The organism is Burkholderia humptydooensis (assembly GCF_001513745.1).
Taxonomy (GTDB): domain Bacteria; phylum Pseudomonadota; class Gammaproteobacteria; order Burkholderiales; family Burkholderiaceae; genus Burkholderia; species Burkholderia humptydooensis.
Map to the genome: position 1 here is coordinate 515,695 of NZ_CP013382.1, position 115,343 is coordinate 631,037.

The following is a 115,343-nucleotide window of genomic DNA, read 5'->3' on the forward strand; positions in this document are numbered from 1 at the left end:
TGCCCGCCGCGCGGTTGAACACGTAGGTCGGATCGATGTAGCCCGTCACCGAGAGGCCCGCGATCGGCCCGGTGTTCGCCGCGTCGGTCAGCGAATCGACCTTCAGTTGCTGATTCGCGATCTGCTGCTTCATCTGCGTGACGTCGTCGTTCGTCAGCGTCGCGGGCGCGCGGCCGTAGTCCGGCGACGATTCGTCGACGGGCGCCGCGGCGGCCGCCGCGGTTGCCGCCCCCGTGCCCGCAGCGGCGCCGCCGCCCGTCGCGCCGTGCTGCGAGGCGAGCGCGGCGCGCAGCTCCTTCATCTGCGCCTGCAGCGCGTTCAACTGCGCCTGCAGCGCCTTGATCTGCGCACTCGTCGACGCGGCGCCCGCGAAGCCGGGCAGCGACCCGGCCACGAGCAGACAGATTAACTTCTTCTTCATGCGATTCTCCTGGGTGTCGTATTGCGAGGGACTTCGATTCGATGCGCATTCGGGCGAGCGGGGCGTCGTCAGGCCGTGCCGAGCGATTTGCGCGTCGCCGCGGTTTGCGGCGCGCGCGGCGCGCCGCCGGCCGCGTCGGATTCGGGCGAGTCGGACGGCGCGGGCTGCGCGAACGCCTGGCGCATGTCGCGCGCGCGTCGGCGCTCGCGGCTCAGCATCATCTGGTTGACGACGATCACGCCGATCGTCACCGCGGTGATGAAGAGCGTCGCGAGCGCGTTCATTTCGGGATTCAGGCCGAGACGCACGCGCGAGAACACGACGAGCGGCAGCGTCGTCGAGCCTGGGCCGGACAGGAACGCGGACAGCACGAGATCGTCGATCGACAGCGTGAACGACAGCAGCCAGCCGGACAGCAGCGCCTGCGAGATCAGCGGCAGCGTGATCACGAAGAACACCTTGAGCGGCGTCGCGCCGAGATCGAGCGCCGCTTCTTCGAGCGACTTGTTCAGCTCCTTGACGCGCGACTGCACGATGATCGCGACGTACGACACGCACAGCATCACGTGACCGATCCAGATCGTCACCATCCCGCGCCCCCTGGGCCAGCCGAGCATCTGCTCGAGCGCGACGAACAGCAGCAACAGCGAGATCCCCTGGATCACTTCGGGAATCACGAGCGGCGCGTTGATCATCCCGGTGTACAGCGTGAAGCCGCGAAAGCGTCCGAAGCGCGCGAGCACGAAGCCCGCCCACGTGCCGATGAACACGGAGGCGAACGCGGTCAACAGGCCGATCTTCAGCGATAGCCACGCGCTCGTCAGCAGCTCGTCGTCCTGCCAGAGCGCCGCGTACCACTTCAGCGAGAAGCCGGACCAGACCGTGACGAGCTTCGATTCGTTAAACGAATAGACGACGAGGCTCACGATCGGGATGTAGAGGAACAGGAAGCCGAGCGTCAGCACGCCGGCGGAAAGCGGCTTGTTGGGCTTGATCATTTCGCGTCCTCCAGCTCCTTCACCTGGTAGTACTGGAACACGGCCATCGGCACGAGGAGCAGCAGCACCATCGCGACCGTCACCGCGGAGGCCATCGGCCAGTCCATGTTGTTGAAGAACTCGTCCCACATCACGCGGCCGATCATCAGCGTGTCGGCGCCGCCGAGCAGCTCCGGGATCACGTATTCGCCGACGGCGGGAATGAACACGAGCAGGCTGCCCGCGATGATTCCGTTCTTCGACAGCGGCAGCGTGATCCGCGTGAACGCGACCCAGGGCTTCGCGCCGAGGTCGTAGGCGGCCTCGAGCAGCGTGAGGTCCATCTTCACGAGGTGCGCGTAGAGCGGCATCACCATGAACGGCAGGTACGAATAGACCATCCCGATGTAGACGCCCGCATCGGTGTGATAGAGGCGCAGCGGCGAGTGGATCAGGCCGATCGCGATCAGCGCGTGATTCAGCAGGCCATCGTCCTTCAGGATGCCGATCCATGCGTAGACGCGGATCAGGAACGACGTCCAGAACGGCAGCATCACGCCCATCATCAGCAGGTTGCGCGTCGCGGGCGCGGAGCGCGCGATGTAGTACGCCATCGGATAGCCGATCAGCAGGCACAGGAGCGTCGAGACCGCGGCCATCTTCAGTGAGCTGACATAGGTCGCGACATAGAGGCTGTCCTGCAGCAGGAACGCGTAATGGCCGAGCTGCAGCGCGAATTGCACCGCGCCGTCCTTGACGCTCATCAGCGCCGTGTACGGCGGGATGCCCATCACCTGATCGGCGAAGCTGATCTTCAGCACGAGCACGAACGGCAATGCGAAGAACAGCGCGAGCCACAGGAACGGCACGCCGATCGCGACGCCGCGGCCAGACGGCGTGAAGCGCGCCGCGAGGCGCGCGACGCGCGCGCGCACGGGCGCCGCGCCGCGGGCGGCGGGCGTAGCCGCCGCGAGGGAGGAGGAGGGAGACGTTCTCATTGCGTGAGCACCACGCCGCTTGCGGGCGACCAGGAGACGAACACGTCGTCGTTGTACGCGGGCGCACCGTCCTGCATCAGGTGCGAGCTCGAAAGATTGGACATGACCGTCTTGCCGCTCGGCAGGCGCACGTGGTACAGCGAATAGCTGCCCATGTACGCGACGTCGGTGACGACGCCGCGCGCCCAGTTGTGCGGCTCGGCCGGCTTCTCGCGCGACACGCGCACGCGCTCCGGCCGCACCGAGATGCCGACCGGCATCCCGAGCGGGCCCGTGACGCCGTGGCTCACGTACATCCGCGCTTCGAGATCCTCGCTTTCGACGAAGATGTGATCGGGCTCGTCCTCGACGACGACGCCCTCGAACAGGTTCGTCGAGCCGATGAATTCGGCCGAGAAGCGGCTGTTCGGGAATTCGTAGACCTGGCTCGGCGTGCCGATCTGCACGATCCGGCCTTCGCTCATCACCGCGAGGCGGCTTGCCATCGTCATCGCCTCTTCCTGATCGTGCGTGACCATCACGCAGGTCACGTCGACCTTCTCGATGATGTTGACGAGCTCGAGCTGCGTCTTCTGGCGGATCTTCTTGTCGAGCGCGGACATCGGCTCGTCGAGCAGCAGCAGCTTCGGCCGCTTGACGAGCGAGCGCGCGAGCGCGACGCGCTGCTGCTGGCCGCCCGAGAGCTGATGCGGCTTGCGCTGCGCGTAGCGGCCCATCTGCACGAGGTTCAGCGCGTCGGCGACGCGCTCTCGGATCTCCTGCTTCGGCGTGCCTTCCTGCTTCAGGCCGAACGCGACGTTCGACTCGACGCTCATGTGCGGGAAGAGCGCGTACGACTGGAACATCATGTTGACGGGCCGCCGATACGGCGGCAGCGCCGCGAGATCCTCGCCGTCGACGAAGATGCGCCCGGATGTGGCCGTCTCGAGCCCGGCGAGCATCCGCAGCAGCGTGGACTTGCCGCAGCCGGAGCTGCCGAGCAGCGCGAACAGCTCGTTTTTCGCGATCGACAGATTGACGTTGTCGACGGCGGTGCTGTCTCCGAATTTTTTCACGACGTTCTCGATGCGGACGAACTCGTTCGTTCCGGCCGGCGTGGCGACCGGGGGACGCGCCAGTTGCGCGGTGTCGATTGAAGGCGTCGATTTCATGAAGTAGCCATCCTTCGTTTGGGGATCGCAGGCATGAGCGCTCCCGCGCGGCGCGCACAAGGCGAATCGCGGGGGGACTGCGACCGGGAATCGAGGCGCCGGGCGTTTCGGGCTGAACTTCAGGCTGAACTTCAGGCCGAACGCGCCGCCGCCGGATTGCGTGCTTGGGGCGCGCGGCAATCGAGCGATTGCCGCGCGCCGGAATCGCTCGTGATCAGTGCCCCGTCTTCAGTTGCGCCCACAGACGGTTTTCGAGCCGCAGGATGTCGGCGGGCATCGGCCGCATCAGCGTCATCTTCTTCAGCACGTCTTCGGGCGGGTAGACGGTCGGGTCCTGCGCGACGGCGGGCGCGACGAACTGGCGCGCCGCGCGGTTCGCGGTCGGATAGAACACTTCGTTCGTGATCGCCGCGTTGACCTTCGGGTCCTCGATGTAGTTGATCCATTTCAGTGCGGCTTCCGCGTGCGGCGCATCCTTCGGGATCACCATCACGTCGAACCACAGCAGGCCGCCTTCCTTCGGATTCGTGAACTTGATGTCGTACGGGCGCTTCGCTTCGGCCGAGCGCCGATGCGCGATGCCGACGTCGCCCGACCAGCCGAGCGCGACGCACACGTCGTTGTTCGCGAGATCGTTGATGTAGCCGGACGAGTTGAACTGCGTGATGTACGGGCGGACTTTCTTCAGCACGTCGAACGCCGCCTGGTAGTCGGCCGGGTTCGTGCTGTTCGGATTCCTGCCCATGTATTGCAGCGTCGCGGCGAACACGTCGACCGCCTGATCGAGGAACGACACGCCGCAGCCCTTGAGCTTCGACACGTTCGCCGGATCGAGCACGAGCGCCCAACTGTCGACGGGCGCGTTCTCGCCGAGCGCCTTCTTCACCGCCTGCACGTTGTAGCCGACGCCGTCGGTGCCGAACGCCCACGGCACGCCGTACTGGTTGCCCGGATCGGCGTCGGCGATCATCTTCATCAGCGTCGGATCGAGGTTCGACAGGTTCGGCAGCTTCGATTTGTCGAGCTTCTGGTAGACGCCCGCCTGAATCTGCTTGGCCATGTAGTTCGACGTCGGCACGACGATGTCGTAGCCGGAGCTGCCCGCGAGCAGCTTCGCCTGCAGCGTGTCGTCGCTGTCGTAGTTGTCGTATTTGACGTGGATGCCCGATTGCTTCTCGAAGTTCGGGATCGTGTCTTTCGCGATGTAGTCTGACCAGTTGTAGACGTTCAGCTCGGCGCCGACCGCTTGCGCGGCCGGTGCGGCCAGCGCCGACGCGCCGGCGAGCGCGACGAGCGCAGCGCGCGCGACCGCATGACGAAGATGGCTCACACTCATGTTGTTCCCCTGATGATGAAGGTGGGCGCGCGGCGCCCGCGCGCCACCCGCCCGATTGGCAATGCCGTTAGGAAAGGCCCAGTTGCTGCGCGGTCGCATCGATCGCTTTCTTCGCCTTCTCGACGATCTCGTCGATTTCGGGCTTCGAGACCACGAGCGGCGGCGACAGCAGCATCCGGTCGCCCGTCGCGCGCATGATCAGGTTGCCGTTGAAGCAGTAGTCGCGGCAGATCGTGCCGACTTCGCCGCCGTTCTCGAAGCGCTTGCGCGCGCCCGGCTCGCGCGCGAGCTGGATGCCCGCGACGAGCCCCGCGCCCGCGATCTCGCCGACGATCGGATGGTTCGCGAACGTCTCGCGCAGCAACTGCTGGAAGTAGGGGCCGGTATCGGTCTTCACGCGCTCGACGATCCGTTCGTCGCGCAGCACCTTCAGATTCGCGACGGCCACCGCCGCCGCGACCGGATGCCCCGAGTACGTCATCCCGTGGTTGAACTCGCCGTGCGCGATCAGCGCGTCGGCGATCCGGTCCGACAGCGCGACGGCCCCCATCGGCACGTAGCCGCTCGTCAGGCCCTTGGCGAGCGTCATCAGATCCGGCTCGAAGCCGAAGTGCCGATGCGCGAACCATTCGCCGGTGCGCCCGAAGCCGCCGATCACTTCGTCCGCGACGAGCAGCACGTCGTACTGGCGGCAGATCCGCTCGATCTCGGGCCAGTACGTCGACGGCGGGAAGATCACGCCGCCCGCGCCCTGGAACGGCTCGCCGATGAACGCCGCGACGTTCTCCGCGCCGAGCTCGAGGATCTTCGCTTCGAGCTGCCGCGCGCGTTCGAGCCCGAACGCCTCGGGCGTCTGTCCCTCGCCCGCTTCGCCGAAGTAATAAGGCTGATCGATGTGGACGATGTGCTCGACCTTCGACGGCATCTGCTCGTGCATGTAGCTCATGCCGCCGAGCGTCGCGCCCGCGATCGTCGAGCCGTGATAGCCGTTGCTGCGCGAGATCACGAACTTCTTCTGCGGGCGGTTCTGCGTGCGCCAGTACTGATGCGCGATGCGCAGCACCGTGTCGTTGCCCTCGGAGCCGCTGTTGCAATAGAAGAAGCGGTTGAACGCCGGCGGCGCGATTTCCGCGAGCAGCGCGGACAGCTCGATGACGGGCGGATGCGTGGTCTTGAAGAACGTGTTGTAGAACGGCAGCTCGCGCAACTGGCGGCTGCCGGCCTCGATCAGCTCGTCGCGGCCGTAGCCGACGTTCACGCACCAGAGGCCGGCCATGCCGTCGATGATCCTGTTGCCGTCGGAATCCCACAGATAGACGCCTTCGGCCCTCACGATCACGCGGCTGCCCGTGCGATTGAGCGAGCCCATGTCCGAGAACGGGTGAATGTGGTGCGCGGCGTCGAGCGCGCGGTATTCGGCGCTCGTGCGGCGCTCGTGCGCGTGCGCGCCGGCGGCGGGCGCGGCGGGTTGGACCCATGCGGATTCGTTGTTCAGTCGGTAGCTCATCGTTTCCTCCTGGATGGATGGGCTGCGTGCGCGTTCAGACGTGCAGCAGCAGATGCTTGCGTTCCCACGAGCTGATCACGCGGAAGAACGCTTCGTATTCGGTTTCCTTCAACGCGAGATAGGCTTTCACGAACTTCTCGCCGAGGATCTCGGCAAGCGGCTCGCACGCGGCCATCAGCGTGAGCCCCTCCTCGAGATTGCGCGGTAGCTGATACGGCAGGCTGTAGCCGTCGCTCACGAGCGGCTCGGTCGGCACGAGGCGCCGCGTCATGCCGAGGTAGCCCGCCGCGAGCGTGCCCGCGATCGCGAGATACGGATTGCAGTCGACGCCCGGAATCCGGTTCTCGATGCGGCGCGACACCGACGACGAATGCGGAATCCGGAAGCCGACCGTGCGGTTGTCGTAGCCCCACTGCACGTTGATCGGCGCGGCCATGAAGCGCGAGAGCCGCCGATACGAGTTGATGTACGGCGCGAAGATCGGCATCAGCGCGGGCGTGTACTTCTGCTGCCCGGCGATGTACGCGTAGAACATGTCGGTCGGGCTGCCGTCGTCCGCGGTGAACAGGTTGCGCCCCGTCTGCTCGTCGACGATGCTCTGATGCACGTGCATCGCCGAGCCCGGCTCGTTCTCCATCGGCTTCGCCATGAACGTCGCGTACATGTGGTGCCGCAGCGCCGCCTCGCGCACGGTGCGCTTGAACAGGAACACGCGATCGGCGAGGTTCAGCGGATCGCCGTGCAGGAAGTTGATCTCCATCTGCGCGGCGCCGACTTCGTGAATCAGCGTGTCGACTTCGAGATCCTGCACTTCGCAGTATTCGTAGATGTCCTCGAAGAGCGGATCGAACTCGTTGACCGCTTCGATCGAATACGACTGGCGCCCGGTCTCCGGCCGCCCGGTGCGGCCGATGGGCGGCGCGAGCGGGATGTCCGGGTCCTTGTTCATGTCGACCAGATAGAACTCGAGCTCCGGTGCGATCACGGGTTTCCAGCCTTTCGCCTTGTAAAGCTCGAGCACGCGGCGCAGCACGCGGCGCGGCGAGATTTCGACGGGCGTGCCGTCGAAATGCACGCAGTCGTGGATTACCTGCGCGGTCGGATCGATCGCCCACGGAATCAGGCGGATCGTCGACGCGTCGGGCAGGCAGACCATGTCGGGATCGGTGACGCCCGTCAGGCTGCCGTCCTCCGGGTAGTCGCCGGTGACGGTCTGGATCATCACCGCCTGCGGCAGGCGCATCGATTCGCCCGTTTCGAACTTGCTGCGCGGAATGATCTTGCCGCGCGCGATGCCCGCCATGTCAGGGATGATCGCTTCGATTTCGGTGATCCGGTGCTTCTTCAGGAATTCGTCGATGTCTTGCATGATCGTTCTCGTTGTAGTGGGTCGGGTCACGCGTCGATCGCGTGCGCCGGCGGCCGGGCGTCGTGCTGCATGCGGGCGCGCATCCGTTCGCGGCATGCATCGCCGAATGCGCGGAAGATCGCGGTGGACAGCGGATCGTCCGCGTGCTTCCACTCCGGATGCCATTGCACGCCGAGCGCGAACGCGCGCGCGTGCGGCGCACGAACCGCTTCGATCAGCCCGTCGGGCGCGACCGCTTCGATCGCGAGGCCCGCGCCCAATTGCGCGATGCCCTGGCCGTGCAGCGAATTCACGTGAGCGTGCGTCGCGCCGCCGAGCAGACGTTGCAACAGCCCGTCCGCCGCGAGGCGGATCGCGTGCGCCGGCGCGTACTGCGCGTCGAGCGTGTCGCCCTTGTCCTCGCGGTGATCGTCGAATCCGTCCACCGCATGCACTTGCTGATGCAGCGTGCCGCCGAACACGACGTTCAACTCCTGGAAGCCGCGGCAGATCGCGAGCACCGGCACGCCGGCGTCGATCGCCGCGCGCACGAGCGGCAGCGTCGTCTCGTCGCGCGCGGGATCGTGCAGCGTGCCGGGCGCGCTCGGATCGCCGCCGTAGCGATGCGGCTCCACGTTCGAGTAGCTGCCGGTCAACAGCAGCCCGTCGACGGCGGCGAGCACGTCGCGCGCCGCCTGCCGCGCGCCGAGCGCCGGCACGAGCATCGCGAGCGCATCGGCGCCGTCGACGACGGCCGCGATGTATTTCTCGACGACCATATGCGATGGATGCGCGCCCATCATTTTTTTATCCGCAGTGATACCGACCAATGGTTTGCTTTGCATGAGTTTCACGTTTCGATGAATGCCCGGATTGCGAATCGCGCATCGAAAATCGCAATACGGCAGGCGTGAGCGGGCCCGTCGGCGTCGCGCAGTGCGTGAAGCCGATGAGGCGTGTGCACGATGGGCGAGCGGCGGCCGCAAGCCGGCAATCGCCATGCGCGCGATGAAAAATGATTCCGCTTGCTCGAACACGAACGCGCGGCGCAGCGGGGATGGTCGAGCGCGCGCGCGACGATGCGGCAGGCCGCTGCGCCGGTCAGGCGTCAGCGCTGGCGTTCGGAGCGAACAGCGTCAGGAGGAGAGGCGCTACGGCAGCAGCGAGGCGACTTCGTCGATGTGCACGGCGATGTAGCCGCGTGCGGAGACGGCGTTGTGACGTCGCACGGAGCGACGGGACAGGATGGTGAATACGGACGGAAGCAGGCGAGGAACAAGCGCGCCGCTGCTGCCGTCGGAGAGGGCGACGTCATGCGGGATGCTCGCCGCATGTCTTCGATCCCACCTTACCAGAGGGCCACGGACTCTCACGATTACACTCGACTGGTGACGTTGAAAGTTTTGAGCACCCCGGTTCATCGAACGCATCCGGCGTTTAATCAATCGGGGCATCGGTCCGGCGGCAGGATCGTCAACGCGATGTAAATTTCGGATACCGTCTGAAATGCACCGCAACATGACGATGACATGACGCCGACCTGTGGATCAGCATATACGAGCCAAAAACGGCGTCAAATATTTTTCAAAAATACGAAGCGATGCGTTTTTCTCGGTGAAGGGCCGTTATCCTGCGTAAACGGAAGCGTGCGGCGGCGTGCAATATTTCGAACGCCTTGCAGGGTTTTCCCGGGCAGAAAACGGCTGAAAGTGATTAGAATATTCGACACTCGTGCCACGCAATCGTCGGTCGTCGACGCTCAACAATCGTGTCGGAATCCCTATCGATGTCCACTGAAGTCGCCACTCGTCTGCGCCACGTGCGCATGAAGTACGGCCTGTCGCAACGCGAGCTCGCGAAGCGCGCGGGCGTCACGAACGGCACCATCTCGCTGATCGAGCAGAACCGCGTCAGTCCTTCGGTAGGATCGCTGAAGAAATTGCTCGAATGCATTCCGATGAGCCTCGCGGAGTTCTTCACGTTCGAGGTCGGCGAGAATCGCTCCGTCGTCTCGCGGCGCGCCGGGATGCCGAATCTCGGCAACGAGACGATCGGCTTCTATCTGGCGGGCTCGGGCGTCAAGGACCGCAACATGTGCATCATGCGCGAGGTCTATCGGCCGCTTGCCGACACCGGGCCGGAAATGCTCACGCATGCGGGGCACGAGGGCGGCGTGGTCGTATCGGGGCAGATCGAGCTGACCGTCGACGGCACGACGTGGCTGCTCGACCCCGGAGACAGCTATTACTTCGAGAGCCGCTTGCCGCACCGTTTTCGCAATCCCAGCGCGGAACAGATCTGCGAGGTCGTGTCGGCGAATTCGCCGCCCACCTTCTGACGACGCGCCAACGCGATTCGCCGCCGACCGCGCGCCGCGGGCACGCAGCGCCGCTATGTCACGCATGGCCCAGACGTCACGACGCGCGGCGAATCCCACTCCATGAGGCTATTCCGATGGACAAGACCACTTTGGCTTATTGGCAGGACAAGGCCGCGACGCTCGCGATCGAGGGGCGCGCATTCATCGACGGCGCGTATCGCGGCGCGCACGGCGGCAAGACGTTCGATTGCGTGAGCCCGATCGACGGCCGCGTGCTCGCGAAGGTCGCCGACTGCGGCGCGGACGACGTCGACGCGGCGGTGGCCGCCGCCCGGCGCGCGTTCGACGAACAGGCGTGGGCGGGGCTGAACCCGCGCGAGCGCAAGGCGATCCTGCTGCGCTGGGCGGCGCTGATGCGCGCGCATCTCGACGAGCTGTCGCTGCTCGAGACGCTCGATGCGGGCAAGCCGATCGGCGACACGACGACGGTCGACGTGCCGGGCGCCGCGTACTGCGTCGAGTGGTTCGCGGAGGCGATCGACAAGGTCGGCGGCGAAGTGGTGCCGGCCGATCATCATCTCGTCGGCCTCGTCACGCGCGAGCCGCTCGGCGTGGTCGCCGCGGTCGTGCCGTGGAATTTCCCGATCCTGATGGCATCGTGGAAGTTCGGGCCGGCGCTCGCCGCGGGCAACAGCGTCGTGCTCAAGCCGTCGGAGAAATCGCCGCTCACGGCGATCAGGGTCGCGCAGCTCGCGCACGAAGCGGGGATTCCGGCCGGCGTGTTCAACGTCGTGCCGGGCGGCGGGGAGCCTGGCAAGCTGCTCGCGCTGCATCGCGACGTCGACTGTCTCGCGTTCACGGGCTCGACGGGCGTCGGCAAGCTGATCATGCAGTATGCGGGGCAATCGAACCTGAAGCGCGTGTGGCTGGAGCTCGGCGGGAAATCGCCGAACATCGTGCTGCCCGACTGCCCGGATCTCGACCGCGCGGCGAAGGCGGCGGCGGGCGCGATCTTCTACAACATGGGCGAGATGTGCACGGCGGGCTCGCGCCTGCTCGTGCATCGCGACATCAAGGACGCGTTTCTCGCAAAGCTCGTCGCCGCGGCGCGCGCATACAAGCCCGGCAATCCGCTCGATCCGGACGTATCGATGGGCGCGATCGTCGACGCGATCCAGCTCGAGCGCGTGCTCGGCTATATCGAGACGGGCCGCGCCGAAGCGAAGCTGTTGCTCGGCGGCGCGCGCGTGAACGAAGCGAGCGGCGGCTTCTACATCGAGCCGACCGTGTTCGACACGGCGCCCGACACGAAGATCGCGCGCGAGGAAATCTTCGGGCCGGTGCTGTCGGTGATCACATTCGATTCGGTCGACGAAGCGGTGAGGATCGCGAACGACAGCGAATACGGGCTCGGCGCAGCCGTGTGGACCGCGAACCTGACGACCGCGCACGACGTCGCGCGCCGGCTGCGCGCGGGCACCGTCTGGGTCAACTGCTACGACGAAGGGGGCGACATGAACTTCCCGTTCGGCGGCTACAAGCAATCGGGCAACGGCCGCGACAAGTCGTTGCACGCACTGGAGAAGTACACCGAGCTGAAGTCGACGCTCGTGCGGCTGCGCTAAAGGATTCGCAAGCCAGCGCGGCGGCGCGCGCGCAACGCGTCGCCGCGTTCCCAATGAATCCGGCCGCCGGCCTGCTCGCCTCTTTTTCGGGAGCCGCATCGCGAGCGGGCCGGTCCCTCCATCGGGTCATTCCATGAATGAAACGCTCCACGGCGACGGCGCGATCCGCCGTCCATCCGTCTACGGTTCCTCGATCGAAAACACTTACGCGGGCGTGCTGTCGTTCATGCGACGCAACTACACGCGCGATCTCGGCGGCGTCGACGTCGTCGTGTCCGGCGTGCCGCTCGACCTCGCGACGACGTTCCGCTCCGGCGCGCGCCTGGGCCCCGCCGCGGTGCGCGCGGCGAGCGTGCAGCTTGCCGAACTGCATCCGTATCCCTGGGGATTCGATCCGTTCGACGATCTCGCGGTGATCGACTACGGCGACTGCTGGTTCGACGCGCACAATCCGCTCTCGATCAAGCCCGCGATCGTCGAGCACGCGCGGGCGATCCTGCAATCGGGCGCGAAGATGCTGACGTTGGGCGGCGATCACTACATCACGTATCCGCTGCTGGTCGCGCATGCGCAGAAGGTCGGCAAGCCGCTGTCGCTGATTCATTTCGATGCGCATTGCGACACATGGGCCGACGACGAGCCGGACAGCCTCAATCACGGCACGATGTTCTACAAGGCGGTCGACGAGGGGCTGATCGATCCGCGGACGTCGGTGCAGATCGGCATCCGCACGTGGAACGACGACTATCTCGGCATCGACGTGCTCGACGCCGCGTGGGTGCACGAGCACGGGCCGCGCGCGACTGCCGGGCGCATCGCGTCGATCGTCGGCGGCGGGCCCGCGTATCTGACGTTCGACATCGACTGCCTCGATCCCGCGTTCGCGCCGGGCACGGGCACGCCGGTCGCGGGCGGGCTGTCGTCCGCGCAGGCGCTCGCGATCGTGCGCGGTCTCGGCGGCGTGAACCTGATCGGCGCGGATGTCGTCGAGGTCGCGCCGGCTTACGACCACAGCGAGATCACCGCGATCGCGGCCGCGCATGTCGCGTGCGATCTGCTGTGCCTGTGGCGGCAGCGCAAGGTGGGCGCGCGCTGACGGGCCGTGTCGGCGGGCCCTTGCTTGCGCACGCGCGGCGAGGGCCGCGCCGGCGGCGGACCGGCCGAACCCGACGCCGCGGCCAATGCGTTTTCCCCGATAAGTTTGTGCGAATCCGTTATTGGAGCGTTTGGGCGCGCGTTTCTATACTCGACACCTGATTGGCACTCACCGAGCCCGAGTGCCAACGACTTCGATAAGGAAACGTGAGCATGAGCCTACGTCCGCTACACGATCGCGTCATCGTCAAGCGACTCGATCAGGAAACCAAGACCGCATCCGGCATCGTGATTCCCGACAGCGCGGCCGAAAAGCCCGATCAGGGCGAGATCGTCGCGGTCGGCCCCGGCCGGCGCGACGCCGACGGCAAGCGCGTCGAGCCCGACGTGAAGGTCGGCGAGCGCGTGCTGTTCGGCAAGTACGCCGGGCAGTCCGTGAAGGTCGACGGCAACGAACTGCTGGTGCTGCGCGAGGAAGACATCGTCGCAGTCGTTCATTCCTGATCCGATACCGATCCGATAAGGAGCGCCGAATCATGGCAGCGAAAGAAATCATTTTTCACGACGGCGCGCGCACGAAGCTCGTCGAAGGCGTCAATCTGCTCGCGAACGCAGTGAAGGTCACGCTCGGCCCGAAAGGCCGCAATGTCGTGCTCGAGCGCAGCTTCGGCTCGCCCGTCGTCACGAAGGACGGCGTGTCGGTCGCGAAGGAAATCGAGCTTGCGGACAAAGTGCAGAACATCGGCGCGCAACTCGTGAAGGAGGTCGCGTCGAAGACGAGCGACGCGGCGGGCGACGGCACGACGACCGCGACCGTGCTCGCGCAGGCGATCGTGCGCGAAGGACAGAAGTACGTCGCCGCGGGCCTGAATCCGCTCGATCTGAAGCGCGGCATCGACAAGGCGGTGGCCGCCGCGGTCGACGAGCTGAAGAAGATCAGCAAGCCGACGACGACGAGCAGGGAGATCGCGCAGGTCGCGACGATCTCGGCGAACGGCGAGGAATCGATCGGCCAGCGGATCGCCGAGGCGATCGACCGCGTCGGCAAGGAAGGCGTGATCACCGTCGAGGACGGCAAGTCGCTTGCCGACGAGCTCGACGTGGTCGAAGGGCTGCAGTTCGATCGCGGCTACCTGTCGCCGTACTTCATCAACAATCCCGACCGCCAGCTCGCGGTGCTCGACGAGCCGTTCATCCTGCTGCACGACAAGAAGATCTCGAACATTCGCGATCTGCTGCCGGTGCTCGAGCAGGTCGCGAAGGCGGGCCGGCCGCTTCTCATCATCGCGGAGGACGTCGAGGGCGAAGCGCTCGCGACGCTCGTCGTCAACAACATCCGCGGCATCCTGAAGACCGTCGCGGTCAAGGCGCCGGGCTTCGGCGACCGCCGCAAGGCGCTGCTCGAGGACATCGCGATCCTTGCGGGCGGCCAGGTGATCGCCGAGGAAACGGGCCTCACGCTCGAAAAGGCGACGCTGCAGGAGCTCGGCCGCGCGAAGCGCATCGAGGTCGGCAAGGAGAGCACGACGCTGATCGACGGCGCGGGCGACAAGGCGAACATCGAGGCGCGCGTGAAGCAGATCCGCGCGCAGATCGCCGATGCGACGTCCGACTACGATCGCGAGAAGCTGCAGGAGCGCGTCGCGAAGCTCGCGGGCGGCGTCGCGGTGATCAAGGTCGGCGGCGCGACCGAAGTCGAGGTCAAGGAGAAGAAGGACCGCGTGGACGACGCGCTGCACGCGACGCGCGCGGCTGTCGAGGAAGGCATCGTGCCGGGCGGCGGCGTCGCGCTGATTCGCGTGAAGCAGGCGATCGCGGAGCTCGCGGGCGCGAATGCCGATCAGAAGGCGGGCATCAGCATCGTGTTGCGCGCGCTCGAGGAGCCGCTGCGCCAGATCGTCGCGAACGCGGGCGAGGAGGCGAGCGTCGTCGTCGCGACGGTCGCGGCCGGCAAGGGCAACTACGGCTACAACGCGGCGACGGGCGAATACGGCGACCTCGTCGAATCGGGCGTGCTCGATCCGACGAAGGTCACGCGCACCGCGCTGCAGAACGCGGCGTCGATCGCGGGCCTGCTGCTGACGACCGATGCGACGGTTCACGAAGCGCCGAAGGACGCGCCGCCCGCCCCGCCGGCGGGCGTGCCGGGCGCGGGCGGTCCGGGCTTCGACTTCTGAGCGTGAGCGTGTAGCGCAGGCGTGGATGGCGAAGCGTCATACGGCGAACCGAAGCGCCCTCGCGCGGCGGGCGTCGAACGGTCCGTTCGACGCCCGCCGCGCCCCGTTTATTTCCATCGCTCATAAGCGTCCAACGAAACGTTGGTTCGTCTGCCGTCGCGAAGCCGTTACCGTAATGCGATTACCATCGCATTCGACCAACACGACACGACCGGGGACGCCGCGCATGCGCTCGCATACGGACAAGATCATTCACTGGCTGCTGTCGAGCCTCGAGCCCGTCAGCTCGATCTTCCACGTCGGCCAATATTGCGGCGATGGCTGGCGCGCGTCGACGGCCGGACGCGCGAAGGCGAGCTTCCACGTGGTGCTGGACGGCCGCTGCTGGCTGCATTTCGGCGACGGCCGCGCGAGCGTGCCGCTCGCCGAAGGCGACGCGATATTCCTGATGCGCGACGTTCCGCACGCGCTGACTTCCGAGCCGACGCCGCCCGCCCGCGCGCGCGACGCCGCGCGCGCGACGCCTTCGGCGATGCAACGCTTCGAGCCCGGCGTGCCGGGTGCGGTCGGCCTCGCGTGCGGCTTTCTCGCGTTCCGCAGCGGCGCGAGCGACTGGATCGCGTCGTATCTGCCCGATTGCCTCGTCGTGCGGCGCGGCAGCGCGGCGGCCGGGCAGATCCACGCGATCGTCGGCCTGATTCGCGCGGAGGCCGCGAAGCCCGGCTCGTTCGACGAGCCGTCGCCGTTGATCGCGCGTTTGACCGAGCTGCTGTTCTTCTACGCGGTGCGCGACGCGGTGGACGACGATTCGCTCGCGAGCGGCCTTGCGCCGCTGATGCGCCGCGCCGATTTCGCGAGCCTGATCGCGGCCGTCATCGATCGGCCCGGCGAGCCGTGGACGACCGATGCGATGGCGGCGTTCGCGCACATGTCGCGCGCGGCGTTCTACAAGCGCTTCGTCGACGCATGCGGGCAGCCGCCCGCGCAATTCGTCACGCTGATCCGGATGAGGATCGCGGCCGAGATGCTGCGACAGGGCGAGGCGATCGCGCGCGTCGCGCAATGGGTCGGCTATCAGTCGGAATCGGCGTTCGCGCATGCGTTCAAGCGGATCGTCGGCCTGCAGCCGGGCGCGTACCGGCGCGGGCAGGCCGATGCCCCGCTGCGCGGCGGCGCTGTCGCGCGCGCGCCGGGAGCGAACGCGGCGCTGCATTGAGCGCTTCGCCGCCGCGCTCGCTGCTTCGCATGCGTGGACGAATTCGCAGCACTCGCAGACTTTCGCGCATTGCCCGCCGATCACGCGCTTCGGACAATGAGGCATTCCACCAGGAGCCTCAGATGAGCCGCCTTCCTCTTCTCACGCCGAGCGACGCGCCCGAAGCGATCGTGCCGTATCTGACCCGGACGCTGAACCACAACGGCTTCCTGCCGAACCTCGTCGCATCGCTCGCGAATGCGCCCACGGCGCTCGAAACGTATCTGACCGTCGCCGAGATCAACGGCCGCAGCGGCCTTGCGCTCGCGGAGCGCGAGGCGGTGCAGATCACGGCTGCCGCGACGCACGGCTGCGGCTTTTGCGTCGCCGGGCATACCGCGGTCGCGCTGAAGAAGGCGCACGTGCCGCAGCGGGACGTCGACGCGCTGCGCGCGGGCGAGCCGCCCGCCGATGCGCGCCTCGCGGCCGTCGCGACGTTCACGCGCGCGGTGATCGCGACGCGCGGCGCGGTTGGCGACGCGCAGCTCGACGCGTTTATCGCGGCGGGCTTCACGCGCGCGAACGCGCTCGAGGTCGTGCTCGGCGTGAGTCTCGCGACGCTCTGCAATTTCGCGAACAACCTCGCGCAGAACGAACTGAATCCTGAACTGGCCGCCTACCGATGGGAACCTCGCACGCAAACCGCCTGACCCGGATCGCACTCGATCCGGCATTGACCGAATGGCTCGACGCGCACGCGGCGTCGCTCGACATATCGACCGAAACGAAGCAGCAGCTCATGCCGCGCCTGGCGGCCGCGGGCGCTTTCCGCGCGGGCGTGCCCGAGCGCGACGGCGCGGCGGGCGACGTCGTCGACGCGGTCGCGACGATCGCCGCGCTCGCGCGCCATTCGCTGACGGCCGCATTCGTGTGCTGGGCGCAGCGCACCTTCATCGAATATCTGCTGCGCAGCCCGAATGCCGAGCTGCGCGCGAGCTGGCTGCCGGCGCTGCTGAGCGGCGAAGCGGCGGGCGCGACCGGCCTGTCGAACGCGATGAAGCACCTTCAGGGGATCGAATCGCTGCAGCTCGACGCGACGCCCGATCCTTCGTCTTCCGAAGCATGGCGGCTGAACGGCGCGCTGCCGTGGGTGACGAACGTGCGCCCGGGCGGCGCGCTCGTCGCGGTCGCGGCCGCGCACGAAGGGCGCGCCGCGTCGATCTTCGCGGTGCGCGACGATGCGCCCGGCGTCGCGAGAAGCGGCGACCTCGATCTGATCGCGCTGCGTGGCAGCAACACGGCGGCGCTGCGCTTCGACGACGTCGCGCTCGACGCGCGCTGGCGCATCCACGACGATGCGCACGCGTTCCTGCCCGCCGTGCGTCCCGCGTTCCTCGCGATGCAATGCGCGATGGCGATCGGGCTCGCGAGCCGCTCGCTCGACGAGGCGCGCTGCTCGGCGGGCGCCACGCGGCGCATTCTCGACGCGGAAATCGCCGCCGCGAGCGACGCGCTCGACGCGAACGTCGAGCGGCTCGTCGCCGGCCTGCGCGACGGCGCGTTCGGCGCGCAGCGCGCACGGCTCTTTGAGATCCGGATCGCGCTTGCCGAGCTCGCGCAGACGGCCGTGCAGCTCGAGCTGCAGGCGAGCGGCGGCCGCGCCTACGTGCGGCGCGACGGCGCGGACAACGGCTTCGAGCGCCGCTGGCGCGAGGCCGCGTTCGTGCCGGTCGTCACGCCGAGCCTCGTGCAGTTGAAGAGCGAGCTCGCGAAACACGCGGCGCGAGACGCCGCATGAGCTCGCCACGCCTCGACGCTCGCGCGCTGACGTTCGGCTACGGCGCGGCGCGGCCGCCCGTGCTCGACCGCTTCGATCTCGCCGTGGGCGAGGGCGAGCGGGTCGCGGTGCTGGGCGCGAGCGGCGCGGGCAAATCGAGCCTGTTGCGCGTGCTGGCCGGCCTGCGCGAGCCCGCGTCCGGCTCGGTCGAGATCGCGGGCCGCCCTCTCGACGGGCCGCATCCGCACGTCGTGCTGATGTTCCAGGAAGCGAGCCTGCTGCCGTGGCTGTCGGTCGAGCGCAACGTCGCATTCGGGCTCGACTTCAAGCGGCAGCCGCGCCTGTCGCGCGACGAACGCGCGCGCCGCGTCGCGTGGGCGATCGACGAAGTCGGGCTCGCGCACGCGCGCGGCCACGCTCCGGCGCAACTGTCGGGCGGAATGGCGCAGCGGGTCGCGCTCGCGCGCGCGATCGCGCGGCAGCCGCAGGTGCTGCTGCTCGACGAGCCGTTTGGCGCGCTCGACGCCGCGACGCGCATGGACATGCAGGACCTGCTGCTGCGCGTCGTCGCCGACACGTGCGCGGCGACCGTGCTCGTCACGCACGACATCGACGAAGCGCTGCGCGTCGCCGACCGGATCGTGCTGCTCGACGGGCGCGGCGGGACCGCGGGCGTGTGGTCGATTGCGCCGCGCGACGCGGCGCTCGAGCGCATCGCTTCGCTGCGCACCGAGATCCACCGCACGTTGCGCGCGCTGCGCGACGCACCGGAAGCCGCGGGGCGCGCGCGTGCGAGCGATGCGCATCACGCCGCCTGATTTTTTCATTCGAGGAACCAACCGACGATGTGCGAAGTACCGATCACCCGCCGCGAATGGCTGAAGCTCGCCGCGCTGTTCACGAGCGCGGCGGCGACGCCGCTGCTTGCGCAACGCGCGGCGCGCGCGGCGACGGAGCCCGACGCGCCGGTGCGCATCGGTTATCTGCCGATCACCGACGCCGCACCGCTCCTCGTCGCGCATCACAACGGCTATTTCGACGCGGCGGGCGTCGCGGCCGAGAAGCCGCGGCTGTTGCGAAGCTGGGCGCAGCTCGTCGAGGCGTTCCTGTCCGGGCAGGTCAACGTCGTGCATCTGCTGTCGCCGATGACGGTGTGGGCGCGCTACGGCAGCGGCGTGCCGGCGAAGGTCGTCGCGTGGAATCACGTGAACGGCTCGGCGCTGACGGTCGCGCCCGCGATCGACGAGGTCCGCGGGCTCGGCGGCAAGACCGTCGCGGTGCCGTTCTGGTATTCGATCCACAACGTCGTGCTGCAGCATCTGCTGCGCGAGAACGGGCTCGCGCCGGCGCTCAAGCGCACGGGCAACGTAGCGGCGAACGAAGTGAACCTCGTCGTGATGGCGCCCGCCGACATGCCGCCCGCGCTCGCGACCGGACAGATCGCGGGCTACATCGTCGCGGAGCCGTTCAACGCGGCCGTCGAGCTGATGAAGATCGGCAAGATCCTGCGCTTCACCGGCGACGTATGGAAGAACCATGCATGTTGCGTCGTGTTCATGCACGAGCAGGATCTGAACGCGCGGCCGCAGTGGTCGCAGAAGGTCGTCGACGCGATCGTGAAGGCGCAGCTCTGGGCGCGCACGCATCCGGACGAAACCACGCGGCTGCTGTCGAAGGAGGGCGCGCAGCATTACACGCCGCATCCGGTGCAGACGCTGTCGCGCGTGCTCGCGCCGTCGGCGGCGCTCGACGCCGATTACCGCGCGCGCGGCGCGATCCGGCATGCGGACTGGCGCGAGAAGCGGATCGATTTCCAGCCGTATCCGTTCCCGAGCTACACCGAAGAGCTCGTGCGGCGCCTGAAGCGCACCGCAATGGACGGCGATGCGCGCTTCCTCGAGCGGCTCGATCCGGCGCGCGCCGCGAGCGAGCTCGTCGATGCGCGGTTTGTCAGAAAGAGCATCGCGGCCGTCGGCGGCCTGGCGGCGTTCGGGCTGCCCGAATCGTTCACGCGCGAGGAGACGATCGTTGTCTGACGCATCGATTCGGCGCGCGCCGGCGCGCGGCGGCGCGCTCGCTCATCGCGAGCACGGGGCGGCGCCGCGGGTTGCCGCGGTCTCCGCCGATGCCCGCGGCCCATCGCTCGCGCGCGGGCTGCGCGATGCGGCGATCGGGGCCGCGGGCATCGCCGGCGCGATCGCGCTCTGGTGGGCGGCGACGCACTGGCTCGTCGGCCCGCAATCGCCCGCCCGGCTGTTCGCGCCGGAGCGCGCGCTCGACAGCGTGCCCGCGCTGCTGCGCGACGAGCGCCTCGGCATGCACGTGCGCGTGAGCGTCATGCGCGTCGCGACGGGCCTTGGCGTCGCGCTCGCGCTCGGCGTGCCGCTCGGGCTGCTGATCGGGCGCGTGAAATGGCTCGACGCGCTGCTGTCGCCGACGTTCCAGTTGCTACGGATGATCTCGCCGCTGTCGTGGATGCCGGTCGCGGTGATGTCGTTCGGCATCGGCGAGCGCTCGATCTGCTTTTTGCTCGCGTTCGCCGCGCTCTGGCCGATCCTGATGAGCACGGCGTCCGGCGTTGCGCAGATCGACCGGCGCTGGCTCGAGCTCGGCGAGAGCCTCGCCGCGACGCGCGACGAGCTCGCGTGGCACGTCGTGCTGCCGGCGATCACCGCGTCGGTGCTGGGCGGTATGCGGCTCGCGATCGGCGTGCTGTGGATCGTGCTCGTGCCGGCCGAGATGCTCGGCGTGAGTGCGGGGCTCGGCTATCTGGTGCTCGATACGCGCGACCGGCTCGCGTATCCGGAACTCGCGGCGGTGATCGTCGTGATCGGCGTGATCGGGCTCGCGCTCGATGCGCTCGCGCGGGCCGCGCTCGCCCGCTGGACGAGCGCGAGCGGTTGATGCGGCGCAATACGCGGCGTGGCGGCTCGGCGGGACGCGTGATCGCGCAGTGATGTGCCGCAGCGCCGATGCGCCGGCGCATCAACCGTCGTGCCGGCCGCGCATGGCGCGCGCCCATCGTGTGCGGCCGGTTCCGCGTCAGCCCGACGAAGCCTCCGAAGGCGCGGGCTGCGCCGACGCCGGCAGCCCGAACAGGCGATCGAATGCGAGATTGAACGCGAACGTGTACGCGAGGAAGAAGGCGATCAGGCCCAGATCCAGCACGAACGCCTGCCACAGCGAAACGTCGAGCCACCACGCGAACAGCGGCACCAGCATGACGACCAGCCCGGCCTCGAAACCGGCCGCGTGCGCGACGCGGCGCAGCAGGCCGCGGCCCCGCCGGGTCTGGCGGGTTTCCCACCATTCGAACGCGGTGTTGTAGGCCAGATTCCAGACCACCGCGATCGCCGAAGAAGCGACCGCCGCGATGCTCGCGTGCGTCGGGGCCTGGCCGGTGAGCAGCGAAAATCCGGTCGTGGTGATCGCGATGGCGATCAGCTCGAAGCATGTGACGTAGACGATTTTTCTCTTGAACCCTTGCATGGCGGAGTGTGGAACCGGGGATGTCGGATAGGCCGTGTTCGACGTGGAGTCGAGGTCGGCGCGAATGATCTGACGAAGCGATCGAGACAGAGAATACCGAATTCGGCGCGCGATTGCCTTCCGGCCGTGCGCCGCACGCATGTTGCGCAGCGGCAAGCATCTTGCTTCCCTGGTTGTCCGGTTGCTCCTTGCGCGGCAGCGCGGCCTTCCGTTTCATTGACCCGGCCGTAGTTTCATGCGATCGCCGCGCGCCGCCGATTGCGGCGAAATGGCTGCTGCGGTATGGTCGTCGCATGCGGCGACGCGCCGCTCTCGGCCGCCACATTCGCGGCTATAGTGTCGAGCCCGATCATCCACGCGCATTGCCGTAGAGAGGCTGTTCATGGCGACCATCTCAACCGAGTTCCATCTCGCTCCCCAACAATTCTCGATCGACGTGCTGCTGGAAAAATATGCGAAGGGCGACGAGCAGACAGTCGACGACATCTACCGTCGCGTCGCGCGCGGCATCGCGCAGGCGGAGCCGCCCGAATTGCGCGACGAGATCGAGGCGCGCTTCGTCGAGCATCTGCAGCGCGGCGCGCTCGGCGCGGGCCGGATCATGAGCGCGGCGGGCAGCCCGATCGCGGCGACGCTGATCAACTGCTTCGTGCAGCCGGTCGGCGACTGCATCCAGGGCGTCGACGAGCGCGGGCTGCCCGGCATCTACGTCGCGCTGCTGCAGGCGGCGGAGACGATGCGGCGCGGCGGCGGGGTCGGCTACAACTTCTCGGCGATCCGGCCGCGCGGCGCATACGTGCATTCGACGGGCTCGAGCGCGTCCGGGCCGTGCAGCTACATCGATGTGTTCGACGCGTCGTGCCGCACGGTCGAGAGCGCGGGCGCGCGGCGCGGCGCGCAGATGGCGGTGCTCGATTGCGATCATCCGGACCTGCTCGAATTCATCGAGGCGAAGCATTCGAAGGGGCGCTGGAACAACTTCAACATCTCGGTCGCGGTGACCGACGCGTTCATGAACGCGGTCGAGCAGGACCTGCCGTGGCAGCTCGTGCATCGCGCGGAGCCGTCCCCCGCGCTGCGCGCGGCGGGCGATCTGCGTCGGCGCGACGATGGAATGTGGGTCTACGCGGAAAGGCGCGCGCGTGCGATCTGGGACAAGATCATGCGCTCGACGTACGATGTCGCCGAGCCGGGCGTCGTGTTCATCTCGAAGATGAACGACGACAACAACCTGCGCGCGATCGAGTCGATTCGTGCGACGAATCCGTGCGGCGAGCAGCCGCTGCCCGCGTATGGCTGCTGCAATCTCGGGCCGCTGAACCTCACGCGCTTCGTGATCGATCCGTTCGCGCAGTTGGACGGCGGCGCAAGCGCGTTCGACTGGGACGCGCTCGCCGAGCGCACGCGCACGCAGGTGCGCTTTCTCGACGACGTGCTCGACGTGACGCTCTGGCCGCTGCTGGAGCAGCGCCGCGAAGCGGAGCAGAAGCGGCGGATCGGCATCGGCTTCACGGGCCTCGGCGACGCGCTCGTGATGCTCGGCCTGCGTTACGACACGCAGGAAGGGCGCGATTTCGCCGCGCGCGTCGGGCGCGAGATGCGCGACGCCGCGTATCGCGCGTCGGTCGAGCTCGCGCGCGAGCGCGGCGCGTTTGCCCTCTTCGACGCGAGCCGGTATCTGGAGGAAGGCACGTTCGCGTCGCGGCTGCCGGACGACATTCAGGAGGCGATTCGCCGCGACGGCATCCGCAACAGCCATCTGCTGTCGATCGCGCCGACGGGCACCGTGAGCCTTGCGTTCGCGGACAACGCGTCGAACGGCATCGAGCCCGCGTTCTCGTGGACGTATCAGCGCACGAAGATCATGGCGGACGGCAGCCGGCAGACGTTCGCGGTGGAGGATTACGCGTACCGGCTGTATCGCGAGCTGGGCGGCGACGTCGACGCGCTGCCCGACTGTTTCGTCAGCGCGCTGCAGATGTCCGCGCACGACCACCTCGCGATGATGGCGGCCGTGCAGCCGTACATTGACACGTCGATCTCGAAGACGGTCAACGTGCCCGCCGACTATCCGTTCGACGATTTCGAGAGCCTTTACTTCGACGCATGGAAGAGCGGGCTGAAGGGGCTCGCGACGTATCGCCCGAACGAGACGCTCGGCGCGGTGCTCCACACGTCCGAGCCCGACGACACGCTCGAGGAGGCGGATCTCGATCCGCTGCGCATCGCGATCGACCACCGGCCGAAGGGGGAGCTGCCGGCGGTGATCGAGAAGGTCGAATACCTGACGCAGCTCGGCAAGAAGTCGCTGTATGTCGCGGTGTCGTTCATGGAGGTGACGGGGCGCATCGGCGGCGACGAAGTGACGATCGAGCGGCCGATCGAGTTCTTCATTCCGGTCGGCCAGCGCGACGAATCGCAGCAATGGATCACGGCGACGATGCGCTCGCTGTCGCTCGCCGCGCGCGGCGGCTTCGTCGCGCGCAATCTGCAGGATCTGCGCAAGGTGTCGTGGGACCGCGGGCAGGTGCGGCTCGGCGAGACGCAGCGGCTCGACGGCCGGCGCATTCCGCTGTGGCACGATTCCGAAGTCGCCGCGCTCAGCTATGCGATCCAGCAGATCCTGCATCGCCGCGGCTTTCTCGACGCGGAGGGCAACCAGGTGCCGTCGCGGCTGCTCGCGAAACTGCCGCGCGGCGGCGCGGATTTGCATGCGGTTGCCGCAATGCTCGCGGCCGAGACCGGGGCGGCGAGCGGCGAAAGCGATGACGAGACGGCCGCGGCGTCGCACAGCGCCGGCGAGTTGCGCACGATGTTCGGCCGCAAATGCAATTCGTGCGGCGCGAACGCAGTGATTCGCAAGGACGGCTGCGATTTCTGCACTGCGTGCGGCGAGATCGGCGCGTGTGGTTGAGCGGTTGAGCGGTCGTCCGCTCGTGCGCGCGCCGGCGACGAAGCCGGCGGCGCGCGCCCATCAGCCTTTCCAATCCCGCCTTCTTTCCTTCCGCTCGATTCCTCGCATCCATACGGGCCATGCCCGCTTGCGCCATCGTGCACGCCGGGCGACGGATGGCGTGACGCTGCCGCGCGCGACTCGCCGATCCGGCGATATACATCGCGGCATGCCGAACAGAGTCCGAATCACGCCGCCGTCGCATATGGCCGAAATCCGATTCAATGCGGGAAATTGAAAATGGCGGTTTAAAAATATGGCGGGATTTATTTTCATATCTGAAATGTCAAGGGGTCCGCGAGAATCAGGCTGAAAATATTTATGCCGCATAAAACGATGTTGCCGATCCTTTTGATTAGGCGGCGAAAATCATGGAAAAGCGGAGGGTTCGGGGCTCAGATGGAGTTGGGTTGAATAACCAACTGTTTATGGCGGGGTATTCAGAAAGCGCTTTATTTTTTTGAAATTTGTTTTTAACATTGCGCGCTCAACATGAGCCGGAAATTGTTTTTAATGAAAGCCGATTCATTGGACATGGTTCAATGAATTGAAACGATGCATTCCGGAGCGGTAACGATCTGAATCAGACGGGCCCGACATTCCCATTCGGGCGCTCTCGGCGAATCGCGGTTCCGGCGCGCGTCGTCCGACTTGCGCTGCGCCGAATCATCCTGGTTTCTCAGTCAACCTCTCGCGAGCACTGACGATGGACAACTTTTGCCGCACGAATCTGCCTGCAACGACCGATCTGCCGGAGTTCGTCTTCGAGTTGCCGGGCCTGCAGTATCCGGAGCGCATCAACTGCGCGGCGGCGCTGCTCGACGACGCCGTGACCCGGCGAGGCTGGGGCGAGCGCGTCGCGATTCGCACCGAGTGCGGCGCCGCGTGGTCGTATCGCGAACTGTTCGAGCTGAGCAACCGGATCGCGAACCTGCTCGTGCGCGACGGCGGGCTCGTGCCGGGCAACCGGGTGCTGCTGCACGGAACCAATCACCCGTTCCTCGCCGCCGCGTGGTTCGCGGTTGTCAAGGCGGGCGGCGTCGCGGTGACGACGATGCCGCTGCTGCGCGCGGGCGAGCTGTCGAAAGTCATCGCGCAGGCGAAGGTCTCGCACGCGCTCTGCGAAGCGTCGGTATCCGCCGAATTGCGCGCCGCGATGGCGGTGGTGCCCGGCGTGGGGTTCATCCGGTGCTACGGCACGGACGAGGAAGACGCGGCCGCGTTCGAGCGGCTGATGCGCGAATACCCGGCGACGTTCGACCCGGTCGACGCGCGCGCCGACGATCCTTGCATCGTCGCGTTCACGTCGGGCACGACCGGGCGTCCGAAGGCGACCGTGCATTTCCATCGCGACGTGATGGCGATCTGCCATTGCTTCCCGCAGCACGTGCTGAAGCCGAACGCCGACGACGTGTTCTGCGGCTCGCCGCCGCTCGCGTTCACGTTCGGGCTCGGCGCGCTGCTGCTGTTTCCGCTGAGCGTCGGCGCGAGCGTCGTGCTGTTGCAGCGGGCGAAGCCGGAGCGGCTGCTCGCCGCGATCGGCGCGCATCGCGTGAGCATCCTGTTCACCGCGCCGGCCGCGTATCGGGCGATGCTCGACGGCATCGGCGATCACGACATCTCCAGCCTGCGCAAATGCGTGTGCGCGGGCGAGGCGCTGCCGGTGCCGACGCGCAACGCGTGGCTCGCGCGCACGGGCATTCGCATCATCGACGGCATCGGCGCGACCGAAATGCTGCACATCTTCGCGTCCGCGGACGACATGCAGGCGAAGGAAGGCGCGATCGGCAAGGCGGTGCCCGGCTACCGGCTCGCGATCCTCGACGAGCGCGGCGAGCGCCTGCCGCCCTATCACGTCGGCCGTCTCGCGGTGCAGGGGCCGACCGGCTGCCGCTACCTGAGCGACGCGCGCCAGCGCGACTACGTGCGGCACGGGTGGAACCTGACGGGCGACGCCGCCTATCTCGACGAGGACGGCTACCTGTTCTATCAGTCGCGCGCCGACGATCTGATCATCAGCCTCGGCTACACCATTTCGCCCGCCGAGGTGGAGGAGGCGGTGCTGAGCCACGCGGACGTGCTCGAGTGCGGCGTCGTCGGCGCGCCCGACGGGCGCGGCGGCACGCTCGTATGCGCGCACGTCGTGCTGAGGCCCGGCGTGTGCGGCTCAGACGCGCTGACGGCGGCGTTGCAGCAGCACGTGAAGGCGCGGATCGCGCCGTACAAGTATCCGCGGCGCATCGAGTATCGCGCGGCCGGTCTGCCGCGCAACGAAGCCGGCAAGTTGCAGCGCTTCAAGCTGCGGCAGGCGGCCGCCGACGACGTACAGGCGGCCTGACGGCATCGCCCAACCCATTCGACATCGAGGCGACATGAAAATACTGGGAGCGGGTATTGCAATACCGGACGGCGCGGCGCACGCGCTGGCATTTGCGAACGACTATGCGCTCAAGGCGGCGCGGCAGGCGCTTTCGAAAGCGCGCTGCCTGCCTTCGGAGCTCGATCTGATCGTCAGCCTGTCGGTTTCGCCGAACCGGATGGCGGACGCGGCGGGCATCGCGGGGCCGCGGCTCGCGCATCCGGTGCAGCGTGATCTGCGCGCGGCCAACGCAGCCGTGTTCGATCTGCTCGACGCCGACTGGACGCTCGCGCTCGATCTCGTGCAGAGCCATTGCCGGCAGCTCGGCTACCGCCGCGCGCTCGTCGTGAAGGCCGAGGCGCTCGCCGACGTCGACGGCGCCGAATCGGGCGGCCATGCGGACGGCGCGGGCGCGATCGTGCTCTCGCCCGGCCGCGGCGACCGCTACCACGCGAGCTACGCGGATCTCGACGCGCCGAGCCTCGCGACGCTGGCCGGCGTGTCCGCGCGGCATGCGCACGAGACGGGCGTCGTCGCGCGCTTCGACGGCGGCTTCGATCCGGCGGCGGGGCGCTTTCGCGCCGTGCCGCGCAATGCGGACGCGGCCGTGCGCGAGGTCGTCGGCGACGTGCGAAGCAGGATCGACGCGCCGGTATCCGAACTGTTCCGTGAATCCTGGGTGTGCGGCTGGCTCGCGGACGACGCAGGCCTCGCGAGCGGGGCGCAAGCCGACGTGATCGACTTGATCGATGGCGACGCCGGCGTTCCCGCCGCGTTCCAGCTTCCCGCGTGGCTCGCGACCCGCGCGGGCGCGCGCGGCGACGCGCGGGTCGTCGCCGCGCTGACGCTCAACGCGTTCAAGCCCCGCATCGCATGCATCGCAATGGAGGTCTGATGTCCTACAACGTTCGCATGGCCAGTCTCGCGTGCAATCTGCCGTCGCGCCTGCTGCGCAACGACGATGCCGCCTTCGATGAAGTCGAGCCGATCCCGTCCGAGTGGTGGCAGTTCTGGGGCATCGAGTCGCGCTACGTGATCGATCCGCACGCGGGCGAATCCGAGTTCGCGATGGCCGAGCGCACCGCGCGCCAGGCGCTCGCGCGCGCGGGCGTCGACGCGGCCGAACTCGATCTCGTGCTGTTCAACATCACGTCGCCGTTCGTCACCGCCGCCGACGGCGCGAGGCGTTTCGCGCCGCGGCTGTCGCGCGCGCTGCGCGATCGGCTCGGCGCGAAACGCGCGCTCGATGCCGACGTCGAAATGGAATGCGCGAGCTTCGTGCTGCAAATGCAGCTCGCGACGAACCTGATCAAGCAGGGGCGCGTGAAGCGCGCGCTCGTGTGCTCGTCCGAGCGGATGTCGGCGGTCGTCGATTACGCGAGCAAATCGTCGACGACGTTCGGCGACGGCGCGGCGGCGGCCGTGCTCGTCGCCGACGCGCACGATCCGCACGGCGCCGACTGGCTGAACGCCGTCTACCGCAGCGACGCGACGCACTACGCTCTCGCGACGATGCAATGGCGCTACCCGAAGCCCGCAGCGGATCGCGACGACGCCGAGCGCCAGGCCGAGCGCTTCGGCGCGTATTTCACGCTGAAGCCCGAGGCGCAGGAGCAGATCGCGCGCTTCATGCCCGAGGCGATTCCCGACATCGTCGAGCGTCTGCTGCGCAAGACCGGCTTGCGCACGGACGATATCGACGCGATGGTGTTCCATCAGCCGTCGGAGATTCTCGTGCGCGCGTGGGCGCAGCGCCTCGGCCTCGCGCCGGATCAATACGTGATTCGCCTGGCCGATTGCGCGTGCCTCGTGTCGGCCGCGGTGCCGCTCGCGCTTTACGAATCGATTCGCCGCGGCGTCGTGAAGCCGGGCTCGCAAGTGGTGATCGCGGGCGCGGGCGCCGGCTGGGGCTTCGGCGCGCAGCTATGGCGCTGGGGCGAGACGGCCGTGACCGACGCGGGCTCGACGCTCGATGCGACGGAGCGCGAACATGCGGCATAACCTGGAGATCGCCGGGCTCGGCCACGCGCTGCCGGAGCGGATCGTCGGCAACGACGAAGTCGCGCGCGTCATCGATACGAGCGACGCGTTCATCCGCACGCGCACCGGCGTGCGGCATCGCCGCTACCTCGCGCCCGGCCGGCAGCTCGCGGATCTCGCGTGCCCGGCCGCCGAGCGCGCGATGGCCGACGCGGGCGTCGCGCCCGCCGACATCGATCTGCTGATCGTCAACACGCTGTCGCCCGATCATCACGATCCGTCGCAGGCGTGCTACATGCAGCCGCGGCTCGGGCTGCGCGAGATTCCGTGCTTCGACATCCGCGCGCAATGCAGCGGCGCGCTGTACGGGCTCGAGATCGCGCGGCACTTCGTTGCGAGCGGCCTGTATCGCAACGTGCTGCTGATCTGCGCGGAAGCGCTGTCGCGGCGGATCGACACGAGCAACGCGGGCCGCAACCTGTCGATCCTGCTGAGCGACGGCGCGGCCGCGATGGTGCTGCGCGCGCAGCCCGACGCGACGCGCGGCCTCATCGATCTGTCGCTCGGCGCGGACGGCACGCAGTTCGATCTGCTGCAGACGGAAGCGCCGGGCGCGAAGCGGCCGAACTTCATCGATGCCGACGACATCGCGGCGGGCCGCCACTGCTTCCGGATGCGCGGCGCCGAGATGTTCGAGGACGCGACGCGCCGCATCGTCGGCGCGTGCCGGCAGATGCTGGACAAGCACCGGCTCGCGCTCGGCGACATCGGGCTCGTCGTGCCGCATCAGCCGAACCTGCGGATCATCGACGCGGTGGTCGAGCAACTCGGCCTGCCGCGCGAGCGCTGCATGATTTCCGTCGAGGATCTCGGCAACATGGCGAGCGCCGCGTTTCCGGTCGCGCTCGCGCTCGCGCGCGAGCAGGGGCGGATGCCGGCCGGCCAACTGAACCTGCTCGTGACCTACGGCGCGGGCTCGACCTGGGCGTGCGCGCTCTATCGGAGCTGAAGGAGCCGAACGACATGCAGCACAGCACTCCAGGCTGGATCGACTCGCAGCTCGCCATCGTCGGCACCGAGGACGTGCCGCTGTACGTGGTCGTCAACGACGAAGCCGCGACGCTCGTCGAAGGCGGGCTGAGCGGCATGACCGAGCTCGTGTGGCGGCAGCTTCACGCCCTGCTGAGCGACTACGGCGGCATCCGGCATCTGCGCTACTGGCTGATCACGCATTCGCACTACGACCATTGCAGCCTGCTCGGCACGCTCGCGCCGCGCATGCCGTGGCTGCACATCGTCGGCTCGCCCGATACGGCCGACGCGCTGCAGAGCCCGTCCGCGTGCCGAACGATCAGGATGCTCGACGCTCAGGCGTCCGTCGCGTGGGAGCCGGTCGCCGAGGCCGAGCTCGCCGACCTGTCGGACATTCCGCTGTATCCGCTCAATCCGGGCAGGGCGCTCGACATCGGCGAAGGGATGCGGATGCGCGCGATCGCGCTGCCGGGCCACAGCGCATGCCTGCTCGGCTATCACTGCCCGCAGCTCGATCTGCTGTTCGTGTCGGACGCCCTCGGCGAATACCACGCGCCGACGCAATGGCTGCCGCTCGTGTTCCAGGATCTGCCCGCCTACCGGCGGTCGCTCGACGCGATCGAGCAGCAGCACGCGTCGCGGATCGCGCTCGGCCATTACGGCGTCGTCGGCGGCGGCGTCGCGCGGCACGCGGTCCGGCATGCGCGCGACGGTCTTGCCGCGCGCAGCGACGAAGCGCGCGCCGCGCGCGGCGACACGAATGCGACGCGCGCGCTCGCGCGGCAATGGACCGAGCGCTACGCGGCGCGCAGCGCGAAAGTGGTGCCGCGCGCGCTGCATCTGAAGAGCATGGAGCGAATGATCGACCTGTTCCAGCGCGCCGCGTAGGCGCGCGCGCCGGCGCGGGCGACGCCCGCGCCGAACGCCCCACCGGCCGGCTCACGTCGGATCGTCGGCGCCGGCCGCCGAACGCAACCACCACGACCGTGGGTTTCATTTCCTGTCGGATGACGCCATGACCACCACCAATCTGCCGAAGACGATCAACGAGCTGCTGCGCGCGCGCGCGGCGACGAGAGGCGAGAAAGTCGCGTATCTGTTCCTGAGCGGTCAGCCCGACGACGAGCAGCAGCAATCGATCACGTTCGCGGAACTCGATCTGGCCGCACGCCGCGTCGCGCTGCTGCTGCAACGGCAGTCGGTCGGCGTCGGCGAGCGCGTGCTGCTGCTGTGCCGGCCGGGGCTCGACTACGTCGCGGGCTTCCTCGGCTGCCTGTACGCGGGCGCGGTCGCCGTGCCCGCGTATCCGCCGCGCAACCGGCAGCACGCGAGCCGCATCGTCGGCATCGTCGAGAGCGCGGGCGCGAAGGCGATCCTGTCCACCGGCGACGATTTCACGCGCTGCGCGAAGCTGCTGGAGGATACGGCGGCGTCGCACGTCGCGCTGCTCGACCTCGACGCCGCGAAGCCGCTCGACGCGACGCTCGAGCCGGCCGACGTCGCGCCTTCGCACGTCGCGTTCCTGCAGTACACGTCGGGCACGACCGGCAAGCCGAAGGGCGTGATGGTCACGCACGGCAACCTGATCCACAACCTTTCGCTGATCGGCGAATGGATGGGGTATCACGACGAGAGCACGATGGTCAGTTGGCTGCCGCCGTATCACGACATGGGGTTGATCGGCGGGGTCCTGACGTCGCTGTTCGGCGGTTTTCGCTGCGTGCTGATGGCGCCGGAGCGCTTCATCCAGCATCCGTTCCTGTGGTTGCGCGCGATCAGCGACCATCGCGCGGACGTGACGGGCGCGCCCGACTTCGCCTACCGGATGTGCAGCCGCCGCGTGCCCGATGAAGCGCTCGCGACGCTTGACCTGAGCTGCCTGAAGACCGCGTACAGCGGCGCGGAATCGGTCCGCTACGGCACGCTCGCGGAGTTCGCGCAGCGCTTCGCGCCGACGGGCTTCGATCCGGAGCGCTTCAAGCCGTGCTACGGCCTCGCCGAATGCACGCTGCTCGTCGCGGGGCGCAGCGCGCCGCGGCCGCTTCGCACGGTGTGCGTCGACCAGGCGGCGCTGCAGCAGCAGAAGGTCGCGATCCGGCGCGAGTTCGAGGGCCTCGCGCCGCAGATGGACGAGCGCGACGGCGAGCGCGTGCTCGTCAGCGTCGGCGTGCCGATCGGCGGGCAGCGGGTCGTCGTGCGCGATCTGAATACGAACGAGCGCTGCGCGGACGACGAAATCGGCGAGATCTGCGTCGCGGGCGCGAGCGTCGCGCCCGGCTACTGGCAGCAGTACGAACAGACGCTCGCGGCGTTCCAGCGCGGCATCGGCGGCGAGGCCGGGCAGGATTTCGCCGCCACGGGCGACCTTGGCTTCCATCATCGCGGCGATCTGTACGTCACCGGCCGCCTGAAGGACATGATCATCATCGCCGGGCGCAACTACTACTCGGAAGACATCGAGTACGCGGTGATCGGCAGCCGGCCCGAGCTGGTGCCGAACGGCTGCGCGGCGTTCACGGTCGACGCGGGCGACGAGGAGCGGCTCGTCGTCGTCGCGGAGATCGAGCGCACGCATCGCAAGGGCGATCTCGACGCGCTGCTCAAGGGCATGCGCGAGGCGATCTGGCTGCGCCACGACATCAGCCCGGGCGCGGTGCTGCTGGTGTCGCCCGGCAGCGTGCCGAAGACATCGAGCGGCAAGGTGCGGCGCAGCGAATGCCGCAAGCGGTTGCGCGACGGCGAGCTGACGGTGCTCGCGCGCTGGGACGCGGACGACTGCGTGGCCGAAGCCACGCAGGGCGGCGGCGCCGCCGCGTCCGCGTCGTCGGCTTCGCCGGCCGCGCAGGCGCCTTGCGCCGCGCCGGCCGCGCAAGCCCATGCAACCGATGCGGCCGCCGCGGGCAGCGCCGCCTCGCCGAACGCCGCGAAGGTCGAGCAGCTCAAGGACTGGCTGCGCCACTACGCGCGCACGCGAATCGATTCGCGAACCATCGACGAGCGCCGGACCATTCCGCCGCACATCGTGCTCGACTTCGGCAACGCGGGGCTCCTCGGCATGCAGATCGACCGCGGATACGGCGGCCTCGGTCTCACGCATCGCGAGATGCTGGCGCTGGTGTCGCAACTGGCGACGATCGACACGACGCTCGCATTCTTCGTGGGCCTGAACAATACGCTCGGCATCCGGCCGATCATGCTGGACGCGCAGCCCGCGCTGCGCGACGAGCTGCTGCCGCTGCTCGCGACGGGGCGCACGCTCGCCGCGTTCGCGCTGACCGAGCCGGATGCGGGCTCGAACGCGCGCGCGATCGTGTCGACCGCGCAGCGCATCGACGGCGATCACTGGCTCGTCAGCGGCCGCAAGAGCTGGAGCGGATCGTCGGCGTGGGCGGGGGTGATCAACGTGTTCGCGAAGCAGGCGGACGGCGCCGGCATGGTCGGGCTCGCGGTCCGGCAGGGCACGCCCGGCCTGCGGATCGGCGCGGAAGACCTGACGATGGGCGTGCGCGGGATGATCCAGAACACGCTCCACCTCGATCGCGCGCGCGTGAGCGACGCGTGCCGGCTCGGCGCGCCCGGGCAGGGGATGGCGGTCGCGCAGCAGACGATGAACTTCGCGCGCCTCGGCATCGGCGCGGTCTGCGTCGGCGCGATGAAGCGCTGCGCGCAGTTGATGCATCGCTATGCGGCGCGCCGCCGGATCGGCACCGGCCTGCTGCTCGACCATCCGCTCGCCCGTCAGCGTCTTGGCGACCTGCGGCATCGGATCGACGGACTGAGCGCGCTGATCGAGCAACTGGCGGCCGATTTCGACGCGGGGCGCGACGCGCCCGAAGACGGCCTGCTGATCGCGAAGATTCTCGGCTCGGAGTGCCTGTCGCAAACGTCCGACGAACTGATGCAGATGCTGGGCGGGCGCGGCTACATCGAAACGAATGTCGCGCCGCAGATCTTCCGCGATGCGCGGCTGCCGCGCATCTTCGAGGGGCCGACCGAGACGCTGCTCGCGCATCTGGGCAGCCGTCTGCTGAACGGCGGCGACGATCTGCTCGGCTATCTGGGCGAGCGCACGGGCGCGGGCGCGCTGGCCGCCGAGCTGCGCGGGCTCGGCGAGCAACTGCTCGAAGAGGGGCTCGCGAACGCGGAAGCGCTCGGCGGGGCCGCGCACGCGACGAACTGGGTCAACTACTGGCTCGGCAGCGTCGCGCAATGGGCGCTGCTGCTGGCCGCCGTCGAGCAGGCCGCGAAGCGGCGCGGCGCCGACGGCGCGACGCTCGATTGGGCGCAGAGCCAATACGAGCTCGCGGTCGAGGCGGCGCAGCGCCAGGTGGGCCGCCGGCGCATGCTGTCGAGCGCCGCGCAGCTCGCCGAGTGGGCGCAGCGCGACGAGCGCGAGATCGGTCCGATCGAGCAGACGGTGCCGGGCGCGACGCAACGGATCGATCCGCTGCTGCGCGCCGACTACGACACGCGTGCGGAGCCCGCCGGCATCGGCGCGGCGCTCGCCGTCGACGAGCCGCCGCCGGCCGCCGACGTCTCGCCCGAGCCTGCGTCCGCGTCGGCCGGGCAGGCCGCCCCCGGGCTGAAGCGCGAGGTCGAGCGCTGGCTGCTGACGTGGCTCGGCGAGCGTCTGCGCAATCGCCGGATCGCGCTGACGGCCGAGACGACCTTCGCCGACATCGGCCTCGATTCGATCCTCGCGGTCGAGCTGACGATGGCGTTCGGCGACGCGTTTCGCACGACCGTCGATGCGTCCGCCGTCTGGGATCACGCGTCGATCGACGCATTGGCGACGCATCTCGCCGCCCGAATGGGCCAGCACGCGCCCGCGCAAGCGGACGCGGCTTCGTCCGCCATTTCTTCTTCCTTGTGAGGCGCATCCGATCATGCAGTCGCTTTGTGAACTTGCCACGTCTGCCGGCACCCTGACCGCGCAGCTCGAAAACTACCTCCGCTCGCATGCCGACGACAGTTGCAAGCTGCTCGGCGTGCCGCTCGGCACGCCGCTGCGCGTCGAGATCGCCGACGCCGGCGCGCCGATCGAAACCCGCCGCGGCGACCGCGAGGCGACGCTGCGCATCGGCAGCGACGACGCGCAGCGCGTGATGGCCTACACGCGCAGTTGCAACTGGGCGAACGGCATCGTGCTCGTGCCGACGCTCACGCGCCTCGTGCTCGCGGGCGCGTTCGACGGCCTGAAGGCCGGCGAGCCGCGCGCGATGCGCGCGTTCGCGGCCACGCGCAAGGCCGATCCGACGCGCAACCTCGGGCTGCTGTGGGGCGCGCTGAACCTGCTCGGCCTCGCCGGCTGGGTGACGCTCGGCAGCGGCGATGAGCACGCCGGCTATGCGTTGACGCCCGCCGGCGCGCGCGTCGTCGAGTGCGTGAACGCGCAGCGGCCGCTTTTCACGCGCCTGGCCGATGCGGCTTCGCTGCTGCAGCATCTGCATGCGCTGTGTCATCGCCGGCGCGAGCACGCCGGCCAGAGCGCGGAATACGCGGCGCTCGTGCGAGTCTGCATCGACGGATGGCCGTTGCCGGAAGCGCGCGACGATCTCGAACGGCACGCCGACGCGCAACTGCGCACCGCGATGGACGGGCTGTTGCTCGGCCCGACGTGGGTCGCGCTCGACATGCCGGTGTTCGAGAAGCAGGGCGCGCAGCAGGGCAAGGTCGCGGCGAGCTTCTTCGAGGCGTTCGACGCGCGGCGCGACGGCGTCGCGATCGGCGACGCGTGGCCGCACGCGGACCGCGTCGCGCTGGACGCCGCATGGGCGCTGCTGCGCCACGCGGGCGTGGCCGACATCGAGGCCGACGGCGCGCGCGTGCGGCTCAACGAGGCGGGACGCATCCATCGGCCGATCGCCGCGCCGTATGCGGGGCTCGCCGCATCGTACCTGCGCTCGTATGCGCTGCTCGACGAATTGCTGTTCGGCGACCCCGATCCGCTCGACGTCGATCGCGACGGGCACATCGATCGCGTGATGAACGTGTATGCGTCGAGCGGCGCGGGCTCGGGCCCGGCGTCGAAGGAGATCACGGCGAAGATCATCCGGCGCCTGTTCGACGAGACGCCGCTCGATCAGCAGCCGGCCGGCATTTCCGACATGGGCTGCGGCGACGGCAGCGCGCTCAGGCGGCTCGCGCAGTACGTGATCGAATCGACGCGGCGCGGCCGGCATCTCGCCGACTATCCGCTCATCGTGATCGGCGCGGACTACAACGAATCGGCGCGCAGCCGCGCGGCGGATACGCTCGCCGCGCTGAGCGGCGTGCCGGGCGTGCACGTGCGCGTGATCGACGCCGACATTTCGCAGCCCGATCGTTACGACGAAGCGGTGGCCGCGAGCGGCCTGACCGTGAAGGGCCCGGACGGCAGTCATCGTGCGGCGCGCCTGAGCGATCTGCTGCACACGTTCATGTTCCTCGTGCACAACCGCCGCCTCGGCGTGCGCCGCGGCGATGCCGCCGATGCGGTTCTCGAGCGCCATTTGCGGCAGGTCGATCGCGCGCATCTGCGCAGCGTCGCCGAACGTTACTATCCGGGACAACTGACGGTTTCGGACGATGCGTCGCTGCCGGTTCCGCTCGACGCGATCAGGCGCGCGTTCCGCGTCGCGTACAGCGATGCCGAAGGGCTTGTGCCCGGCTACGTCGCGGCCGCCGACCTGATCGACTTCGTCGCGCGCTGGAAGCCGCACGCGAAGCACGGCTTCCTCGTCGTCGAAGGGCATAGCCCGTGGGCCGCGAGCCTGCTCGACGACGCGGCGGCCGAGCCGGGCCGCTGGACGCGGACCGAGCAGTTGCCGTCGGTGTTCAACTGGGGGATGCATTTCCTGTCGCGGCAGTTCATGGCGCCGTTCGACGAGTTCATGCTCGCGATGTGCCTCGCGGGGTTGAGCCCGCGCGACGCGATCCACGGACGCATCCACCCCGAGGGCTTCCCCGGCCCGGATCTGCTGAACGAATACCGGTTCTTCAGCATCGCCGATTATGTCGCCTACGACGCTGCGCATGCGTGATGCCGTCCGCCCGCCGGCCCCGGCGGGCGCGCGGCGCGCTTGAGCGGCGCGCGCCCGCGCGACATCTGGACTTCGTACTCGACATCGGTTCGGGCGTCATCTCCCCGCACGGCTCGCCGATCCCGCTTCCGCACCGATGCAATGCCGTATAGTGCGGCTGGCGCGGCGGCGGCGTTCGCCGCGCGTCGATCGTGACAATCGAGCCAGTTCGCAAGCGAACCGGTTCGTCAAAATCCACAAGGGAGGGGAAGCATGACCGTGTCGCAAACTTGCCTGCTGATCACCGCATTGATGCCGTTCGTCTGGACGATGTGCGCGAAGTCGGGCAGCCGGTACGACAACCGCGAGCCGCGCCGCTATCTCGCGCAGCTCGAAGGCTGGCGAGCGCGCGCGTTCGGCGCGCATCAGAATTCGTGGGAGGCGCTTGCGCTGTTCACCGCGGCGCTCGTCGTCGCGTGGCACAACGGCGCGAACGTGCAGCGCGTCGATCAGCTCGCGATCGTCTTCGCCGCATCGCGCGCGCTGTATGGCGTGCTCTATCTGCTGAACTGGGCGACGCTGCGCTCGCTCATGTGGACGGTCGGCCTCGTTTGCGTGGTCTGGCTGTTCTTCGCCGCGCCGTGAGCACGCGCCCCGTGCCCGACGCCGCGTCGGCGTGCCTTGGTTGCAACCCGTTCATGCGGTTGCGCGCACTTCCAGATGCCGGGTCGGCGCTTCACCGAGAACGCGACGGAACGCGGACGGGAACGCGCTAGGGCTTGCGTAGCCGCGATCCAGCGCGACGCGGGTCACGGCCTGTCCTTCGCTCAGGCGCTCGATGGCCGCGAGCAGGCAGACCTGCTCGCGCCACTCGGCGAAACTCTCGCCGGTCTGCATGCGGAAAAGGCGGGTCATGGTTCGCCGGCTCATGCCGGCTTCGGCCGCCATCGCGTCGAGCCCGATCGCAATCGAAGGCGCATCGAACAAGCGCCGGCACGCGCGAGCGAGACGAGGATCGATCGGCAGTGGCGCGTGAAGCGACAGACGCCGCATCGACGCCATTTCCGCGACGAGCAGGGCCATCAGTTTGCCGTCGCGTCCGCCGATGTCGTACATCGCCGGCACGTCGACGGCCTCGTCGAGCAACTGCTTCAGGAGCGACGAAAGCGACGAAACGCCGTACACGCAGCAGCGATCGGGCATGCGCGCCGCATCGGCTGCGTTCGGCGACACGAACGCATTGAGCATCGTGACGGGCCCCCTCATCGTCATTTCCGCGCCGCTTTTCCGCGGAACCGGTGAAGAATCAAAAAAAATGCCCTCGCCACGATGCTCTTCACATCGCGACGAGGGCCAACGGTAGACGATTGAAAGGTTTTGAGGCGGATCAGGCGGCGATCATCTCGGCGCTCGCCGAGGCTTCGGCATCCGCCGCCTGCGCCGCATCCGCTTCGCTTCGAATCAGATAGTCGAACGCGCCGAGCGATGCCTTCGCGCCTTCGCCGACCGCGATCACGATCTGCTTGTACGGCACGGTCGTCACGTCGCCGGCGGCGAACACGCCGGGCACCGACGTCGCGCCGCGCGCGTCGACGACGATCTCGCCGTGCTTCGACAGCTCGACCGTTCCCTTCAGCCATTCGGCGTTCGGCACGAGGCCGATCTGCACGAACACGCCTTCGAGCGCGATGCGCTTCGCTTCGCCGGTGCGCATGTCCTCGTAGACGAGCCCGTTCAGCCGCGCGCCGTCGCCCGTGAGTTCGGTCGTGCGGGCACGCGTGAGCACCGTCACGTTCGCGAGGCTGTGCAGCTTGCGCTGCAGCACGTCGTCCGCGCGCAGTTGCGCGCCGTATTCGATCAGCGTCACTTCGCTCACGATGCCGGCGAGATCGATCGCGGCCTCGACGCCCGAATTGCCGCCGCCGACCACCGCGACGCGCTTGCCCTTGAAAAGCGGGCCGTCGCAATGCGGGCAGTACGCGACGCCGCGGTTGCGATACTCGCGCTCGCCGGGCACGCCGATTTCGCGCCAGCGCGCGCCTGTGGCGAGCACGACGGCTTTCGCCTTCAGCACCGCGCCGCTCGCGAGGCGGATTTCGTGGATGCGGCCCGGCACGAGCCGGTCGGCGCGCTGCACGTCGATCACGTCGACTTCGTATTGCTTCACGTGCTGCTCGAGCGCGGTCGCAAACTTCGGCCCTTCGGTTTCCTTGACCGACACGAAGTTCTCGATCGCCATCGTGTCGAGCACTTGCCCGCCGAAGCGCTCGGCGACGACGCCCGTCGAGATGCCCTTGCGCGCCGCGTAGATCGCGGCCGCCGCGCCGGCGGGGCCGCCGCCGACGATCAGCATGTCGAACACGGGCTTTTCCGCGAGCGCCTGCGCCGCGCGCCGGCTCGCGCCGCGGTCGAGCTTCGCGAGGATTTCCTTCACGCTGCTGCGGCCCTGGCCGAACGTCTCGCCGTTCAGGAAGATCGTCGGCACGGCCATGATCCGGCGCGCCTCGACTTCGTCCTGGAACAGCGCGCCGTCGATCATCACGTGGCGGATGCGCGGGTTGACGAGCGCCATCACGTTGAGCGCCTGCACGACTTCCGGGCAGTTCTGGCAGGTGAGCGAGATGTACGTCTCGAACGCGTAATCGCCGTCGAGCGCGCGGATCTGCTCGATCGTCGCGTCGTCGAGCTTGATCGGATGGCCGCCCGTCTGCAGCAGCGCGAGCACGAGCGACGTGAACTCATGGCCCATCGGCATCCCGGCGAAGCGGATGCCCGCGGCCTTGCCCGGCTCGCCGACCGAGAACGACGGCGTGCGCTCCGCCCCGTCGCGGCGCTCGACGATCGAGACTTGCGGCGAAAGCGACGCGATCTCGTCGAGCAGCGCGCGCAGCTCGCGCGACTGGCCGCCGTCGTCGAGCGATGCGACGAGCTCGACGGGACGCGTGATCCGTTCGAGGTACGATTTCAACTGAGTCTTGAGATTGGCGTCCAGCATGACGATTCGGATTCCGTAGCGAAAGAGGGGCTTGCTCGCCGTATGCGGGCGAGGCGGCGATGGGGCGGGCGGTGCCGGGAGCGCGCCGCGAAAAACGCGGCGGCGCATGGCGCGCACGGCGGCGATGCCGCCGTGCGGCTTCAGATCTTGCCGATCAGATCGAGCGACGGCGTGAGCGTGTCGGCGCCCGGCGTCCACTTCGCGGGGCAGACTTCGCCCGGATGCGCGGCGATGTATTGCGCGGCCTGGACTTTGCGCAGCAGCTCGCCCGCGTCGCGGCCGATGCCGTTGTCGTGGATCTCGCACAGCTTGATCTCGCCTTCCGGGTTGATCACGAACGTGCCGCGCAGCGCGAGGCCTTCCTCTTCGATCAGCACGTCGAAGTTGCGCGAGATCGCGAGCGTCGGATCGCCGATCATCGGATACTGGATCTTCGAGATCGTGTCCGACGTATCGTGCCACGCCTTGTGCGTGAAGTGCGTGTCGGTCGACACCGCGTAGATTTCGACGCCGAGCTTCTGGAATTCGGCGTAGCGGTCGGCCAGATCGCCGAGCTCGGTCGGGCACACGAACGTGAAGTCGGCGGGGTAGAACACGACGACGGACCACTTGCCCTTCAGGGTCTCGTCGCTGACCTGCACGAAGTCGCCGTTGTGGTATGCGGTGGCCTTGAACGGTTTGATCTGGCTGTTGATGATCGGCATTTGCGCTTCCTCTTGAATCGGTGTGTGATCAGGAAGCGCCAGTATGGCGATGGGGGCCGGTTCTGTGAAATTGCATGTTTCAATGGACGGAATCGGTATTGCCTATCTCGCCGCCCAGCCGGGCCGCGGGCGAAAATTTTTCCTCTATTGAGCGCTGCTGCGCTCCACCGAAATCCACTGGAATTTGGGGGCAATCCTAGAGCTAGCCTCAGGCAACAGCCGGTCGGACTTCGGCGCGGTAGTGGGCGCGGGCCGTCAGTTCTAAGGGAAGCCGCGCCGTCGAGGTGGCTTGGCCAGAGCGGGTTTTCGTGCCGTGAGCGACGCGCCCGCACAGGGCGTGTCGCTTCGAGTCTTCTTGGCCGGAGCGCTGGAGCCTTTGGGCGAGATGCCACGACCACCGCACCTCCCGGCGTGACGGCGCGCCGACGGCCAGATCAGGCTTCGTCGAGCACCCACTTTATGAGACCGTGTCGTCCCTTGAAGCCAAGTTTTGCCGCAGCGCGTTTGATGTAAGTCTCGACAGTGCTGCTTTTCACCCCGAGTTCAGTTGCCATTTCGCGAAACGTGTTGCCGGTCAGCAAGCCAACACACACTTCGATCTCGCGATCGGACAGCATAATGGCCGCATCCTTGAGCCTATGCTCGAACCCCTGACGCACGGACTCGACGCCGGTCGAGCACACCGTATGGCCCGGAATTTTCGCTGGACGGTCCGACATCGCACATCGTCGATGCGACGAGTGCATCTCGACGAGCGGCATGAGCGTTTCGGCGTAGCTTTTCAAAAGCGACATTTCCTGAATGGTAAAGTCGCGCGCTTGCGGGGAGCGGCACAACGAAATCACATAGCGGCGGTTCGTCTTGCATGACACCAGGTGGCACTGGAATCCTCGGTCGTGATAGGGCGAGGATGTCAACCCGAACTCGTCTTGGTTCGGTCGGAGCACGTTCATGTGGATCAACTGCGTATCGCGCGCAGCCAGTACTTTCTTCGACAGCGGATGCTCAACCGACTTTTTTTCCAGATCGACATTCAGAATGTCGGCCCATAGGTCTTGATGTTGTGACGTGAATGCCCCCAACAGATGCACGTCGACAACTTCCCTTTTCATGTCATTGATGGACCATGCAGTAATCTTGGTGGCTTCTACGTTCATAGATGCGACAAACAACGAATGTAGATCAGTGGCAAAGCGCTCGGCGCCAATGCTGGATATGACTTTTCCCAGCTTGCAAAAGATGTCGACCAATCCCGTTTCCTCCATCTGCCAGTTTGTTCACGATAGCGCGCTTCGCTACTCGTTTTTCCTCAGTTCCTCTGGCCGCGATGGTGCGTCCGCCGGTCGATGACCGCTGCACGCGTACCGCTCCGACCGAAACCACCCGCCGCGAGTTCGTCGTTCTCGTCGTGGCGCAATATGACGAGGCATCGGTAACGCGCAGCGCCCTGACTGCGCCAGGCCAATGGACCCAAGTGCTGCTGCGATACGCCGCGCGACAGCATATGGCGCCGATCCTGCGCAATTGAGCATCGATGCCGCGACAACCAATCCGTTGCCGAAACGAGGTTCGGCACACAATCTGCGCACGATGCAAAGACGAAAGTGAGCGCGGCCGCGACAACAGCAATGCGCGAGCTGTTCCCGGACGCATCAGCAGGCTATGCCGTCGCAACGCGTCTGCGACCACGGAAATGACGAGCGTCGCTCGCTGTCATTCATGCCTATCCGCAATACTCCAGAAAACGCTTTGTGTGCTTCCGGCGTTGTTCGGCCCGTGGCCGGGCATACGCAAGCGGCATGTCGTTCAATGTGTCGATCGAGGTGAACGCGGGCAAATGCTCGGCCGTGGCCCGCATACTACGGCTCCGGTTAGACAGCGAATATTGAATGCACAAGGGGAAGGCATCCGAAATGCGATATTTTTCTCGGTCGTGCTCATTTTTCATAAATCACGCTGTTCCATCTCGCGTTTCCGCAAAATTTAGCTCACAAGGGTGCAGCATTTGTATGCGACTAACGGGTCGTATTTTCGCCATTGATCAGCCGGACGCGTATGTTGAATATTTGCAGGCGACATTCGAGAGGAGTACCGGAAAGTACTCGGTCTCTACGCCGAATTTCATAACGCCAGGCTGCCTATTCCTCTCCTCTCGAAAGGGGGGGTAACATCCACATTCCTTCGTATCGGGAATCAATGAATTGAATTTCTCGAGATATCAGGCGTGCCGCGGGCTATCGATTGGACGATATAAAAATGACAGAAATTTCATGACATTTTTGTCATTTTTATAAAAAGCATGGAAAGTATACATTTTCACATCTAGTCATATCAGGTTGTGAAATTTGTATCTCATTGTTCAGGGGATGTAAAGCAAATTTGCATGTATTTTTTGTGATTTAATAAATATTTAGAATGCGATAAATTTCCATCATGTACGTAGTCGCTTAATAAGCCATGTGACGGACCGTAAATGCCGCTTCATGAGGGAACATCTGTAACGATCCGGTGACTTCCTGATCACGTCTTAATGGACGGAGGGGCGATGAGCGCGAAGATGGCGAAGACATCGGTCGATGGGCGGCGATGCGTAAAGGCGCACTGGTATTGAACATCATTCAGGGCAATGGGTAGTCGCCGAGGTCGGGCCTACGATCGGTCGTCCGCTGTAATTGAGAACTGAGCCGCGAATGCCGGGCGCGGCTTGGAGAATGCCCGGCGCACGAACCGGCAGGGCATGAAGGAGCCGTGCGAGTGCCGGATCAAGGGGGCGGGAACGTATGGCGAAGCGGTGGTTGTACGGCGTTGCGCGAAAAAGTTCCATTCCCTGTTGGGCGAGGGCGACAAGTGATCGAGGCGCTGCTTGAGGCGCCGCCGTCGTTCGGCCACCGGATGTCGGCGCATCTTCCAGGGTTTAATGAGAACGCGGTGCGGCGGATTTTCCGGTTGGAGGGCCGGCAGGTTCGTCAACGGCCGCTTGGCTTTCGACCTTTCGCTCAAGCCGTCGGTCGCGGCCGCGTCGATCGAACGCTGTTCGGCGCGATATGGGGCGTGTCGGGGCCGGATGTGATGATTGGGCGCGGATCGACTGCCATATCCGGGAACGGCTCGACCGAAGCGTTCCGTCGCAGAACAAGCGCGCTCGCCCTTGTCGGCCATCGGCGGAAGCGGTTGCGTCGCGATCGCGGGCAGCGGTCGACTGTGCGCCGTTGGCGGCACCCTCGGGGTGCGCGTGAACGGGGCTGCGTTCTCCGCCGGGCGCGGGAACGACTCCGGGAATGTTTGCGACGCGACGGGCGGCCGGTTTTGACCGAGCGCCATGTCGGCACGGCCGATGGGAATGTACGGCGAATCCGAAGCCCGGCGCTGCGGCGTGATCGCAGACCCGCTGCGCGACCGGCGGGTGGGCCAACCTGCCGCATTTCCGTAACCGCTTACGAACGCGCGCCCGGAGCGGGATGTGTACTGGCCATCTCTCGTCGGCAGTGGCAAGCGAGCCTCGATCGGCATGGTGACGATCGTTGTCAGGGCGCCGCGCTCGCGGCAGCGTCCTGACGGATCATCGAACAGATGGTCGTGCGGCGGCTGTGTCCGCAAGGCGCTGCGTTTCGATTCGACGCGAGCGCCGACGATTTGCCGCTTGTTCCGGACCGAAGCTGAATGGTATGTGCGGGCATCCGCCTTGTCTGTCATGAAAATTCCGGACATTCAATGAAGAAGGTGATGATAGTCTTTTCCGTTTCATGGAATTTATGTTAATTGGCGCGAAATTATGAAATCCGAGAAATGTCCCGGTAATTAGGTGCAGACGGAGTGGGCGATCCTGCTTAATCTTGGGGGTGCGAAGCCTGAATAAGACATTGATGGCATTCGATGGAATTCGGCGAATCGATGTCCGGCGTGATCCGGTCCGCGGGTATGGATCGCTGCTCGATCGAACCGGCGTCGAGTCTGCCGGCGAGGCGCGAAAGCCATCCATGCGCGGGCCGGACGAGGATGATGAATCGCGATTCATCGCCAAGTCGAACGCATTGATGGAATTCTCGGATTTTAATTGCCGTGTTTATAGGGATTTTGTTTGTTTATTTGATTGCGTCGATTTATTTTGGATGTCGAGGCGGGATGATTCAATGATTTTCAAGAATGGAATTGTGTCAATTTTATTTCGTTATTCATGATTCGCGCTCCCCGATTTTCGATTTATCGCCCAGCCGGCGTCGCTGCGTAAGGGTGTGCCGATGACCGATCGGCTGTTACGTGTCCATTTTGCCGTTACGCCGTTTCGCCGTTCCAATTTTTTCCTCTTCCTGGACGGCGGGCGCGTCGCCTGCCGTGCCGACGCCGCTTGCCCCGCCCGTTCGTCGACGATTGTCAATCTCACGTGAAAGACTCCGCCATGGAAAATGCCGCTCCGGTCCCTTTCGACGTGCTGTTCGAGCCGGCGGATGTCGAGGCCTTCGCTCGCCTCAGCCGCGACCGCAATCCGCTGCACGTCGATCCGGACTATGGACGGCGGTCGTCGTTCGGCACCTGCATCGTGCACGGCGCGATCGGGGCGCTGGCCGCGCTCGAGCGGATCGCGCCGGCCGGGCCGGTACGCGTGACGCGCCTGTCGGCCAGCTTCCGCGGCCCGATGCTCGTCGGACGGCGCTACGGCTGCCGGATCGATTCGCACGACGAAGACAGCCACACCGTCACCTTGTGCGATGGCGCGGTGGCGCTCATGCAGATCGCCGTGTCGTGGGCGCCGGCCGACGCGCTCGCCGACGCCGTTGACGCTGTTGACACTGTTGACGCTGTTGAGGCTGTTGAGGCTGTTGACGCCGCCGAAGTCGACGACCACGACGACGATGCGTTGGCGGCCGGCATCGAGCGAATCGGCGAATACCGGCCGACGGGGCTCGGCGCGCGCTATCCGCGTGCACTGCGCGCGTTCGGTGCGGCCGTGCTCGATACGATTGCGCTGTGTAGCTTCCTGACCGGCATGAAGCTGCCCGGCCGGCGAGCGCTGTTTTCGGCGCTGCGCCTGACGTTCGGGCGTCGCGCCGCCGCCGGCGCGCTGGCCTATCGGCATGCCGTGGCGTCGTTCAATCGCGACTTCGGGCTGCTCGACACGCGCCTGGAGGTGCGCGATGCGCATGCGGCGCTCGCGCATGGCGAACTGCGTTCGTTCGTCCGCAAGTCGCTCATCGACCGTCCTGTCGCCCACTATCTCGCGGCGCGCTCCGACGTGGGCGCGACGCGTCTAGCGGGCAAGGTCGCCTTCGTGACGGGCGGCTCGCGAGGACTCGGCGCGGCGTTGGTGCGCAGCCTCGCCGCGCTCGGCTGCCGCGTCTATCTGAACTACCTCGGCAGCACCGCGCAGGCGAGCGCCGTCGTCGGCGATCTCGAGGCACACGGCCTTGCGGTTACGCTGGTGCGGGGCGACGCCGGCGATCGCGCCTGGCTCGACACGGTGGCCGCCGAGCTGCGCGCGCGGCACGCTCGCCTGGACGTGCTCGTCTGCAACGCCTGCGAACCGCCGCTGCGGATGGAGGACGAAGCGTCGTCCGCGGCGCGCCGCGACGACTATCTTGCGCGCAACCTGAGGCTCGTCGAGGCGCCGCTCGAGGCGTTCGCCGATCTGCTCGCGGCGAGCGAGGGCATCGGCGTCGCGATTTCGTCGGAGATGGTCGATACCGCGCCGGCCGGTTATGCGCACTACGTCGAACTGAAACGGCGGACCGAGGCGTGCATGCGGCGGCTCGCCGATGCGCAGCCGTCGATCCGGATGCTGATCGCGCGGCCGTCGAACCTGTTGACCGAGATGAGCAACACGCCGACGCGGATTCTCAACGCGCAGGAGCCGGATGAGGTTGCGATGCGCATCGTCAATACGTTGACGGCGGGCGGCGAGCGTCACCGCCTGCTCGCGCGCTTCACCGATGACGCGGCGCCGCGCGCGACGGCGACGCTAATGGTGAGCGCCAGCTTCACGCTCGATGCCATGCTCGGCGAATTCGATGCCTGGCTCGCCTGCCTGCCGGGCGAGCATGCGGTGCGGCAGACCGGATACAACCGAATGATGCAGGACCTGCTCAGTCCGGATAGCGCGCTCAATACCGCGGAGGGCGCGGTCAATCTGCTGTACCTGCGCGTCTCGGACTGGCTGCACGAACGCGAGGCGTGCTGGCATGACGACGGGCTGCGGCTGTCGGACGAGACGGATTTCGTGCGGCGGGTCGCAGACGATTTCGTCGCCGCGCTGCGCGGTTTCGCGCAACGCAGCCGCGCCTGGCAATTGCTGATCGTCTGCCCCGATCCGCGCCTCGACCCGGCCGATGCGCAGGGCGCCGCACTGCTCGACGCGGTGCATGCGCGGCTGCGCGCGCTGCCCGGCGAACTGCCGAACCTCGCCACCGTGTTCGCGTGCGACTACCATGCGACGCACCGGATCGACGCGACGCGCATCGACGATGCGTCGCGCAACCGCATCGCGCACATTCCCTATGTGCAGGGCTATTTCGGCTTCCTTGCGGCGCTCGCCGTTCGTATGCTGAACGCCAAGCGGCAGCCGCCCGCGAAGGTGGTGGTGCTCGATTGCGACAACACGCTGTGGCGCGGCGTGTGCGGCGAGGAGGCCGACGTTCGCCAGCTTGTGATCGACGACGAACTGCGCGCGTTCCAGCAGTCGATGAAGGCGCTGCTCGCGCGCGGCTTCATCCTGTGTCTGTGCAGCAAGAACCGGGAGGAGGACGTCTGGGACGTGTTCGACCGGCATCCCGGCATGGTGCTGACGCGCGAGGACATCGCCGCCGCGAAGATCAACTGGCTGCCGAAGTCCGAGAACCTGCGCGCGCTCGCCGAGGAGCTCGATCTCGGCATGAGCAGCTTCGTGTTCTTCGACGACAACCCGCTCGAATGCGCGGAGGTCCGCGCCGGCGCGCCCGAGGTGCTGACGGTATGCACGACGCAAGGCGGGCTCCGTCCGTCGGAATGGGCGGATCGGCTCTGGGTGTTCGACCAGTTGGCGCACACCCGCGAGGACGGCGCGCGCACGCGGATGTATCGCGAACAGTCCGAGCGCGAACGGTTCCGCAAGTCGGCCGAATCGTTCCGCGCCTTCATCGAAGGGTTGAACCTCGATGTCGCGATCGAGCCGGTCACGGCGGCGCGCGTCGATCGCGCGTCGCAGATGACGCTGCGAACGAACCAGTTCAACAACACAACGATCCGGCGCGACCGGGCCGAGATCGTCGCGATAATGCACGACGACGCATGGCGACTGCTCACGATCGACGTCGTCGACCGGTTCGGCGACTATGGCACGACGGGGCTCGTCGCGTACCGGATCGAACCGTCCTGCCTCTACGTCGATGCGTTCCTGCTCAGTTGCCGCGTGCTCGGACGCACGGTCGAGGATCGCGTGATGCAGCGGCTCGTCGCGGTCGCGCAACAGCACGGCGTCGCGCAGATACATGTCGCGTTCGCGCCGACTCGCAGAAACACGCCGTTCCGGCAGTTCCTCGACAAGCTCGCGCCGTCCGCGATCTTGGTCGACTCCGCGGCGCTCGGCGAGACGAGCCGTTACGTGTTCGAGCGCGAGGCGTTGCGCGAGACGCTCGATCGGCAGGCTTATCTCGAACACTCGCCGCGGCCCGGCGCCGACGACGCGCCCGCGGCGCCGCCTTTCGTCGTGAGTGCGGACACGCGCGCGCAGGGTGCCGACTACGTGGGCATCGCGCAGCGATTGCACGCTGCGTTCGACGCGCTTGGCCCGTCGGGCGACTCGACGTCCGACGCCGCGCCGGGCGTTGCGCGCGCGTCCGAAACGGGTGTCGTGGCGCGGCGCAGCGCAGGCTCGACGCGCATCGCGAGCGGGGCGGAGCGTGAGGCGGCGTTGTTGCGTGAAGTCAAGCTGCGTTACGCGCGCGTGCTGGCAATCGACCCCGACATGCTGTCCGAATCCGAGGAGCTCGAACGATACGGTCTCGAATCGATCGACATCGTGAACCTGACCGTCGAACTCGAGCGGCTCGTGCCGGGACTCGCGCCGACTTTCCTGTTCGAGCATCGCACGCTGCGCGACGTGGTGCGCGCGCTGATCGCCGAGTACGGCGCGGCGGCGTCCGGGCTCGCGCCGGCGCCGGCCGCGACGCTGCCGCGCCAGGCGGTGCATCCGGAGCGGCACGATGCACATGACGCGCCAGACGCGCATGAGGCGGACGAAACCCGCGACGAGATCGCGATCATCGGACTGCACGGCGTCTATCCGGGCGCGAGCGACATGCACGCGTTCTGGCAATTGCTGCAGGCGGGCGAGAGCCGTATTGCGCCGATGCCCGACGCGCGGCGGCAGTTGATCGATCGGGCGCTGCCCGGAGTCGCGGCGACGTTGCACGGCCACGTGGACCGCGCCGGCTATCTCGATGGCATCGAGCGTTTCGAGGCGGATCTGTTCGGCATCACGCCGAAGGAAGCCGAGCTGATGGACCCGCAGCAGCGCCTGTTCCTGCAGGTCGTCTGGGGGCTGCTGGAGGATGCCGGTTATACGCGGCACACGCTTGACCGCGCAACCGGCGTGTTCGTCGGCGTGCTGTCGAACGACTACGCGATGTATGCGAATCTGCATGCGCTGCGGCAACCGGAACAGTATCGCCATACCGACTACTATCAGATCGCGAACCGCGTCTCGTACCACTTCGATCTCAGCGGGCCGAGCATGTCGATCGATGCGGCCTGCGCGTCGTCCGGCACGGCGTTTCACCTGGCTTGCCGGGCGATCCGCCACGGCGACTGCGAGGCCGCGATCGTCGGCGGCGTCAACCTCATTCTGCATCCGAGCCGCCTGATCCAGTACACGCAGACCGGCATGCTTTCCGGCCGCGGCAGTTGCACGCCGTTCGGGCGCGACGCGGACGGCACGTTGCTCGGCGAGGGCGTCGGCGCGGTGCTGCTCAAGCCGCTGTCGCGCGCGCTCGCCGACGGCGACAACATCCATGCCGTCGTGAAGGCCTCATCGGTCAACAGCGGCGGCAAGACCAACGGCTTCACCGTGCCGAATCCGAATGCGCAGGCGAGCCTGATCGCGGGCGCGCTGCGCGCTGCGCGCGTGCCGGCGGCGCGGATCGCCTATGTCGAAGCGCACGGCACCGGCACGGCGCTTGGCGATCCGATCGAGGTCAGCGCGCTCGGCCGGGCGTTTCGTGAGCTCGGCGCAACGGGTGAGCGGCGCATCGGCTCCGTGAAGGCGAACGTCGGCCACGGCGAGTCGAACGCGTTCCTCGCGAGCCTGAGCAAGGTGCTGCTGCAATTCCGTCACCGCCGCTGGGTGCCGACGCCGACCTCCGCGGAGGACAACGCGGCGATCGATTTCGCCGCGGCCGGCTTCGCGGTGCAGCGCACGCTGGCCGATTGGTCCGAGACGGGGGACGAGGGGCCTGTTGCCGCCTGCATCAGCAATTTCGGCGCGGGCGGATCGAACGCGCATGTGGTGCTCCAGGCGTGGCCCGCGAGCGTCGCGCAGGGCTGCGCGGGCCGCCATCTCGTGCCGCTGTCCACGCATCGGCCGGAGTTGCTGCCGCGCCTCGCGGGCCGCTTGCGCGAGCGCTTGTTGCGCGACGCCGCGGCCGAGATCGATCTCGGCGCGCTCGCGTACACGCTGCAGGTCGGCCGTCAGCATCTCGATCATCGCGTCGTGTTCCTCGTTGACGACCGCGACACGCTGCTCGATGCGCTCGAACGGTTCCAGGGCGGCGCCGCCGCCGATGCGCGTTGGCTGTGCGGCAGCACGGCCTCGCGCAACGCGCTCGGCGACTTCCTCGACGGGCAGGCGGACATGCGCGAATTGCTGCGCAAGTGGGCGCGCGAGCACGAACACCATCGGATCGCGCAGCTGTGGCTGCACGGTTTCAGCATTCCCTGGGAGGCGCTCCACACGGCGCGCAAGCCGGCGCGGATCAGCCTGCCGACCTACCCGTTCGACGGGCGTCCGCACTGGCTCGAACCCGGCGAGGCCATGCCCGGCCTCGCCGCAGTGCCGGCCGCCATGCCCGCCGGCGACGCCGTGCTGTTCGCTCCGGTCTGGGTCCGTGCGGACCTGCCCGCCGCGCGCGAGCCGGCGCCGAGCGTCATCGCGCGCCACGTCCTGTTCTGCGGGCTCGACGCCGCTGCGCGCGAGGCGTTGCGCGCAGCGAGCCGGGCGAGCGACGCGTCGATGCATTTCCTCGCGTTGTCCGCAGGGACACGGGAGGATGCTTATGCCGATTGCGCGGCCGCGCTGTCGACCTGGCTGCGCGAACTGCTCCGCAGCGGCCTGCGCGAGCCGCTTCGCGTGCAGGTCACGGCGGCCGGAGCGCGGGACGAGGTCTGGACGGGCCTCGCGGCCTTGCTGAAATCGGCGATGCAGGAAAATCCCATGTTGTCGGCGCAATTGATCGAATTCGACGATGCGCCGGATGCGGCGGCATGGTTCGCGATACTGAACGACGAGATGCGCGAAGGCTGCGACGTGTCGGTCCGCTACCGCCCCGGGCGGCACGTGCGGGCCTGGCATCCGCTGGCGCCGCCGGCACGGCCGGCCGCGTCCACGGGCGGCGCGGGCGTCTACCTGATCACCGGCGGCTCGGGCGCGCTCGCGCTGCAATGCGCCGAATGGCTCGGCGCGCGCGATCGCGGCGCGACGATCGTCCTGCTGGCGCGTCGCGACGAGGCCGCGCTTGCCGGCTCGCCGCGCGGGCATCGTCTCGCCGCGCTGCGCGAAGCCGGGATGCGGATCGTCTATCGCAGCGTCGACGTCTGCGACGGGCCGGCGCTGGAGGACTGCATCGCGACGATCGTCGCCACGCACGGGCCGCTCCGAGGTGTACTGCATTGCGCGGGAATAGTCCGCGACACCTATCTGATCCACAAGTCCGAAGACGATTTCCGGGCCGTGCTGGCGCCGAAGGTGGCCGGCACGCTGAACCTCGACCGCGCGACGCGCGGCCAGCCGCTCGCGTTCTTCGCGCTGTTCTCGTCGATCTCGGGCGTGCTCGGCAATGCCGGCCAAGCCGACTACGCGGCGGCCAACGCGTTCATGGACGCGTTCGCGCACCGTCGCGCCGCGCGCGTGCGTGCCGGCGAGCGGGCGGGGCACAGCGTTTCGATCAACTGGCCGCTCTGGCGCGACGGCGGGATGGCGCTCGACGCCGAACTCGCGGCGCTGCTGCGCGAGCATCACGGCCTCGACGCGATCGCGAGCGAGGCCGGGATGCGCGCGCTCGATCGGGCGCTCGCCGGCGCCGCGCAACAGGTGTTCGTCGGGACGGGCGCGGGCGAGGCGGTTGCGCGCACGCTGGCGGCGTCGGCACGCCGCCAGCCGGACGCGGTCGCCGGCGCGCCGGCGACCGCAACCGCCGGTGCCGCGCCCAGCCCGGCGGCGCTGTACCCGTATCTCAAACGCGTGCTGGCGGACACGACGAAGCTCGACCCCGCGACGATCGACGAACATCGCCCGCTCGCGGACCTCGGCCTCGATTCGATCCTGCTCGCGAAGCTGAACAAGGCGTTGGCCGCCAACTTTCACCAACTGCCGAGGACGTTGTTCTACGAATACCCGACGCTCGAGGCGCTCGCCGCGTACCTGGCCGAGCAGATCCGCCTCCAGGGAATTCCGGCCGACCGCTTCGTGCCCGTGTGCGGCGAGGCGCAACCGGCCGCGCCGGCGCGCGCCGCGCATGACGCGGCGCCGGCGCCGAAGCCGGCGTCCGCGGCCGTCCACGCCCCGGGGGACGCGGCGCGCGACATGCCGATCGCGATCATCGGCATCGGCGGGCGCTATCCCAATGCGCCGTCTTTCGACGCGCTCTGGCGGAGCCTGAAGAATGCGTCGAGCGAGATCGGCGAACTGCCGGTCCGCCGCTGGCACGGCCCGCACGCCGATGCCGGGCGCGATCTCCATCCGGCGCTGCGCGGCCGCAAGGGCGCGTTCCTCGACGACTTCGCCCAGTTCGATCCGGCGTTCTTCCAGATCGCGCCCGTCGATGTCCACGCGATCGATCCGCAGGAGCGGATGGTGCTGATGTCGTGCTGGGCCGCGCTCGAAAGCAGCGGCTATACGCGCGAGCGGATCGCGGCGCGGCATGGCCGCAACGTCGCCGTCTGCGTCGGCGCGACCAAGAGCGGCTTCAATCATTTCTCGTCGGGCGCGGCGGCGCACGCGGATGTCGGCGTCGGCGCGCGCGAGGCCGTCACCTCGACCTCGTTCGCGAACATGGCGAACCGCGTTTCGTACTTCCTCGACCTGCGCGGGCCGAGCATCGCATTCGACACCATGTGCACGTCGTCGCTGACGGCGATCCATCACGCCTGCCAATACCTGCGGCAAGGCGAAGCCGAACTCGCGATCGCGGCCGGCGTGAACCTGCACCTGCATCCGAACGACTATCTCGCGCTGGAGCGCCTCGGCATGTTGAGCAACGAGGCGGACGTGAACTGCTTTTCGCTTGGCGGCAACGGCTTCATTCCCGGCGAGGCGGTGGGCGCGGTCGTGCTGAAGCGGCTCGACGCGGCGCTCGCCGACGGCGACCGGATCGACGCGGTCATCACCGCGACGGGCCTCAGCCACAGCGGGCACACGCATGGCTATACCGCGCCGAGCCTCGCGCAGCAGGAAACGTTGATTCGCCGTGTCATCGCGCGCGCCGGCCGGCGTGTCGACGACGTCGCCTACGTCGAATCGGCCGCGAACGGTTCCAGCATGGGCGACGCGATCGAATGGGGCGCGCTGAAGAACGTGTTCCGCACGCGCGCGCAGCCGTGCGCGATCGGCTCGGTCAAGCCGAACCTCGGCCATCCGGAGGCGGCAGCCGGCATGGCGCAACTGAGCAAGGTCGTCGCGCAGTTGCGGCATCGCGCGCTCGCGCCGACCCTGGTCGACCCGGCGCGGCTCGACCATGCGTTGCTGGCCGACAGCGGGCTGCGGCTCGTGACGGCGTACGAGCCGTGGCCGGAGCAAGGCGATGCGTCGGCCTGCCTGATCACGGCCGCCGGCGCCGGCGGCACCTACGCCGCGATGGTGGTCGAGCGGGCGCCGGCGATCGGCGCACCGCCGGCCGCACGTGCCGCCGTCGTCGCGATCGCGCTGTCCGCGCGGTCCGGGGATGCGCTGCGGCGCATGGCCGCCGAGCTGCACGACCACCTCGCCGCCTATCCCGAACTGCGCATTGAGGACGTGGCCCGGACGCTGCACATGGGCCGCGAGGCGATGACGGTGCGAGCCGGCTGCCTCGTCGAGAGCCGCCGCGAACTGATGGGCTGGCTGCGCGAGTTCGCCTCGGGCGAGCCGCCGGCCCCGGCCCGCACCGCTGCGCCGCAAGCGCCGGCAAGCGCGGCGGCGCCGTTGCGCGCCCGGCTCGACGAGGCACTGCAGGCCTGGCTGGCCGCGCGCGATGTCGACTGGCCGGCCGCCTACGGCGATACGTGGGCGACGATGCGCGTCGCGCCGCTCGCGCTGCCCGCCTATCCGTTCGATACGCGCGAGTTCTGGCGCGAGACGCCGCGCGCGCGCCGCGCCGGCGAGCGCACGGCCGCCGGCATCGAGGCCGCCTCGACCCCGGCGGACACGGCCGCGCCGCCGCCCGTCGCACTGTCCGCGCCCGGCTGCGCGGCGCCGGACGAGACGGTGGCCGAGGTGAAGGACGCGATCCGCGCGCTGCTGCATGTCGAACCGACCGAGGCGATCGACGACGCGACGTTCTTCGAGCTCGGCATCGACTCGATCCGGATGGTGTCGTTCGTGAACGAGATCGCCGCTCGCTTGGCGCTTCCGCTCGAAGAAACGGTGCTGTTCGATTGCCCGACCGTGGCGCAATTTTGCGTACACGTCACGCGTCTGCGCGCGTCGAATAGGCCCGACGGTCGCGCCGCCGCATCCGCCGCGCCGCCCGGAACCGGCGTTGCCGCGCCTGCCACGCCTCGCGCGCTTGCCGCCGCGCCAGCCGCGCGCGCGGATCGCGCGAGCATTGCGGCGGCTTCGCACGATGACGACGGCGCGGTCCTGCTGCAGTTGAAGGCCGCCGTCAGGGCGATCCTGGACTATCCCGATTCGGAACGGTTCGACGACGGCGCGACCTTCTTCGAGCTCGGCGTCGATTCGATCCGGATGGTCGGCTTCGTCGCGGCGCTTTCCGCGCGGCTCGGCCTCGAACTCGAGGAAACGGTGCTGTTCGATCATCCGACGCTCGCCGCGCTGGCCGGCCACGTCGCGGCGCAGCGGCGCTCGCGCGTCGGGGTGCCGGGCATGGCGGCGGCCGTCACGGTCGAGATGCCCGCCGATGCGGTTGCCGCCCCGGCGGCCGGGCGGCAGCCGCCGCCGCTTGATCACGCCGCGCTGCTGGACAACCTGCGCCGCCACGGCCGCACCTACGAGGAAATGGTGCCGCTCCAGACCGAAGGCGATGGCCCGCTGCTGTTCTGCCTGCATCCGGCATCGGGCGACGTCGCGATGTTCGGCAAGCTCGCCGCGGCCGTCGGCACGCGCTGCCGCATGGTCGGCATCAAGGCGCGCGGCTTCCTGACCAAGCAGCCGGCCTGCGCCGACGCGTATGAGATGGCGCGCCACCACGCCGAGATCATCCAGGCGGTCGATCCGGCCGGGCCGTATCACGTGATGGGCGCTTCGATGGGCGGCGTGGTCGCCTACGAGGTCGCGCGCGTGCTGCAGAACGCGGGCCGGCGGGTGAGCTCGGTATTCATGCTGGAAACGCCGCTCATCACGTGTGAACGCGATTCGGACATCTTCGCGCTCGACGAACTGCAGAATTGGCTGACGAACGCGAACTTCCTGATGATCGCGATGCTGCACCTCGATCCCGCGTTTCGTCAGCGCAAGCAGGACGGGCTCGTCAAATGGGACGACCTCGCGATCACGGCGCCCGAGCTGGGCCTCGACGAGGACGGCGCCCGCGACGACGAGCGGCTCGAGTCGCGGCTGGTCGAGCTGATCGTCGAGCGCGGCGTGCGTCAGGCGCCGCAGATCCTGAGCACGCGTCTGCGCTCGATGTCGGACACGCATCGCAACAACCTGCGCTGCATGCGCGAATACCGCTGGCAGCCGCTCGCGCGGCCGGACGAAGTCGAGATTCTGATGTTCCGCACGGCGTCCGCGCGGGCGACCTCCGATCAGGTCTACAACCCGAACTACCTCCACAGGCTCCAGCGCGTGCACGGCTCGATGATCCCGCTGCTCGACGCGTGGGTCGAGAGGATGCCGCAAGTGCGAACCGTGGTGGTCGGCGGCGAGGATCACTTCGATCTCTGCAACCGGACCCTCGGCGACGAGGAGGTGATCGGGCCGGTGCTCGCATCGATGCGGCGGCCGCCGGCTGCGCAGCCGGCGGCCGCCGCCGTGGCGGCGGGCGGCGCGGCGACGGCCGGCCCGGGCGACTCGAATGCGGCGAACGTGCCGAACGCATCGATCGAACAGAACGCATCGAACGCATCGAACGCGCCGGCCGGCGCCGCATCCGACGCGTTGCGTGTGGCCGTGATCGGCATCTCGGCGCGCTTTCCCGGCGCTGGCGACGTCGATGCGTTCTGGCGAGTGCTGGCCGAGGGAAAGAGCCTGATCGGCGCGGTGCCGGCCGGGCGCTTTCCCCCCCGCGATGGCGCGCCGGATCACGGCTGCCTGTTCGAGCGCATCGACGAGTTCGACCACGCGTTCTTCCATCTGAGTCCGAACGAGGCGCAGATGATGGAACCGGCCGAACGGATGTTCCTGGAGGAAGCGTGGCGCGCCGTCGAGGACGCGGGCCTCGTGCCCGACCGGCTCGCGGGCGCGAACTGGGGCGTGTTTGCCGGCAGCGGCGGCGACTATGATCTGCACGTGCAGTCGGTGCTCGGCATCGCGCCGCAGGTTTCGGCTTCGACCTTGCCGGGCCGGGTCGCTTATCACCTGAATCTGCACGGGCCGGTGATGGCAATCGACGCCGGTTGCGCGTCGTCGCTGCTGGCGGTGGGACAAGCCTGCGACAGCCTGCGGCTCGGTCAGTGCGAGATCGCGATCGCGGGCGGCGCGATGGTGTATTCGACGCGCAACCTGATCGAAACAGGCCACTACTACCGCTTGCTCAGCGAAACGGAACGCGGCGCCGCGCTCGGTGCCGACGCAACCGGCATGCTGCCGGGCGAGGCGGTCGGCGCGTTGGTGCTCAAGCCGCTGCAGGACGCCGTGCGCGACGGCGACCGCGTCTACGCCGTGCTCGATGCATGGGGCAGCGCCCATAACGGCCGCACCCAGGGCATCGCGGCGCCGAGCGCCGCCTCGCAGGCGGCGCTCTTGACGTCCGTCTACCGGCGCTTCGGCATCGATCCCGCTTCGCTCGATTTCTTCGAGGCCAATGCGAGCGGCTCGCCGCTCGGCGACAAGGTCGAACTGCAGGGCCTTCGCACCGTGTTCGGCGGGCGAGCCGTCGGGCATCCTCCGCTCGCGCTCGGCACCGTCGAGAACAACGTCGGCCACTCGTTCGCCGCATCGGGCATCGCGCACCTGCTGAAGGTGATCCTGGCGCTGCATCGCGACACGCTACCGCCGACGGCGAATGTCGATGCCGCGACAGCCGCCGCGGGCGCCGACGGCGGACCGTTCGAGATTCCGGCGCACGCGAGGCCCTGGCCGCGCCGCGCGGGCACCGCGCGGCGCGCGGGCGTCAGCTCGTATAGCGCGACGGGGATCAACGTGCATCTGGTCGTGTCCGAGGCGCCGCCGGCCGCGGTTCCGACGCCGGCCGCGGGGCCGGCGTTGCTGGCGTTCTCGGCGCCGACGCCCGAGGCGCTGCGGCAGCGCGGCCGGGACCTGCTCGCCTACGTGCGAGCCACGGACGATAGATCGTGGTCGCCCGCGCGGCTGTCGGCGAACCTGCTGTCGCGGCGTCATCACTTCCGTCATCGCTGTGCGCTGATCGCTCGCGATCGTGCCCACGCGGAGCAACTGCTGGCGCGCTTCGTCGCGAACGCGGGCGATTCCGAGGTGCTGACGAACCCGGCCGGCGCGGCATCGAACGACGACGACATCCGCGCGGCGCTGCGCGGCGAGGCGGCGGCGTTCGACGCGGGGCGCGCGCCGCTACCGCTCGAACGCGCCGCGCACTGGTACATGCAGGACATCGCATTCGACGCGCGCCGCGGCTTCGCGCCGGCCGATCGCGTGCCCCTGTCGCTGCCCGGCTATCCGTTCGCGCGCACGCGCCACTGGCTGCGCGAGGCGCCGGCGAGCGGGCCGGATATGGCTGCGCAGCCGGCCGGCGAAGATACGCAGCGCTGGCTGCTGCGCCAGGTCGCGACGATCACCGGCGAGGCTGCGGACGCAGTGAGCGCTGAAGCGAACTGGAGCGAGATGGGTTTCGATTCGCTGATGAGCCTCCGCCTGCTGTCGGCGATTCGCGAGCGGACCGGCGTCGAGGTTCCGCTTGTCGAACTGCTGGACCGGCGCACCCCGGCGGTGCTGCACGCGCATCTCGAAGCGCTTGGCGCCTTCGCGGCCGCACAGGGCGATGGCGTGACGCGGGCCGACGCGCCGCCGCTGCCGGCGGTGCAGTATCCGTGGTTCGGCGAACGCCTGTCCGCGCTGCGGGCGGCGGAGGAGGTCGTCGCGGTCGCGCTGGCGCAGCAGGCGTCGGCGCCGGCGTCGCGGCAGGATCGCGACCGCGTGCTGGCCGAGCTGCTCGACGCCGGCATCGCGGTGTTCCGCGACACCGACCAGGCGGTGTTGCTGGCGGCGCGCTCGGTCGGCATCGACGCGCATCTGCGGCGGTTCGAGCCGGACGCACTCGCCGCGGGCCTCGGCGCGCTTGCGCCTGGGCAGCTCTGGGCGCCGCTGTCGCAGGAACAGGCGCGCCACCTGCATCTGACCGAGCGAATGGGCAACACGGCCTGGAACGTGTTCCACGTGTTCCGCCTGTACGCGGCCGAGGTCGATGTCGAGCGCCTGCGGCATGCGCTGATCCTGCTCGCGCGGCAGCAGGACCTGCTGCGCACGCGTTACGTGGCGGTCGGCGACGGCCATGCGCAGTGCGTATCGGAGCTCGTCGGCGTCTCGCTCGATTCGATCTCGACGCGCAGCCGCGAGGATTTCCATCAGTTCATCCAGAGCAGCCGAAGCCATGCGCTGCTCGAGGAGCACGGCGGCCCGGCGATCCGGATATGGCTCACGGAGGCGGACGGCGCATTCCATCTCGGCCTGGTCGCGCATCATGCGCATGCCGATGCGTTCACGCCGGGCCTGCTGTTCTCGCAACTGATGGCGCTTTACGGCGCTTTGGGCGGCGAGGCGGCCGCACGCGACGACGACTGGCGGCAGCCCGATCAGTACTGGCTCTATGCGCTGCGCCAGCACGACGCGCGCGGCGCCGGCGCGGATGCGCACCGCGCCTGGTGGCGCGACGCGCTCGCGGGCGTCGACGTCGAGATGCGGCTGCCGTACCGCCGGGACGTGATGTCCTCCTCCTTGCCGTCGCGCGAGCTCGCCGCGAACCAGATCGTGCCGGTGCCGCCGGCGCTCGGCGAGCGGATCGCGGAACTGGGGCGCGCGCATGGCATCTCGTATCCGCAACTGTTCGCGGCCGTGCTGGCCATCGTGCTACGCGAGTTCTTCGGCAACGATCGCCCGGTGCTGCAGGTGATCCACAACCAGCGCGACAGCGCGGCATTGGCCGCGTGCCTCGGCGATTTCTCGAACGTCGCCTTCGTGCCGTTCGAGCTCGATCCGGGCCGCAGCGTGATCGATACGTTGCACGCGGTGCGCCGAACCCTGCTGACCGCGCTTCAGCACGCGCGCATTCCGGCGGCCGATCTGCTGCGGATCGCCGGAGTGGACGGCGAGGCCGGTTGCGGCGCGATGGTCGGCGATGTCGTGTTCGACAGCGCCGACATCGATACGGCCAGGGTAAGCATCGCCGGCGAGCACGGCGTCTCGACCTACATGGATGCGGTGCTCGAACAGCGCCGCATCCATTTCCTCGATCAGCCGCTTGCGTCGCTGTTCTTCCAGTTCCTGCGGATCGACGGGCGTCTCTACATCTTCCACGCATACCGCCGCGCGCTGTTCGAGCACGAGACGATGCAGAAGCTGCCGCTGCGGATCGTTGAGCTGGCCGACGCGATGCTGCGCGCGCCGGACGCGCCGGTGGCCGGCCTCGTCGCGTCGTTCGCGCCGCGCTTCGACGAACTGGGGCGTGGCGTGCACGCGCCGGCGGCGCGCATGGCGCCGGCGAGCGAAGCGGGACGCGATACGGCGAGTGGTGCGCAGGGGGAGGCGTCGGGCCTGCTCGAACGCTTCCTGGGCGGCGACCTGTCGATCGCGCAGTTACGCAGCACGCTGCGCGCGTCCGGGGGCCACGACGGCATGGGAGCTGTCGCCGAATGATGCGGGGCGAAACGCCAAGGTGGCCCGGCCGGTGCGCGTGCGACACGCGTCGCGGCCCGGGCAAGGGAGAGTGGGATGAAGCGGGAGCGTGACGGGAGCAAATCGATGAGCGAGGCAAAAGGGCTGGCGGCTTCCGGCGGCGGCGGTGCGGCGCGCGCGCTGACGGGGAACGACGTCGAGACATGGCTGAAGCGGCACCTGATGGTCGACGCCGAGGCACCGCTGTCGCGCAATCAGCGGGGCATCTGGTCGCGGCAGATGCTGTATCCGGCGGACCCGCTCTACAACGTGGCCGTCGCCTGCACGGTTGGCGCCAGCTTCGATCGCGCGCTGTTCCGGCGCGCTTGTCAGCGGTTCGTGAATTGCCACCAACTGCTCAACGTGCGCATCGTCGCCGACGGGCGCGAGCTGGTGCAGCGCGTCGACTCCGCCCGCGAACTCGCGTGGCGCGAATTCGATCTCGGCGAGACGCTCGAGGCTTGCCGCGAGCGCGCGCGGCGCGACGCCGACGTTCCGTTCTCGCTCGACGACGGTCCGATCTATCGGATCCATCTGCACGTCGCGGCCTCGGGCGAAACCGTCGTGCTGCTGGCGGTGCATCACATCGTTTGCGACGGCGCTTCGGTCAGCCGCTGGCTCTCGACGATCTGGCAGGACTACCGCGCCATGAAGCGGCAGTGCGCGCCGTCGGCGGTGCCGGACGGCGCGAGCTTCGTCGATTTCGTGAAGCACGAGGCCGACTATCTCGATTCGGCGGCGGGGCGCAAGAGTCTCGCCTACTGGCGCATGCAATGCCCGAACGGCCTGCCGCCTCTCGACGCGGCGCTCGATCCCGCGCCCGCCGCCGCCGATGCCTCCGTGTTCGCGACCGAGCGGCTGTCGTTTGCGATCGATGGCGCGCTGGCCGGGCGCGTCCATGCGTTTCGCAAGACCGGCTCGTCGAGCCCGTCCACGTTGCTGATGGGCGCTTTCGCACTCGCGCTGTCGGCCTGGCGCGGCAAGCGCTGCTTCACGCTCGGCTTGCCGACGCTCGGCCGCCCCGGCAGCGGTTTCGCGTCGAGCATCGGCAATTTCGCGAATCTCGTGCCGGTGATTTGCGACCTCGATCCGGCGCAGCCGTTCTCGCAATGGCTCGACGGCTGCCAGCGCTACGTCTATCGCGCGCTCGACCATTGGTATCCGTTCGCCGAACTGCTGCGTGCGCTGCCGCGCCATGCCGGTGCGCCGCCGTCGATCCAGGCCGTGTTCGCCTACCAGAAGTTCGGCGATGCGATCGACATCGGCGCGCTGCCGGAGCGGCTCGCCGACACCATCGAACTCGCATTCGTCGACGATGTCTTTCAGCGCGACGAGTATCCGGTGACGTGCGAGGTCGTCGAAGCCGGCGACGCCTGGACAGTGAACCTCAAGTACAAGAGCGCGGTGATCGGGGGCGATGCCGCGCGCGCGTTGCAACGGACGTTCGTCGCCGTGCTGGACGAGGCGCTCGCGGATCCGGACCGGCCGGTGGGCGCGCTGACGGCGCGCGGCGACGTCGGCGAGACAGGCGCGCCCGATGTCCCGCACGGCGACGCCACGCGCGAGCCCGCCGCCTGCGCGGGCGCGAGCCTTGGCGCGCGTTTCGCGGCGCGCAGCCGGCGCGATCCCGCGCGGCGCGCGCTGAGCTTCGCGGGCCGCCACATCGCCTACGGCGAACTCGACCGCGACAGTGACGCGCTCGCGCGGCATCTCGCGGCAAGCGGCGTGCAGCGCGGCGATCTGGTGCTGTTGTGCGTGGCGCCGTCGCCGGCGTTGATCACGGCGATCCTCGCGATTCTGAAGGCGGGCGCCGCCTACGTTCCGGTCGATCCGAGTGCGCCGCCGCAGCGCGTCGCGATCATCCGCGAGGACAGCGGCGCGCGCTTTGCCGTCACGACCTCGGATTGCGAGGCGTCGGTCGCCACCGTCGCGCGGCGCATCGTGCTCGATCGTGACGGCGCGGCGATTGCCGCGTCGGCTGCGCGCGAGCCGGCCCTCGCGCTACCCGAGGTCCGGCGCGACGATCTCGCCTACGTGATCTACACCTCGGGCACCACCGGCAAGCCGAAGGGCGTGATGATCGAGCACGGCAACGTGCTGCGCCTGTTCGACCGCACGGACCCCTGGTTCGGCTTCGGAGAGGACGACGTCTGGACGCTGTTCCATTCCGCGGCCTTCGATTTCTCGGTCTGGGAGATCTGGGGCGCGCTGCTGTACGGCGGCCGTCTCGTGATTCTCGACGCGGCGCAGCGCAAAGACACGGCGCGGCTGCTGGAAGTGCTGGCCGACGAGCAGGTGACGGTCTTCAACCAGACGCCGGCCGCGTTCTACGCGGTTGTGCGTGCGGCCGAGAGCAGCGTGCCGCGGCGTCCGCTGGCGCTGCGCTACGTGGTGTTCGGCGGCGAGAAGCTCGATTTCGCACAACTCGCGCCCTGGATCGCGCGCCATGGCGACAGCCGCCCCGCGCTCATCAACATGTATGGCATCACCGAGACCACGGTCCACGTCACCTACGCGCCGGTGACGGCCGCGGACGTGGCAGGCGCGAGCGCGTCGGTGATCGGCCGGCCGATTCCCGACCTCGACGTGCTGCTGCTCGACGAGCAGCGCGCGCCGGTGGCGGATGGCGACATCGGCGAAATGTACGTCGGCGGCGCCGGCGTCGCGCGCGGCTACCTGAACCGGCCGGAACTCACGCGCGAGCGCTTCGTCGAGATCGCGGGCGCGCGCTGCTACAGGACGGGCGACTTGGCGCGGCGCAATGCACGCGGCGAACTCGAGTACGTCGGCCGCAACGATGCGCAGGTGAAGATTCGCGGCTACCGCATCGAGCTGGGCGAAATCGAGGCCGCCGTCAACCAGCATCCGGACGTCGGTCAGAGCGTGGTCGTCGCGCACGAGCATGCCAACGGCACCCGGCATCTCGTCGCCTACTACGTGGCGCGCAAACCGGGGGCTCACGACGACGCGCGCACGCGGGACTTGCGCGCCTTCGTCGCCGGAAAGCTGCCTGACTACATGGTGCCGGCTTTCTTCGTCGCGCTCGCGGAACTGCCGGTGACCGGCAACGGCAAGTTCGATCGGCGCGCATTGAGCCTGCGGCCGATCGTGCTCGCGTCGGCCGGGCACGACGCGGCCGCGAGCGAGACCGAGGCGCGGGTCCGCGAGCTCTGGCGGCAGGTACTCGGCGTCGCGCCGGCGCATCTCGACCAGGGCTTCTTCGAGGCGGGCGGCGATTCGCTGTCCGTGGTGCTGCTCGCGCGCGCGATCGAGCAGGCGTTCGACTGCGCGTTCGCGCCCGCGAACCTGTTCCGCTTTGCGACGGTGCGCGAAATCGCGGGCCATCTGGTGGCGAGCCAGGGCGCGGGCCGCGCGGCGGCCGCCGCAAACGAGGCGGATGCGTCCCCCGTCGTGCCCGACTATTACGACGACAGCCTCGCGATCATCGGCATCTCGTGCGAATTTCCGGGCGCGGCGGACCATCAAGCGTTTTGGGCCAATCTGCTGGCCGGCCGCGAGAGCGCGGAACGGCTTTCGCGCGCCGCGCTCGACGAGGCGGGCGTCGCGCCGGACCTCGCGAGCCATCCCGACTACGTGCCGGTGCGTTTCACGATTCCCGGCAAGACGAGCTTCGACGCCGATTTCTTCAAGCTGTCGGCGAAGCTGGCCGAATTCGCCGATCCGCAGTCGCGCCAGTTGCTGATGCATGCATGGAAAGCGCTCGAGGATGCCGGTTATGCGCCGGGGCGGCTCGATGCGACCGGCGTGTTCGTCTCGACCGGCAATAGCGGCTACCAGAGCCTGTTGGACAACGCCGCCGACATCGAGCACAACGACCGATATCTGGCCTACGTCATGTCGCAGGTCGGTTCGACGGCGGCGTTGATCTCCTATCACCTCGGCCTGACCGGGCCGAGCATGCATATCGGCACGAACTGCTCGTCGTCGCTGGTCGCGATCGACGCCGCGTTCAAGAGCCTGCGCGCGGGCGAATGCCGGCAGGCGATCGTCGGCGCGTCGACGCTGTTTCCGCACGCCAATGCCGGCTTCCTCTATCAGCCGGGCCTCAATTTCTCGAGCACCGGCCATTGCCGGACGTTCGACGCCGATGCCGACGGCATGATGGCGGGCGAGGGCGTTGCCGTGATCGTGCTGAAGAACGCGCGGCAGGCCGTGGAAGACGGCGACGCGATCCACGCGATCCTGCGCAGTGTCGCCGTCAACAACGACGGCTCGCAGAAGAGCGGCTTCTACGCGCCGAGCGTGCAGGGCCAGGGCCGCGTGATTCGCGCCGCGCTCGAACGCGCGGCCGGCGTCGAGGTCGCGTCGATCGCCTATGTCGAGGCGCACGGCACCGGCACGCGGCTCGGCGACCCCGTCGAGGTGATGGCGATCGACGAAGCGTACCGGCAGCGAACCGAGGCGCGGCAATTCTGCGCGATCGGCTCGGTGAAGCCGAACATCGGCCATCTCGACACGGCGGCGGGGCTCGCGGGCTGTATCAAGGTCGCACTGGCGCTGCAGCATCGCATGATTCCGCCGACCATCAACGTCGTCACGCCGAATCCGGCGATCGATTGGGCCGCGTCGTGCTTCCGCGTGCAGCGCGAGGCGTCGCCGTGGCCCGAGGGGGCGCATCCGCCGCGCGCGGCGCTCAGCTCGTTCGGCCTCGGGGGCACCAACGCTCATGCGATTCTCGAGGCCGGCCCCGAGCTCCCCGTCGCGCCGCGCGATGCCGATGCGCCGGCGGCCGAACCGCAACTGGTGCTGCTGTCGGCGGCCGTGCCGCGGCTGCTGCCGATCATGGCGCGCACGTTGTCGGCGTACCTTGCCGCGCATCCGAATCTGCCGTTCGGCGCGGTGGCGGCCACGCTGCAGCTCGGCCGCCAGCCGATGAGGCACCGGCTCGCGATCATCGCGGCCGACGCGCGCGAGGCGGGCGCGCTGCTCGAACGTTATGCCGATGCGGCTCAAGGCGCGACGGCGGCGCCGCTGCCCGCCGCGATCGCGTGCTCGCGGCCCGGCGATGCGGCGCCGGAACCGGACGCCGCGAACGCGGCGGCGCCGGCGATTGCCGAAGGCCTCGCGCGTCGCGACCTGGCCGCGCTGGCCGCTCTGTGGGTCGAGGGCCACGACGTCGACTGGTCGCCGCTGCATGCCGGCGCGCCGGTGCGCCGCGTGCATCTGCCGACCTACCCGTTCGCGCGCCGGCACCATGCGGTGGCCGGTGTGCCGGCCGCACCGCGCACAGCCGCGGCGCGGCCGGCGGCCGGCGCGCCGGCCGGTTTGCAGCTCGACGTGCAGCTTGGCGACAACGGCGCGCGGCAGGTCCATGTTCGGCTGCGGCGCGACGATTATTACCTCGACGAGCATCGCGTCGACGGCCGCCGCGTGTTGCCAGCCGTGATGACCTTCGAGCTGCTGCGCGCGGCCGCGATGACCGACGCCGCGGTGCCTGGCGCGGCCTGCCTGCGCATCGAGCGCGTCGTCTGGCTGCGGCCGGTGGTGTGCGACGACGAGACGCTGCCGCTTTGCGTCGAACTGGCCGCGCGCTCCCCCGGCCAGGACTGGCGTGCGCCCGTCCCGTTCGCGCTGACAGGCGTCGATGCCGCAACGGGCGAGCCGATCGTGTTCGCCGAGGGCGGGCTCGCGCTCGACACGCGCGCCGACGCCGACGATGAAGATGCCGCCAGGCGCGTCGCGCCGGCGATGCTGCGGCAGGCGCTCGCGGAGCAACGGATCGACGGGGCGGACTGGTATCGCTGGATCGCGGCAGGACGCGTTCGGTACGGGCCCGCCTACCTCGGCCTCGTCGAGGCCGGATGGAACGACGCCGGACTGACTGCCCGCGTGCGCTTACCCGAGTCGCGGTGCGGCTCGCTCGCCGCCTTCCCGTTGCACCCGGCGCTGCTCGATTGCGCGCTGCAGGCGAGTGTCGCGCTGGATCTGGTCCGGCGCCACGGCGGGAATCCCGCGAAGTGGCCGCGGGCGGCGCTGGCGGAACAGAAGCTGCCGTTCTTCGTCGAGCGTGTCGACGTGTTCGCGCCGCTCGAGGCGGACGTGTGGGTGCGGGTGCAAGATCACGAGACGGCCTCGATGGCGCGCGAAGCGCGGCACGACATCTTCATACATGGCGCGTCCGGCGCGCTGCTGGTCGCGATTCGCCATTTCGTCACGCGCGCGCTGCCGGGCGCGACGGCGCACGAGGCGACGGCCGATCACACTGATCATACTGATGCCGCCGATGCCGCCGATGCCGCCGATGCCGCCGATGCCGCCGATGCCGCCGATGCCGCCGATGCCGCGGCAGCCGCCGAGCTTCGCACGCTGACGATCGGCTGGACCCCGCTCGACGACGCGGACGAGGCCGGCGTCTCGACGACGCCCGTCGTGCTGTTCGGCATCGGCGAAACGCCGCCCGCGGCGCTTGCCGCGTGTTTCGCGGGCCGGCTCGCGCGTTACGTGCCGCTGCGCGCGGAGCCGGACGGCACGGCGCTGGCGGCCTTGCCCGCTGATGCCGCGCTGGTGTTCGCGCTGCCGGCGCTGGCCGCGCGCGTCGACGACGCGGCGCTGATCGACGCGCAGCGCGACGGCGTGATCGCGGCGTTTCGCTGGTTGCAGGCGCTGATCCGCCACGGCTTCGAACACGCCGACCTCGACTGCACTTTCATTGTCGAGCGCACGCAACGGGTGCGCGACGATGAGCCGATCGCACCGGCCCACGCCGGCGTGATCGGACTGGCGCAGAGCCTTGCCGGCGAATATCGGCACTGGCGCGTGCGCCTGCTCGATGTGAGCGCGTTCGCCGCGCTGCCCGCGCCGGCGCGCTGGCCGCGCGCGAGCCAGCAGGTGGTGTTCGCCTGGCGCGACGGCCGTTGGCATGCGCGCGGCCTCGTCGAGACGGCCGCGCCCGCGCCGCGCCCGACGCTGTATCGGCAGGGCGGCCACTACGTGGTGCTGGGCGGTGCGGGAGGCATCGGCCGCACCTGGACCGAAACCATGATTCGCCGTTATCGCGCCCGCGTGGTCTGGCTGGGGCGCAAGCCGCGCAATCGCGAGATCGAAGACGAGATCGCGCGCCTCGGCGCGTTCGGCCCCGCGCCGATCTACCTGCAGGCCGACGCGACCGATCTCGCCTCGCTGCGCCGCGCGCGGCACCGCCTCGCGGAGCTCGGCGTGGACGCGCTGCACGGCGTGGTCCATTCGGCGCTCGTGCTGGACGATCACGGCATCGCGAGCATGAGCGACGCGCAGTTCGCGCGCGCGCTCGACGCCAAGGTCGCGACTTCCGTGAATCTCGCGCGCGCGTTCGGCGGCTGCGACCTCGATTTCATGCTGTTCTTTTCCGGAACGATCTCGTTCGCGAATGCCGCGGGCCAGTCGAACTACGCGGCCGGCTGCAGCTTCCAGGATGCGTACGCGCTGGCAATGGCGGACGAGTGGCGGTGCGCGGTCAAGCTCGTCCACTGGGGGTACTGGGGGAGTGTCGGAGTCGTCGCGACGCCTGAATATCGTCGCCGCATGGCGGCGGCCGGCGTCGGCTCGGTCGAACCTGAACTCGCGATGCAACGGCTGGCTCAATTCATGCAGGACAATCACATGCGGCAAATGGCTGTCGAATCCCGTCCGCGCGCCTCCGGCGCCGCAGTCGCCACGACCCCGCCGGCGGCGGATGCGCCGCACGGCGGCGCCCCCGCGGCCGATTACCGGCAGCATCGGCTCCGGCATGGCGCGAGCCCCCTCGCACGGCGTGCGGACGCGCTGCGCGAGCATAACGGCCTGCGCGATCCGGCCGTCGAGCGCGCAGCGCTGCTGAAGGTGCGCGAGGCGCTCGGCGCGCTCGACGCGCTGCCGGTCGGGCGCGCGCCCGACGGCGCCTGGCTGCCCGCGTCGGGCAGCCGTCTCGCGGCGGCCTACGAGCGCTGGTACCAGGAAAGTTGCCGGCAGTTGCTGCGCTACGCGCTCATCGACGCATCGGGCGCCGTCGCGGCGCAGGCGCTCGACGATGCCGACGAGGCCTGGGCGCAGGTGCGCGACCGCTATCGCGCCCATCCGAGCGTGCGCGCCGGCATCGAGTTGATGGACACGTGCCTGCGCAGCCTGCCGGCGATCCTCGGCGGCGGGATCGCGGCGACCACGGTGATGTTTCCCGATTCGTCGATGCAACTGGTCGAGAACGTGCACCGCAATCATCCGATCGCCGACTACTTCAACGAGGGCGTCGCCGCGACGGTGACCGACTACGTGCGCCACCGCGTGGCGCGCGAGCCGGGCGCGCGGCTGCGAATCCTCGAGATCGGCGCGGGCACGGGCGGCACCAGCAGCAAGGTGCTGCCGGGCCTGTTGCCGTGGCGCGAGCATATCGACGAGTACCGCTACACGGATCTGTCGAAATCCTTCCTGTTCTATGCCGAGGACACCTACGCACCGGCCGCGCCGTTCCTCAAGACCGCGATCCTCGACATCGAGGCGCCGCCCGCGAATGGCCATCCGCATGCGGACAAGTTCGGCAGCTACGACATCGTGATCGCGGCCAACGTCCTGCATGCGACGCGCAACATCGGCCGCACGCTGCGCAACGCGCATGCGTTCATGCGCGACGGCGGGGTGCTGGTGCTGAACGAGATGAGCGAGAACTGCATCTTCTCGCACCTGACCTTCGGCTTGCTGGAGGGCTGGTGGCGCTACGACGACGAGCCGGCGCGCATCCCGGGTTGTCCGGGCCTGTTCCCGGCCGAATGGCAGCGCCAGCTCGAGCGCGTCGGTTTCGACGACGTGCATTTCCCGCTCGACAGTGCGCTGCCGCTTGGCCAGCAGGTGATCGTCGCACAATGCCGGCAGGCGGGCCGCCCGGCTCCGGAGCGCGATGACGCGGCCGGCGAGGCCGTGGCGCGCGACGGCGGCGCGCTCGAGCCGACGCTCGCCGCGCTGCTCGCCGACGTGCTGCGAATGGATGCGGACGGCATCGATCGGGCGCGCAGTTTCTCCGACATCGGGCTCGATTCGATCCTCGCGATCCAACTGACCAACCGGCTCAATGCGTACTTCGGGACTCGGCTCGGCACGATCGAGTTGTTCGACCACAACACGGTTGCGCGGCTCGCCGCTCATCTGGCGGGCCAGCATCGCGTGACGAACGAGGCGAGCGGCGCGACGCAGGCGGCGGCGCCGAGTGTGCCGGGTGCGCCGGCGGGGCCTGTGGCGCCCGCGGCACCGGCACCGGCTCGGCAAGCCGCGCCGGTGGCCGACGACGCACTGGAGCGCATGACGGCCATGGTGCGGGAGCAGGTCGCGAGCGCCGTGCGCGCCGGGGTGGACGAGATTGATCCGCATCGCAGCTTCGCGGACCAAGGCGTCGATTCGATCATCGGCGTGCAACTCGTGAACCGGCTCAACAAGCGGCTCGGCCTGCGCATCGCGACCACCGTGATCTTCGATCACAACACGGTCGGCCGACTCGCGGCCCATCTGTGCGAACGGCACGGCGCGGCGCTTGCGGCGCCGGATACGGCGCCGGCCGGGATGGAGCCGTCGCCGCGCGCCGGCCGCGCGGCGGCGCTCGATGTCGCACCCGCGTGCGCGATCGCGAGGGCGCCGGCCGCCGCGCCCGATCCGCTGCCGCGCGTGCCGCCGGCCGACGGCACGCGCACGATCCACGCGGTCACGATCGACGGCCCCGGCGAGATCGAGGACCTGTCGATCGCCAACGTCGCACCGCGCGAACTCGCGCACGACGAGGTGCGCGTCGCCGTGCGCGCGTTCTCGCTGAATTTCTCGGATCTGCTTTGCACGCGCGGGCTTTACCCGAACATGCCGCCGTATCCGTTCGTGCCCGGCAACGAGGCGGCCGGCGTCGTGATCGAGGTGGGCGCGGGCGTCACCGCATTGCGGCCCGGCGACGAGGTCGTCTGCCTGTGCCAAGGCTGCCATGCCGAGCAGCTTGTCTGCTCGGCCGGCCAGGCATTCGGGAAGCCCGCGGGCTGGACCTTCGAGGAGGCCTGCGCGCTGCCGATCGTCGGCATCACGATGATCGATGCGTTCCGCAAGGCCGCGCCGGCGCGCGGCGAGCGGATACTGATCCAGACCGCGACGGGCGGCACCGGGCTGATCGCGGTCCAGCTCGCCATGCACCACGGCATGCAGATCTACGCAACGGCGGGCAGCGAGGCGAAGCTGCGTCATCTGCGCGAGCTGGGCGTCGCGCACGCCATCAACTATCGCACGCACGATTTCGCGCAAGAACTGGCGCGGCTCGCGCCGGGCGGCGTCGACGTCGTGATCAACACGCTCGGCGGCAACGCGTTGCAGAAGGGGCTCGACTCGCTCGCGCCCGGCGGCCGCTATGTCGAGATCGCGATGACCTCGCTGCGCAGCGCGCGCAGCGTCGACCTCTCGTCGCTGTCGGACAACCAGACCTTCTACAGCGTCGATCTCGCGCGCATGGGCGCGCGCGCACCGCAGCGCATCGCGCAGCACTGGGACGAACTCGTCTCGCTGACGGCGCGCGGCATCATCCGTCCGACGATCTCCAAGGTGGTCGCGTTTCGCGACGTGCACGATGCCTATCGCCGCCTCGCCGACCGCGAAAACATCGGCAAGATCGTGGTTCGCGTGGGCGAGCCGGATGAGCCCGCGCTGCGCAGCCGCGCGCATGGGACGACCCGGCCGATGCGCGGCGATGCGTCGCGCGGCGCGGCCGAAGCGGGCGGGGCCGCGCGTGCCGGCGCGCGCGCGACGCATGACGACGACATCGCGATCATCGGCATGAGCGGGCGCTTTGCGCGTTCGCCGGACCTCGATGCGTTCTGGTCCCACCTCGCGTCGGGCACAAGCCTGATCGGGCCCGTGACGCGCTGGGATCTCGGCGGCGGCGAGGCGCGCTGCGAGACGGGCAGCTTTCTCGACGATCCGTCGTTGTTCGATCCGTTCTTCTTCAAGATCTCGGGCACCGAGGCGCGCTATATGGATCCGCAGCAGCGCGTGTTCCTGGAGGAGGCGTGGAAGGCGCTCGAGGACGCCGGGTATGCGGGCGAGCCGGGCGGCGAGCGGCGATGCGGCGTCTATGTCGGCTGCTCGGGCGGCGATTATCCGTTGCTGTTCCCCGGCCCCGGCGCGCCCGACAGCGACACGCGAGCGCGCCCGCCGATCCAGTCGTACTGGGGCAACGCGGTCTCCATCATCCCGGCTCGCATTTCCTATTTTCTTGATCTGCACGGCCCGGCCGTCGCGATCGACACGGCTTGCTCGAGCTCGCTCGTCGCCCTGCACATGGCATGCATGGCGCTGCGCAACGGCGAGATATCGATGGCGCTGTGCGGCGGAGTGTTCGTGCAGTGCACGGCCGGCTTCTATCAGCAGGCGCAGCGCGCCGGCATGCTGTCGACCACGGGCAATTGCTATGCGTTCGACGCGCGGGCCGACGGCTTCGTGCCCGGCGAGGGCGTCGGCGCGATCGTGCTGAAGCGCCTTGCCGACGCGATCGCGGATGGCGATCACATCGACGGCGTGATCGTCGCATCGGGCATCAACCAGGACGGCAGCACGAACGGCATCACCGCGCCGAGCGCGCGCTCGCAGGAGGAACTCGAGACCGGCGTCTACGACCGCTATGGAATCGACCCGCGCGGCCTGCAGATGGTCGAGGCGCACGGCACCGGCACGCCGCTCGGCGATCCGATCGAATTCACCGCGCTCGCCAATGCGTTCGGCCGCTATACGCAGGATCGCGCTTTCTGCGCGCTCGGCTCGGTGAAGACCAACATCGGACACACCACGACGGCCGCGGGCATCGCCGGCGTGCTGAAGATCCTGCTCGCGCTGCGCCATCGCCAACTGCCGCCGTCGTGCAACTTCGAATCCGGCAATCCGGCGATCGACCTGGACGCCAGCCCCTTCTACGTCAACACACGCCTGCGTCCGTGGAGCGTCGAGCCCGGCCGGCGCCGGATGGCGGCCGTGAACTCGTTCGGCTTCAGCGGCACCAATGCGCATGCGGTGATCGCCGAGGCGCCGCCCGTCGCAGCCGAGGGCCGGCGGCTCGCGCGCGGCGAGCCCGAACTGCTCGTGCTGTCGGCGCAGACGCGCGAACAGCTCGACCGGCAACTGGCGCGGATGGCCGAGTTCTTGTCCGGCGAGGCCGCACGCGACCTGTCGCTCTCCGACATCGCCTTCACGCTGGCCGTCGGGCGGCGGCGGATGCGCTATCGCTGGGCCTGCGTCGCGAGCCGCGTCGAGGACTTCATCGCGCATTGCCGTGCCGGCGTGCCGGCGTCGCCGTCGTCTTCGGGGCCGGTGTTCCACGGCGACGCCAACGCGTCGTTGTCGCCGCGCGACGCCGACGAAGGCGCGCCAGCCGATCCCGCCGCGCAGGCTTGCCACTTCGTGGCGGGCGGCCGGCTCGATCCGGCGCGCTGGGCGGGCCGCGGTTGTTGCCGCGTGCGCCTGCCCGTCTATCCGTTCGCGTGCGAATCGTACTGGGTCGAGATGCCCGCGCCGGCGCGCAATCCCTGGCCGCCGCTCGAGGCGGGCGAGGCGGGCGAGGCGGACGGTGTCACGCGGCGTTTCTCGCGTCGTCTCGACGGCAGCGAGCCGTTCCTGCGCGACCATCGCGTGCACGGCGAGCCCTGGCTGCCTGCCGTCGTCTATTGGGAAATGACGCGCTGGTCGGTCCGCCAGGCCGCGCCCGACGCGCCCGCGACGGACCAGGTCGTGCTGCGCGACGTGATCTGGCGGCAGCCGTTGTCGCTCGGCGCCGGTCCGCGCATCGTCGAGGTTCGCCTCGATCGCGATGGCGTCGCGGCGTCGCGCTTTCGCTTCGCGATCGAGAGCCGGCCCGACGGCGCGAACGGCGCCGCGGCGGCGCTCACACATTGCAGCGGCTTGGTCGAGATCGTGCGCACCGACGATGCCGGCGCTTCGTGCCTGCTCGATCCGGCTGCGTTCCGCCGTCAAGCCGAGGAACTCGATGTGGCCGATTGCTACCGCGCGTTTGCCGCGCTCGGCATCGAATTCGGCCCGAGCCATCGTGGCCTGAAGAAGCTCTACCGCTACCGTGGCCAGTTGCTCGCGCAGGTCGGCCGCGCGGGCATGGCCGGGATCGACGACGGATACCTGCTGTCGCCGACCATCACGGATGCCGCCCTGCAGGCCAACATCGGCAACGTGCTCGGCGCCGAGCCCGACGCGCTGCCGGTGCCGTACGCGATGGACAGTCTGACGATCGTCGACGCGCCGCGCGATCCGAGCTGGGTCTGGGTACGCCCCGGCCTCGACGGCGAGCGCGGCGCGGCCGGCACGCGCCACGACATCGAGGTGTTCGACGACGGTGGCCGACTGCTGCTCGCGATGCGCGGCTGCCGCTCGGCGCCGGCGCGGCGCCGCCGCGGCGCGACGCCGGCGCACCCGCTCGTGCATGCGGCGGCCGACGGCCCCGAGCCGCGCTATCGCAGCGAATTCGACGGCACCGAGTTCTTTCTCGACGGCCACCGGATCGCCGGCATGAAGGTGCTGCCGGCCGCGTGCTACCTCGAAATGGTGCGCTACGTGAATGCGCGCGCGAGTGCGCCCGGCGGCGTGCTGCGCGAACTCGTCTGGCTTGCGCCGTACCAGGTCCCTGACCTGGCGGACGGCGCGCGGCCCGCCCCCGTCACGACGTGGGTGGATGCGGGTGCCGAGCGGCGCTGCCGCGTCGCGAGCACGCGCGAGGGCGGCGAACAGGTCCTGCACTTCGTGGGGCGCTGGGAGCTGGCGCCGGATGCGGCGCTCGCCGCGGTCGACGTCGATGTCGACGCGATCGCGCGCCGCGCCACCGAGCGTCTCGACCATGACGCGCTGGCCGCGCTCGTCGAGGGAGCCTCGTCGTTCGGCGAGCCGTTCCGGGTGATGACGTGGCTGCGGCACGGCGTCGACGAGGCGCTGGCCGCGTACCGGCTGCCGGCCGGGCGCAGCGAGCCGTTCCATTGGCATCCGGGGATCCTGAGCGCGGCGTTCGGCGCCGTCGAGATGTGGATCGCGGCGCGCGGCGAGACCGGCGTACATCGTCTGCCGTACGGTATCGACAGCGTGACCGATTACGCACGGCCCGCCGACGCCGGCTATATCCACGTGCGCCGCGTGTCGGGCAAGGGCGCGAAGCTTGAACGCTACGACATCGATCTGCTCGATGCCGACGGGCGGATCGCGACGGCGTTGCGCGGCTATTCGGTGCGGCCCTGGCTGCCGGGCGAGCGCCCGGACGCGACAGGCGCCGTTGAGCGCGCCGCCGTCCCGGTGACGACGGGCACGTCACGCTGGTGCGACGCGCCGCTGTCGGCCGCCGCGCCGGCACGCGCCGGCGCGGCCGTCGACAGGTTGTTCATTGCGCCGGATCACGACGCGGCGCTGCACGCCTGGCTGCGCGAACTCGATCCGGCGGCGCGGCTGTGCCGGCTGCCGTGCGAGGCCGGCGCGGGCGATGACGACGGTCCGGCGCGCGCCCGCCGCATCGAGGACGCGTACCGGCAGGCCTTCGAGGCGATTCGCGCGATTGCGGATGCGGCAGGTGCGCGCGACGCGCACCTGCTCATGCTGATTCCCGATGCGTCGCACGATGACGTGATGCCGAGCCTGCAGGCGCTCGCCGCGACGGCCGCGCTCGAATACGGCCGCGTGGCGGCGAAGACCGTGCGCTACGCTGCGGCGGGCATTGCCGATGCGTCGGCCGTCGCCTATCGCGAGCGCTTGCGGGGCGAACTGCTGCACGTCGACGCGCACGAGCCGGAGGTGCGCGTCGCGCTCGATGGCGGGCGCCAGGCGCGCCGCGTCGCGACGGCCGCGCTGCCGGATCGGGCGGCGGCCGGCGAGCGCGGCGGCGGCGCGCTCGCCGTGCGTCCGCTCGAAGCGGGCGACGTGGTCTGGCTCGTCGGCGGGATGGGCGGCATCGGGCGACATGTGGCGCACGATCTGGCGCGGCGCGGGCTGCGCGTCACGATCAGCGGGCGCCGTATCGATCCGGCGGGATGGGCGGCGTTCGCGGCGGCGGCCGGCGCGGCGCGCGCGCGGCTCGACACGCTCGCGGTCGACGTCGCGAACCCGCGTGACGTGGAGCGCGCCGTGGCCGCGATCATGGCGAAGCACGGCCGCCTCGACGCCGTGATCCATGCCGCCGGCGTGATCGACGACGCCTACCTGCGGCACAGCAGCGCGGCCGACGCGGGGGCCGTGTTTGCATCGAAGCTGCACGGCGGCGCGAATCTCGACCATGCGACGCGCGACCTGGACCTGAAGTGCTTCGTGCTGTTCTCGTCGCTGTCGGCGCTGGGCAGCCCGGGGCAGGCCGCCTACGCGGTCGCCAACGCCTACCTCGGCCGGCTGGCCGTGCGCCGCAATCGCGAAGCGCTCGCGGGGACGCGGCGCGGCCGCAGTTTCGCGATCGGCTGGCCGCTCTGGCTCGACGGCGGCATGGCGATGGCGCCGGCCCGGCGCGCAATGATGCGCGAGCGAACCGGACTCGACGCGCTGACGACGGCACAGGGTCTCGCGGTGCTCGATGCCGTGCTGAACGCGTGCCCGGTCGCGACGCCGGAGGACAGCGTGCTGCTGGTCGCGTCGGGCGTCGATCGCAGCCGCATCGTGCGCGCGCTCGACGCTCGCTTCGCCTTGGCCGCGGCCGACGCCGGGACTGCCGCAGGGCGAGCGGCGCGGGAACCCGCCGACGTCGATTTCGCGGCCCGCGGAGCTTGCGCCGGTTCCACCCGCGATTCGGCGCCGGAGCCGACGCAGCTTCGTGCGGCCGTGCTCGACGCGCTGAGGGCGACCGTCGCCGCGCAACAAGCCATCGACGCCGCCAAGATCGACGACGGCGCGCTGTTCCTCGATCTCGGCTACGACTCGATCAGCCTGATCGGCCTCGCACAGGATCTCGGCGCGCGGATCGGCTTGACTCTGCAGCCGACGTTGTTCTTCGAATACCCGGTGCTCGGCGCGGTCGCCGACCATCTCGTCGAGACGCAGTTCGACCGGTTGGCCGCGCATCTCGGCGGCCGGCCGGCGCAAGCCGAAGTCGCGGCGGATGTCTCGCCGGCGAGCGATTCGGTGCGGGCGGCGAAGCCCGACGCCGACCCGCAGCCGCCGTTACTCGACGCGCTGCTGGCGATCGTCGCCGAGCGTTGCGGCAACAGCGCGCGGGCCGTCGCGGCCGACAGCAGCGTTCAACGGCTCGGCCTCGCCTCGCTCGACATCATCGCGCTCGCCGCGATGCTGAGCGATGCGCTGTCGATCAATGTGCGGCCGACGCTGTTCTACGAATGCGCAGATCTTCGCGCGCTGGCCGAGCAACTCGCGCACGCCCGTCCGGACCTGCCGCCCGAAACGCTGGCCGCGCTCATCGCTCGCCCGGCACGCCCGGCGCAGGCCGCCGGAGCGGCGGCATCCGTCGAACCCGGGCCGCGGACCGGCGCGGCCACGCCACGGGAGCACATCGCCGTGATCGGCATGAGCTGCCGCTTCCCCGGCTCGAATACGCCCGGCGAATTCTGGCGCAACCTGGTCGACAATCGCGACCTGATCGGTCATGTGGCGGGGCTGCGCGCCACGTCGTCGAGCGGGGCGGCCGCACCGCTCGAAGGGGGCTTCGTCGACGATATCGAGCGCTTCGATCCGCAATTTTTCGGCTTGACGCCGATGGAGGCGGAGTTCATGGACCCGCAGTTCCGTCAGTTCCTGCAATGCGCATGGCGCGCCGTCGAGGATGCAGGCTATCGGATCGGCGATCTGGCGAAGCGGCGCGTCGGCGTGTTCGTCGGCGTGACGACGAGCGACTACCGCGATCTGTGGCTGAGCCGGATCGGCGCCGAATCGGCGGGCCATCTCGGCCTTGCGCACTTCATGATCGCGAACCGCGTGTCCTACCAATTGGACTTGCGCGGCCCGAGCGAGGTGATCGACACCGCGTGCTCGAGCTCGCTCGTCGCGATCCACCGCGCCTGCGAGAGCCTTGCCGGCGGCAATTGCGAGATCGCGATCGTCGGCGGCGTCAACGTGATCGCGAACCCGGCCGTTACCGAGGCGGCGGCGGCGGCCGGCATGCTGAGCCCGGACGGGCGCTGCAAGACGTTCGATCGCAGCGCCGACGGCTTTGGCCGCGGCGAGGGCGTCGGCGTCGTCGTGCTCAGGCGCGCGGCCGAGGCGATCGCCGCCGGCGATCATCTCGACGCCGTGATCGTCGCGAGCGGCGAGAACCACGGCGGGCGCGCGAGCTCGCCGTCGGCGCCCAACCCCGACGCGCAGCGCGAACTGATCGTCGATACCTACCGGCGCGGGGGCATCGATCCCGCCAGCGTCGGCTACATCGAGGCGCACGGCACCGGCACGGCGCTCGGCGACCCGATCGAGATCAAGGCGCTGGTGCGCGCGTTCGCCGAATTGGCCGAGGGCCGGCCCTGCGCGGCGCCACATTGCGCGATCGGCTCGGTCAAGGCGAACATCGGTCATCTCGAGGCCGCCGCCGGCATTTCCGCGTTCATCAAGACCGTGCTGATGCTCCGGCACGGCCGGATTCCCGGCAATCCGCACCTGAAGCAGCCGAATCCGTATCTCGAGCTCGCCGGCAGCCCGTTCGAGCTGGTCCGCGAGACGCGCGACTGGCCCGCGTCGCGCCGGCGCGCCGGCGTCAGCAGCTTCGGGCTGGGCGGCTCGAACGCGCACATCGTGCTCGACGCGGCCGACGCCTACCTGCCGGCGGCCGCGCGCGGTGCCTCACGGTCTGTGCCGGGCCCGGTTGCGATCGGGCTGTCCGCGCGGCGGCCGGCGGAACTCGATGCGATCGTTCACGCGCTGCACGGCTGGCTGTCGTCGACGACGGCCGCCATGCCGTCGCTGCAGGATCTCGCGTTCACGCTCGATCGCGGCCGCGACGCACATCCGTGCCGGCTCGCGTTCGTCGCAGCCGATCTCGACGAAGTGCGGCGCAAGCTGGCGCGCGCCGGCGCGGGCGGCGACGCGGCGGCGCTGGCCGCGCACGGCATCGCCGTCGGCCATGCCGGCGCCGCGCGTCACGAGGCCGAACTTGCCGCCGCCTATCGCAGCCTTGGCGGCTTCGCAGCCGAGGTGCCGCGCGAGCTGGATGCGTGGGCGCACGGCGAGATCGACACCTGGCGCGGCGCGCTCGCCGCGCAGGGCCGGCGGATCAGCCTGCCGACCTATCCGTTTGCCGGCAAGCCTTACTGGCTGCCCGACGCGCAGCCGACGGCGGCCGAGGGGGCCGCCCGTGTCGACGCCGGCGCCGCGCCGGCCACGCTGCATCCGCTGCTGCACCGCGAACTGCCGGCCGAGGCGGGTGCGCGGCGTTTTGCCGCCACCTTCAGCGGCGACGAGTTTTTCCTGGCCGATCACCGCGTGCGGGGGCAGCGACTGCTGCCCGGCGTCGCGAGTCTCGAAATGGCGCTGGCGGCGGCCTGCTTCGCTGCCGGCGAGACCGGCGAGCACGGTGAAAGCGGTGCCGTGCTGCGCAACGTCGTCTGGTCGCGGCCGCTCGTTTGGGACGCGGCGCGTCCGGGCGTGGTGATGAACCTGTCGGCCGGGAGCGCCGCGCGCGCGTGGCGCTTCAGCTTCGGCACCGGCACCGGCACCGGCGACGACGCCTGCGGCGAGGGCGAGATCGCGCTGACCGGGCCGCTGCCCGCGCGCGCGCTCGACCTCGAGCGGATGCGCGGCGAGCGGGACGGCACGCGCATGCCGGCCGAGGCCTGCTACCGGCGCTATCGCGAGGTCGGCATCGAGTATGGGCCCGGCCATCGCGGGCTCGAAAGGCTTTATCTCGGTCGCGACGACGTGCTGGCCGAACTGGTGCTGCCGGCCGGGCTCGCGGACGGCGCCGGCGCGTTCCGGTTGCATCCCGGGCTGCTCGACGCCGCCTGGCAGGCCGTGATCGGTCTCGCGACCGATCGCGGCCCGCGCGAGGCGAGCCTGCCGTTCGCGCTCGACGAAATGCGAATCGTGCGGCCGCCGCGTGCGTCGCGGCTGTGGGCGTGGATTCGTCCGGGCCGCGACGGCGAAGCGAGCGTCGACATGGATATCGCGCTGCCCGACGGGCGCATCGCGATCGAGCTGCGCGGGCTTCACACGCGCAAGCAACCCGCACCGGCGCCGCGCGAACTCGCGGCCGCGTGCGCGGACGGCCTGCTGCCCGTCGGCGAGGTCACGCTGAGCCCGGTCTGGGAGCCGCTGCCCGTGACGGCGCACGATGCGGCATGGCCGGCCGGACCCGGCGAGCTGTGGGTGTTCGGCGGCGACGACGCGGTGCGCGCCGCGCTGGGCGGCACGCGCGCCGTCGTCTGCTTCGACGGCCTCGACGGCCCGGAAGACGCATTGCACCGCGTCTTGCGCTCGCGTAAGGGGACGGCGGCCGCGCCGCATCTGCTCTGGATCAGCGCCGGCGGCGACGATCCGGGCCTCGATCCCGACGCGCTGGTCGCGCGCCAATCGCGCGGCATCCTGCCGCTGTTCCGGCTGCTCGGCACGCTGATCAACGCCGGATTCGACAGCGCGCCGCTCGCGCTGACGGTGGTCACGCGCAACCTGCACGCGCTCGGCGGCGGTCACACCGACGTGTCCGATGCCGGCATCGTCGGTCTCGCGGGCGCGGTGGCGCACGAGTATCCGCACTGGACGGTGCGGCACTGGGACATCGATGCGCCGGCCGGCGACGATGGCCGTTTCTTCGGCGGGCTGGACGCGCATCTGGCGGCGACGGCGGATGCCGACGGCGACGTGCGCGTGCATCGCGACGGCCGCTGGTATCGCCAGCGTCTCGCGCGCGTCGTCGATGAGGGCAGCGCCGAGCCGGCGTATCGCGAAGGCGGCGTCTATCTGGTGATCGGCGGTGCGGGCGGGCTGGGCCGCACCTGGTCGCGCCGCATGATCGAGCGTTTCGGCGCGCAGATCGTCTGGCTCGGCCGGCGCGCGCCGAACGACGAGATCCGCGCGCATCTCGGCGCGCTCTCGGCGCTCGGGCGCGGCGGCGTCACCTATTTGCAGGCGGACGCGGCCGACCCCGTTGCGCTGAAGCGCGCTCACGCCGAGATCGTCGAGCGTTTCGGCGGGCTGCACGGCATCGTGCACGCGCCGATCGTGCTGGCCGATCGCTCGCTCGCGCAGATGGACGAGGCGCAATTCCGCCTCGGCTATGACGCCAAGCTGAAGACGTGCGTGAATCTGTACCCGCTGTTCGCGCGCGAACCGCTCGACTTCGTGCTGTTCTTCTCGTCGCTGAACGCGTTCTCGCGCTCGGCCGGACAGAGCAACTACGTGGCCGGCTGCACCTTTGCCGATGGCTACGCGCGCAAGCTGGGCACGCTGCTGGACTGCGACGTCAAGGTGATCAACTGGGGCTACTGGGGCGACGTCGGCATCGTGGCCGGCGGGCGTCACCGCGAGCGCGCGCTGGCCTCGGGTCTCGATTCGATCGGCGCCGAGGACGGTCTGCGCGCGGTGGACGCACTGCTCGCGCGGCCCGGCGTGCAGGTCGCTTACGTGAAGACGGCCCGGCCGATCGCTGCGCGCCATTACGATCCGGCCACGGTGATTCGCCGCTATCCGCGCACGATTCCGGCCGTCGCGGCCGGGCGGCTCGCGCCGCGCGCGACGCCCGCGGCCGATCTCGATGCGCTGAGCCGCGAGACGCTGACGTTCCGGCGCCGCGCCGGCGCGCTCGTCGAGCGGCTGATGCTGGCGACGCTGCAGCAGGCCTCGCTCGCTCCCACGAGCGGCGCAAGCGTCCCGGCAAGCCGTTTCGACGCGCAACTGCGCGCCTGCGCGCCGCCGCATGCCGAGGTCTATGCGAAGTGGCTTGCGCAGAGCCATCGGCTGCTCGTCGCGGCCGGTCATCTGGCCGCCGACGGCGACAGGCTGTCGTGCCGCGCGCCGGAGGACTCGCTCGACGCGCTATGGCAGGACTGGCGCCGGCTCGCCGACGAGCATGAGCGCAGCCCCGGCTGTGTCGCGCAGCTTGAACTGCTCGAATCGTGCCTGCGCGCGCTGGGCGAGATCCTGCGCGGCCGCGTCGCCGCGACCGATGTGATGTTTCCGGACGGCGGCATGTCGCGCGTCGAACGCATCTACCGGAACAACCCGGTGTCCGACCATTTCAACGCGGTGCAGAGCGAGGTGATTGCCGCCTATGTCGAGGCGCGGGTGAGGATGCAGCCGGATGTGCAACTGCGCCTGCTCGAGATCGGCGCGGGCACGGGCGGCTCGACGGACGGCCTGCTGCGCCGGCTCGAACCGTGGCGCGCGAATATCGCCGAGTACGGCTACACGGATGTCTCGAAGGCCTTCCTGATTCATGGCGAGACGCGCTATGGCGAGCGTCATCCGTACCTGAGGACGCGGCGCTTCGACATTGAGCAGGCGCCGGCGGCACAGGGCATCGGCGAGGATCGCTACGACGTGGTGCTCGCGACCAATGTGCTGCACGCGACTGCGTCGATGCGCGACACCCTGCGTCATCTGAAGGCGACGCTGCACCGCTTCGGCATCGCGGTCGTCAACGAGGTCAGCGAGGTGAACGTCCTCGGCCATGTCACGTTCGGCCTGCTGCCGGGCTGGTGGCTCAGCGCCGATCCCGAGCTGCGGATTTCCGGCGGCCCCGCGCTGTCGCCCGATACCTGGGCCTCGCTCGGCGCGGCCGAGGGGCTGCGCGCACTGGCGTTCCCCGCGCGCGAACAGCATGCGCTGGGGCAGCAGGTCATCGTGTTTGAGAGCGACGGCGTGGTGCGCGTGACGCAGCCGGCAGCCGCGTCACGCGATGCGGCTGCGTCTGAAACGCAGCCGGCGCTCGCCGCGTTTGGCGAACCGGCGCCGCGCGCGCACGCTCCGGACGACGCGGCGTCGCCGCCGTCGGACGGCGCGCTGTTCGACGCCGCGCTTGCGTTCGTGCAGCGGCTCGTCGCAGACACGCTGAAGCTCGACGCCGACGAACTGACGCCCGACGAGCATTTCCAGGCGCTCGGACTCGACTCGATCCTTGTCGTGCAATTGACGAAGCAGTTGCGCGGCTATTTCGACGACGTCACGAGCCCGCTGCTGTTCCGGGTCTCGACGGTCCGCGCGCTGACCGAGCATCTGCTGCGCACCGAACGGGACAAGCTGCTCGGACACGTGCGGGGCGCCGCGCCACCCGCTCGGGTTCCGGCTCACGCCGCGGGTTCGGCCGCCGGCGCCGCGGTCGAACCCGGCGAGCGCCGCGCCGCCGTCCCGGCGGCCGCGGACGACGGCATCGCGGACACCGACGTCGCGATCATCGGCATGAGCGGCCGGTTTCCGCGCGCGCCCGACCTCGCGGCATTCTGGCGCAATCTGCGCGACGGCGTGAACTGCATCGGCGAAGTCCCGCCGTCGCGCTGGCGCTGGCAGGACTACTACGATCCCGAGCCGGGCAAGGCGGGGAAAATCTATACGCGCTGGGGTGGTTTCCTCGACGGCATCGACCGTTTCGATTCGCTGTTTTTCCGGATTTCGCCGAAGGACGCGGAAAAGATGGATCCGCAGGAACGCCTGTTCCTCGAGGAGGCGTACCGCGCGATCGAGGATGCCGGCTACACGCCGCACGGCCTCAGCGAGGCGGGCAGCGTCGGCGTGTTCGTCGGCGCGATGAACGGCGCCTACAACGCGCAGCCGAACTTCTGGTCGATCGCCAACCGGGTTTCGTACTGCTTCGATCTGTCCGGGCCGAGCATGGCGATCGATACCGCCTGCTCGTCGTCGCTGACGGCGCTGCACACGGCGCTCGAAAGCCTGCAATGTGGTTCGTGCGACGTTGCGATCGTCGGCGGGGTCAGCCTGATCGTCGATCCGGTCCAGTACCAGGGGCTGTGCGCGATGACGATGCTCTCGCCCGGCGATCGCTGCAAGGCGTTCGGCGCCGGCGCGGACGGCTTCGTCGACGGCGAAGGCGTCGGCGCGTTCGTGATCAAGCCGCTGCGCAAGGCGCTCGCCGACGGCGACGCGATCCACGGCGTGTTGAAGGGCAGCGCGATCAACGCGGGGGGCAAGACGCTCGGCTACACCGTGCCGAGTCCGGTCCGGCAATCGGACACTTTGCGCCGCGCGCTGGAACGTGCCGGCGTGACGCCAGCCGAGATCGGCTACATCGAGGCGCACGGCACCGGCACGGCGCTCGGCGATCCGATCGAGATCGCGGCGCTTACCGACGTGTTCGGCGGCGAGCAGGGCGGCACGGGCGCATCGTGCGCGATCGGTTCGGTGAAGTCGAACATCGGCCACCTGGAGAGCGCGGCCGGCTTCGCCGGCGTCGCAAAGGTGCTGTTGCAGTTGCGACATCGCCAACTGGTCCCGTCGCTGCATGCGGCCGAGGGCAATCCGGAGATCGATTTCGGCCGCACACCGTTGCGTGTGCAGCAGCAGCTCGCCGACTGGGCGCCGCGCGTGTCGCGCAGCGGCCGGCCGGTGCGCATCGCGGGCGTGTCGTCGTTCGGCGCCGGCGGCGCGAATGCGCACGTGATCGTGACCGAGGCACCCACGCGCCGCGACGTCCCGGCGCCGCGCGCGAAGGGGCCCGCGATCCTCGTGCTGTCGGCTCGCAGCGCCGATCGCCTGCATCGGAAGGTGGCCGATCTCGTGCATCACCTCGAGATGGACGGCGCCGGCGTGTCGCTCACCGATCTGGCGTTCACGCTGCAAACCGGGCGTGAGCCGATGTCGTGGCGTGCCGCCTGGGTCGCCGACAGCGTCGAGGCGGCGCTCGACCAGTTGCGCGCCTGGCTCTCGCGCGAGGATGCGGCCGGCGCCGACACCAGTGCGCGCGGCTTGCGCGGCGCGGCGCAGGCCGACGTCGATGCGCGGCGCCTGCTCGAGCGGGACGATCCGGCCGCGCTCGCGCGCGCCTGGCGCGACGGCGCGCAGGTCGATTGGGCGCGTCTGTACGACGGCGCGGCCGCGCGGCCGCGCCGGGTCCATCTTCCGACCTATCCGTTCGCTGGAGCCTCGTACTGGCGCGTCCCGGCGGAGCCCGACGCGGGACGTTTCGCGGGCGACGGCGGCGGCGCGGACGGCGCGGACGGCGGGCGCGCCCAGGCCTTCGACGAGGATCTCTACGCGTCGGTCATCGACGCGCTGATCGACCGGACCCTGGACTCGCGAACGGCATGGCAGACCGTCCGATCCGGGCGCTGAACACGGCCGCGCGGCGGCCCTTCGGGGCCGGCCCGCGCGCCTCCCACGGAAATCTCATGGCTAATTATCATCTCGACATCTTTGGGCAGGTGGAGCGCAACGGCCTGCCGCGCGATGCGGCGCTCGATCTGCTGCGCCATTACCGGCGTTCGGGCTGCGTCGACGACACGGGCGCGGTGCGCTGGCTGCATGCGCCGCCGGCCGACGCGGCACGCCGCGCGAACGGCGGCGCGCGTGCGCTGCTGTACTGCGCGCTGACCGGACGCGAATTTTTCCTCGCCGATCATCGGGTCGACGGCGTGCGCGTGCTGCCGGCCGCCGCCTACTTCGAATTCGTGCGCGCCGCGCTCCGGCATGCGGGCTTCGCGTCGGCGGAAGGTTTCGCGCTCACGCACGTGAGCCTCGAACGGCCGCTCGCGATCGACGGTGACGGCGACGATGCGGACCGGCTGCTCGTCGTCGAACTGCTGGCCGACGCACGCGGACGAATCGGCTTCACGCTCGCCTCGACCGGGCGCGCGCTTGCCGAGGTCGCGCCATGTCTCGACGCGAGTCCGCGCGCGGCGCTGGCCGCCGACGCGGGCTTGAGCGTGCACTGCACCGGCGTCTACCTGCCGGAACCGATGCCGGGCGTCGATGCCGGTACGGAGGCCGAAACAGGGGCGGATACCGAAGCCGATGCGCCCGACGCGAGATCCGGCGCGCCCGTCTACGACGCCGACGCCTGCTACCGCTTCTTGGCCGCACGCGGCTTCGAATACGGCGCGCGGCAGCGCGCGCTACAACGTATCGTGCTCCACGGGCCGCACCGACTGCACGCCGATCTCGCGCTGCCGGCGCCGCTCGCGGCGAGCCTGCCTGCCATGTGGCTGCATCCCAGCCTGCTCGACGGCGCGCTGCAGGCCGCCGCCGGCTTCTATCTGGCGGAGCCGGTCGGCGCCGAACCGGGGCTGCCGTTCGCGGTCGACGAGATCGCCGTTTGGCGCGCCTGCGAACCACGGATGCGGGCGCGCGTGACGCGCCACGCGGCGGACGCCGGCGCGACGACGCGCCTCGACGTCGCGCTGTACGGCACGGACGGCCGGCTTTGCGTCGCGCTGAAGGGGCTGACCTCGCGCACCCGGCGCGCGCGCGCCTCGCGCGACGACGCGTTGCTGCTCGCGCGCCCCGAATGGCGCGACGAGCCGCTCGCGGCCGACGCGCGCGCCGCGCGGCAACCGGCGCGGCACCGGATCCTGCTGGTCGGCGATCTCGGCCGAGACGGCGAAGGCATCGCGCCCGGTGAGGCCGGCGCGGCGGACGCGCTCGCGGCAGCGCTGCAGGCGCGATGGCCGGCCGGATCGGCGCGGCCGGAGATCGTCCGCGTCGAGTGCGGCCCGGCCCCGGAATGCGACGATCCGATCGAAACCAGCCTGCGCCTCAAACACTGTCTGCAGGACTGCTTCGCAACGCCGTTGCAGTTATCCGAACGATTGCTGGTGGCGATCGACGATGCGTCGCCGCTCGTGCGCAGCGCGCATGCGATGCTGAAATGCGTCGCGGCCGAATATCCCGAGTGCGAAACGCGGTGCGTCGCGTGGGCAGCGCGCGCCGGCGTCGGCGAGATCGCCGACGCGCTCGTCGACGAGGCGCTCGCGCGCGACAGCGCCGACTACGTGCGCTACGCGGCGCGCCGCGAGGCCAGGCGCTGGGCGCCGCTCGCAGCCGATGCGCCCGCGCATGGATGGCGCGACGGCGGCCGTTACCTGATCAGCGGCGGCGCCGGCCATCTCGGCCTCGCTTTCGCGCACGACATTGCGACATCGGTCGCCGCGCCGCGCCTCTTCCTGCTCGGCCGGGGCGACCCCGACGCGCTCGACGCGCGGCAGCAGGCGCGTCTGCGCGAGATTGCCGACGCGGGCGCCCACGTGACGCGCTACCGTGTCGACGTGACCGATGCCGACGCGCTTGCCGAGGTGGTGGCGCGCATCGAGCGCGAGCACGGCCCGTTGCACGGCGTGCTGCATGCGGCCGGCGTGGCTGAGGACGGCCTGCTCGTGAACAAGACCGACGAGACGTGGCGACGCGTGATGCGGCCGAAGGTGCTCGGCGCCGCGAACCTCGATCGCGTGACGCGACATATGCCGCTCGACTGCTTCGTGCTGTTTTCGTCCGGCAGCGCCGTATTCGGCAATGTCGGACAAAGCGACTACGCGGCGGCGAACGCATATCTGGCCGCGTATGCGGAACGGCGGCACGCGGCGGTCGAGTCCGGGCGCGCGCGCGGCCGATCGCTCTGCATCCACTGGCCGCTCTGGGACGGCGGCATGGCTGCCGCGATGGCGGATGCGGAGCGGCTTCATCGCGCAACCGGCATGCGGCCGATGGATGCCGCGCTCGGCGTCGAAGCGCTGCGCCGTGCGCTCGCGGCGCCATGCGTCGAACTGGTCGCGGCCGCCGGCGATCGCCGGCGGCTCGAACGGAGCCTGACGGGCGCCGCCGATGCGCAGCTCGCCGAGGCCGGCAGCGCGAGTGCCGGCGCCGCGCCCGCGCCGGAACGGTCACGCGCCGATGCGGCGGCCCTGCGCGGCGCCGCCGCGCGGCTGCTTCAGCGGATCGTAGCCGGCGAGTTGAAGCTGCCGCCCGAACAGTTGCGGACCGACCAGCCGCTCGACCAATACGGCATCGATTCGGTCGACATGATGAAGGCGACGCGCGAGCTCGAAAAAACGTTCGGTATCCTGCCGAAGACGCTGTTCTTCCAGTACCCGTCGATTGACGAACTCGCCGTACATTTCGCCGAGCGGCATTTCGCTGTGCTGGCCGCAATGGCGGCGCCGGGCGCGGCCTCGCGCACCGCGCCGACCGCCGCGCCTCGCGCGGTCGAGGGGCTGATCGAAACGCCGGCCGAAACGCCGGCTGAAGCGCCGGCCGAAGCGCCGGCCGAAGCGGCGGCTGAAGCGCCGATCGCCCGGCGCGCCTTCGACGCCACCGCGCCGGGCGACGCGGCGCGTTCGGACATCGCGATCATCGGCCTGTCCGGACGCTACCCGCGATCGGCCGATGTCGCCGAGTTCTGGGACAACCTCGCGGGCGGCGTCGACGCGGTCCGCGAGATTCCGGCCGAGCGTTGGGACTGGCGCGCGTTTCACCGCGACGGCGACGGCCATCGTCCCGGTGCGCACGCGAGCCGGTGGGGCGGTTTCATCGACGGCGTCGACGAATTCGATCCGCTGTTCTTCAACATCTCGCCGAGCGAGGCGGAGATCATGGACCCGCAGGAGCGCCTGTTCCTGCAGCATGCGTGGGCCGCGCTCGAGGATGCCGGCTACTCGCGCGGCCGCCTCGCGCGTGAGAGGCGTGAGCGCGAGGCGGCCGGCATCGGGACCGGCGCGGGCGAGACGGGCGTCTATGTCGGCGTGATGTATAGCGAATACATCCAGTGCGCGAACAACGATCCGGAACGACTCGTCGGCAGCAGCTACGCGAGCATCGCCAATCGCGTGTCCTACGCGCTCGATCTGCGCGGCCCGAGCCTCGCGATCGACACGATGTGTTCGAGTTCGCTGACGTGCCTGCACCTCGCCTGCGGCGAACTGGCCTCGGGTGGCATCGGCATGGCGCTCGTCGGTGGCGTCAACCTGAACCTGCATCCGAACAAGTACCATCTGCTGAGCCGCGGCCGATTCGTATCGCCGCGCGGCCGCTGCCACAGCTTCGGCGCGGATGGCGACGGCTACGTGCCGTCGGAGGGCGTCGGCGTGGTCTGCGTGAAGCGGCTTGCCGATGCGCAGCGCGATGGCGATCCGATCTACGCGGTGATCCGGGGCAGCGCGATCAATCACGGCGGCAAGAGCCAGGGCTACAGCGTGCCGCAGCCGCAGCGCCAGCAGGACGTGATTCGCCAGGCGCTGAAGCAGGCGCAAGTCGACGCGCGCGCGATCAGCTACGTCGAGGCGCACGGCACGGGCACCTCGCTCGGCGATCCGATCGAGATCGCGGGGCTCGCCGGCGCCTTCTCGCGCGATACGGCCGACACGCAGTTCTGCGCGATCGGCTCCGTCAAGTCGAACGTTGGCCATTGCGAGGCGGCCGCGGGCATGGCCGCGCTCACCAAGGTGATCGGCCAGATGCGTGCCGGCGAGCTGTTCCCGTCGCTGCACGCGCAACGGCTGAATCCGCATATCGATTTCGCGGCGAGCCCATTCGCCGTGGTGCGCGAACGGCGGCCGTGGGCCGGCGTGGCGGGGCGCCGGATCGCCGCCGTCTCGTCGTTCGGCGCGGGCGGTTCGAACGCCCATTTCGTGCTGCAGGACTATGCGCGGCCCGGCGACGATGCCATCGACGACGAAGGCGGCGGCGCCTGCCTCGTGCCGCTGTCGGCACGCACGCCCGAGCAACTGGCGCAGCAGGCCGGCGCGTTGGCCCGCTATCTGGCCGACTGCGCGCGGGCGCCGGGCGGCGCACGTCACTGGCATCGCCCGCCCGCGGGACTCGCGAGCATCGCCTATACGCTGCAGACCGGGCGCGAGCCGTGGGAGGCGCGCGTCGCATTCATCGCGACGTCGCGCGACGAACTGCTTGCGCTGCTCAACGGCTATCTCGACGGCCGGCCTGACCCGCGCCGCGTGTTCTCCGGCACGCGCGCGAGCGGCAGCCGACTGCTGCCGCTGTTCAGCGCGGACCAGGACAGCCACGCGCTCGTCGAAAACTGGTTCGCCAAAGGCAAGCACGCGGAGCTGCTGACGGTCTGGGCCGAGGGCGTCGATCTCGACTGGGCGCGCTTGTATGACGGCGTCGGGCCGCGCCGGCCGCGCCGCGTCAATCTGCCGACCTATCCGTTCGCGCGCGAGCGCTACTGGCTGCCGGTGCCCGACGTCGATACGCCGCATGCGGCGCCGGAGCGCAGCGGCGGCGCCGACATCGCGGCTGCGCCGAGCCTCGGCTACCGCGTGCCGGACTGGGAACGCTTGCCGGACGCGGCGGCAAGCGACGCGCGCGCGCGCATGGCCGAATCGGAGCCCGACGTGTTGCTGTGCGGCTGGGACGCCGACGCGGCGCAACGGCTCGCGGCGTGCTGGCCGGCGGATTGCGGCCGCATCGTCGGCGCTGCGGCTCATGCCGACACCGAAGCCATCGACGAGGCGTTTACGGAGCTGGCGCTGGCGGTGTTCGCCAATCTGCAGGCGCGGCTCGCCGCCGCATCCGGCGCAGCCGTGCGCGTGCAGTTGCTCGTGCCGCCGGGCGAGCGCGGCGAACTGCTGAGCGCGCTGGAAGCGATGCTGCTCAGTCTCGCATTCGAATACCCGGGCTTCGCCGGCCAGCTCGTGCTGTGCGGCGAGGTGACCTCCGATGCCGCAGCGCGCGCGATGCGCGAGCAGGCCGAGCTGGCCGCACGTCATCCGCACGCCACACTGGTCCGCTTTCACGACGGCGAGCTGTCGCGCCGCGTGTGGCGCGAGACTGACGCGAGGGAGCCGGCCGGGTCGCCGTGGCGCGAAGGCGGGGTCTACCTGATCACGGGCGGCGGCGGCGCGCTCGGCATCGTGCTCGCGCGCCATCTCGCGCGTGAAATGCCGTCCGCGACTCTGGTTCTGGTCGGCCGACGCGCCGCGTCCGAACTGGCGGGCACGCCGGCCGGCGCATCGCTCGACACGCTGCGCGCGCAAGGCGTCGCGGTCGAATACCGCGCAGCCGACATCAGCGATCGCGCGGCCTGCGAGCAACTCGTGGCCGACGTCGCGCGCGCGCACGGCGCGCTGCACGGCGTGTTCCACGCGGCCGGCGTGGCCCGCGACGGCGCCGCGTCGCACAAGACGGCGCAGACCTTGCGCGAGGTGCTCGCGCCCAAGGTGGCCGGCACGGTGAATCTCGATCGCGCGACGCGTCATCTGCCGCTCGATTTTTTCGTGCTGTATTCGTCATTGTCGGGCGCGATGGGCAACGCGGGCCAGAGCGACTATGCGACGGCCAACGCTTTCCTTGACCGCTACGCGGCGCGGCGCGAGGCCCGCGCCGCGGCGGGCGCCTGTCGAGGCCGCACGATATCGATCGGCTGGCCGTGGTGGGACGGCGACGGCATGGCGCCGGACGGGCATGCGGCGCGGCTGCTGCGCGAGGCGGGCATGTTGCCGCTCGGCGCCGACGACGGCATGCGTGCGCTGAAATGCGCGCTCGCGCATGCGGGCGAACACCTGCTGGTGGTCCATGGCGACGCGGCGCGCATGCGTGCGGCCGCGCAGGCCGGCGAAGCGAGCGCCGTGCCGGCCGGGCGCGGCACATCGCCCGCGGCGCGCGACGGCGCCGATCTCGACGAGCGCGTCACCGGCCGGCTGCGCGAACTGCTCGGCCGGCTCTGCAAGCTGTCGCCGCAGCGCATCGACCCGCGCGCCCAGTTCGAGAACTACGGTGTCGATTCGGTCCGCGTGATCCATCTCCAGCAGGCGCTCGGCAAACACTATCCGGGCATCGGCAGCGCGTTGCTCTACGAACACACGACGCTCGCGAGTCTGGCCGCGCATCTGGTCGCGCAGCATCCGGTGCAAAGCCGCGCTTGGGCCGGCGAACCGGAACATGCCGATGCGCCCGCCGCGCCGGAGGCCGAGCCGCCTCGCGCAACGGGCGGCGACAACGTCCGCCGCGCGATCGGCGGCGATGCGGCGCGCGCCGCCGCGAACCCTGGCGACGAGGATCTCATCGCGATCATCGGCATCGCGGGCCGCTATCCGAAGGCCGCGAACCTCGCAGAATACTGGCGCAATCTCGCGGGCGGCGTCGATTGCATCGACGAGATTCCGGCCGAGCGCTGGTCGCTCGACGGATTCTACGTCGCCGACAAGGACGAGGCTTCGCGCACCGGACGCAGCTACAGCAAGTGGGGCGGCTTCCTCGATGGGTTCGCGGATTTCGATCCGCAGTTCTTCTCGATCGCGCCGCGCGACGCCTGGCTGATGGACCCGCAGGAGCGCCTGTTCCTGCAATGCGCGTGGGAGGCGCTCGAGGACGCGGGCTACAGCCGCGAGGCGCTCGTCGAGCGTCATCGGGCGCGCGCGGGCGTGTTCGTCGGCGCGACCAAGACGGGTTTCGAGCTGTATGGGCCGCAATTCTGGCGTCAGAACAAGGCCTTTCTGCCGCGCACCTCGTTCGGCTCGATCGCGAATCGCGTGTCGTACTGCCTCGACCTGACCGGGCCGAGCCTCGCGATCGACACGATGTGCTCGAGTTCGCTCGTTGCGATCCACGAGGCCTGCGAACGGCTGCGCCGCGGCGATTGCGACATCGCGATCGCGGGAGGCGTCAACCTGTACCTGCATCCGGCCAACTACGTCGCGCTGTGCTCGGGCCACATGCTGTCGCCCGAAGGGCGCTGCCGCAGCTTCGGCGCCGGCGCGGACGGTTTCGTGCCGGGCGAGGGCGTGGGCGCCGTGATCCTGAAGCCGCTCGCGCTGGCGCGGCGCGACGGCGATGCGATCCATGCCGTGATTCGCGCGAGCGGCATCAATCACTCGGGCAAGACGCACGGCTACATGGTGCCGAGTCCGGCGTCGCAGCAGGCGCTGATTCGCCTGACGCTGGCGCGGGCCGGCTGCGATGCCGCATCGATCGGCTATCTGGAGGCGCACGGCACGGGCACGGCGCTCGGCGATCCGATCGAGTTTCGCGGCCTCGTGCAGGCATTCGGGGAACGCGGCGCCGGCGTGCAGTGCGCGCTTGGTTCGGTGAAATCGAACATCGGGCATCTCGAGGCGGCGGCGGGTATCGCCGCGCTGACGAAGGTCGTCCTGCAACTGCGCCACCGCAAGCTCGTGCCGACGCTGCATGCCGCCGAGTTGAATCCGGAGATCGCGCTCGACGGCAGCGGCTTCGTGATGTGCGACATGTTGCGCGACTGGACGCCGCAGCCCGGCGCGGATGCGCCGTTGCGGGCCGGCATTTCGTCGTTCGGCGCGGGCGGCGTGAACGCGCATCTGATCGTCGAGCAGTACCGCGACGCCGAGGCGGACGCCGCCGCGCGCAACGGTGCGGACGAGGGGGCAGCGCCGGCCGTGTTCGTGCTGTCCGCCCGCAACGCGGATAGGCTCGACGCGTACCTGGACCGCATGATCGCGTTTCTCGCCGATGGCGGCGGCCCGCTCACGGCGCTATGCCGCGAACTGCAGACAGGCCGCAGTGCGATGGCGGAACGTTGCGCCGTCGTCTGTCGTTCGACGACGGAACTGCTCGAGGTGCTGCGCGCGCATCGGCGCGGCGAGCCGGTCGAGGGCTTCCACCGCGGCCGTATCGTCGATGTCGATGTCGCCGCCGATGCCGATGCGGTTGCGCCGGACGATCTCGATGCCTGCGCGCGCGCCTGGGTGCGCGGCGCCGACATCGATTGGCGCGTCGGGCAGGCTCCGCCGTGCGCGCGGCCGGCTCGTGCGATCGCCGTACCGACCTATCCGTTCAAGCCGCAGCGTTTCTGGCTCGATACGCTCGCGCCCGCGCTGGCGCTCGATGTTGCGGCGGGTGACGCCGTCGCGCGAGCCGCCGACGCCGCGACGGGCGGGCCGCACGCGTCTTGCGCCGGCGCGATCCGGCTGCCCGCGCCGCGCCGCTTCATCGCGCCGGGCGGCATGCTGTCCGACGCGCGGATCACGCTGATGTCGCCGGCCGAAGCCGCGCGCTCCCGATCGGCAGCGCATTCTCCCCAACCCGACTCGACGGCGCGACGCGCGCCGGCCGCCGAGCCGCTCATCGCGCGGCGCGACGACGCGCATCCCTCGCTGCGCCATGTCGATCTGCCCGCCGGTTGGAGCGCGGCGGATCTGGTGGCGCGGCTGACCGAGCTGTTCGAGCTGTTCGAGCGCCCGGTGTCGGGCGAGCCGGTCGACGCCGTGCTGCTGCACGGCCCGCGCGACGGATTTCACCACGCCCTCGACGATGTGCCCGACGGCGCGCTCGCCCGGCTCGTCGCCGCGATCGGAGGCGCGCCGCCGGTCGTGCTGGCCGCGCTCCCTGGAGATGCGATCGGTCTCGGCTGGTTGATCGGCGCCGCCTGTGATCTGCTGATCGTCGACTCGGGCAGCCGCTACGGCTGCGCGACGCCCCCGTCCGGTGCGGCCGAAGAACTGCTGAGCGCGCGCTTCGGCGCGCGGCCCGGCGCCGCCGCGATGCTGTCGGGCGCGGTGCGCACGGGCGAGACCTGGCAGGCGGCGAATCTTGGCCTGCATGCGGTGCCCGCGCAGGCGATGGGCGGCGAGGCGCTCGCGGCGACGCAGGCGCTCGTCGCCGGCGGCGGCCGCGCGGCCAGCCTGCTCAAGGCGCACTGGCGCGGCGCGTTCTTCTCGGAGGCTGGCGCGCTCGGCGCGCCGTCGTCGTGGCCGGTGCTCGCGGATCGCGCACACGAGCCCGAACTCGCGGACGTCGCCGCCGCGGCCGATTCCGGCCGGCCAGTGGCGCTGCCGCATTCGTGCGTCGAGCTGACGCTCGACGATGCCGGCGTCGCGGTCGCGCGAATCTCTGATCCGGCCACCCGCAACGCGTTCACGCCGGCGCTCGTTGCCGCGATGGAGGCGGTCGTCGCTTGGGCGAGCGAGACACCCGGGTGCAAGGTGCTGATCCTGACGGGCCACGGCCACTATTTCGCGACGGGCGGGACCCGTGAGGGCCTGCAGGCAATCCAGCAGGGCAACGCGAAATTCACCGATGCGCGTCTCTACGAGCTGCCGCTCGCCTGCCCGGTGCCGGTGATCGCGGCGATGCAGGGCCACGCGATCGGCGCGGGCTGGGCGATGGGGATGGCTTGCGACGCGGTGCTGTTCGCCGAGGAGAGCGTCTATCACAGCCCGTACCTGTCGTATGGCTTCACGCCGGGCGCGGGCTCCACGCTCGTGTTCCCGATGCGGCTCGGCCTCGACCTGGGCCGGGAAATCCTGCTCGGGGCGCGGCCTTACAAGGGGCGCGAGTTGCGCGAGCGGCTGCCCGGCCTGTCGGTGGCGCCGCGCGGCGAGGTGCTCGCGCGGGCGCGCCGGATTGCTGCGCAATGGTCCGCGCAGCGGACACGCAACGAGCTGATCCGCGACAAGCGGCAAGCGCTTGCGGCGCTCGCGCAGGCCATGCCTGCGGCGATACGCAAGGAACTCGCGATGCACGAACAGACGTTCCATCACAACCCCGACGTGGCGCGGCGGATCGATCGCGCGTACGGTGTCGGCGCGACGCCGGCCGCCGACATGCCGAGCACGCCCGCGCGCGATCTGGCGGCCTTGCTGAAGTCGACGCTGGCCGCGGAAATCCAGCTATCCGCCGACGAACTCGACGACGAGGCGGGCTTCGTCGATCTCGGCCTCGACTCGGTGACCGCCGTGACCTGGGCCCGCACGCTCGGCCGGGCGTTGTCGATCGAGCTGACGCCCGCGCACGTCTATCAGTATCCGAGCGTCGCGAAGCTGCTCGCGTACCTGCGCGAAGCCACGGATGGCGTGGCCGTGCGCGGCGACGTCGGCGGGGCGGATGCCGTGCCGGCCGCCGCGCCAGCGCCCGGGCCGAAACCCCAGCCAACGCTCGAGCCGACGCCCGCGGCAGCGGCCGGCATCGCGATTGTCGAGATCGTGCGGCAGACGCTTGCAGCCGAGCTGCAGCTCGACGCGCAGGACATCGACGCGCACGCTAGCTTCGTCGACATGGGGCTCGACTCGGTGACCGCGGTGACCTGGGCGCGCAAGCTGCATGAGCGGCTTGCCGTCGACCTGTCGCCGACCCAGCTTTACCAGCATCCGAACGTGGCTGCGCTGTGCGCCCATCTATCCGACGCGGGCGCGTCGGCCGGGCCGGACGCGGCGGCGCACGCGGCTGCGGATCGCGCCGCGCGGACAGCGGCATCGGAACCGGCGTCTCGGCCGGCGCTTCAACCTGCGCCGCCCAGCATCGCTGCGCAGGCGCCGGCACTCGCGACCGTCCAGGCGCCGCCCGCCGTCGGATCGACACCCGAGCCGCCGCCGACGCCCGCGGATGCGCCGCGTCGCGCCGCGTCGGCCGAGCGCGTCGACATCGCGATCATCGGGATGGCCGGCCGCTTTCCCGGCGCGGCCGATCTCGACGCGTTCTGGCGCAACCTCGTGGAAGGGCGCGACAGCATCGTCGAGGTGCCGCCGCACCGCTGGTCGCTCGACCGCCACTACGACCCCGATCCGCAGGCAAAAGGCAAAACCTACAGCCGCTGGATCGGCCTGCTCGACGACGCAGACGCGTTCGACGCCGAATTCTTCGGCATCTCGCCGCGCGAGGCCGAGCATATGGACCCGCAACAGCGCGTCTTCATGGAGAACTGCTGGCACGCGATCGAGCACGCGGGCTACAACCCGTTCAGTCTCGCCACGCAGCGCACGGGCCTGTTCGTCGGCTGCGCGACGGGCGACTACGCCGATCTTGGCCGGCGCGACGAGGCGGGCGCCCAGTCGTTCATGGGCGGCGCGAGTTCGATCCTGTCGGCGCGCATGCCGTATTTCCTCAATCTCGACGGCCCGTGCCTCGCGATCGATACCGCCTGTTCCTCGGCGCTCGTCGCGGTCAACGAGGCATGCAACAGCCTGCTGCTCGGCAACTGCGACCTCGCGATCGCGGGCGGCGTCTGCGTGATGGCCGGCCCGACCCTGCACATCCTGTCGAGCAAGGCCGGCATGCTGTCGCCGACCGGCCGCTGCCGCACTTTCGACGGCGCCGCGGACGGCTTTGTCCCAGGCGAGGGCGTGGGCACCGTGCTGCTGCGCCGGCTCGACGAAGCGCTTGCCGCCGGCGACACGATCCACGGCGTGATCCGCGGCTGGGGCATCAACCAGGACGGCCGCACCAACGGCATTACCGCACCGAATCCCGACGCGCAGCGGCGTCTCGCGAGCGGCGTCTACCGCCGCTTCGGCATCGATCCGAAGCGGATCATGATGGCCGAGGCGCACGGCACCGGCACCAAGCTCGGCGATCCGATCGAGGTACGGGCGCTGACCGAAGCGTTTCGCGAATTCGATGCCGGCACCGGCTACTGCGCGATTGGCTCGGTCAAGAGCAACATCGGACACCTGGCCCTCGCGGCGGGGATCGCGGGGCTGCTCAAGGTGGTGCTGAGCCTGCGGCATCGAACGATTCCGCCGACGCTCCATTGCGAGTCCGTCAACGAGCATATCGATCTCGCGCGCTCGCCGTTCCACGTGCCGCGCGTGGCGCAGGCGTGGCGCACGGCCGACGGCGCGCCGCGGATGGCCTGTGTGAGCTCGTTCGGCTTCAGCGGAACCAACGCGCACATGGTGGTCGAGCAAGCGCCGGCGGCCGCGCCGCCCGCGATCGCCGACGCGGCCTCGCGCGAGCAGTTGGTGGTGTTGTCGGCACGGCGCCCCGAGTCGCTGAGGGCCGCCGCCGCGCGGCTGCGCGATGCGCTCGTGGCGCAGGACGCGGCCGTTTCGGCGCCCCGTCTCGTCGACGTGGCCTATACGCTGCAAATCGGCCGCGCCACCTTCCGGCATCGTCTGGCGATCGTCGCTTCGTCGCTCGCCGGCCTGATCGAGCGGCTCGATGGCTGGCTCGCCGGCGGCGTCGATCTGCGGGCCGGCATCCACGAAGGCGCGGCGCCGGCCGCGCAGGCGGCCGACCGCTCGGCGCGCATTGCCCGGGCGCTTGCCGATGGCGATCCGCATGCGGCGGCGGCCGTCTGGGTCGCGGGCGGCGAGACGGGCGGCGAGGCGCGCGCGTTCGACGGCCTGTCGCCGCGCCGGATCGCGCTGCCGGGCTACGCATTCGTGAAGTCGCGCTACTGGATCGGCGGCGCGCCGCCGGTGATCGACCCGCCGCATTCGGCCGCATCGATTGCGTCGCCTGCATTGACGGCATCGACAGCGTCGGCAGCATCGACAGCATCGACAGCATCGACAGCGCGCGGCCTCGGCAAGCGGATCGCCGTGATCGGCGCCGGACCGGCCGGGCTCGTGATGGCCAAGTCGCTGCTCGAGGAGGGGCACCGGCCGGACGTGTTCGAGCGGCAAGCCGATCTCGGCGGCGTCTGGCTGCTGCACACTGAGAACAAGCGCGCGGGCGCCTACCGCAAGACGCGCTTCCAGACGTCGAAGTACACGAGCGCGTTCTCGGACTTCGACGGCGCGCCGGTCGACGGGCACTTTCATGGCGTCGCCGACATGCATCGCTATCTGCGCGACTACGCCGAATGTTTCGGCGTGACGGAGCGGATCCGCTATCGCACCGTAGTCCGCCGCGTCGAGCCGCACGGCGAGCAGTGGCGCGTCACCACCGAACGCGACGGCGTCGCGCATACCGGCATTTACGACGGCGTCGCGCTGTGCCAGGGGCTGTACTGGAAGCCGTGGCGGCCCGAGTTCGCCGGCCTCGATACCTTCCGGGGCACGATCCTGCATTCCGCCGAATACGTCGACGAGCGCTGCCTGAACGGCAAGCGCGTGCTGATCGTCGGCAACGGCATCAGCGGCATGGACATCGCGGAGGAGGCCGCGCGCGGCGCGAGCCAGGTGATCTGGACCATGCGCCGGCCGAAATTCATCATGCCGCGCATGACGGGCTTCGTGCCGAATGATTTCCAGTCGCCCGCGAGCCTGCTCGCGAACGTTGATCCGGCGCAGATGATGGAGCGCGTGCGCTATTCGATGCCGGAGTATTTCCGCCAGTACCAGGACAGCGGTCTGCTGCCCGATCTCGACGATTTCCGTCGCCAGCCGGTCGTGCAGATCAACGACGGCATCGTTTCGCTCGTCGCGAGCGGGCGCGTGGAGGCCGTCATCGACGAAATCGAGGCGTTCGACGCGCACGGCTGCCGCTTCCGGCGCAGCGGGCGCTACGTCGAGATTGACGCCGTGGTGTTCTGTACCGGCTACCAGATCGACGAACGGCTCGATTGCCTGCCGGACGTATCGATGCGCGCCGATTTCGCGATGGGGATCTTCCATCGCGAGCGGCCGAGCCTTGTCTCGACCTCGTGCCCGCTGCCCGTCGCGTACTCCGGCACCTTCTTCTTCCCCGAAATGGTTGCCCGCTGGTACGCGCGCGTGATGTCGGGCCGTGCGGATCTGGCCGGCAGCGAGCTCGACTATCGTCTCGACCGGCGCCATGCGGCGATCAACGGACCGATCGCGAACGTGGTGTTCGGGCTGCGGCTCGGCCTGTTGCCCGATCCGGCGCGCGAATTCCGCGAGTTCTGGCGGCTCGTGAATCTGCCGCCGTTTCCGCCGATCTATCGGCTGCGCGGCGAGCATGCGGACCCCAACGCGGCAGCGCGCCTGGCGGCGCTGAACCGCCGCAATCTGACGAGCGGCAGTGCCGGTGCGGCGCTCGACACGGTCCGCTACCGCCTGCTCGCAGGGCTAGGCGACGCGGCGCTGCGCGAGCTGCTCGCGCGCGGCGAGATCGACGAGGACGACTGCCGCCATGCCGGCCGGCACGCGGCCGACGCGATCACGCTCGACTGGAAGCGGCAATACATCCTGCGCGATGACGGCGCCGAGCCGCCCGGCGGCGAACCGGCGGCGGAACGCGCGCCGAGCCCGGGCAGCCCCGAGTGGGACGACTACCGGACGCTGTTGGCGCGGCTCAGGGCCGGGGAGCTGGACATGCAGGGCGTGCTGCACGCCCTGGCGAAACAGGACGACTGACATGAGCGACAACTTCAAGGCGTTATTCGATCGGCTGCGCAACGGCGCGCTCGACGAGGCTGACGGGATCGCGTTGCTCGCGCGTCTGCGCGATGCGTTGCGCGCCGACGACGCGGGTCGTGCGGGGGGCGCGGCCCCGGACGCGACCGGCGTCGATGCGGCGCGCCTGCCGCGTTTCGCGACGCCGCACTGGCATGCGCGGCCGTATCGCGAGGCGTCGGCGCAGGCGTTCGACACGGTGCTGTTGGTCGGCCAGGCGTGCGTCGCGGCTGCCTGGGGCGACGAACTGGCCGCGACCTTTCCGGGGGCGCGGATCGTGCGGATCGAGGCCGATGCGCAGGCGCCCGACGCGACGCGGCCGGAACCGGCGTTTCGCGCGCTCGACGCGGTGGGCGATGGCGCGCGCGTGGCCGTGCTGCTGATCGACGATCTCGCGCCGGAGCGCGCCGAACACGACGCCCACGCGCCCGATCGCTATCTGGCGTGCGTGCTGTCGGCCTTTGCGCTGGTGCGCGACCTGCTCGGCAGGCCCATCGCGCGCTGTCATCTGCTGCATCTGACGCCGCTGCGCCATGCGTTGCCGATCGGCGCCGCATGGCACGGGCTCGCCAAGAGCGCCGCGCTCGAAAGCCCGCGCTTCGCGAGCGGCGGCGTCTGGCTGTCCAACGCGGACCTCGGTCGCGCAACGCCCGCATTGGCCGCGCGCGAGCTGGCCGAGTTGGCGCCAGGGCAGTATCGCGACATCGGATGGATCGACGGCCGGCGCTGCGAACGCGCGCTTGCCGCGAAAACCGACGCGCTGGTCGCGCCGGCGGCCGAGCCGTTCTCGCGCGGCGAGACGGTCCTGATCACGGGCGGGGCGGGGGCGCTCGGTCTTGCGATCGCGGCGCGCCTGACGAGCCGTTTCGCGCTGCGCGTGGTGTTGTGCGGGCGCCGCTCGGCCGACGCGCTCGATGCCCGCCAGCGCGACTGGCTCGCGCGGCATCCGGCGGTCCGTTATGTCTGCGCCGACGTGAGCGATGCGACCCGGGTGCGCGCGCTGCTGGCGGAGTTCGGCGGTTCCGCGCCGCTCGCCGCGATCTTTCACGCCGCGGGCGCCATCGACGATGCGCCGCTGCGCGCGAAGCCGCTCGACGCCATCCGCTCGGTGCTCGCGCCGAAGGTGCTCGGCACGCAACTGCTCGACCGCCACGCGGCTCGTCTCGGCGTGCGCTACTTCGTTTGCTTTTCGTCGATCGCATCGTTGGCCGGCAGCGCCGGCCAGGCGGATTACGCGAGCGGCAACGGCTTCATGGATGAATATTGCCGGCTGCGGCAGGCGGCCGCCGACGCCGCGGGCGGCTGCCGCTACCTCAGCATCAACTGGCCGTACTGGCTCGAAGGCGGCATGCATGCCGATCCGCGTCGCCTCGAGCGGCTTGCCGCCGACAGCGGCCTTACGCCGCTCGGCATGGACGACGGCATCGACAGTCTGCTGACCTTGCTCCAACGTCCGGCGCCGCAGGTCGTCGTGCTGCCGGGCGAGCGTGCGGCGATCGACCGCGTGTTTCTCTCGACGCCGCAGCCTCCGCAGCCTCCGCAGCCTTCGCAGCCTCCGCAGCCTTCGCCGCCTCCGCAGACGCCCGCCGCGCGCGGCGCAGCGGACGATCTGCAGGACGGTCTGCGCGAGCTGGTCGCGCGGACGCTGAAGATGGAGACGGAGGCGATCGACGCCGACACGCCGTTCAGCAACTATGGCTTCGACTCGATCCTGCTGACGGAACTCGCGACCACGATCGGCCAGCGCTATCCCGGCCTGGCACTCGAGGTCGGCGTGTTCCTCGACCATCCGACGCTGCGCGAGCTGGGCGACTGGCTGCGTGCGCGCCTGCAGGCCGCCTGCGCCGGCGATGGCGACACGAGGGCGTCACGGCCCGGCGCCGCGGCGCCGCGGGCGGCCGATACGCTGCTCGACGGCTTACGTGCACAGGCCTCGACGATCCTGAAGCTGCCCGTGGCCGACATCGGCATCGAAACGCCGTGGTCGGAATTCGGTTTCGATTCGATTAGCCTCAACGAATTCGCGACGCTGATCGCGCGCGACTTCCCGACCGGCCCGCTCGCGACGGATCTGTTCCTGTCGTGCTCGACACTCGCCGAGCTGGCCGCGCATCTCGCGGCGCGCCTGCCGGCCGCGCCTGGGGCGCATCGCGCGCACGAGTCGGCGCCGCCGCATGCCGATCCCGCGCCGGCCGCGGCCGAGGAGATCGCGATCATCGGCATGGCCGGGCGCTTTCCCGGCGCGAACGACCTGGCCGGCTTCTGGCGCAATCTCGTCGAGAATCGCACCGCGGTGACGACGATTCCGGAGGACCGCTGGCGCTGGCAGGATTACGCGGCCGGCGAGCCGGGCAAGACTGATTGTCGTCACGCAGCGTTCCTGACGGCGATCGACCGCTTCGACGCCGCGCATTTCCGCATCTCGCCGCGCGAGGCGGAACTGATGGACCCGCAGCAACGGCTGCTGCTCGAATGTGCGTGGGAGGTGTTCGAGAACGCGGCGATCGCGCCCGATTCGCTCCGCGGTCGGCGGATCGGACTGTTCTTCGGTGCGGAGAAGAACGACTATTTATCGCTGATCGCCGACGCCGATGTTGATGTCGACCCCTACATCAACATCGGCAACGCGCATGCGATGCTGGCCAATCGCGTGTCGTTCTTCTTCGGCCTGACCGGGCCGAGCGTCACGCTCAATACGGCGTGCTCGAGCTCGATGGCGGCCATCCGGGCGGCGGTCGCGAGCCTGCGCAGCGCGGAGTCCGAGATGGCGCTCGCGGGCGGCGTGAACATCCTGCTGAGCCCGGGCCTCTTCGTGCTGAACCGCAAGATGGGAATGCTGACCGCGAGCGACCACATCAAGCCGTTCGACCGCGACGCGTCGGGGCACTTGTTCGGCGAAGGGCTCGGGCTCGTGCTGCTGAAGCCGCTCCGCCAGGCGTTGCGCGACGGCGATCCGGTGCACGGCGTGATCCGCGCCGTCGACGTGACGCACGGCGGCCAGGGCCGTTTCCTGACGGCGCCGCATGCGCCGTCGCACGAGGCGCTGATCCGGAGCGTGCTGGCCCAGGCCGGCGCGTCGCCCGCCGATGTCGATTACCTGGAGGCGCAAGGCAGCGGCGATCAGTTGACCGACCGCATGGAGCTGGAGGTCTATCACGCGCTGTACGGCGCCCGCGCGGGCGGTGAGCCGCTGCCGATCGGCAGCGTGAAGGGGCACATCGGCCATCTCGGCGCGGCGTCGGGCGTGACGGCGCTGATCAAGGTGCTGCTCTGCCTGAGCCATGACCGCTTGTTGCCCGTGCTGCACCACCGGCATCTCAACTGGCGGCACGACGAACCGTTTGCGGGCCGGCTGCTGACCGAGCATGCCGAGTGGCGCCCGAAGCAGATCGACGGACGCCGCGTGCCGCGCGTCGCCGCTGTGCACAATTTCGGCTATGGCGGCGTGAACGGGCATCTGCTGGTGCGCGAATCGCTGCCCGCGCTTGCCGTCGACGCGTGCTGGCCGGCCGTCGCGCGACTGTGGGTGATGTCGGCGCGCACGGCCGTTCAACTGCGGCAGAGCGTCGAGCGGCTTGTCGCCTATCTGCGCGACGGCGGTCATCGATTGCACGGCCAGCGCGAACCCGGGGTCGAGTCGATCGCCTGGACGCTGCAGGCCGGCCGGCAGCCGCTCAATCACCGGCTTGCCTTGCTGGTGGACGATGCGCCCGCAGCCGACGCGCTGCGCGCGGCGCTCGCGCGGCTCGAAGCCTGGCTCGAGGACGGACGCGGCGACGCGCGCCTGCTGACCGGCATCGCCGACGGTGTCGGTCCGGCGCACGGCGAGGCGTGCGATGACGTGATGCGCATCGCCGCGCGCTGGGTCGGCGGTGCGCGGATCGACTGGGCGGCCTGCTATGGCGACACACGGCCCATGCGTCTCAGCCTGCCGAGCTACCCGTTCGCGGCGACCCGGCACTGGGTCACGCCGCGCGGCGGCGACGGCGCGGGCGCCCCGCGCGGCGGCCCGGCGGCGCCGATGGCTGCCGCGATCCGCGCGGGCGCGGCGCCGGGCGCACGCCCGCGCGCCTTCGCCGCGCTGCATCCGCTGCTGCATGGCCTGAGCGGGGCCGACCGCTCGCTGCGCTTCGTCAGCACCTTCTCCGGGGATGAGCCGTTCTTTCGCGACCATCGCGTGCGGGGCGTGCCGACGCTGCCGGGTGCGGCGTACTGCGAAATGTTCGTGGCCGCAGCCGCGCTCGCGACGCCGGAATGCGAGCGGCACGCGATCGGCTACCGGCTCGACAACGTTGTCTGGACCCGGCCGCTCGCGGCGGCCGACGGCATGGCCGGGATCGCAGTGACGATGGAGCCCGTTGCGACGCAGGGCCGCCAGACCGGCGTGGATGGTCGCGATGCGTTCCGCTTCACGGTCGGCAGCGCTCGCGCCGATGACGCGCAGCCGTATGCCCAAGGCATCGCCGTTCGGGAGCGGATCGAAGCGATATCCGCGCCGCCCGTCGTCGTCGTCGAGCAGTTGCCCGTCTATACGCGCGGCGCACAGATCGACGGGGCGCGGCTGTATCGGCGCTTCGCCGAACTGGGTTTCGATTACGGTCCGAGCCACCGGTGCATCGACGCGCTGTTCCACGACGGCGAGGAGGTGTTGGCGCGCATGCGTGCGCTCGAGCCGGACGCGCCCGGCACCGCCGGCTACCTGCTCGTGCCGGGCCTGCTCGACAGCGCCTTGCAGGCGTCGATCGGCTTCGGCCTCACGGCGCTCGACGCCGCCCGCGGCAGCGCCGCCGACGGCGCCGCGATGCCGCTATTGCCATTCGCGCTCGAACGGCTGCGTTGCCATCGCGCCCCCGGCCCATCGGGGCAAGTGCGCTGGGTGCGTTTGCGCCGGCGCGCCGGCGCGGCAGGCAGCCCGGTCGTGAAGCTCGATGTCGATCTGCTGGACGCCGACGGCCGGGCTTGGGCGAGCCTGGAGGGATACAGCGCGCGGCGCGTGAAGCCGGATACCGCAGCGAGCGTCGCACCGGCGTCGAGCGACGGCGCGGACAAGGCGACGACGGTGCCGATGCGTGCGCCGGCGGCCTGGCGCGACGACGGCGGCGCGCGCGTCTACCCGTGCCGCTTCGCGCCGGACGACCGCTACCTGCGTGCTCACCGGATCGACGGGCAGGCGCTGTTGCCGGCGGTTGCGCTGCTCGACCTGGCGCGGATCGTGGCCGAGACGCTGCCGCATGATTCCGCCGAGGTGCTGCGCATCGGCCGCGCCACGTGGCACAAGCCGCTGTTCGTCAGTGCGCCGGGGCGCGACGCGGTGCTGCATGTCGTCGCGCGCGACGACGCGTGGGCCGTCACGCTCGAAAGCGGCGAAGGAGAGGATGAGCCGGCGAGCGCTCATGCGCAGTGCGAGCTCGGCTGGGTCGCGGCCGCGCCGGGCGCGGACGTCTGGCACGATCTCGCGCACGGCGCCGCCGCGCCGCATGGGCTCGCGGGCGTCGTGCGCCGGTTCGGCGGCTCGCTCGCCGGCGAAACCGGCGATGTAGCGCGGTTGCCGAACCGCGTGCGGATCGTCGACGGCGACGCTGATGGCGACACCGTCCGCCTGACGCTCGCCTGCGAAACGCCGGCCGACGCCGCCGCCGACACTGCGGGCGCGTCGATGTTCGATCTGCTGTTCGCGATTGTCGATCTGTGCGGGCGCGACGGTGCGGCCAACGGACTCGCGGTGCCCTACGGAATCGACGAATGCCTGCTGTACCGGGCCTTTCCGCGCCAGGTGCGGGTGGCGATCCGCACGGCGCCGGGCGTGGCCGGCGCGCGCACGCGCAGTTGCGACATCCGTGTCGCCGATCTCGACGGCCGACCGGTGATGCGGCTCAAGCGGCTCGTGATGGTGACGTTGCGCGAGGACGCGGCGCCGTCGGCCGCGAGCCGGGCCGCCGACATCGCCGACGCGGCCCATGACGCGCGGCCGGCATTGCAGTGCCGCTTGCGCGCGCTCATCGGCGCGTTGCAGAAGATCGATCCGGACGAAATCGGGATCGACGACGATCTCACGCAGTGCGGCCTCGATTCGTTCAGCTTCACGGAGCTGTCGAACCGCCTGAACCGCCGCTTCGCGATCGACACGATGCCGACCATGTTCTTCGAGCACGGCACCGTCCGCGCACTGGCGGACGGGCTGCTGCGCGCGTATCCGAACCTCGCGGTCGGCCTGCTCACGGAGTGCCGCGCCGAACGGCGGGATGCGTCGCGTCCGGCCACGGCCGCGCCATCCGTTGCGCAAGGCGCCGAGGCGGCCGATTGCGCGCTGTCTCCGGCGCGAGCGCCGGGCCGCGCCGCTGGCGATGGCGAGGCGATCGCGATCGTCGGCATGGCGGTTCGCTTTCCCGGTGCGCGGACGCTCGATGCGTTCCGGCAGCGCCTGATCGCGCCGCACGGCGCGGGGAACGGCGCGGCGGACGAGCTCGATGCGGCCGCATCGAATCCGGCCGGCGCGGCAGGCGACGACGCTACCCCGGCGGCGCGTCCCGACGCGGGGACGTCGAACTGGTTCGGCGCCGATCCGGCGGCGTTGCCGGCCGACCGGCCGCTCGTGGCGGTGCTCGAAACCGCCTGGCATGTGTTCGAGGACGCGGGGATGGCGCCCGCCGCGCTGCACGGCAGCGATACCGCCGTCTACCTCGGCGTATCCTCGCCGGCGAAGCACGACGTGCAAGCGGATGACGCAGGCCTGCCCGCGGCAGCGCCCGCGCTGCATGCGTTGCCGAACCGGATCTCGTTCGAATTCGATTTCCGCGGCCCAAGCCACGCCATCGACACTGGCTGCTCGAGTTCGCTGGCCGCACTTGCGCGCGGCGTCGAGCATCTTCGGCAGCGACGTGGCGCGCTCGTCGTCGCGGGCGGCGTGGGTCCGATCGCATCGCATGACGCCGATGGCGCCATCGGCATGGTTCTGCTCAAGCGCATCGACGACGCGCTGCGCGACGGCGACCGCATTCACGCGGTGATTGCCACGGTCGCGGAGAACCACGGCGGACGCACGCTGTCGCCGGCCGCGCCAAGCGTCGACGCGCAGCGCGAACTGCTGGTCGCAGCATACCGGCGGGCCGGCGTCGACGTGGCCCGGATCGGCCATGTCGAGGCGCATGGCGCCGGCACGGCGTTGGCCGATGCGATCGAGCGCGAAGCGCTGTGCGACGCGTTCGCCGAGTTGAGAGGCGGGCAAGCCGTACCGGCGGATGCCCCGCGCTGCACGGTCGGCTCGCTCGGCCGGCGGTTCGGGCCGCTCGGGGCGGCGAGCGGCATGGCCGGCGTGATCAAGACCGCGCTGATGTTGCGGCTCGCAACGATCCCCGGCCATCCGCTGTCGCCCGATGCGAATCCCGGTGTCGATCTCGCCGGCAGCGGCTTGGCGATAGCCGGGGACGCGTCGCAGCCCTGGCCCGCGACGCGTGACGGCCAGCCGCGCTGTGCGGGCGTCAGCAGCTTCGGCGCAGGTGGCGCGAATGCGCACGCCGTGCTGCTGGAGTATCGGGCCGCCCCGGATCGCCAGGATGGGATCGGGGCGCCGGCGTCCCGCGTCTTTCTGCTGTCCGCGCACAGCGAGCCCGCGCTGCGCGCGCAGGCGCGCGCGCTGGCGGCGCATATCGCGCGGCACGTGCCGGCCGGCGAGGCTGGCGCAGCGGCGCTGCGCGACATCGCGTACACCTTGCAGACAGGGCGCGACGCGCTGGCTTGGCGCTTCGGCGTGGTGGCGCGAACGTCCGACGCGCTACAACAGCAACTGCGGCTGTTCGGTGACGCAGCGGCGGGGGCGGAGGCGGCGCTCGCGGATTATCGCGTGGCGCGCGTCGCCGAAGCACGCCACGAGTTCGACGGCGACGAAGACATGAGGGCGCTCGCACGGCAATGGCTCGAGAAAGGAAAGCTCGCATACGCGCTGCGCCTCTGGCTCGACGGCATCGCGGTCGACTGGCGGGCGGCCTGGGACACGCGCGCGGTGGCGCTGGCCGATCTGCCGTCATACCCGTTTGATCACGCGCTGACGCGGAGCGAGGCTCGCGCGGCCGGCGACGACGCGCTCGACGCTCGCGTGCGGCATCTTCTGGTCGACGGGCGGGAAGGGGACGGCGCGGCGAACGGGAATCCGCACGCTGATGCGCGCACGCTGATGCAGCGCGTGCGCGAGGTCGGCGATCTGCTCGGCGTCACGCTGAGCGTGGGCGATGCCTACCGGCATCGCGATGTCGGTGCGCTGCGCGCCGGCCTGCGCAAGCGCGCCCGGCGCGACGAGCTGGCCGGCACGGCTGCCGCGCCGGCGCCCGACGATCCGTTCGCGCGCTACTACCGGATGGCGTTCGGCGCGCTCGACGGATTCGGCCGCGAGTTGCTCGCGCTCGACGACGAGGTCGTGCTCGACATCCTGCACAACGTCGCGCCCGAAAAGCCGCCGCTGTTGTTGCTGATGCCGATGGCCTGCCTCGGCACGGCGTGGCTGCACCAGGTGCGCGCGTTCGCGGCCGACCATTCGGTGATCGTCTGCCACTACCCGGACCATGCGGCGAGCACCGGCGCCGATGCGCTGCGGGCGACGGGCGACGGCCTCGATGGCGTCGCGCGGCTCTTCTGGACGGCGCTCGACCGGCTCGGCGTCGACGCGCCGGTCCATCTCGTCGGCTGGTCGCTGGGCGGGCTCGTCGCGCAATGCATGGCGGGCGCCGATCCCGGTCGAGTGGCGTCGATGACGCTGGTGAACGCGCTCGACGCGCCGGGCAGGGACGGCATCGACCGCGCGATGCGCGTGCTCGTCGACGAGATCTCGACACAGGTGATGCCCGAGGTGGACCGTCATTTCGAGGGCGACCCGCGTGCGATCAAGGCTTGCTACGACGCGCGCATCCTCGACGTCTACCTGGGTTTCGCCGCCGACGCCGCAGCGCAGGCGCGCCTCGCCGATCCGCCGTTTCCGGTGCTGGTGCTCGCGGGCGGCTGCGACCGCGTGGTGCCGCCCGAGGTGGCAAGGCGCTTGCACGCGCGGCTCGGCGGCGCCGCGCTCGAGCTGCTCGACGAAGCCGGCCACTACTTGCCGATGACGCACGCGGGCTGGTTCAACGCGCGGCTGCGGCAGCACCTGGAGGTGACGGTCTGACCGTCCGGCGTCGCCGCGATGCGCGCGGCGGCGTCTTGCATCCGACCCATCCCATCGAGCCCTTCACATGAGAAAAGTCTTTCTGTTCCCCGGACAAGGCGCTCAGCGCCGCGGCATGGGGCGCGAGCTGTTCGACGCATATCCGGCGCTGACGGCGCGTGCGAGCGAGCAGCTCGGCTACGACGTTGCCGAGCTGTGCACGCACGATCCGCGTCGCGAGCTCGGCGACACGCGCTTCACGCAGCCGGCGCTGTATGTCGTCAGTTGCCTGTCGTATCTGAACAGGATCGACGCCGGCGAGGCCTCGCCCGACGTCGTCGCCGGACACAGCCTCGGCGAATACGCGGCGCTGTTCGCGGCTGGCGCATTCGATTTCGCCACCGGCCTCGCGATCGTCGCAAAGCGCGCCGCCCTGATGAGCGAGGCGCCGGGCGGCGCGATGGCCGCGGTGTCCGGCATCGATGAGCGTCGTGTCCGGGAAATATTGGACCATTACTGCGGCGAAATTCATGACAATGAGCCGGGGCCCGAGGTGGCCAACCTCAACCATCGCCTGCAATGCGTGATCTCGGGGGCGCGAGAGCAGCTCGCCGAACCGTTGCTCGCGCAACGGTTCGAGGCGGCAGGCGCGAGCTTCATTGCGCTCGATGTCGGCGGCGCGTTTCATTCCGTGCGCATGAAGGCGCTGGCCGCGCGTTTCGCCGATTTCCTGTCGGGCATCCGGTTGCGGCCGCTGCGGATGCGCGTCGTCTCGAACTGGACGGCGCGTGCCTATCCGGCTGGCGACTATCGGCCGGCAATGGTGAACCAGATGTTCAGTCCCGTGCGGTGGTACGAGTCGGTCTCCTGGCTGCTCGCGCGGGGCTATCGCGAATTTCACGAGGTCGGGCCGGGCGACGTGCTGAGCCGGCTCCAGCGCCACATCGAGCGCGAGCCGTTGCCGGGCGCGTGACGCGGCGGCACGGCACCGGATGAATCCCCAGAGAAGGCGAGAGAAGAACGTGAACATGGTCGGAATCGAAGCAATGAATCTGTACGCGGGCGTGGCCCGCCTCGACGTCACGGCCCTGGCCCGTCATCGCGGCCTCGACATGCGGCGTTTCGAGAATCTGCTGATGAAGGAGAAGACGGTTGCGCTGCCGTACGAGGACCCGGTGACGTTCGCGGTCAATGCCGCGAAGCCGATCGTCGACGCGCTGACGCAGCAGGAGCGCGACCAGATCCGGATGTTGATCACCTGCACGGAATCGGGCTTCGATTTCAGCAAATCGATGAGCACGTATTGTCACGACCTGCTCGGGTTGGGCCGCCACTGCCGGATGTTCGAGATCAAGGGGGCCTGCTATTCGGGCACGGCGGGCCTGGAGACGGCGATCAACTTCGTGCTGTCGCGAACGCGTCCCGGCGGCAAGGCGCTGGTGCTGGCGACCGACGTGTCGCGCTTCATGGTCGAGGATCGCGGCGACGCGCTGTCGGCGGATTGGTCGTTCTCCGAACCGAGCGGCGGCTCCGGCGCCGTCGCGATGCTGGTCAGCGACCAGCCGCACGTGTTCCAGATCGATGCAGGCGCGAACGGCTGCTACGGCTACGAGGTGATGGACACCTGCCGTCCGGCGGCGGATGCCGACGCCGGCAATGCGGACCTTTCGCTGCTGTCCTACCTGACTTGCTGCGAGAACGCGTTCCTCGACTATCGCGAGCGCGTCGCTGACGCGGACTTTGCGGCGACATTCTCCTACCTCGCGTTCCACACACCGTTCGGCGGTATGGTCAAGGGCGCGCACCGCACGATGATGCGCAAGCTCGCGATGGCGAAGCCGCCTGCGATCGAGGCGGATTTCGAGCGACGCGTGGCGCCCGGACTCGCCTACTGCCAGCGTGTCGGCAACATCATGGGCGCGACCGCCGCGCTGTCGCTCGCGAGCACGATCCGCCACGGCGATTTCAGCGAGCCGCGCCGCGTCGGCGTGTTTTCTTACGGCTCCGGTTGCTGTTCCGAGTTCTTCAGCGGCGTCGCGACGCAGGATGGCGCGCGCCGGCTTGCCGAACTCGGGATCGGCGAGCATCTCGACCGGCGCTACAACATGACCCTGGACGAATACGAGACCGTGCTCGCGCGCAGTCGCGAGATCCGCTTCGGCACGCGCGATCTCGACGCCGATGCGACGCTGCTCCGGCAGGCGCGCGGCGTGCATCGCAGGCCGACGCTGTTCCTGAAGTCGATCCGCGACTTCCATCGGGAGTACGAATGGGTGAGCTGAGCGGGACCTGGCACAACCTGCGGGTCCGGCTCGACGACGGTATTTGCCGGATGCGGATCGAGCGGCCCGATACCGGCAACGCGATCGATGCGCGGCTCGTCGACGAAATGGGCGACGTGCTCGATCGCTGCGAGCCGGCGACGCGGATCGTCGTGATCGAGGGCCTGCCCGATGCATTCTGCGTCGGCGCCGATTTCGCGCAGCTCGATGCGCGCCGCGCCACGGACGAGGCGCCGACGGCACCGGACCCGGCGCCGCTCTATGATCTGTGGCGGCGGCTCGCGACCGGCCCGTTCGTCAGCATCGCGCACGTCGAGGGCCGGGCGAACGCGGGCGGTGTCGGCTTCGCGGCCGCCTGCGATGTCGTGCTCGCCGCGCGTACAGCGAGCTTCGGCCTGTCCGAGCTGCTGTTCGGGCTGATGCCGGCCTGTGTGCTGCCGTATCTGATCCGTCGCGTCGGCATCGCGAAGGCGCACTACATGACGCTGACGACTCAGCCCGTCGATGCCGCGCGCGCGTGCGAATGGGGGCTCGTCGACGTTTGCGAGGCCGACAGCGCCGATTCGCTGCGCCGCCATCTGTTGCGGCTTCGGCATCTGAAGAAGGACGCGATCGCGCGCTACAAGCGCTATGCGGCGTCCCTTGACGGCAGCCTTGCCGCCGCGCGCGCGCCGGCCATTGCGGCCAATCTCGAGGTTTTCCGCGACGCTGCCAACCTGCATGGCATTTCGCGTTTCGTGAACGCCGGCAAGCTGCCGTGGGAGCACGAATGATGCGCCGGCCGTGCCGGCGCGCAACAGGATATCAACCGACAGGAGAGCAGGGCCGTGAGTCAACAACGGATTCTGGAATTGATCGCGAAGCATACCCGGGAAGTCGTCCCGGGGCTGGAGGATCACGTATTCGCGCCGGGCGACTCGCTGCGCGATCTCGGCGCGAACTCGATCGACCGTGTCGACATCATCGTGATGACACTCGAGGCGCTGTCGCTTGACGTGCCGCTTGCCGCGATGGCGAATGCGCGGAACATCGGCGAACTCGCGGGCATCATCGATGCGAACGCCTGACGCTCCCGTCGTCAGCGGCATCGGTGTCGTTTCCGCGATCGGCCAGGGTCGCGCGGCGTTCCTCGACGCGTTGCTGGAAGGGCGGCACCGATTCGACGCGATGCGCCGGCGCGGCCGGCAATGGCAGCCCCACGGCGAGACCCCGGCCACCGCATTTCCGGGTGCGGAGATCGATGCGCTGGCAATCCCGGAGTCGATGCCGCGGGGCATGTTGCGCACGGCGTCGCTGTCGGCGCAGGCGGCGCTCGTCACGCTCGACGAGGCGTGGCGCGATGCGCGCCTCGACGATGTCGCGCCGGAGCGCATCGGCCTCGTGATTGGCGGCAGCAATGTGCAGCAGCGCGAGCTTGCGTTGCTGCACGACGCGTATCGCGATCGCATCGCGTTCCTGCGGCCGACCTACGCGATGTCGTTCATGGATACCGATCTGTGCGGCATCTGCACCGAGGCATTCGGCATTCGCGGTTTTGCGCAGACCGTGGGCTCGGCGTCCGCGAGCGGGCAGATGGCGGTGCTGCAGGCCATCGAGGCGGTGGGCTCGGGGCGCGTGGACGCCTGCATCGCGATCGGCGCGCTGATGGACCTGTCGTACTGGGAATGTCAGGGTTTCAGCTCGCTCGGCGCGATGGCGGCCGGCCCTTGCGCGACGCAGCCGGCGCTGGCGTGCCGGCCGTTCGACGCCGATCGCAACGGCTTTGTCTACGGCGAAGCCTGCGCGGCGCTCGTGATCGAGCGCGACGGTTCGCGGCCGCGTGACGGCGTCGAGCCGTACGCGCGGATCGCGGGCTGGAGCGTGGCGCTCGACGGCAACCGCAATCCCGATCCATCGCTGGAGGGCGAGGCCGCGGCGATCCGTGGCGCGCTCTCGTGCGCCGGCCTCGATGCGAGCGACATCGACTACGTGAATCCGCACGGCACCGGATCGGTGCTCGGCGACGTCATCGAATTGCAGGCGCTACGTGCTTGCGGGCTCGATCACGCGTGGCTGAACGCCACCAAGTCGATCGTCGGCCACGGACTGACCGCGGCTGGCGCAGTCGAGCTGGCCGCGGTGCTGCTGCAGATGCGGGCCGGGCGCCTGCATCCGACGCGCAATCTCGACAACCCGATCGATCCGGGCTTCCGGTGGGTACGGCAGGAGCCGGTGGCACACACGATCCGGCATGCACTGAACCTCAGCATCGGTTTCGGCGGTGTGAACACCGCCGTCTGCGTGAGCCGCCATGACGCGGGCGCCGATGTCTTCCAGGAGTGACGACGATGAAGATATTCATGTTTCCGGGGCAGGGATCGCAGGCGAAGGGCATGGGCGCCGCGCTGTTCGATCGCTTCGACGGTCTGGCTCGGCAGGCGAGCGACGTGCTCGGTTACTCGATCCGCGAGCTGTGTCTCGACGATCCGCGCGATGAGTTGAAGGACACGCGTTTCACGCAGCCAGCGCTCTATGTCGTGAATGCCTTGTCGTACTTCGCGCGCGTAGAGGACGGCGGGAGCGATCCCGACTTCGTGATGGGCCACAGCCTCGGCGAATTCAATGCGCTGCTCGCGGCCGGGTGCTTCGATTTCCTGACGGGCCTGAAACTGGTCCGCTACCGCGGCGAACTGATGGGGCGCGCCGCAAACGGCGCGATGGCCGCGATCGTCAATGCCGACCAAGCGAGCATCGAACGCATGCTCGCCGAGAACGGACTGACGCAACTGAGTCTCGCGAACTACAACACGCCCTCGCAGATCGTGATCTCGGGCGCGGCCGCCGAGATGACGAAGGCCCGGCCGCTGTTCAGCCAAGGGCGCATGCGCTTTTATCCGCTCGCCACGAGTGGCGCGTTTCATTCACCGTTCATGCGTGCGGCGCGCGAGGAATTTGCGCGCTTCCTGCAATCGTTCCGATTCGCGGCGCCGCGCGTGCCGGTGATCTCCAACGTGACTGCGCGGCCCTACGAGCCCGACGGTATCGATGTGCGACTCGCCGGCCAGATCGACAGCGCGGTTCGCTGGTGTGACAGTGTCCAGTATCTGCTCGGCGTTGCCGAGCGGCGCGGCGAGCCGGCGGTATTCGAGGAACTCGGCCACGGCGAGGTGCTGGCCCGTCTCGTGCAGACCATCCGCGAGCAGACGCCTGCGGATCTGATTGCCGGCCTGGCCGGCGAGGCGGACGTAATGGCGATGACCGGCGAGAAGGAGGCGGAGGCGATGGTGGGCGCGGCCGCGCCTGCACGGCGCCCGGGCGCCGCGCTGACGGATTCGCGCAGCGCCGCGGAGAAAGTCGCGGACTGGAACCGTCATCATCCGGTCGGCACGCGCGTGAGCTCGACGCGGCCCGAATATCGCGACCTCGTTACGCGGACCGAGGCGGTGCTGCTGTTCAATCATCGCGCGGCGGTCTACATGAACGGCTATCACGGCTACTTCGATCTCGATGAGCTGACTGCCGTCTAATATTCGTACTACGTGCCGGCCGCCTGTTGCGCGCGCCGGTATCCCGATCGTTGAGCGGCCTTCAGGACGGAAGAAAGGTATAGACCGATGCCCCGACCGCGCGTTGTTTTCCTGTTTTCCGGGCAAGGCTCGCAATCTTTCCAGATGGCGCGCCCGCTCTACGAACGGCAGCCTCTGTTCCGTGAATGGATGGATCGGCTCGACGACGTCGCACGCGAGCTGGCCGGTGCGTCCGTGGTCTCGACGCTGTATTGCCGAAGCCGCGCGCAAACCGACGTGTTCGATCGCACGCTGTTCAGCCATCCTGCAATCTATATGGTCGAATACGCGCTGGCGCGCACGTTGATCGAGGCCGGCGTCGAACCCGATGCAGTGCTCGGCACGAGCCTCGGCACCTTCGCGGCCGCGGCCGTCGCCGGGTGCATCGATGCGCGCGACGCACTCGTCGCCGTGATTCGTCATGCCCAGGCTCTGGAAGCAAGCTGCGAGCACGGCAAGATGATCGCGGTGCTTGCCGGCCCACGGCTGTTCGACGAGGCCGGACTCGGCGCTCACGCTGAACTCGCGGCGCTGAATTTTGCCTCGCATTTCGTGGTGAGCGCGAGCCTGACCGGCGCATCCGAGGTGGAGCGCATTCTGCGTGCACGGGACATCGCCTATCAGTACCTGCCGGTTTCCTTCGCATTTCATTCGTGCTTCGTGCGCGCGGCTGAAATGCCGCTCGAAGCGGTGCTCGATACAATGGCCGTGGGCGCTGGGCGGCTGCCGGTGGTCTGCTGCGCGAGCGGAGAGATGGTTCAGCCCGTGCGCCGCGCGCATTTTCTCGCGGCGGTGCGCGATCCCATCCGCTTCGAGGCGGCGATCACCCGGCTCGAGGCCATCGGACCGTGTGATTACGTCGATGTCGGCCCTTCGGGCACGCTGGCCACTTTCGTCAAATATGCGGTGCCGGGTGCGGCGCCGCGTGCGCACCCGATCTTGACGTTGCTCGGGAACGACCTCGAGCAGCTTGCCGCCGTCGTTGCACGCTTCTCGGTGCGCGAGGCGATCCGCTAGGGTCCCTCCGCTGATTGGCGCGCAAAGTCCATGCCGCTCTATGCGGCTTGTCGGTCTTGGCTTCGCCGGCATGCAGATCGGCGATGCGACGCATGGCCTGTCCCGGCAGACGGGCGACGAGTACGCCTTCATTGCGGGCAACGGGCCACGGGAGCTGGCCTTTACCGACGACGACGAAGACATCGACGGCGATATGTTGTTGGGCTTCTTGCATCACAGTTTATGCAGAGTGAACGAATTGGCCTGCAACAACGGTGGCAAGTCTCGGCATCCACGTTACGGACGGCGCGGGATATCCCGGCCAAACCCCCTATCAGCGATCACCAGCCACCCACCAGGCCCGGTGACAACACCCCCTTATAAGGACCGCGACTGGGGGCGGGAATCATGTCGGACCTGGCTGGCCAAAGCACCGATTATCGGGGCGGGAAGATCGTAACGCGGGCACGGCACCGTCGAGCGCGTTCAGGAGGGGGCGCTGCGTGGTGATGCTGTGTCGGGCATCCTCATGCGCGACGCCTTCGACGTAGCCCACCGGCAACATGGGTTGCGTACGCGCGCGCACGATGCAGGCTCCTCTTGTCCACGCGACGTATGGGCAGCATGCCTGATCACAATCTCTCGACCTTCAACGCCACTTCGCCGGAGACACTACCCAAGGGATTCATGCAATGAACCGCATCGTAATCCTTGGCAAGACTG

General features: G+C 69.6%; 49 protein-coding genes and 1 pseudogene (2 of these 50 only partly in view). 33 read left to right on the forward strand and 17 right to left on the reverse strand.

What is annotated here, in order from left to right:
* The 9 genes from AQ610_RS21625 to AQ610_RS37560 form a co-directional block, all read right to left on the reverse strand.
* Window positions 1–421: the 5' portion of a DUF3138 family protein gene (locus tag AQ610_RS21625; RefSeq protein WP_006028522.1), read on the reverse strand. It extends 1,160 nt beyond the left edge of the window; only the first 421 of its 1,581 coding nucleotides appear in the window; it begins with the start codon at window positions 419–421; the stop codon falls past the left edge of the window.
* A 68-nt stretch (window positions 422–489) separates the two neighbouring features.
* A complete protein-coding gene (locus AQ610_RS21630; RefSeq protein ID WP_006028523.1) occupies window positions 490–1,419 on the reverse strand; it encodes an ABC transporter permease subunit in 930 nt (309 codons plus the stop codon).
* Window positions 1,416–2,396: an ABC transporter permease subunit gene (locus AQ610_RS21635; protein ID WP_015603585.1), complete on the reverse strand. Its 981-nt coding sequence runs from the start codon at window positions 2,394–2,396 to the stop codon at window positions 1,416–1,418. The genes AQ610_RS21630 and AQ610_RS21635 overlap by 4 nt, the downstream gene beginning before the upstream one ends.
* The gene (locus AQ610_RS21640; protein ID WP_006028525.1) at window positions 2,393–3,547 is read right to left on the reverse strand and encodes an ABC transporter ATP-binding protein; all 1,155 of its coding nucleotides are present in this window, start codon (window positions 3,545–3,547) and stop codon (window positions 2,393–2,395) included. The genes AQ610_RS21635 and AQ610_RS21640 overlap by 4 nt, the downstream gene beginning before the upstream one ends.
* A gap of 214 nt (window positions 3,548–3,761) precedes the next feature.
* Window positions 3,762–4,883 (reverse strand): polyamine ABC transporter substrate-binding protein, encoded by a 1,122-nt coding sequence (locus AQ610_RS21645; protein ID WP_043283059.1) that lies wholly within the window; start codon window positions 4,881–4,883, stop codon window positions 3,762–3,764.
* Window positions 4,884–4,950: 67 nt separating this feature from the next.
* Window positions 4,951–6,390 (reverse strand): aspartate aminotransferase family protein, encoded by a 1,440-nt coding sequence (locus tag AQ610_RS21650; RefSeq protein WP_045554699.1) that lies wholly within the window; start codon window positions 6,388–6,390, stop codon window positions 4,951–4,953.
* 34 nt (window positions 6,391–6,424) lie between these two features.
* The gene (locus AQ610_RS21655) at window positions 6,425–7,759 is read right to left on the reverse strand and encodes a glutamine synthetase family protein (protein WP_006028528.1); all 1,335 of its coding nucleotides are present in this window, start codon (window positions 7,757–7,759) and stop codon (window positions 6,425–6,427) included.
* 26 nt (window positions 7,760–7,785) lie between these two features.
* Window positions 7,786–8,583: a gamma-glutamyl-gamma-aminobutyrate hydrolase family protein gene (locus AQ610_RS21660; RefSeq protein WP_045554698.1), complete on the reverse strand. Its 798-nt coding sequence runs from the start codon at window positions 8,581–8,583 to the stop codon at window positions 7,786–7,788.
* Window positions 8,584–8,889: 306 nt separating this feature from the next.
* On the reverse strand, window positions 8,890–9,093 hold the full coding sequence (locus AQ610_RS37560; protein WP_230479360.1) for a hypothetical protein: 204 nt from the start codon (window positions 9,091–9,093) through the stop codon (window positions 8,890–8,892).
* Window positions 9,094–9,524: 431 nt separating this feature from the next.
* Here AQ610_RS37560 and AQ610_RS21665 point away from each other — a divergent pair, with 431 nt between their 5' ends.
* From AQ610_RS21665 to AQ610_RS21715, 11 genes are all read left to right on the forward strand, one after another.
* Entirely contained in the window at window positions 9,525–10,076 is a 552-nt protein-coding gene (locus tag AQ610_RS21665) for a cupin domain-containing protein (RefSeq protein WP_043283060.1), read from the forward strand.
* A gap of 116 nt (window positions 10,077–10,192) precedes the next feature.
* Window positions 10,193–11,683, forward strand: coding sequence for an aldehyde dehydrogenase (locus AQ610_RS21670; RefSeq protein WP_009914407.1), 1,491 nt, complete (start codon window positions 10,193–10,195; stop codon window positions 11,681–11,683).
* Between the two features lie 133 nt (window positions 11,684–11,816).
* Entirely contained in the window at window positions 11,817–12,779 is a 963-nt protein-coding gene (speB, locus tag AQ610_RS21675; protein ID WP_006028532.1) for an agmatinase, read from the forward strand.
* Window positions 12,780–12,991: 212 nt separating this feature from the next.
* Window positions 12,992–13,282 carry a co-chaperone GroES gene (gene groES, locus AQ610_RS21680; protein WP_004525505.1) on the forward strand — a complete coding sequence of 97 codons (291 nt, stop codon included), beginning with the start codon at window positions 12,992–12,994 and terminating at the stop codon, window positions 13,280–13,282.
* Between the two features lie 32 nt (window positions 13,283–13,314).
* Window positions 13,315–14,955, forward strand: coding sequence for a chaperonin GroEL (gene groL, locus AQ610_RS21685; RefSeq protein ID WP_006028534.1), 1,641 nt, complete (start codon window positions 13,315–13,317; stop codon window positions 14,953–14,955).
* Between the two features lie 226 nt (window positions 14,956–15,181).
* A complete protein-coding gene (locus tag AQ610_RS21690; protein WP_006028535.1) occupies window positions 15,182–16,171 on the forward strand; it encodes an AraC family transcriptional regulator in 990 nt (329 codons plus the stop codon).
* Window positions 16,172–16,293: 122 nt separating this feature from the next.
* Complete coding sequence (locus AQ610_RS21695) at window positions 16,294–16,860, forward strand: carboxymuconolactone decarboxylase family protein (RefSeq protein WP_006028536.1); 567 nt, start codon at window positions 16,294–16,296, stop codon at window positions 16,858–16,860.
* Entirely contained in the window at window positions 16,833–17,948 is a 1,116-nt protein-coding gene (locus tag AQ610_RS21700) for an acyl-CoA dehydrogenase family protein (RefSeq protein ID WP_006028537.1), read from the forward strand. The genes AQ610_RS21695 and AQ610_RS21700 overlap by 28 nt, the downstream gene beginning before the upstream one ends.
* Window positions 17,945–18,745 (forward strand): ABC transporter ATP-binding protein, encoded by an 801-nt coding sequence (locus AQ610_RS21705; RefSeq protein WP_006028538.1) that lies wholly within the window; start codon window positions 17,945–17,947, stop codon window positions 18,743–18,745. The genes AQ610_RS21700 and AQ610_RS21705 overlap by 4 nt, the downstream gene beginning before the upstream one ends.
* 27 nt (window positions 18,746–18,772) lie before the next feature.
* On the forward strand, window positions 18,773–19,963 hold the full coding sequence (locus AQ610_RS21710; RefSeq protein ID WP_006028539.1) for an ABC transporter substrate-binding protein: 1,191 nt from the start codon (window positions 18,773–18,775) through the stop codon (window positions 19,961–19,963).
* A complete protein-coding gene (locus tag AQ610_RS21715; RefSeq protein ID WP_006028540.1) occupies window positions 19,956–20,831 on the forward strand; it encodes an ABC transporter permease in 876 nt (291 codons plus the stop codon). Before AQ610_RS21710 ends, AQ610_RS21715 begins: the two co-directional genes overlap by 8 nt.
* A gap of 138 nt (window positions 20,832–20,969) precedes the next feature.
* On the opposite strand, the gene AQ610_RS21720 is transcribed toward AQ610_RS21715, so the two are convergent.
* The gene (locus AQ610_RS21720) at window positions 20,970–21,416 is read right to left on the reverse strand and encodes a PACE efflux transporter (RefSeq protein WP_006028541.1); all 447 of its coding nucleotides are present in this window, start codon (window positions 21,414–21,416) and stop codon (window positions 20,970–20,972) included.
* 382 nt (window positions 21,417–21,798) lie between these two features.
* Between AQ610_RS21720 and AQ610_RS21725 the strand changes: the two genes are divergently transcribed.
* The 9 genes from AQ610_RS21725 (at window position 21,799) to AQ610_RS21765 (ending at window position 37,386) form a co-directional block, all read left to right on the forward strand.
* Complete coding sequence (locus AQ610_RS21725) at window positions 21,799–24,330, forward strand: adenosylcobalamin-dependent ribonucleoside-diphosphate reductase (RefSeq protein WP_006028542.1); 2,532 nt, start codon at window positions 21,799–21,801, stop codon at window positions 24,328–24,330.
* A 745-nt stretch (window positions 24,331–25,075) separates the two neighbouring features.
* Window positions 25,076–26,707, forward strand: coding sequence for an AMP-binding protein (locus tag AQ610_RS21730; protein WP_006028543.1), 1,632 nt, complete (start codon window positions 25,076–25,078; stop codon window positions 26,705–26,707).
* A 34-nt stretch (window positions 26,708–26,741) separates the two neighbouring features.
* A complete protein-coding gene (locus AQ610_RS21735) occupies window positions 26,742–27,623 on the forward strand; it encodes a beta-ketoacyl-[acyl-carrier-protein] synthase family protein (RefSeq protein WP_006028544.1) in 882 nt (293 codons plus the stop codon).
* Window positions 27,623–28,729, forward strand: coding sequence for a 3-oxoacyl-ACP synthase III family protein (locus tag AQ610_RS21740; RefSeq protein WP_006028545.1), 1,107 nt, complete (start codon window positions 27,623–27,625; stop codon window positions 28,727–28,729). The genes AQ610_RS21735 and AQ610_RS21740 overlap by 1 nt, the downstream gene beginning before the upstream one ends.
* Window positions 28,719–29,717, forward strand: coding sequence for a ketoacyl-ACP synthase III (locus tag AQ610_RS21745; RefSeq protein ID WP_009914413.1), 999 nt, complete (start codon window positions 28,719–28,721; stop codon window positions 29,715–29,717). Before AQ610_RS21740 ends, AQ610_RS21745 begins: the two co-directional genes overlap by 11 nt.
* Before the next feature lie 14 nt (window positions 29,718–29,731).
* A complete protein-coding gene (locus tag AQ610_RS21750; RefSeq protein ID WP_043283061.1) occupies window positions 29,732–30,628 on the forward strand; it encodes an MBL fold metallo-hydrolase in 897 nt (298 codons plus the stop codon).
* Window positions 30,629–30,755: 127 nt separating this feature from the next.
* On the forward strand, window positions 30,756–34,613 hold the full coding sequence (locus AQ610_RS21755; RefSeq protein ID WP_006028548.1) for an AMP-binding protein: 3,858 nt from the start codon (window positions 30,756–30,758) through the stop codon (window positions 34,611–34,613).
* A gap of 13 nt (window positions 34,614–34,626) precedes the next feature.
* Complete coding sequence (locus tag AQ610_RS21760) at window positions 34,627–36,762, forward strand: AprA-related methyltransferase (protein ID WP_006028549.1); 2,136 nt, start codon at window positions 34,627–34,629, stop codon at window positions 36,760–36,762.
* A 252-nt stretch (window positions 36,763–37,014) separates the two neighbouring features.
* The gene (locus AQ610_RS21765) at window positions 37,015–37,386 is read left to right on the forward strand and encodes an MAPEG family protein (RefSeq protein WP_006028550.1); all 372 of its coding nucleotides are present in this window, start codon (window positions 37,015–37,017) and stop codon (window positions 37,384–37,386) included.
* Window positions 37,387–37,437: 51 nt separating this feature from the next.
* Here the strand turns inward: AQ610_RS21765 and AQ610_RS21770 are convergent, their stop codons facing one another.
* The 5 genes from AQ610_RS21770 to AQ610_RS36305 all read right to left on the reverse strand — a co-directional run bounded on the left by AQ610_RS21770 (window position 37,438) and on the right by AQ610_RS36305 (window position 44,133).
* Complete coding sequence (locus AQ610_RS21770) at window positions 37,438–37,887, reverse strand: helix-turn-helix domain-containing protein (protein WP_231749047.1); 450 nt, start codon at window positions 37,885–37,887, stop codon at window positions 37,438–37,440.
* 241 nt (window positions 37,888–38,128) lie between these two features.
* Window positions 38,129–39,736 carry an alkyl hydroperoxide reductase subunit F gene (gene ahpF / locus AQ610_RS21775; RefSeq protein WP_006028552.1) on the reverse strand — a complete coding sequence of 536 codons (1,608 nt, stop codon included), beginning with the start codon at window positions 39,734–39,736 and terminating at the stop codon, window positions 38,129–38,131.
* 140 nt (window positions 39,737–39,876) lie between these two features.
* Window positions 39,877–40,440 (reverse strand): alkyl hydroperoxide reductase subunit C, encoded by a 564-nt coding sequence (gene ahpC / locus AQ610_RS21780; protein ID WP_006028553.1) that lies wholly within the window; start codon window positions 40,438–40,440, stop codon window positions 39,877–39,879.
* Window positions 40,441–40,874: 434 nt separating this feature from the next.
* Window positions 40,875–41,690: a helix-turn-helix transcriptional regulator gene (locus AQ610_RS21785; protein ID WP_043283101.1), complete on the reverse strand. Its 816-nt coding sequence runs from the start codon at window positions 41,688–41,690 to the stop codon at window positions 40,875–40,877.
* 1,399 nt (window positions 41,691–43,089) lie between these two features.
* Window positions 43,090–44,133 carry a hypothetical protein gene (locus AQ610_RS36305; RefSeq protein WP_156436734.1) on the reverse strand — a complete coding sequence of 348 codons (1,044 nt, stop codon included), beginning with the start codon at window positions 44,131–44,133 and terminating at the stop codon, window positions 43,090–43,092.
* 170 nt (window positions 44,134–44,303) lie between these two features.
* On the opposite strand from AQ610_RS36305, the gene AQ610_RS36310 reads away from it, so the two are divergent.
* The 13 genes from AQ610_RS36310 to AQ610_RS21845 all read left to right on the forward strand — a co-directional run bounded on the left by AQ610_RS36310 (window position 44,304) and on the right by AQ610_RS21845 (window position 114,641).
* Window positions 44,304–44,618, forward strand: a complete 315-nt coding sequence (locus AQ610_RS36310) for a hypothetical protein (protein ID WP_144411853.1) — start codon at window positions 44,304–44,306, stop codon at window positions 44,616–44,618.
* Between the two features lie 60 nt (window positions 44,619–44,678).
* A complete protein-coding gene (locus AQ610_RS36315) occupies window positions 44,679–44,825 on the forward strand; it encodes a hypothetical protein (protein WP_156436735.1) in 147 nt (48 codons plus the stop codon).
* 11 nt (window positions 44,826–44,836) lie between these two features.
* The gene (locus AQ610_RS21795; protein WP_045554697.1) at window positions 44,837–59,821 is read left to right on the forward strand and encodes an SDR family NAD(P)-dependent oxidoreductase; all 14,985 of its coding nucleotides are present in this window, start codon (window positions 44,837–44,839) and stop codon (window positions 59,819–59,821) included.
* 105 nt (window positions 59,822–59,926) lie between these two features.
* The gene (locus AQ610_RS21800) at window positions 59,927–84,007 is read left to right on the forward strand and encodes a non-ribosomal peptide synthetase (protein ID WP_006028556.1); all 24,081 of its coding nucleotides are present in this window, start codon (window positions 59,927–59,929) and stop codon (window positions 84,005–84,007) included.
* A gap of 56 nt (window positions 84,008–84,063) precedes the next feature.
* Entirely contained in the window at window positions 84,064–98,631 is a 14,568-nt protein-coding gene (locus AQ610_RS21805; RefSeq protein ID WP_045554765.1) for an SDR family NAD(P)-dependent oxidoreductase, read from the forward strand.
* 1 nt (window position 98,632) lies between these two features.
* Entirely contained in the window at window positions 98,633–107,818 is a 9,186-nt protein-coding gene (locus AQ610_RS21810) for an alpha/beta fold hydrolase (protein WP_045554696.1), read from the forward strand.
* Window positions 107,819–107,885: 67 nt separating this feature from the next.
* Window positions 107,886–108,770, forward strand: coding sequence for an ACP S-malonyltransferase (locus tag AQ610_RS21815; RefSeq protein ID WP_006028559.1), 885 nt, complete (start codon window positions 107,886–107,888; stop codon window positions 108,768–108,770).
* A gap of 49 nt (window positions 108,771–108,819) precedes the next feature.
* On the forward strand, window positions 108,820–110,079 hold the full coding sequence (locus tag AQ610_RS21820; RefSeq protein WP_006028560.1) for a hydroxymethylglutaryl-CoA synthase family protein: 1,260 nt from the start codon (window positions 108,820–108,822) through the stop codon (window positions 110,077–110,079).
* Window positions 110,067–110,852 carry an enoyl-CoA hydratase/isomerase gene (locus tag AQ610_RS21825; RefSeq protein WP_015602714.1) on the forward strand — a complete coding sequence of 262 codons (786 nt, stop codon included), beginning with the start codon at window positions 110,067–110,069 and terminating at the stop codon, window positions 110,850–110,852. The genes AQ610_RS21820 and AQ610_RS21825 overlap by 13 nt, the downstream gene beginning before the upstream one ends.
* Window positions 110,853–110,906: 54 nt before the next feature.
* Entirely contained in the window at window positions 110,907–111,146 is a 240-nt protein-coding gene (locus tag AQ610_RS21830) for an acyl carrier protein (RefSeq protein WP_009916223.1), read from the forward strand.
* Window positions 111,133–112,401: a beta-ketoacyl synthase N-terminal-like domain-containing protein gene (locus AQ610_RS21835; RefSeq protein ID WP_006028563.1), complete on the forward strand. Its 1,269-nt coding sequence runs from the start codon at window positions 111,133–111,135 to the stop codon at window positions 112,399–112,401. The genes AQ610_RS21830 and AQ610_RS21835 overlap by 14 nt, the downstream gene beginning before the upstream one ends.
* Window positions 112,402–112,406: 5 nt before the next feature.
* Window positions 112,407–113,585: an ACP S-malonyltransferase gene (gene fabD / locus AQ610_RS21840; RefSeq protein ID WP_043283104.1), complete on the forward strand. Its 1,179-nt coding sequence runs from the start codon at window positions 112,407–112,409 to the stop codon at window positions 113,583–113,585.
* 87 nt (window positions 113,586–113,672) lie between these two features.
* Complete coding sequence (locus AQ610_RS21845) at window positions 113,673–114,641, forward strand: acyltransferase domain-containing protein (RefSeq protein ID WP_043283067.1); 969 nt, start codon at window positions 113,673–113,675, stop codon at window positions 114,639–114,641.
* Window positions 114,642–114,690: 49 nt separating this feature from the next.
* Here AQ610_RS21845 and AQ610_RS36320 read toward each other — a convergent pair.
* Both AQ610_RS36320 and AQ610_RS21850 read right to left on the reverse strand, forming a co-directional pair.
* Window positions 114,691–114,855 (reverse strand): annotated as a pseudogene (locus tag AQ610_RS36320) (IS110 family transposase); the annotation flags it as partial.
* A 397-nt stretch (window positions 114,856–115,252) separates the two neighbouring features.
* A protein-coding gene (locus AQ610_RS21850) for a cytochrome P450 (RefSeq protein WP_043283072.1) crosses the window boundary here: on the reverse strand, window positions 115,253–115,343 show its 3' end. The gene runs 1,358 nt beyond the window's last position; only the last 91 of its 1,449 coding nucleotides appear in the window; its start codon lies beyond the right edge, outside the window; its stop codon occupies window positions 115,253–115,255.

Coding starts and splice junctions, on each gene's coding strand:
- AQ610_RS21695 (WP_006028536.1), top strand. CDS start 16,294: ATGAGCCGCCTTCCTCTTCTCACGCCGAGCGACGCGCCCGAAGCGATC.
- AQ610_RS21720 (WP_006028541.1), bottom strand. CDS start 21,416: ATGCAAGGGTTCAAGAGAAAAATCGTCTACGTCACATGCTTCGAGCTG.
- AQ610_RS21835 (WP_006028563.1), top strand. CDS start 111,133: ATGCGAACGCCTGACGCTCCCGTCGTCAGCGGCATCGGTGTCGTTTCC.
- AQ610_RS21730 (WP_006028543.1), top strand. CDS start 25,076: ATGGACAACTTTTGCCGCACGAATCTGCCTGCAACGACCGATCTGCCG.
- AQ610_RS21700 (WP_006028537.1), top strand. CDS start 16,833: ATGGGAACCTCGCACGCAAACCGCCTGACCCGGATCGCACTCGATCCG.
- ahpC (WP_006028553.1), bottom strand. CDS start 40,440: ATGCCGATCATCAACAGCCAGATCAAACCGTTCAAGGCCACCGCATAC.
- AQ610_RS21690 (WP_006028535.1), top strand. CDS start 15,182: ATGCGCTCGCATACGGACAAGATCATTCACTGGCTGCTGTCGAGCCTC.
- AQ610_RS21805 (WP_045554765.1), top strand. CDS start 84,064: ATGGCTAATTATCATCTCGACATCTTTGGGCAGGTGGAGCGCAACGGC.
- AQ610_RS21765 (WP_006028550.1), top strand. CDS start 37,015: ATGACCGTGTCGCAAACTTGCCTGCTGATCACCGCATTGATGCCGTTC.
- ahpF (WP_006028552.1), bottom strand. CDS start 39,736: ATGCTGGACGCCAATCTCAAGACTCAGTTGAAATCGTACCTCGAACGG.
- AQ610_RS21735 (WP_006028544.1), top strand. CDS start 26,742: ATGAAAATACTGGGAGCGGGTATTGCAATACCGGACGGCGCGGCGCAC.
- AQ610_RS21760 (WP_006028549.1), top strand. CDS start 34,627: ATGCAGTCGCTTTGTGAACTTGCCACGTCTGCCGGCACCCTGACCGCG.
- AQ610_RS21630 (WP_006028523.1), bottom strand. CDS start 1,419: ATGATCAAGCCCAACAAGCCGCTTTCCGCCGGCGTGCTGACGCTCGGC.
- AQ610_RS21725 (WP_006028542.1), top strand. CDS start 21,799: ATGGCGACCATCTCAACCGAGTTCCATCTCGCTCCCCAACAATTCTCG.
- AQ610_RS21800 (WP_006028556.1), top strand. CDS start 59,927: ATGAGCGAGGCAAAAGGGCTGGCGGCTTCCGGCGGCGGCGGTGCGGCG.
- groL (WP_006028534.1), top strand. CDS start 13,315: ATGGCAGCGAAAGAAATCATTTTTCACGACGGCGCGCGCACGAAGCTC.
- AQ610_RS21740 (WP_006028545.1), top strand. CDS start 27,623: ATGTCCTACAACGTTCGCATGGCCAGTCTCGCGTGCAATCTGCCGTCG.
- AQ610_RS21755 (WP_006028548.1), top strand. CDS start 30,756: ATGACCACCACCAATCTGCCGAAGACGATCAACGAGCTGCTGCGCGCG.
- fabD (WP_043283104.1), top strand. CDS start 112,407: ATGAAGATATTCATGTTTCCGGGGCAGGGATCGCAGGCGAAGGGCATG.
- AQ610_RS21825 (WP_015602714.1), top strand. CDS start 110,067: ATGGGTGAGCTGAGCGGGACCTGGCACAACCTGCGGGTCCGGCTCGAC.
- AQ610_RS21660 (WP_045554698.1), bottom strand. CDS start 8,583: ATGCAAAGCAAACCATTGGTCGGTATCACTGCGGATAAAAAAATGATG.
- groES (WP_004525505.1), top strand. CDS start 12,992: ATGAGCCTACGTCCGCTACACGATCGCGTCATCGTCAAGCGACTCGAT.
- AQ610_RS21670 (WP_009914407.1), top strand. CDS start 10,193: ATGGACAAGACCACTTTGGCTTATTGGCAGGACAAGGCCGCGACGCTC.
- AQ610_RS21750 (WP_043283061.1), top strand. CDS start 29,732: ATGCAGCACAGCACTCCAGGCTGGATCGACTCGCAGCTCGCCATCGTC.
- AQ610_RS21745 (WP_009914413.1), top strand. CDS start 28,719: ATGCGGCATAACCTGGAGATCGCCGGGCTCGGCCACGCGCTGCCGGAG.
- AQ610_RS36310 (WP_144411853.1), top strand. CDS start 44,304: ATGGCATTCGATGGAATTCGGCGAATCGATGTCCGGCGTGATCCGGTC.
- AQ610_RS36315 (WP_156436735.1), top strand. CDS start 44,679: ATGACCGATCGGCTGTTACGTGTCCATTTTGCCGTTACGCCGTTTCGC.
- AQ610_RS21635 (WP_015603585.1), bottom strand. CDS start 2,396: ATGAGAACGTCTCCCTCCTCCTCCCTCGCGGCGGCTACGCCCGCCGCC.
- AQ610_RS21645 (WP_043283059.1), bottom strand. CDS start 4,883: ATGAGTGTGAGCCATCTTCGTCATGCGGTCGCGCGCGCTGCGCTCGTC.
- AQ610_RS21795 (WP_045554697.1), top strand. CDS start 44,837: ATGGAAAATGCCGCTCCGGTCCCTTTCGACGTGCTGTTCGAGCCGGCG.
- AQ610_RS36305 (WP_156436734.1), bottom strand. CDS start 44,133: ATGACAGACAAGGCGGATGCCCGCACATACCATTCAGCTTCGGTCCGG.
- AQ610_RS21665 (WP_043283060.1), top strand. CDS start 9,525: ATGTCCACTGAAGTCGCCACTCGTCTGCGCCACGTGCGCATGAAGTAC.
- AQ610_RS21650 (WP_045554699.1), bottom strand. CDS start 6,390: ATGAGCTACCGACTGAACAACGAATCCGCATGGGTCCAACCCGCCGCG.
- AQ610_RS21655 (WP_006028528.1), bottom strand. CDS start 7,759: ATGCAAGACATCGACGAATTCCTGAAGAAGCACCGGATCACCGAAATC.
- AQ610_RS21845 (WP_043283067.1), top strand. CDS start 113,673: ATGCCCCGACCGCGCGTTGTTTTCCTGTTTTCCGGGCAAGGCTCGCAA.
- AQ610_RS21810 (WP_045554696.1), top strand. CDS start 98,633: ATGAGCGACAACTTCAAGGCGTTATTCGATCGGCTGCGCAACGGCGCG.
- AQ610_RS21815 (WP_006028559.1), top strand. CDS start 107,886: ATGAGAAAAGTCTTTCTGTTCCCCGGACAAGGCGCTCAGCGCCGCGGC.
- speB (WP_006028532.1), top strand. CDS start 11,817: ATGAATGAAACGCTCCACGGCGACGGCGCGATCCGCCGTCCATCCGTC.
- AQ610_RS21640 (WP_006028525.1), bottom strand. CDS start 3,547: ATGAAATCGACGCCTTCAATCGACACCGCGCAACTGGCGCGTCCCCCG.
- AQ610_RS21705 (WP_006028538.1), top strand. CDS start 17,945: ATGAGCTCGCCACGCCTCGACGCTCGCGCGCTGACGTTCGGCTACGGC.
- AQ610_RS21710 (WP_006028539.1), top strand. CDS start 18,773: ATGTGCGAAGTACCGATCACCCGCCGCGAATGGCTGAAGCTCGCCGCG.